The organism is Microbacterium sp. (assembly GCF_041641055.1).
GTDB lineage: Bacteria > Actinomycetota > Actinomycetes > Actinomycetales > Microbacteriaceae > Microbacterium.
In genome coordinates, this window is sequence record NZ_JBEPZB010000004.1 from 1 (window position 1) to 112,534 (window position 112,534).

103 protein-coding genes and 1 tRNA gene (1 of these 104 cut by a window edge) are annotated in these 112,534 nt (G+C 69.6%); 51 read left to right on the forward strand and 53 right to left on the reverse strand.

Annotated elements, in window-relative coordinates; all coding sequences use genetic code 11:
- Nucleotides 1-340: 340 nt before the first annotated feature.
- The 3 genes from thrB to lysA form a co-directional block, all read right to left on the reverse strand.
- Complete coding sequence (thrB, locus tag ACESK8_RS03540; protein ID WP_372967291.1) at nt 341-1,270, reverse strand: homoserine kinase; 930 nt, start codon at nt 1,268-1,270, stop codon at nt 341-343.
- 2 nt (nt 1,271-1,272) lie between these two features.
- Nucleotides 1,273-2,580 (reverse strand): homoserine dehydrogenase, encoded by a 1,308-nt coding sequence (locus ACESK8_RS03545; RefSeq protein WP_372967292.1) that lies wholly within the window; start codon nt 2,578-2,580, stop codon nt 1,273-1,275.
- 63 nt (nt 2,581-2,643) lie between these two features.
- Complete coding sequence (gene lysA / locus ACESK8_RS03550; protein WP_372967293.1) at nt 2,644-4,053, reverse strand: diaminopimelate decarboxylase; 1,410 nt, start codon at nt 4,051-4,053, stop codon at nt 2,644-2,646.
- 150 nt (nt 4,054-4,203) lie between these two features.
- Here lysA and ACESK8_RS03555 point away from each other — a divergent pair, with 150 nt between their 5' ends.
- Nucleotides 4,204-5,259: a YihY/virulence factor BrkB family protein gene (locus ACESK8_RS03555; RefSeq protein ID WP_372967294.1), complete on the forward strand. Its 1,056-nt coding sequence runs from the start codon at nt 4,204-4,206 to the stop codon at nt 5,257-5,259.
- Nucleotides 5,260-5,263: 4 nt separating this feature from the next.
- Here the strand turns inward: ACESK8_RS03555 and ACESK8_RS03560 are convergent, their stop codons facing one another.
- Complete coding sequence (locus ACESK8_RS03560) at nt 5,264-6,121, reverse strand: DUF2993 domain-containing protein (protein ID WP_372967295.1); 858 nt, start codon at nt 6,119-6,121, stop codon at nt 5,264-5,266.
- 37 nt (nt 6,122-6,158) lie between these two features.
- On the reverse strand, nt 6,159-7,823 hold the full coding sequence (gene argS, locus ACESK8_RS03565; protein WP_372967296.1) for an arginine--tRNA ligase: 1,665 nt from the start codon (nt 7,821-7,823) through the stop codon (nt 6,159-6,161).
- Nucleotides 7,824-7,893: 70 nt separating this feature from the next.
- Here argS and ACESK8_RS03570 point away from each other — a divergent pair, with 70 nt between their 5' ends.
- Nucleotides 7,894-8,703: an SGNH/GDSL hydrolase family protein gene (locus tag ACESK8_RS03570; RefSeq protein WP_372967297.1), complete on the forward strand. Its 810-nt coding sequence runs from the start codon at nt 7,894-7,896 to the stop codon at nt 8,701-8,703.
- Nucleotides 8,704-8,719: 16 nt separating this feature from the next.
- Nucleotides 8,720-8,792, forward strand: a tRNA-Arg gene (locus tag ACESK8_RS03575).
- Between the two features lie 64 nt (nt 8,793-8,856).
- Here the strand turns inward: ACESK8_RS03575 and ACESK8_RS03580 are convergent.
- The gene (locus tag ACESK8_RS03580) at nt 8,857-10,485 is read right to left on the reverse strand and encodes an MFS transporter (RefSeq protein WP_372967298.1); all 1,629 of its coding nucleotides are present in this window, start codon (nt 10,483-10,485) and stop codon (nt 8,857-8,859) included.
- A 104-nt stretch (nt 10,486-10,589) separates the two neighbouring features.
- Between ACESK8_RS03580 and ACESK8_RS03585 the strand changes: the two genes are divergently transcribed.
- The 6 genes from ACESK8_RS03585 to ACESK8_RS03610 all read left to right on the forward strand — a co-directional run bounded on the left by ACESK8_RS03585 (nt 10,590) and on the right by ACESK8_RS03610 (nt 17,280).
- Nucleotides 10,590-11,021, forward strand: a complete 432-nt coding sequence (locus ACESK8_RS03585; RefSeq protein ID WP_372967299.1) for a MarR family winged helix-turn-helix transcriptional regulator — start codon at nt 10,590-10,592, stop codon at nt 11,019-11,021.
- Nucleotides 11,022-11,081: 60 nt separating this feature from the next.
- The gene (locus ACESK8_RS03590; RefSeq protein ID WP_372967300.1) at nt 11,082-11,504 is read left to right on the forward strand and encodes an organic hydroperoxide resistance protein; all 423 of its coding nucleotides are present in this window, start codon (nt 11,082-11,084) and stop codon (nt 11,502-11,504) included.
- 62 nt (nt 11,505-11,566) lie between these two features.
- Nucleotides 11,567-12,544, forward strand: a complete 978-nt coding sequence (locus tag ACESK8_RS03595; RefSeq protein WP_372967301.1) for a zinc-binding dehydrogenase — start codon at nt 11,567-11,569, stop codon at nt 12,542-12,544.
- A gap of 99 nt (nt 12,545-12,643) precedes the next feature.
- Nucleotides 12,644-15,118: a glycoside hydrolase N-terminal domain-containing protein gene (locus tag ACESK8_RS03600; protein WP_372967302.1), complete on the forward strand. Its 2,475-nt coding sequence runs from the start codon at nt 12,644-12,646 to the stop codon at nt 15,116-15,118.
- A complete protein-coding gene (locus tag ACESK8_RS03605) occupies nt 15,108-16,091 on the forward strand; it encodes an acetylxylan esterase (protein WP_372967303.1) in 984 nt (327 codons plus the stop codon). Before ACESK8_RS03600 ends, ACESK8_RS03605 begins: the two co-directional genes overlap by 11 nt.
- Nucleotides 16,092-16,113: 22 nt before the next feature.
- Nucleotides 16,114-17,280: an ROK family protein gene (locus ACESK8_RS03610; protein ID WP_372967304.1), complete on the forward strand. Its 1,167-nt coding sequence runs from the start codon at nt 16,114-16,116 to the stop codon at nt 17,278-17,280.
- Nucleotides 17,281-17,405: 125 nt separating this feature from the next.
- Here the strand turns inward: ACESK8_RS03610 and ACESK8_RS03615 are convergent, their stop codons facing one another.
- The 3 genes from ACESK8_RS03615 to ACESK8_RS03625 all read right to left on the reverse strand — a co-directional run bounded on the left by ACESK8_RS03615 (nt 17,406) and on the right by ACESK8_RS03625 (nt 21,059).
- On the reverse strand, nt 17,406-19,034 hold the full coding sequence (locus ACESK8_RS03615; protein WP_372967305.1) for an extracellular solute-binding protein: 1,629 nt from the start codon (nt 19,032-19,034) through the stop codon (nt 17,406-17,408).
- 64 nt (nt 19,035-19,098) lie between these two features.
- Nucleotides 19,099-20,088, reverse strand: coding sequence for a carbohydrate ABC transporter permease (locus ACESK8_RS03620; RefSeq protein ID WP_372967306.1), 990 nt, complete (start codon nt 20,086-20,088; stop codon nt 19,099-19,101).
- On the reverse strand, nt 20,085-21,059 hold the full coding sequence (locus tag ACESK8_RS03625; protein WP_372967307.1) for an ABC transporter permease: 975 nt from the start codon (nt 21,057-21,059) through the stop codon (nt 20,085-20,087). The genes ACESK8_RS03620 and ACESK8_RS03625 overlap by 4 nt, the downstream gene beginning before the upstream one ends.
- Before the next feature lie 164 nt (nt 21,060-21,223).
- Here ACESK8_RS03625 and ACESK8_RS03630 point away from each other — a divergent pair, with 164 nt between their 5' ends.
- The 3 genes from ACESK8_RS03630 to ACESK8_RS03640 all read left to right on the forward strand — a co-directional run bounded on the left by ACESK8_RS03630 (nt 21,224) and on the right by ACESK8_RS03640 (nt 26,564).
- Complete coding sequence (locus ACESK8_RS03630; protein WP_372967308.1) at nt 21,224-23,431, forward strand: alpha-galactosidase; 2,208 nt, start codon at nt 21,224-21,226, stop codon at nt 23,429-23,431.
- A gap of 53 nt (nt 23,432-23,484) precedes the next feature.
- Nucleotides 23,485-26,076: a X2-like carbohydrate binding domain-containing protein gene (locus ACESK8_RS03635; RefSeq protein ID WP_372967309.1), complete on the forward strand. Its 2,592-nt coding sequence runs from the start codon at nt 23,485-23,487 to the stop codon at nt 26,074-26,076.
- An 86-nt stretch (nt 26,077-26,162) separates the two neighbouring features.
- The gene (locus ACESK8_RS03640) at nt 26,163-26,564 is read left to right on the forward strand and encodes a RidA family protein (RefSeq protein ID WP_372967310.1); all 402 of its coding nucleotides are present in this window, start codon (nt 26,163-26,165) and stop codon (nt 26,562-26,564) included.
- 6 nt (nt 26,565-26,570) lie between these two features.
- Here the strand turns inward: ACESK8_RS03640 and ACESK8_RS03645 are convergent, their stop codons facing one another.
- The 5 genes from ACESK8_RS03645 to ACESK8_RS03665 form a co-directional block, all read right to left on the reverse strand.
- Entirely contained in the window at nt 26,571-27,647 is a 1,077-nt protein-coding gene (locus tag ACESK8_RS03645; RefSeq protein ID WP_372967311.1) for a DNA polymerase IV, read from the reverse strand.
- A 74-nt stretch (nt 27,648-27,721) separates the two neighbouring features.
- Nucleotides 27,722-28,114: a DUF1304 domain-containing protein gene (locus ACESK8_RS03650; RefSeq protein WP_060926558.1), complete on the reverse strand. Its 393-nt coding sequence runs from the start codon at nt 28,112-28,114 to the stop codon at nt 27,722-27,724.
- Between the two features lie 27 nt (nt 28,115-28,141).
- Complete coding sequence (locus tag ACESK8_RS03655) at nt 28,142-29,035, reverse strand: CPBP family intramembrane glutamic endopeptidase (protein WP_060926557.1); 894 nt, start codon at nt 29,033-29,035, stop codon at nt 28,142-28,144.
- Nucleotides 29,032-29,757, reverse strand: a complete 726-nt coding sequence (gene trmB, locus ACESK8_RS03660) for a tRNA (guanosine(46)-N7)-methyltransferase TrmB (protein ID WP_372967312.1) — start codon at nt 29,755-29,757, stop codon at nt 29,032-29,034. The genes ACESK8_RS03655 and trmB overlap by 4 nt, the downstream gene beginning before the upstream one ends.
- Nucleotides 29,758-29,825: 68 nt before the next feature.
- Nucleotides 29,826-30,665 (reverse strand): DUF3097 domain-containing protein, encoded by an 840-nt coding sequence (locus ACESK8_RS03665; protein WP_372967313.1) that lies wholly within the window; start codon nt 30,663-30,665, stop codon nt 29,826-29,828.
- 122 nt (nt 30,666-30,787) lie between these two features.
- Here ACESK8_RS03665 and ACESK8_RS03670 point away from each other — a divergent pair, with 122 nt between their 5' ends.
- From ACESK8_RS03670 to ACESK8_RS03685, 4 genes are all read left to right on the forward strand, one after another.
- Entirely contained in the window at nt 30,788-32,833 is a 2,046-nt protein-coding gene (locus ACESK8_RS03670) for a TPM domain-containing protein (RefSeq protein ID WP_372967314.1), read from the forward strand.
- 53 nt (nt 32,834-32,886) lie between these two features.
- Nucleotides 32,887-33,630: a PspA/IM30 family protein gene (locus tag ACESK8_RS03675; protein WP_060926553.1), complete on the forward strand. Its 744-nt coding sequence runs from the start codon at nt 32,887-32,889 to the stop codon at nt 33,628-33,630.
- Between the two features lie 65 nt (nt 33,631-33,695).
- Complete coding sequence (locus ACESK8_RS03680; RefSeq protein ID WP_372967447.1) at nt 33,696-34,499, forward strand: arginase family protein; 804 nt, start codon at nt 33,696-33,698, stop codon at nt 34,497-34,499.
- Complete coding sequence (locus tag ACESK8_RS03685) at nt 34,496-34,978, forward strand: Fe-S oxidoreductase (protein WP_372967315.1); 483 nt, start codon at nt 34,496-34,498, stop codon at nt 34,976-34,978. Before ACESK8_RS03680 ends, ACESK8_RS03685 begins: the two co-directional genes overlap by 4 nt.
- Here the strand turns inward: ACESK8_RS03685 and ACESK8_RS03690 are convergent.
- The 3 genes from ACESK8_RS03690 to ACESK8_RS03700 are packed head-to-tail and all read right to left on the reverse strand — an operon-like array spanning nt 34,936 to nt 36,635.
- A complete protein-coding gene (locus ACESK8_RS03690) occupies nt 34,936-35,424 on the reverse strand; it encodes an SIP domain-containing protein (RefSeq protein WP_372967316.1) in 489 nt (162 codons plus the stop codon). The genes ACESK8_RS03685 and ACESK8_RS03690 overlap by 43 nt on opposite strands.
- A gap of 15 nt (nt 35,425-35,439) precedes the next feature.
- On the reverse strand, nt 35,440-36,162 hold the full coding sequence (locus ACESK8_RS03695) for a tyrosine-protein phosphatase (protein ID WP_372967317.1): 723 nt from the start codon (nt 36,160-36,162) through the stop codon (nt 35,440-35,442).
- Nucleotides 36,159-36,635, reverse strand: coding sequence for a carboxymuconolactone decarboxylase family protein (locus ACESK8_RS03700; protein ID WP_372967318.1), 477 nt, complete (start codon nt 36,633-36,635; stop codon nt 36,159-36,161). The genes ACESK8_RS03695 and ACESK8_RS03700 overlap by 4 nt, the downstream gene beginning before the upstream one ends.
- Before the next feature lie 171 nt (nt 36,636-36,806).
- On the opposite strand from ACESK8_RS03700, the gene ACESK8_RS03705 reads away from it, so the two are divergent.
- The 6 genes from ACESK8_RS03705 (at nt 36,807) to ACESK8_RS03730 (ending at nt 42,753) form a co-directional block, all read left to right on the forward strand.
- A complete protein-coding gene (locus tag ACESK8_RS03705) occupies nt 36,807-37,733 on the forward strand; it encodes an alpha/beta fold hydrolase (protein WP_372967319.1) in 927 nt (308 codons plus the stop codon).
- A 93-nt stretch (nt 37,734-37,826) separates the two neighbouring features.
- Nucleotides 37,827-39,347 (forward strand): ABC transporter substrate-binding protein, encoded by a 1,521-nt coding sequence (locus tag ACESK8_RS03710; protein WP_372967320.1) that lies wholly within the window; start codon nt 37,827-37,829, stop codon nt 39,345-39,347.
- A gap of 13 nt (nt 39,348-39,360) precedes the next feature.
- Nucleotides 39,361-40,308: an ABC transporter permease gene (locus ACESK8_RS03715; protein ID WP_372967321.1), complete on the forward strand. Its 948-nt coding sequence runs from the start codon at nt 39,361-39,363 to the stop codon at nt 40,306-40,308.
- Nucleotides 40,308-41,174 (forward strand): ABC transporter permease, encoded by an 867-nt coding sequence (locus ACESK8_RS03720; protein ID WP_372967322.1) that lies wholly within the window; start codon nt 40,308-40,310, stop codon nt 41,172-41,174. Before ACESK8_RS03715 ends, ACESK8_RS03720 begins: the two co-directional genes overlap by 1 nt.
- Nucleotides 41,171-41,962 (forward strand): ATP-binding cassette domain-containing protein, encoded by a 792-nt coding sequence (locus ACESK8_RS03725; protein ID WP_372967323.1) that lies wholly within the window; start codon nt 41,171-41,173, stop codon nt 41,960-41,962. The genes ACESK8_RS03720 and ACESK8_RS03725 overlap by 4 nt, the downstream gene beginning before the upstream one ends.
- Nucleotides 41,959-42,753, forward strand: a complete 795-nt coding sequence (locus ACESK8_RS03730) for an ABC transporter ATP-binding protein (protein WP_372967324.1) — start codon at nt 41,959-41,961, stop codon at nt 42,751-42,753. Before ACESK8_RS03725 ends, ACESK8_RS03730 begins: the two co-directional genes overlap by 4 nt.
- Nucleotides 42,754-42,759: 6 nt before the next feature.
- Here ACESK8_RS03730 and ACESK8_RS03735 read toward each other — a convergent pair whose 3' ends face one another.
- The 4 genes from ACESK8_RS03735 to ACESK8_RS03750 all read right to left on the reverse strand — a co-directional run bounded on the left by ACESK8_RS03735 (nt 42,760) and on the right by ACESK8_RS03750 (nt 45,863).
- Complete coding sequence (locus ACESK8_RS03735; RefSeq protein ID WP_372967325.1) at nt 42,760-43,377, reverse strand: N-acetyltransferase family protein; 618 nt, start codon at nt 43,375-43,377, stop codon at nt 42,760-42,762.
- Between the two features lie 4 nt (nt 43,378-43,381).
- Nucleotides 43,382-44,092, reverse strand: a complete 711-nt coding sequence (locus ACESK8_RS03740; RefSeq protein ID WP_372967326.1) for a uracil-DNA glycosylase — start codon at nt 44,090-44,092, stop codon at nt 43,382-43,384.
- 2 nt (nt 44,093-44,094) lie between these two features.
- Nucleotides 44,095-44,877 (reverse strand): SDR family oxidoreductase, encoded by a 783-nt coding sequence (locus tag ACESK8_RS03745; protein WP_372967327.1) that lies wholly within the window; start codon nt 44,875-44,877, stop codon nt 44,095-44,097.
- 62 nt (nt 44,878-44,939) lie between these two features.
- On the reverse strand, nt 44,940-45,863 hold the full coding sequence (locus ACESK8_RS03750) for a DMT family transporter (protein WP_372967328.1): 924 nt from the start codon (nt 45,861-45,863) through the stop codon (nt 44,940-44,942).
- 34 nt (nt 45,864-45,897) lie between these two features.
- Here ACESK8_RS03750 and ACESK8_RS03755 point away from each other — a divergent pair, with 34 nt between their 5' ends.
- The 4 genes from ACESK8_RS03755 to ACESK8_RS03770 all read left to right on the forward strand — a co-directional run bounded on the left by ACESK8_RS03755 (nt 45,898) and on the right by ACESK8_RS03770 (nt 50,351).
- Nucleotides 45,898-46,488, forward strand: coding sequence for a TetR/AcrR family transcriptional regulator (locus ACESK8_RS03755; RefSeq protein ID WP_372967329.1), 591 nt, complete (start codon nt 45,898-45,900; stop codon nt 46,486-46,488).
- Nucleotides 46,489-46,634: 146 nt separating this feature from the next.
- A complete protein-coding gene (locus ACESK8_RS03760) occupies nt 46,635-47,957 on the forward strand; it encodes a bifunctional o-acetylhomoserine/o-acetylserine sulfhydrylase (RefSeq protein WP_372967330.1) in 1,323 nt (440 codons plus the stop codon).
- 313 nt (nt 47,958-48,270) lie between these two features.
- Nucleotides 48,271-49,101: an endonuclease/exonuclease/phosphatase family protein gene (locus ACESK8_RS03765; RefSeq protein WP_372967331.1), complete on the forward strand. Its 831-nt coding sequence runs from the start codon at nt 48,271-48,273 to the stop codon at nt 49,099-49,101.
- A 41-nt stretch (nt 49,102-49,142) separates the two neighbouring features.
- Nucleotides 49,143-50,351: a homoserine O-acetyltransferase gene (locus tag ACESK8_RS03770; protein ID WP_372967332.1), complete on the forward strand. Its 1,209-nt coding sequence runs from the start codon at nt 49,143-49,145 to the stop codon at nt 50,349-50,351.
- On the opposite strand, the gene ACESK8_RS03775 is transcribed toward ACESK8_RS03770, so the two are convergent.
- The 3 genes from ACESK8_RS03775 to ACESK8_RS03785 are packed head-to-tail and all read right to left on the reverse strand — an operon-like array spanning nt 50,348 to nt 53,027.
- Complete coding sequence (locus tag ACESK8_RS03775) at nt 50,348-50,971, reverse strand: NUDIX domain-containing protein (RefSeq protein WP_372967333.1); 624 nt, start codon at nt 50,969-50,971, stop codon at nt 50,348-50,350. The genes ACESK8_RS03770 and ACESK8_RS03775 overlap by 4 nt on opposite strands.
- Before the next feature lie 37 nt (nt 50,972-51,008).
- Nucleotides 51,009-52,241 carry an MFS transporter gene (locus tag ACESK8_RS03780; RefSeq protein WP_372967334.1) on the reverse strand — a complete coding sequence of 411 codons (1,233 nt, stop codon included), beginning with the start codon at nt 52,239-52,241 and terminating at the stop codon, nt 51,009-51,011.
- 9 nt (nt 52,242-52,250) lie between these two features.
- Complete coding sequence (locus ACESK8_RS03785) at nt 52,251-53,027, reverse strand: AraC family transcriptional regulator (RefSeq protein WP_372967335.1); 777 nt, start codon at nt 53,025-53,027, stop codon at nt 52,251-52,253.
- Nucleotides 53,028-53,076: 49 nt separating this feature from the next.
- Between ACESK8_RS03785 and ACESK8_RS03790 the strand changes: the two genes are divergently transcribed.
- Nucleotides 53,077-53,529, forward strand: coding sequence for a DUF2000 family protein (locus tag ACESK8_RS03790; RefSeq protein ID WP_372967336.1), 453 nt, complete (start codon nt 53,077-53,079; stop codon nt 53,527-53,529).
- A 35-nt stretch (nt 53,530-53,564) separates the two neighbouring features.
- Here the strand turns inward: ACESK8_RS03790 and ACESK8_RS03795 are convergent, their stop codons facing one another.
- Genes ACESK8_RS03795 through ACESK8_RS03805 form a run of 3 tightly spaced genes read right to left on the reverse strand, consistent with a single transcriptional unit; the run spans nt 53,565 to nt 55,967 of the window.
- A complete protein-coding gene (locus ACESK8_RS03795) occupies nt 53,565-53,891 on the reverse strand; it encodes an MTH1187 family thiamine-binding protein (protein WP_372967337.1) in 327 nt (108 codons plus the stop codon).
- Between the two features lie 4 nt (nt 53,892-53,895).
- Nucleotides 53,896-55,134, reverse strand: coding sequence for a hypothetical protein (locus ACESK8_RS03800; protein ID WP_372967338.1), 1,239 nt, complete (start codon nt 55,132-55,134; stop codon nt 53,896-53,898).
- A complete protein-coding gene (locus tag ACESK8_RS03805; RefSeq protein ID WP_372967339.1) occupies nt 55,131-55,967 on the reverse strand; it encodes an NAD(P)H-hydrate dehydratase in 837 nt (278 codons plus the stop codon). The genes ACESK8_RS03800 and ACESK8_RS03805 overlap by 4 nt, the downstream gene beginning before the upstream one ends.
- A gap of 56 nt (nt 55,968-56,023) precedes the next feature.
- On the opposite strand from ACESK8_RS03805, the gene ACESK8_RS03810 reads away from it, so the two are divergent.
- On the forward strand, nt 56,024-57,091 hold the full coding sequence (locus ACESK8_RS03810) for an NADH:flavin oxidoreductase/NADH oxidase (RefSeq protein WP_372967340.1): 1,068 nt from the start codon (nt 56,024-56,026) through the stop codon (nt 57,089-57,091).
- An 80-nt stretch (nt 57,092-57,171) separates the two neighbouring features.
- On the opposite strand, the gene ACESK8_RS03815 is transcribed toward ACESK8_RS03810, so the two are convergent.
- From ACESK8_RS03815 to ACESK8_RS03825, 3 genes are all read right to left on the reverse strand, one after another.
- Nucleotides 57,172-58,233, reverse strand: coding sequence for a hemolysin family protein (locus ACESK8_RS03815; protein ID WP_060926528.1), 1,062 nt, complete (start codon nt 58,231-58,233; stop codon nt 57,172-57,174).
- Entirely contained in the window at nt 58,230-59,546 is a 1,317-nt protein-coding gene (locus ACESK8_RS03820) for a hemolysin family protein (RefSeq protein WP_372967341.1), read from the reverse strand. Before ACESK8_RS03820 ends, ACESK8_RS03815 begins: the two co-directional genes overlap by 4 nt.
- A gap of 110 nt (nt 59,547-59,656) precedes the next feature.
- Nucleotides 59,657-61,111: a GuaB1 family IMP dehydrogenase-related protein gene (locus tag ACESK8_RS03825; protein WP_372967342.1), complete on the reverse strand. Its 1,455-nt coding sequence runs from the start codon at nt 61,109-61,111 to the stop codon at nt 59,657-59,659.
- Nucleotides 61,112-61,271: 160 nt separating this feature from the next.
- On the opposite strand from ACESK8_RS03825, the gene ACESK8_RS03830 reads away from it, so the two are divergent.
- The gene (locus ACESK8_RS03830) at nt 61,272-64,958 is read left to right on the forward strand and encodes a multifunctional oxoglutarate decarboxylase/oxoglutarate dehydrogenase thiamine pyrophosphate-binding subunit/dihydrolipoyllysine-residue succinyltransferase subunit (RefSeq protein ID WP_372967343.1); all 3,687 of its coding nucleotides are present in this window, start codon (nt 61,272-61,274) and stop codon (nt 64,956-64,958) included.
- Between the two features lie 72 nt (nt 64,959-65,030).
- Here ACESK8_RS03830 and ACESK8_RS03835 read toward each other — a convergent pair whose 3' ends face one another.
- The 3 genes from ACESK8_RS03835 to ACESK8_RS03845 are packed head-to-tail and all read right to left on the reverse strand — an operon-like array spanning nt 65,031 to nt 67,287.
- The gene (locus tag ACESK8_RS03835) at nt 65,031-66,338 is read right to left on the reverse strand and encodes a GNAT family N-acetyltransferase (RefSeq protein WP_372967344.1); all 1,308 of its coding nucleotides are present in this window, start codon (nt 66,336-66,338) and stop codon (nt 65,031-65,033) included.
- 38 nt (nt 66,339-66,376) lie between these two features.
- Nucleotides 66,377-66,622 (reverse strand): zf-HC2 domain-containing protein, encoded by a 246-nt coding sequence (locus ACESK8_RS03840; RefSeq protein ID WP_056376255.1) that lies wholly within the window; start codon nt 66,620-66,622, stop codon nt 66,377-66,379.
- Complete coding sequence (locus tag ACESK8_RS03845) at nt 66,619-67,287, reverse strand: sigma-70 family RNA polymerase sigma factor (RefSeq protein ID WP_372967345.1); 669 nt, start codon at nt 67,285-67,287, stop codon at nt 66,619-66,621. Before ACESK8_RS03845 ends, ACESK8_RS03840 begins: the two co-directional genes overlap by 4 nt.
- Nucleotides 67,288-67,357: 70 nt before the next feature.
- Here ACESK8_RS03845 and aroA point away from each other — a divergent pair, with 70 nt between their 5' ends.
- From aroA to bcp, 3 genes are read left to right on the forward strand one after another with little or no spacing between them, the layout of a single operon-like run.
- Complete coding sequence (gene aroA / locus ACESK8_RS03850; protein WP_372967346.1) at nt 67,358-68,683, forward strand: 3-phosphoshikimate 1-carboxyvinyltransferase; 1,326 nt, start codon at nt 67,358-67,360, stop codon at nt 68,681-68,683.
- Nucleotides 68,680-69,747, forward strand: coding sequence for a ribosome small subunit-dependent GTPase A (gene rsgA / locus ACESK8_RS03855; RefSeq protein WP_372967347.1), 1,068 nt, complete (start codon nt 68,680-68,682; stop codon nt 69,745-69,747). Before aroA ends, rsgA begins: the two co-directional genes overlap by 4 nt.
- A gap of 9 nt (nt 69,748-69,756) precedes the next feature.
- Complete coding sequence (gene bcp, locus ACESK8_RS03860; RefSeq protein ID WP_372967348.1) at nt 69,757-70,230, forward strand: thioredoxin-dependent thiol peroxidase; 474 nt, start codon at nt 69,757-69,759, stop codon at nt 70,228-70,230.
- Between the two features lie 3 nt (nt 70,231-70,233).
- Here the strand turns inward: bcp and ACESK8_RS03865 are convergent, their stop codons facing one another.
- The gene (locus tag ACESK8_RS03865) at nt 70,234-70,617 is read right to left on the reverse strand and encodes a hypothetical protein (protein ID WP_372967349.1); all 384 of its coding nucleotides are present in this window, start codon (nt 70,615-70,617) and stop codon (nt 70,234-70,236) included.
- A 231-nt stretch (nt 70,618-70,848) separates the two neighbouring features.
- Between ACESK8_RS03865 and ACESK8_RS03870 the strand changes: the two genes are divergently transcribed.
- The gene (locus tag ACESK8_RS03870) at nt 70,849-71,097 is read left to right on the forward strand and encodes a WhiB family transcriptional regulator (RefSeq protein ID WP_028503730.1); all 249 of its coding nucleotides are present in this window, start codon (nt 70,849-70,851) and stop codon (nt 71,095-71,097) included.
- Nucleotides 71,098-71,152: 55 nt separating this feature from the next.
- On the opposite strand, the gene ACESK8_RS03875 is transcribed toward ACESK8_RS03870, so the two are convergent.
- The gene (locus ACESK8_RS03875; RefSeq protein WP_060926520.1) at nt 71,153-72,637 is read right to left on the reverse strand and encodes a sensor histidine kinase; all 1,485 of its coding nucleotides are present in this window, start codon (nt 72,635-72,637) and stop codon (nt 71,153-71,155) included.
- Nucleotides 72,638-72,661: 24 nt separating this feature from the next.
- A complete protein-coding gene (locus tag ACESK8_RS03880; protein ID WP_372967350.1) occupies nt 72,662-73,048 on the reverse strand; it encodes an Rv3235 family protein in 387 nt (128 codons plus the stop codon).
- Nucleotides 73,049-73,142: 94 nt separating this feature from the next.
- Here ACESK8_RS03880 and ACESK8_RS03885 point away from each other — a divergent pair, with 94 nt between their 5' ends.
- Nucleotides 73,143-73,781, forward strand: coding sequence for a hypothetical protein (locus ACESK8_RS03885; protein ID WP_372967351.1), 639 nt, complete (start codon nt 73,143-73,145; stop codon nt 73,779-73,781).
- On the opposite strand, the gene ACESK8_RS03890 is transcribed toward ACESK8_RS03885, so the two are convergent.
- Nucleotides 73,769-74,044, reverse strand: a complete 276-nt coding sequence (locus ACESK8_RS03890) for a helix-turn-helix domain-containing protein (protein ID WP_372967352.1) — start codon at nt 74,042-74,044, stop codon at nt 73,769-73,771. The two genes, ACESK8_RS03885 and ACESK8_RS03890, sit on opposite strands and share 13 nt — an antisense overlap.
- A gap of 97 nt (nt 74,045-74,141) precedes the next feature.
- On the opposite strand from ACESK8_RS03890, the gene ACESK8_RS03895 reads away from it, so the two are divergent.
- Entirely contained in the window at nt 74,142-74,762 is a 621-nt protein-coding gene (locus ACESK8_RS03895; protein WP_372967353.1) for a hypothetical protein, read from the forward strand.
- Nucleotides 74,759-76,060 (forward strand): CpaE family protein, encoded by a 1,302-nt coding sequence (locus ACESK8_RS03900; protein ID WP_372967354.1) that lies wholly within the window; start codon nt 74,759-74,761, stop codon nt 76,058-76,060. The genes ACESK8_RS03895 and ACESK8_RS03900 overlap by 4 nt, the downstream gene beginning before the upstream one ends.
- Here the strand turns inward: ACESK8_RS03900 and ACESK8_RS03905 are convergent.
- Nucleotides 75,951-77,177 (reverse strand): pyridoxal phosphate-dependent aminotransferase, encoded by a 1,227-nt coding sequence (locus ACESK8_RS03905; protein ID WP_372967355.1) that lies wholly within the window; start codon nt 77,175-77,177, stop codon nt 75,951-75,953. The genes ACESK8_RS03900 and ACESK8_RS03905 overlap by 110 nt on opposite strands.
- Nucleotides 77,178-77,244: 67 nt before the next feature.
- Nucleotides 77,245-80,052 (reverse strand): preprotein translocase subunit SecA, encoded by a 2,808-nt coding sequence (secA, locus tag ACESK8_RS03910; protein ID WP_372967356.1) that lies wholly within the window; start codon nt 80,050-80,052, stop codon nt 77,245-77,247.
- Between the two features lie 164 nt (nt 80,053-80,216).
- On the opposite strand from secA, the gene ACESK8_RS03915 reads away from it, so the two are divergent.
- Nucleotides 80,217-80,819 carry a PadR family transcriptional regulator gene (locus ACESK8_RS03915; protein WP_372967357.1) on the forward strand — a complete coding sequence of 201 codons (603 nt, stop codon included), beginning with the start codon at nt 80,217-80,219 and terminating at the stop codon, nt 80,817-80,819.
- A 91-nt stretch (nt 80,820-80,910) separates the two neighbouring features.
- Nucleotides 80,911-82,248 (forward strand): hypothetical protein, encoded by a 1,338-nt coding sequence (locus ACESK8_RS03920; protein ID WP_372967358.1) that lies wholly within the window; start codon nt 80,911-80,913, stop codon nt 82,246-82,248.
- A 62-nt stretch (nt 82,249-82,310) separates the two neighbouring features.
- Here the strand turns inward: ACESK8_RS03920 and hpf are convergent, their stop codons facing one another.
- From hpf to mtrA, 5 genes are all read right to left on the reverse strand, one after another.
- The gene (gene hpf / locus ACESK8_RS03925) at nt 82,311-82,967 is read right to left on the reverse strand and encodes a ribosome hibernation-promoting factor, HPF/YfiA family (RefSeq protein WP_060926513.1); all 657 of its coding nucleotides are present in this window, start codon (nt 82,965-82,967) and stop codon (nt 82,311-82,313) included.
- Between the two features lie 94 nt (nt 82,968-83,061).
- The gene (locus tag ACESK8_RS03930) at nt 83,062-83,754 is read right to left on the reverse strand and encodes a ComF family protein (protein ID WP_372967359.1); all 693 of its coding nucleotides are present in this window, start codon (nt 83,752-83,754) and stop codon (nt 83,062-83,064) included.
- A gap of 105 nt (nt 83,755-83,859) precedes the next feature.
- On the reverse strand, nt 83,860-85,578 hold the full coding sequence (locus ACESK8_RS03935; RefSeq protein ID WP_372967360.1) for an LpqB family beta-propeller domain-containing protein: 1,719 nt from the start codon (nt 85,576-85,578) through the stop codon (nt 83,860-83,862).
- Nucleotides 85,575-87,254 carry an MtrAB system histidine kinase MtrB gene (gene mtrB, locus ACESK8_RS03940; RefSeq protein ID WP_372967361.1) on the reverse strand — a complete coding sequence of 560 codons (1,680 nt, stop codon included), beginning with the start codon at nt 87,252-87,254 and terminating at the stop codon, nt 85,575-85,577. The genes ACESK8_RS03935 and mtrB overlap by 4 nt, the downstream gene beginning before the upstream one ends.
- Nucleotides 87,255-87,261: 7 nt before the next feature.
- Nucleotides 87,262-87,942, reverse strand: coding sequence for an MtrAB system response regulator MtrA (mtrA, locus tag ACESK8_RS03945; protein ID WP_372967362.1), 681 nt, complete (start codon nt 87,940-87,942; stop codon nt 87,262-87,264).
- 96 nt (nt 87,943-88,038) lie between these two features.
- Here mtrA and ACESK8_RS03950 point away from each other — a divergent pair, with 96 nt between their 5' ends.
- From ACESK8_RS03950 to ACESK8_RS03975, 6 genes are all read left to right on the forward strand, one after another.
- Nucleotides 88,039-89,457: a hypothetical protein gene (locus ACESK8_RS03950; RefSeq protein WP_372967363.1), complete on the forward strand. Its 1,419-nt coding sequence runs from the start codon at nt 88,039-88,041 to the stop codon at nt 89,455-89,457.
- On the forward strand, nt 89,454-90,095 hold the full coding sequence (locus ACESK8_RS03955; protein ID WP_372967364.1) for a DUF4129 domain-containing protein: 642 nt from the start codon (nt 89,454-89,456) through the stop codon (nt 90,093-90,095). Before ACESK8_RS03950 ends, ACESK8_RS03955 begins: the two co-directional genes overlap by 4 nt.
- Entirely contained in the window at nt 90,092-91,285 is a 1,194-nt protein-coding gene (locus ACESK8_RS03960) for a DUF4350 domain-containing protein (RefSeq protein WP_372967365.1), read from the forward strand. Before ACESK8_RS03955 ends, ACESK8_RS03960 begins: the two co-directional genes overlap by 4 nt.
- Nucleotides 91,286-91,384: 99 nt before the next feature.
- Nucleotides 91,385-92,308: an AAA family ATPase gene (locus ACESK8_RS03965; RefSeq protein WP_372967448.1), complete on the forward strand. Its 924-nt coding sequence runs from the start codon at nt 91,385-91,387 to the stop codon at nt 92,306-92,308.
- Nucleotides 92,309-93,616, forward strand: coding sequence for a DUF58 domain-containing protein (locus tag ACESK8_RS03970; protein ID WP_372967366.1), 1,308 nt, complete (start codon nt 92,309-92,311; stop codon nt 93,614-93,616).
- The gene (locus tag ACESK8_RS03975) at nt 93,613-94,437 is read left to right on the forward strand and encodes an aquaporin (protein WP_372967367.1); all 825 of its coding nucleotides are present in this window, start codon (nt 93,613-93,615) and stop codon (nt 94,435-94,437) included. Before ACESK8_RS03970 ends, ACESK8_RS03975 begins: the two co-directional genes overlap by 4 nt.
- Nucleotides 94,438-94,440: 3 nt before the next feature.
- Here ACESK8_RS03975 and ACESK8_RS03980 read toward each other — a convergent pair whose 3' ends face one another.
- A complete protein-coding gene (locus tag ACESK8_RS03980; RefSeq protein ID WP_372967368.1) occupies nt 94,441-95,433 on the reverse strand; it encodes a stage II sporulation protein M in 993 nt (330 codons plus the stop codon).
- A 16-nt stretch (nt 95,434-95,449) separates the two neighbouring features.
- Here ACESK8_RS03980 and ACESK8_RS03985 point away from each other — a divergent pair, with 16 nt between their 5' ends.
- The gene (locus ACESK8_RS03985; protein ID WP_372967369.1) at nt 95,450-96,259 is read left to right on the forward strand and encodes an RDD family protein; all 810 of its coding nucleotides are present in this window, start codon (nt 95,450-95,452) and stop codon (nt 96,257-96,259) included.
- A gap of 30 nt (nt 96,260-96,289) precedes the next feature.
- On the opposite strand, the gene ACESK8_RS03990 is transcribed toward ACESK8_RS03985, so the two are convergent.
- Nucleotides 96,290-96,496: a DUF3499 family protein gene (locus ACESK8_RS03990; RefSeq protein WP_372967370.1), complete on the reverse strand. Its 207-nt coding sequence runs from the start codon at nt 96,494-96,496 to the stop codon at nt 96,290-96,292.
- 165 nt (nt 96,497-96,661) lie between these two features.
- On the opposite strand from ACESK8_RS03990, the gene ACESK8_RS03995 reads away from it, so the two are divergent.
- Complete coding sequence (locus ACESK8_RS03995; protein WP_372967449.1) at nt 96,662-97,003, forward strand: metallopeptidase family protein; 342 nt, start codon at nt 96,662-96,664, stop codon at nt 97,001-97,003.
- Between the two features lie 26 nt (nt 97,004-97,029).
- Here the strand turns inward: ACESK8_RS03995 and ACESK8_RS04000 are convergent, their stop codons facing one another.
- The 4 genes from ACESK8_RS04000 to manA form a co-directional block, all read right to left on the reverse strand.
- A complete protein-coding gene (locus ACESK8_RS04000; RefSeq protein ID WP_372967371.1) occupies nt 97,030-98,412 on the reverse strand; it encodes a DUF5719 family protein in 1,383 nt (460 codons plus the stop codon).
- A complete protein-coding gene (locus ACESK8_RS04005) occupies nt 98,409-101,729 on the reverse strand; it encodes a glycosyltransferase (protein WP_372967372.1) in 3,321 nt (1,106 codons plus the stop codon). Before ACESK8_RS04005 ends, ACESK8_RS04000 begins: the two co-directional genes overlap by 4 nt.
- An 80-nt stretch (nt 101,730-101,809) precedes the next feature.
- The gene (locus ACESK8_RS04010; protein WP_372967373.1) at nt 101,810-102,127 is read right to left on the reverse strand and encodes a WhiB family transcriptional regulator; all 318 of its coding nucleotides are present in this window, start codon (nt 102,125-102,127) and stop codon (nt 101,810-101,812) included.
- Nucleotides 102,128-102,295: 168 nt separating this feature from the next.
- Nucleotides 102,296-103,435, reverse strand: a complete 1,140-nt coding sequence (gene manA, locus ACESK8_RS04015) for a mannose-6-phosphate isomerase, class I (RefSeq protein ID WP_372967374.1) — start codon at nt 103,433-103,435, stop codon at nt 102,296-102,298.
- A gap of 87 nt (nt 103,436-103,522) precedes the next feature.
- On the opposite strand from manA, the gene ACESK8_RS04020 reads away from it, so the two are divergent.
- From ACESK8_RS04020 to ACESK8_RS04040, 5 genes are all read left to right on the forward strand, one after another.
- Entirely contained in the window at nt 103,523-104,938 is a 1,416-nt protein-coding gene (locus ACESK8_RS04020) for an O-antigen ligase family protein (RefSeq protein ID WP_372967375.1), read from the forward strand.
- Nucleotides 104,935-106,233, forward strand: coding sequence for an O-antigen ligase family protein (locus ACESK8_RS04025; RefSeq protein WP_372967376.1), 1,299 nt, complete (start codon nt 104,935-104,937; stop codon nt 106,231-106,233). Before ACESK8_RS04020 ends, ACESK8_RS04025 begins: the two co-directional genes overlap by 4 nt.
- 130 nt (nt 106,234-106,363) lie before the next feature.
- Nucleotides 106,364-108,274: a glycosyltransferase gene (locus tag ACESK8_RS04030; RefSeq protein ID WP_372967377.1), complete on the forward strand. Its 1,911-nt coding sequence runs from the start codon at nt 106,364-106,366 to the stop codon at nt 108,272-108,274.
- Nucleotides 108,271-109,233 carry a glycosyltransferase family 2 protein gene (locus ACESK8_RS04035; protein ID WP_372967378.1) on the forward strand — a complete coding sequence of 321 codons (963 nt, stop codon included), beginning with the start codon at nt 108,271-108,273 and terminating at the stop codon, nt 109,231-109,233. Before ACESK8_RS04030 ends, ACESK8_RS04035 begins: the two co-directional genes overlap by 4 nt.
- Before the next feature lie 4 nt (nt 109,234-109,237).
- Nucleotides 109,238-109,819, forward strand: coding sequence for a hypothetical protein (locus tag ACESK8_RS04040; protein ID WP_372967379.1), 582 nt, complete (start codon nt 109,238-109,240; stop codon nt 109,817-109,819).
- A 34-nt stretch (nt 109,820-109,853) separates the two neighbouring features.
- Here ACESK8_RS04040 and ACESK8_RS04045 read toward each other — a convergent pair whose 3' ends face one another.
- The 3 genes in view from ACESK8_RS04045 to glf are tightly spaced (at most 10 nt apart) and all read right to left on the reverse strand, a layout consistent with a single transcriptional unit that may run on beyond the window.
- A complete protein-coding gene (locus ACESK8_RS04045) occupies nt 109,854-110,588 on the reverse strand; it encodes an ABC transporter ATP-binding protein (protein ID WP_060927280.1) in 735 nt (244 codons plus the stop codon).
- The gene (locus tag ACESK8_RS04050; RefSeq protein ID WP_372967380.1) at nt 110,588-111,406 is read right to left on the reverse strand and encodes an ABC transporter permease; all 819 of its coding nucleotides are present in this window, start codon (nt 111,404-111,406) and stop codon (nt 110,588-110,590) included. The genes ACESK8_RS04045 and ACESK8_RS04050 overlap by 1 nt, the downstream gene beginning before the upstream one ends.
- A gap of 10 nt (nt 111,407-111,416) precedes the next feature.
- A protein-coding gene (gene glf / locus ACESK8_RS04055) for a UDP-galactopyranose mutase (RefSeq protein WP_372967381.1) crosses the window boundary here: on the reverse strand, nt 111,417-112,534 show its 3' portion. It continues 19 nt past the right edge of the window; only the last 1,118 of its 1,137 coding nucleotides appear in the window; its start codon lies off the right edge, out of view; it ends in the stop codon at nt 111,417-111,419.

A 112,534-nucleotide genomic window follows, 5' to 3' on the forward strand; every position in this document is an offset into this window, starting at 1 on the left:
GTGCTCGCCCGGCGCGGCGCGCGCTTGCGGGCCGGTGCCACCTCGGTCGCGGCGGTGGCCGCCGCGTCGGAGCTCACGGCCTGTGCCGGAGCTTCAGCGGCAGATGCCGCCTGGTCGTTCTGGGTCTCGGAGAAATTCTCCACGAGTACTCCCTCTTTGGTCTCGGAGACATGAGCGGTACGCGCACAACGGGTGCTGCGCGCGGTCGCACGGGCTGACGCTCGGCGCCAGCCAGCCTCGGCACTGGGTTCTCAGAAAGAACGAGGTTCTCGGAAAGAGCAGTGCCACAGGGGTTTGCGTGCGGGTCTTGCAGAGTTGCAATGGGGCCAGATTCACGCAGTCACGTGGAGCCCTCCGCTCGATCCCCCACTGTACCACCACGGACGTCGACCGCGAGCAGGAGCGCATCCCACGGGGTGTCGGTCGTGGATTCGGCGAGCTCGAAGGCGTCCTGTCGACTGCCGGGACCGTCCGCGAGGACGAGGACGCTCGGGCCTGCCCCCGAGACGACGGCGGCGAAACCGGCGGCGCGCAGCGCCTGCACGAGGCGCTGCGTCTCGGGCATCGCCTCGGCACGGTAGTCCTGGTGGAGCCGGTCGGCCGTGGCGTCGAACAGCAGCTCAGGACTCTGGGTCAGTGCCGCGATGAGGAGCGCGGAGCGCGAGACGTTGAACACCGCATCCGCCGTCGAGACCTGCGGCGGCTGCAGCGAGCGCGCCTTGGAGGTCGACATCGTGTACGAGGGCACCAGCACCAGCGGCGAGACACCGCGGTGCACGAGCAGCTTCTTGTGCTGAGGTCCGCGCTCTCCGACCCACGCGATCGTCAGTCCGCCGAACAGCGCGGGGGCGACGTTGTCGGGATGTCCCTCGATCTCGGTCGCGAGACGCAGCATGTCGGCGTCGCTGATCTCGACATCGCCCTCGAGTAGCCCCTTGGCCGCGAGGATGCCGGCGGCCACCGCCGCGCCGGAGGATCCGAGACCGCGGCCGTGCGGCACGCCGTTCTCCGCGACGATCCGCAGGCCGGGGAGCGGGCGATCGACGTCGGCGTAGACGTGCGCCACCGTGCGGACGATGAGGTTCGATCCGTCGCGCGGGATCTCGTCCGCGCCCGACCCCGAGACCTCGATCTCGAGCTCTCCCGCGGGGAGCTCGGTGACCAGCAGCGTGTCGTAGACGCTGAGCGCGAGGCCGAGCGTGTCGAACCCTGGGCCGAGGTTCGCACTGGTCGCGGGGACCGTGACCTCGACCGAGCGCCCTGCGGCCATCGTCACTCGCCTTCCACGCGCAGCACCGAGACCACGCGCTCGACGACAGCGCTGTCGGCGAGGGCGTCGACGGTGGCGCTGAGAGCCGCATCCGTGGCCCGGTGGGTGCCGATGACGAGTCGCGCGGTCGGCTCCGCCTCGCCTTCGACCGTCTGCACGACGGTGGCCACCGACACATCTCCGTCGCTGAGGATCCCGGCGACCGTGGCGAGGACACCCGGGGCATCCGAGACCTCGAGAGTGATCTGGTAGCGCGTCGTGACATGCCCGATGGGCACGACCGGCAGGTTCGCGCGGGTCGACTCGCCCACGCCCACCCCGCCGGCGATGTGGCGGCGGGCGGCCGACACGACGTCGCCGAGGACAGCGGATGCCGTCTGCACGCCGCCCGCTCCCGCGCCGTAGAACATGAGGGAGCCCGCGGCCTCCGCCTCGACGAACACGGCGTTGTTGGCGCCGTGCACCGAGGCGAGCGGGTGCGACTGCGGCACCAGCGCCGGGTAGACGCGGACCGAGATCGACTCGGCGCCGTTGGCCTCGATGCGCTCGCAGACGGCGAGGAGCTTGATGACGAAGCCGGCCGCACGGGCCTCCTCGATCATCGACGCGGTGATCGAGGTGATGCCCTCGCGGTGCACCGCCTCCAGCGGAACAGCGGTGTGGAAAGCGAGGCTGGCGAGGATCGCCGCCTTCTGCGCGGCGTCATATCCCTCGACGTCCGCGGTGGGGTCGGCCTCCGCATAGCCGAGACGCTGGGCGTCCGCGAGGACGTCGGCGAAGTCCGCCCCCTCGGTGTCCATGCGGTCGAGGATGTAGTTCGTGGTGCCGTTCACGATGCCCATGATGCGCACGACCCGGTCACCGGCGAGCGAGTCGCGCAGCGGACGGATGATCGGGATCGCCCCGGCGGCGGCGGCCTCGTAGTAGACGGACGCGCCCACCCGATCCGCCGCCTCGAAGAGCTCGGGACCGTGGGTGGCGAGCAGGGCCTTGTTGGCCGTGACGACGTCGGCGCCGGAGCCGATCGCCTGCAGGATGCTGGTGCGGGCGGGCTCGATGCCGCCGATCAGCTCGATCACGATGTCGGACCCGAGGATCAGCGACTCGGCATCCGTGGTGAAGAGCTCCTTCGGAAGATCGACGTCGCGCGGAGCGTCGAGGTTCCGCACGGCGATCCCGGCCAGCTCGAGCGAGGCGCCCGCGCGGTCGGCGAGCTCGTCGCCGTGGCGCAGCAGGAGGTCGGCCACCTGCGAGCCGACCGCGCCGGCGCCCAGGAGCGCCACCCGAAGTCGTCGATACTCAGTCGTCATTGCTACTCCTTAGGAGGGTGGTCGGTGGTGGATCGTGAGGAGCCGCGCGGTCGGCGGCTCCGCTCAGCGGTCGATCCCGGTGGCCTCGATGCCGGCATCCCGCGCGAGGACGTCTGCGATGGTCTCGCCGCGGACGATGACCGACGACCTCCCGTCGCGCACGGCGACGATCGGAGGACGAGGGACGTGGTTGTAGTTGCTCGCCAGCGGCGCGCAGTAGGCGCCGGTGGCGGGGACCGCCAGCAGGTCGCCGGGCGAGACGTCGGCGGGAAGGAACTCGTGGTCCACGACGATGTCGCCGGACTCGCAGTGCTTGCCCACGACGCGGCTGAGTCGAGCTTCGCCCACCCCGGCGCGCGAGGCGAGCCGGGCGGAGAACTGGGCGCCGTAGAGCGCGGGGCGCGCGTTGTCGCTCATCCCGCCGTCGACGCTGATGTACCGACGGCTGGTGCCGGCGTCGAGCGAGACGTCCTTGGTGGTGCCCACCTCGTAGAGCGTCACCCCGGCGGTGCCGACGATCGCCCGACCCGGCTCGAACGAGAGGGCGGGGACGGCGATCCCGCGTGCCTCGCATCCCTCGGCGACCGCATCGACGATCTCGGCCGCCAGGGTCTCGATCGGCGTGGGGTCGTCGACACTGGTGTACGCGATCCCGAACCCCCCGCCGAGGTTGAGCTGCGGCACGGGTCCGTCTTCGAGCAGCGTGGCGTGGAGCTCCAGCACCCGCGCGGCGGACTCCCGGAATCCGGCGACGCCGAAGATCTGCGACCCGATGTGGCAGTGCAGACCGGCGAACTCGATGCCGGGGATCTCGCGGATGCGGGCGACCGCCTGCTCCGCCTCGGCGAGCGGGAATCCGAACTTCTGATCCTCGTGCGCGGTCGCGAGGAAGTCGTGGGTCTCGGCATGCACGCCGCTGATCACACGGACCAGCACGCGCTGGACGGTACCCGTCCGCGCGGTGATCGCCGCGAGCCGCTCGATCTCGATCGCACTGTCGACGATGATCGTGCCGATGCCGACGTCGACGGCCCGCTCGAGCTCGGCGACGGACTTGTTGTTGCCGTGGAATCCGAGGGAGGCCGGTGCGACGCCGGCGGCGAGGGCGACCTCGAGCTCGCCCCCCGTGCACACGTCGATGCGGAGCCCCTCGTCGATGACCCAGCGGGCCACGGTGGTGGTGAGCAGCGCCTTACCGGCGTAGTAGACCTGCGCGGTCGTGCCGTGGTCGGCCGCTGCGGCGTCGAACGCGAGGCGGAAGGCCCTGGCGCGTGAGCGCACCTCGTCCTCGTCAACGACGAGCAGCGGAGTGCCGTAGGTCTGCGCGAGCACGGTCGCGGGGATCCCGGCCAGCTGGACGACTCCGTCCGCGTCGCGAGCGGCGGATGCCGGCCAGACGGCACTCGGGAGGTCGTTCACGTCGTCGGGCACGACGAGCCATTCCGGGGCGAGCGAATCGGCAGGGGAAAGCAAGGATCACCAATCGTGGGACGGGTCTCGGGCGGGCGGGCGCACTGCGAGGTTGCCCCCGATTCTAGGGCACCGCCCATGCCGCATCCGTCATGGTGACACCCCGCGTCAACCCCCTGCGACCACGTCGGCGCCCCTCCTAAGGTGGTGAGCGTGAGCACCGAATCCGCAGCATCCGAAGCCCGCCGGCCAGGTCCGATCCCGCGCGCCGTCGCCGCGGTGATCCGCTGGGCTCTCAGGCTGCGCCCCGTGCGCGCCTTCCTGCTGTACTCGGAACGCCGAGGCGCCATGCTGGCCGACAGCGTGACCTATCGCGCCCTGTTCAGCGTCTTCGCTGCCGTGCTGCTCGGCTTCTCGGTCGCGGCCCTCTGGCTGGCCGGGAACCCCGAGGCCTGGGGCGCGATCATCGACGCCGTGCAGTCCGTCGTCCCCGGCCTCATCGGCGAGAACGGCGTGGTCGACCCTGCCGACCTCCGCGAGCCTCTCTCCCTCTCTATCGCGGGTGCCGTCTCGACCGTCGCGCTGATCGGCTCCGCCCTCGGCGCCGTCGGTTCGCTGCGCACCGCGGTGCGGGTCCTGGCCGGGACCGCCCACGACGACGTCCTGTTCATCTGGGTGCTGCTGCGCAACCTCCTGCTCGCCGCAGGGGTCGCCGCCCTGTTCGTCGCCGCAGCTGCCGTCACCTTCATCGGCAGGCTCGGGATCAGCTGGGTCAGCGGACTGCTCGGCATCCCGGAGGACTCCCCCGTCGCCACCTGGAGCCTGCGCATCATCTCGCTGCTGGTGGTGCTTGCTCTGGACACGGTGCTGATCGCCGGGGTGTTCCGCCTGCTCTCGGGCGTGCACGCCTCCGCGCGCTCACTGTGGATCGGGGCCCTCGTGGGCGGCATCGGGCTCCTCGTGCTGCAGGAGCTCTCCGGCCTCTTCATCGGCGGCGCGACGAGCAACCCGCTTCTCGCCTCGTTCGCCTCGCTGCTCGCACTGCTGATCTGGTTGAACCTGTCGACCCAGGTGATCCTGATCGCGTGCGCCTACATCGTCACCTCCGAGGAGGAGCGTCACGACCGGGTGCACGCCCGCTTCGGTGCGGCGACCTTCGAGCAGCGCCGGGTGCAGCGCGCCGAGGCCGAGGTGACACTCGCGACCTCCGAGCTCAGGGCCGCGCAGGAAGCCGAGCGCGAGGCGCGTGCGAAGGTGTCCGCGGACTGACCGCTCAGCTCTGCGGGCAGACGCCCTTCTCCAGCAGGGTCTGATCCGTGGCGATCGCGCCGTCGACGTCCACGTCGATCACCGCATCCGAGCCCTCGATCTCGAGCCCGGTGAGCGTGATCCCGGCCGGCAGCTGGTCGGCGATGCAGATGCGCTGCGTCTCGGTGAGGCGTCCGCCCAGCGCTCCGAGCGACGAGCCGACCTGATCCGCGTCGACCTCCAGTCCGCCGATGGTCAGACCGACAGGCGTGAGCTCGAGATCGCCTTCGACCACGCCCGGCGTCACGGTCAGCGAGATCGGGATCGCGATACCGAGCACGGTCACCGAACCCGCGACCGTCGCGTTCGGAGACTCCAGCGTCACCGTCTCGATCGGGAGCTCGGTGCCCTCCAGCAGCGTGGTGAACTGCGACTCGTCGATCCGGATGGTGCCGGATGCGCCGCGCAGGTCGCCGCCCCGCAGCGGGACACCGGTCGCGGTGACGTCGACCGCACCCGTGATCCCCTCCAGCGTCACCGAGTCCGTCGACAGGTGCAGGGTGTCGAGGGTGCCCCCGATCAGCTGCGGGATGAGGATGCCGTCGGCTTCGACGTCGAGCTCCTGATCTGCCGGCAGGTCGAGCTGGTCGATGACGATGGAGCGCACGACACCGGGGAGGATCGAGCGGACGACGAGCTCCGCCGCGACCGCGAGCAGCGCGAGGACCACCACGACGATCAGCAGGACCCACGGCCACCGCGTGCGTCGGCGCTTCGCCGGAGCGGCCGCGACCGCATCCTCGCCCTTCCCACCCGGGATCACGAGCGTCGGATGCTCGGAATCGCCGGCCGGATACGGGAGGGTGTGGTTGTCGTCGCTCATGCTGCCATCCTGCCCTACAGCTCGGACGACAGCCGGGTCACATGCGCTCGGGAGCGGACACGCCGAGCAGATCGAGACCGTTCCGGAATACCTGCCCTGCGGCGTCGTTGAGCCACAATCGCGTGCGGTGCACCGTCTCGATCGGGTCGTCGCCCTGCGGGATCACACGGCAGTTGTCGTACCAGCGGTGATACAGGCCGGCGAGTTCCTCGAGGTAACGGGCGACGCGGTGCGGCTCGCGCACCTCGGCGGCGAAGGCGACGATGCGAGGGAACTCCTGCAGGGCGCCCAGCAGGGCGGCCTCGGTCTCGTGCGTCAGCGTCTCGGGTGCGAACTCCGAGCGGTCGACTCCGGAATCGGCGGCGTTGCGGGCGACGTTGTGCGTGCGGGCATGCGCGTACTGCACGTAGAAGACCGGGTTGTCGTTCGTCCGCTTCTGCAGGACGTCGAGGTCGATGTCGAGGTTCGAGTCGGTCGAGCTCCGCGTCAGGGCGTACCGTGCCGCATCCACGCCGACGATCTCGACCAGGTCCTCGAGGGTGACGACGGTGCCCGCGCGCTTCGACATGCGCATCGGCTGGCCGTCGCGCACAAGGTTGACCATCTGCCCGATGAGGATCTGCAGGTTGACGTTCGGCTCGTCACCGAAGGCGGCGCACATCGCCATGAGCCGCTGCACGTAGCCGTGGTGATCGGCACCGAGCATGATGATGCACCGGTTGAAGCCGCGCTCGCGCTTGTTCAGGTAGTAGGCGAGGTCGCCGGAGATGTAGGCGGGCTGTCCGTCGGACTTCACCACGACCCGGTCCTTGTCATCTCCGAACTCGGTCGTGCGCAGCCAGAGCGCACCGTCCGCCTCGAACATGTGGCCGAGCTCCTGCAGCCGCGAGATCGCGCGTTCGACGGCACCCGACTCGTGCAGATCGTTCTCGTGGAAGTACACGTCGAAGTCCACGCCGAACTCGTGCAGGCTCGCCTTGATCTCGTCGAACATCAGGTTCACGCCGTGCGCGCGGAAGGCTTCCTGCAGGTCCTCCGGCGAGAGTGCCGAGAGGTCTCCGTCGTAGGCGAGCTCGACGCGCTTGGCGATGTCGAGGATGTATCCGCCGCCGTAGCCGTCGTCCGGAGTCGGCTCGCCCAGGTGAGCGGCGACGAGGCTGCGGGCGAAGCGATCGATCTGCCCGCCGTGGTCGTTGAAGTAGTACTCCCTGGTGACCTTCGCTCCCTGCGCGGTGAGCATGCGCGCGAGCGAGTCGCCGACCGCGGCCCAGCGGGTACCGCCGAGGTGGATGGGGCCGGTCGGGTTCGCGGACACGAACTCGAGGTTGATCGTCTCGTCCGCACGGGAGTCGTTGGTCCCGTAGGCCGATCCCGCGTCGACGATCAGCTTCGCCAGGGCGCCGGCGGCTGCGGCATCGAGGCGGATGTTGATGAACCCGGGTCCTGCGACCTCGGCGTTCTGCACACCGTCGACCTCTGCGAGGCCATCGGCGATCTGCTGCGCCAGCTCGCGGGGGTTCGTCGCGAACTGCTTCGCGAGACGCATCGCGATGTTCGACGCCCAGTCGCCGTGGTCCCGGTTGCGCGGACGCTCGAACACGATGTCGGATGCGGTGAGCGTGAACGGCTCGCCGGGACGTCGTTCCTCGGCGATCGGTGCGAGGACGGCGAGGAGGGCTTCGGCGAGCGTTTCAGGGTTCATAGACCACCCAGTTTACGGCGGGTCGGGCCGCCGAATTTGCGCAGGCGGTTTCGTGATCTACAGTCATGCCATGAAGGCCGCGTCCACCCGTCACCGTCTGCCCGTCGCGGGTCTCGTCGTCGCCGTCGTCCTGGCGGTCGCCGCGGTGGTCCTCGGCGTGTGGCGTCCGTGGGTCCCGGTGCCCTCGACCGCCCCGGTCGGAGCTGCCGCGACGGATGAGGAAGCGGTCGCGATCGCGCCGGTCCCGCTGCTCCTTCCCGAGCATCCGACCGTGCTGGTCTTCGGCGATTCCTGGACCTACGGCTCGGCGGCCACCGAGCCGACGCAGGGGTACGCATATGTGCTCGCCGACCTTCTGGCAGGCGAGACGATCGTGAACGGCGTCCGCGGCAGCGGGTACCTGAAGCCCGGCCTGGACGGTCCCGCGTTCGGAGAGCGCATCGCCGCCCTGGATCCGGCCCTCTCCCCCGACCTGATCATCATGCAGGGGTCGATCAACGACCGCGCCCAGGGCGAGGCCGGCTACCGCGAGGCGGTCGCCGCGGCGTGGGATGCGATGTCCGCGAAGTACCCGGAGGCGACGATCGTCATCCTCGGCCCTGCACCGCACGAGCTGCCGGTGGGAGCGGAGACCGCACGCATCGACACCGACCTCGGTGCACTCGCCGCAGCCCGGGGCTGGTGGTACATCTCCCCCATCGCTCAGGACTGGATCACCGACCAGAACTATCTCGCCGTCATCGACGTGGAGGTCGGGCGCAAGCATCCCTCCACCGACGGCCACCGCTACCTGGCCGAGAAGCTGGCCGCCGCGCTCGCGGAACTCGGCGACGCGCCGGTCACCGAGGCCGGTGGGTCGGAGACCACCCCCGAGCAGTGATATTGTCGATCGGTACGCCTCCGTAGCTCAGTGGATAGAGCGCCGGTTTCCGGTACCGTAGGTCGCAGGTTCGACTCCTGTCGGGGGCACACACAACCGCACGCACGAAACCCCCGCCTGTCTCAGGCGGGGGTTTCGTGCGTCCGGTGCGCGCTACGAGCGGTCCGGTTCGGCGTGCGCTTCCACCTCGTCCGCGTCCTCGGACTCTCGGGTCCGCCCGGAGCCCGATCCGAGCGAGATCGTCGACAGCAGTCCCAGCGCCAGGAAGCCCGCGGCCGTCCACGCGGCGAACCGCGTGCCGTCCGAGAACGCCGCCTTCGCGTCGTCCGCGATCGCGGCGGTGTCCGGGTCCGTCTCGAGCCCGCTGATCGCCGCGCCCGCGCTGTCGACGACGGCCGACACGATCTGATCGCGCTGCTCATCCGGGACGCCACGCGCGTCGAGGGAGGACGCGAGGATGCCGGCTGTGCTGGTGAACAGCACGGTGCCGAGCACGGCCACGCCGAGTGCCGCGCCGAGCTGGCGCGACGTCGACTGCGTGCCGGAGGCTGCACCGCTGTCGGCGACCGGGACATCGGCGAGGACGACTCCGGTGAGCTGCGCGGTCGCGAGTCCGACGCCCAGGCCGTAGACGAAGAGGAACGGGATGAGCGGCACCCACGATGCGTCCGGCGCGATGACGAAGCCCACCCCGGCGACACCGACGACCTCGGCGATGAGTCCGGCGCGCACGACCCAGACCGGAGCGATCCTGCCGCTCGCCGCGCCCGCCGCGCCGCTCGCGACGAACGAGCCTCCCGCCAGAGCGAGCAGCAGCAGCCCGGTCTGCAGCGCGTCGAAGCCGAGCACGAACTGCAGCCACAGCGGCAGCGCCAGGATGACTCCGAACTCGCCGAGGGAGACCACGGTCGCCGCGATGTTGCCGTTGCGGAACGACGGGATGGAGAACAGACGCAGAGCCAGCAGGGTCGATCGACCTTGGCGCTCGCGGCGTACGCCCCAGGCGATGAACGCGGCGAGCGCCACCAGGGCGAGCGCGAACGCGAACGGGATGGGCGAGAGGTCGAACGGCCAGCTCCAGTCGCCGATCTGCGGGCGCTGATCGACCAGCCACCACCCGTAGGTGCGTCCCTCGATCAGTCCGAAGACGAGGCTCGCCATCGTGACGACCGACAGCACCGCCCCGACCACGTCGATCCGAGATGTCCGGTCGCTGCGCGACTCCGCGACGGTGAGCAGCACGCCGATGATGATGAGGATGCCGAGCGGGATGTTGATGCCGAAGGCCCACCGCCACGAGAAGGCCGTCGTCAGCCAGCCGCCGAGAAGCGGGCCGAGTGCGGCCATACCGCCGATGGTCGACCCCCAGACGGCGAATGCGATGCCGCGCTCGCGCCCCCGGAAGGTCGCATTGATGATCGAGAGGGTGGTCGGCAGGATCATCGAGCCGCCCACTCCCTGCGCGAGGCGGGCGAGGATCAGCATCCCGCCATCCGGAGCGGATGCGGCGAGCACCGAGGATGCTGCGAAGATCACGACGCCGATCAGCATCACCCGTCGCCGGCCGAACCGGTCGGCCAGGCTGCCGAACACGAGCAGCAACGCGGCGAAGATCAGCGTGTAGGCCTCCTGCACCCACTGCACCTCGGTCGAGGTGATGCCGAGGTCGTCGACGATCGCCGGGATCGCGACGTTCACGATCGTCGAGTCGACGATGATCAGCGAGACCGCGATGCTGATGAAGACGAGGCCGACCCAGCGCAGCCGAATGTACCGTTCCATGACTACTAGCTTAGCTAGCTAAATCGCTCCGCGGGGTGGAATGCCTTCCGCGACGCGTGATCGATTGGGTTGTGCACAATTCAATCGCGTGCAATACTCAGGGAATGGCCGTGACCGATGAGATGGTGTGCTTCTCGCTGTATTCCGCCGCCCGCGCGACGACGCAGGCGTACCGCACACTCCTGGCGCCGTGGGGCCTCACGTATCCGCAGTACCTCGTCCTCGCGATCCTCTGGATGGAGGGCGAGCAGACGATCGGCTCGCTCGGCGACGCGATGCAGCTGGACTCCGGCACCCTCTCGCCCCTCGTGCGCCGTCTCGAGCAGGCGGGCTTCGTGGCGCGCGCCCGCAGCACGGCGGACGAGCGCGTCGTCACCGTGGGCTTGACCGACGCGGGTACCGCGCTGCGCGCCGAGGTCGCGCCGGTGCACACCAAGATCGCCGCGCTCGCAGGCATGCAGGACGACGACGAGCGGCGCCGCCTGATCACCGAGCTGCAGGAGCTGACCGCCCGACTGCAGCGCGCCGACCACTGACATCCCGGACTCACTGACACCCCGAACTCACTGACACCCCGAACGGAAGGAATCCACACGATGGATGCTCTCTACACCGCTGAAGCACTCGCCACCGGAGCGGGCCGGAACGGCCGCGTCGCCACGAGCGACACGCGCCTCGACCTCGACCTCGCCATCCCGAAGGAGATGGGAGGAAGCGGCGACGGCGCGAACCCCGAGCAGCTGTTCGCCGCCGGCTACGCCGCGTGCTTCCACTCCGCGCTGCAGACCGTCGCACGCTCTCAGAAGGTGAAGATCACGGACTCCTCGGTCGGAGCCCGCGTGCAGATCGGCTCGAACGGCGATGGCGGTTTCGGTCTCGCGGTGCAGCTCGAGGTCGTCATCCCCGACCTGCCCCACGATCAGGCCCAGGCTCTCGCTGACGCGGCGCACCAGGTCTGCCCGTACTCCAATGCGACCAGGGGCAACATCGAGGTCGAGATCACCGTCACCGACGACTGATCGAACACCGACCCTCCGCACGACCCACAGACCGATCCCCGACAATCCCACAAGGAGCCACCATGCGCGCACTCACCCACGACACGTTCGGCGAACCCGAGCAGGTACTGAGCCTGACCGAGCGCCCCACCCCGAACCCCGGCCCCGGCCAGGTCCGTCTGCGGATCGTGCTGTCACCGATCCACAACCACGACCTGTGGACGATCCGCGGCACGTACGGCTTCAAGCCGGAGCTCCCCGCGGCATCCGGCACCGAGGCGCTCGGCGTGGTCGACGCGCTCGGTGAGGGCGTCGACCACCTCGCCGTCGGACAGCGCGTCGCGACCGGCGGCACCTTCGGCGCCTGGGCGGAGTACGTCGTGGCACCTGCCGCCGGCCTCATCCCCGTGCCCGACGCGCTCAGCGACGAGAGTGCCGCACAGCTCGTCTCGATGCCGTTCAGCACCATCAGCCTGCTGCAGTTCCTCGGAGCCCAGAAGGGCGACTGGATCGTCCAGAACGCCGCCAACGGCGCGGTGGGCCGTATGCTGGCCCAGCTCGGTGCCGCTCGTGGCATCAACGTCATCGGGCTCGTCCGACGCTCGGCCGGAGTCGACGAACTGCGTGAGCAGGGCATCGAGAAGGTGGTCTCCACGGATGCGGACGACTGGCGCGAGCAGGTCGCCGAGATCACAGACGGCGCGCACGTCGCCTTCGGCATCGACTCGGTGGGCGGCAGCTCTGCGGGTGACGTCCTCTCCCTCCTCGGCGAGGGCGGGACCCTCGTCGCGTTCGGCGCCATGAACTCCCCCACCATGGAGATCGCCTCGGGAGACGTGATCTTCAAGCAGGCCACCGTCAAGGGCTTCTGGGGCAGCAAGGTCATCCAGACCATGGATGCCGAGACGCGAGGCGCGCTCTTCGGCGAGCTGATCCAGCGCGTCACCGACGGCACGCTGACCCTCCCCGTCGCCGGGATCTTCGACGCCGCCGATGCCGCGGATGCGGTGCGCGCGAGCAACACCGCCGGTCGCGTCGGCAAGGTGCTCCTGCGCTTCTGACCCCACGGCACGCAGGGTGCCGGTATTTACTTGACAGCGGCAATTAATGCCGCCTACGCTGACGGTGACATCGAGATCGATCGAACACACCGGAGTGCGATGACCGACACCCTGCGCCTGACCTGGGATGCCCCCGCCACCCACTGGGAGGAGGCGACGCCCCTCGGCAACGGTCGGATCGGAGCCATGGCCTTCGGCGGACCGGACGGCCACTACCAGCTCAACGACTCGACGATCTGGTCGGGCACGCCGGACGGTCCCGGCAGAGCGCTGCGGAAGGTGCGCGCCGGCGGCGCCGGACCCGAACGTCTGCAGCGAGTGCGTGAAGCGCTCGCGATCGGCGACGTGCGCGGCGCCGAAGACCTCCTGATGGCGTTCGAGGGACCCTACTCGCAGGAGTACCTGCCCCTCGCCGACCTGCATGTCCGCATCGACGGAGCGGAGGTGCTCCCCGTCGGGGACGAGCCCGCGCGGACCCTCGACCTGGATCAGGCGACGCTGACCGAGAGCCTCGCTCTCCCCGGCGGTCGCCTCACTCGGCGGTCGTGGGTCTCCGCACCGGCGGGCGCCCTGCTCATCGAGCTCTCCTCCGACGTCGAGTTCGACGCATCGATCGCGCTCGACACTCCCCTCCGCGGCCAGGCCTCCGCCCACGTCGACGGGCTGCTCCTCGACGTGCAGGCGCCCATCGACGGCGCGCCCCTGCACGAGGAGACCACGGACCCCCTGCGCTATGCGGCAGATGATCATGCCTCAGAGGACCGTGCCTCAGAGGACCATGCCGCAGAGGACACGGAGTTCGATGCCTATGCGGCCGTCTCGGTCGCCATCGATTCCGACGGCGAGGTGCGACCGATCGACGGTCGCCTCGTCGTCCGCAAGGCTCGTCGCCTGCTGATCGCCCTGTCCACATCGTCGCGCGCCGGGTCGTGGTGGGCCGACGCCGACGGGGACTGGCGGACCGCCTCACGCGAGGCGATCCGGGATCGCGCACGAGAGAGAGCGGATGCCGCGGCTCGCCGCGATGCCCTCGCCCTCCTCGCCGAGCACGTCGCCGACCGGCGGCGCACCACTCGGGCGCGGTTCGCGATCGGCAGTCGGCGCGACGGCACCTGGAGTGTCGACCGCGATGTGCTGCACGGGCCGGATCCGCTCCTGCGCGCGACCGTCGCCGCCGAGTACGGCATGTACCTGCTCGCCTCCAGCTCCCGAGCGGGAAGTCCCCCGGCGAACCTGCAGGGCATCTGGAACGACCAGCTGCAGCCGGCATGGTCGTCGAACTACACGATCAACATCAACACCGAGATGAACTACTGGGCGGCTCCCGTGCTGCTCGGCCCGGACGTCATCGAACCGCTTCTCGCCCTGGTCGAACGTCTCGCCGCGACCGGCACCGACACCGCGCGAGAGCTGTACGGAACCCGGGGCTGGGTCGCCCACCACAACACCGACGTCTGGGGCTGGACGCTCCCTGTCGGGGACGGCCATGGCGCCGCGAGCTGGGCGATCTGGATGATGGGCGGCGTCTGGCTCACCCACAACCTCTGGGACGCCTACGAGTTCACCGGCGACCGCGTGCTGCTGCGCGAGCGCATCTGGCCCGTGATGCGCGGAGCGGTGGAGTTCTGCCTCGACTGGCTGACCCCCGATGCCGACGGGATGCTGCGCACCTCGCCCTCGACCGCGCCGGAGAACTCGTACGTCGCCGCCGACGGCAGCCCGACTGCTCTCGGGCTGACTGCGACGTCGGACCTCAGCCTGATCGGCTCGCTGTTCGAACGCGCCCTCGTCGCGATCGACGACCTCGGCCTCGACGATGCCCTCGAGGCGGAGATCCGTGACGCCCTGGCGGCCCTCGCGCCGCTGCAGGTCGGCTCGGACGGGCGACTGCTCGAATGGTCGGCCGAGGTCGAGGAGCACGAGCCCCTGCACCGCCACCTCTCGCCGGTCGTGGGGTTGTTCCCGCTCGACACGGTGACTCCCGAGCGGACCCCCGAGCTGTTCGACGCCTCGATCCGTCTGATCGATGCCCGCGGACCCGGTGCCATGGGGTGGTCGTGGGCCTGGAAGATCGCCCTGCGCGCCAGGGCCAGGCAGGGCGAGATCGCCGCCTCCCTGCTGGAGGAGGCTCTGACCCCCTTCGACGGAGACGCCACCAGACACGGCCCGGTCGACGGCTCCGAATGGGGCGGGCTCCTGCCGAACCTGTTCAGCACTCATCCGCCGTTCCAGATCGACGGCAACCTCGGCTTCCCCGCTGCGATCACCGAGATGCTCGTCCAGAGCCACGGCGGTCGCGTGCGGCTGCTGCCGGCGCTGCCGTCGTCGTGGAGTCACGGCGAGGTGCACGGCATCGGCATCCGCCCCGGCCTGCTGCTCGATCTCACCTGGCGAGAGGGGCGAGTCACGGGCGGCGCGCTGCACAACCCGGGCGCCGAGGACCGCACGGTGATGCTCTCGGACGGCGACCGAGACATCGCGGTGGTGCTCCCGGCATCCGCCTCCGTCGATCTGGCGGACTACGCGAGGCTCCGCTCCGACGTGGCGGGGCGGGAGGGATCGCATGCGCGGTGAGACGTCGATCGTCGACATGCCGACGACCCAGTCCGAGCCCGAGGACTTCGACGAGTTCTGGCGCGACACGATCGCCCGCACCAGGAGCTTCCCTCTCGACCTCACCGTCACCCCGTACCCGACGCGCCTCACGCGGATCGATGTGTTCGACGTGTCGTTCCGCGGTTTCGGGGGCACGCCGATCCACGCGTGGCTGCGCGTGCCGCACGGCGTGACCGAGCCGCTTCCCGGACTCGTGCAGTTCTTCGGCTATGGGAACGGTCGAGGGCACGCCCTCCGAGATCTGCGCTGGGCGGCGGCCGGCTACGCCCACCTCGTGGTCGACGCCCGCGGCCAGGGGCACGGCGACACGGATGACGACCACGCCGACGGCGGTCCCTCCGCCGGAGGCTTCCTCACCCGCGGCATCCGCTCGCCCGAGGAGTACTACTACCGCCGCGTCTACGCCGATGCGGTGCGCGCGGTCGACGCGCTCCGCACCCTGGACCTCGTGGACCCCACGAGGGTCGGCGCCGTGGGCGCGAGCCAGGGCGGCGGCATCGCGCTCGCGATCGCCGGTCTCGTCCCCGACCTCGCAGCGGTCATCGTGCAGGCCCCGTTCCTGTGCGAGCTGGATCGAGCCGCGACGCTGAGCGGCGAGCATCCGTACTCGCTCCTCACCCAGTACTTCGCGGACCGCCGCGGCGACGTCCGCGCGGCGCTCGACACGCTGCGCTACTTCGACGGCGTGAACCACGCGAAGAGGGCGACCGCCCCTGCGCTGCTCAGCACCGGGATGCTCGACGGCATCGCTCCGCCCGCGACCGTGCTGCCCGCCTTCACCACGTACGGTGGCGAGAAGACTGTGGTGCTGTGGCCGTACAACGGCCACGAAGCCGGCGGAGACCTCGACGAGGAGAACGCGCTCGAGTTCGCGGCCACACACCTCGCCGCGCGGACGAAGTCCCGTTCGGCGGCGGATTCGCTACGATAGCCGACACGACTCGAAGGACCCGATGGACCACGACACCGCCTCGCGCACCACCCTCATCCGCTCAGCGTCCGACGCCGGGTCGAGGGTCTTCGAGACGATCCTGACGCGCAGCCCCATCAGCCGCATCGACATCGCCCGCCAGACCGGTCTGTCGCAGGCAGCGGTCACCAAGGCGGTCGCCCCTCTGGTCGCCGCCGGCCTCGTCGACGCGCCGCCGGCCTCGCATCGCGACGGCACCCCCGGACGCCCCGTGAGCCCCGTGTCGATCGTGCTCGAGGCAATGGTCATGATCGGGGTCAAGGTCAATGTCGACGAGATCATCGCCGTCGCGACGGATCTGGGGACGACCGTGCTCGCGAGTGAGCGACGCGCGCTCTCCTCCGACGACCCCCATTCGGTGATCGAGTCCATCACCGAGATCGTCGAGGACCTGCGCACGGCGCTGGGCGACAGCGCGTCGGCGATCGCGGGTGTCGGAGTCGCCGTCTCGGGCGACGTGGACAGCTCCACCGGGGTCGTCCGCGAGTCCAACATCATGGGCTGGGCCGATGTCCCCCTCGGCGACCTGCTGCAGGAGCGCCTCCCCTGGCCCGTCACGCTGGAGAACGACGTGCACGCCCTCACGATCGGCGAGCACTGGTTCGGAGTCGGTCTCGGCACCGCCTCGTTCGCCATCGTCACCATCGGGCGCGGGATCGGAAGCGGCCTGCACCTCAACGGCGAGGTCGTCAGCGGCGCGTTCGGCGTCGCCGGCGAGATCGGCCACCTCCCCCTGGCGGATCCGACGCTGGTCTGCCCGTGCGGACGCCGCGGCTGCGTCGAGGCCGCCGCCTCGACGGGGGCGATCGAGACCGCCGTCTCAACGGCGCTGGGCCGCACGGTCACCATCGACGAGGCCGTCGCGCTCGCTCACGCCGGCGACCCGGATGCCGACGGTGCGTTCCGCGAGGCCGCCAGGCTCATCGGCACCGCCATCGCCACGCTCGTCAACCTCACCGGTCCCGAGGTCGTCATCATCGGCGGTGAGGGCGTCTCGGACTTCGACCTGTTCGAGAAGACGCTGCGCGACGCCTTCGAGGCGCACGCCTTCGGTGCCGCCGTCCGATGCCGCATCCTCACGCGTCCGCACACCTTCGAGGACTGGGCCAGGGGCGCATCCGCCGCCGCGATCCAGTCCCTCGTGCGCTGACCTTTCGGACTGCGCTGAAGAAGGGGACGGATGCCACGGCATCCGTCCCCTTCTCGCGCCCAGCCCGCGACTGCGGAAACAGGGATACGCGGGACGGATGATCCGTCCCGCGCATCCCGTGTCGATCAGAGCGCGTCGTATGCCGCCTGCAGCAGCTCCAGGTAGCGGTCCAGTCCGAGCCCTTCGATGTCGGCGACGTACGCGTCCCACGCGGCGTCATCCGCGATGTCGCGCTGTCCCGTCACGAACTCCGCCTGCGCCTGCGTGATGTAGGTCGCGATGTTCGTCTGCAGCTCGGCGAGCTCCGCCGACGTCTCCAGGTCCGGCCACAGCTTCTCGACCGGGAACAGGATGCTCTCGTCGGGCTTGTAGGGCTCGTACTCCTGCGTCGCATACAGCAGACGACGCTCGTAGCCGTCCGGGGTGTAGATGTCCTCCGGCACGACCTGGGCGTTGCGGAACTCGAGCGAGTCCCAGTACTGCGACATCGAGCGCCAGGCGGCGTTCGACGTCTCGTCGTACGTGACGGGGCGGAATGTCGGGTCGAGCTCGGGGTCGAGCGCGAGATCGCCCTCTTCAGCCGGCACCCATGCCTCCCCCTCCGGGCCCATCGACGCGCGGATCTGACCCTCGTCCGTGGCGAGGTAGTCGAGCAGCTTGATGGCCTCGATGCGCTCCTCCTCGGTCGACTTGTTCGTGAGCGCGAAGGTCCCGACAGGGTTGACCGGCGAGCGCCAGGTGGCGAGCTGCGTGCCGTCCGGCCCTGCGAGCGGTGCGACCGCGTCGTAGTTCTTGTCACGGCCGTCGGGCGAATCCGCCGAGACGAAGACGTACGGGTGCAGCGTCACAGCCGAGCCCAGCACCTGGGCGTCCGCACTGTCGCCGAGCGCCTTGAGGGCATCGCCGTTCTGGGTGAACGCCGCAGTGTCCAGGAGGCCCTCCTGCGCGAGCGAGGTGATGTACTCCAATCCCTCCCGCCAGCTGTCGGAGATGGCGTTCAGCGCGACCTCATCGCCGTCGAGCACGAGCGGCGGCGGGCTGGAGGGCCCACCGACCGGCGCGTAGGTGAAGGCGTTCATGAGGTAGTTGATGATGGGCTCCGACGCCGAGCCGCTCAGCGGCACCTCGTCTGCTGCGCCGTTGCCGTTCGGGTCCCCGTCCTTGAAGGCACGCAGCACGGTGCGCAGTTCCTCGGTCGTGGTCGGCTGCTCGAGCCCCAGGGCGTCGAGCCATGTGGTGTTCATCCACAGCTTCGAGGGGAAGCTGCAGTGGAAGCACTCGCTCCACTGGGTGATGGCGTAGATGTGCCCGTCGGGCGCGGTGACCGACTGCTCCCAGTCGGGCTTCTCCTCGAAGCGCTCCTTGAGGTTGGGCGCGTACTCGTCGATGAGGTCCTCGAGCGGCATGAGCACGCCCTGCTGGCCGTACTTGAGGATCTCGTTCCGCGAGAATCCGTCGACCCACGGCACGAGGAAGTACGCGTCGGGGTAGTCGCCGCTCGCGAGCGAGATCTGACGCTTCTCCCCCGCGACGCTGCCGTCGTAGGTCGTGGTCTGCCAGTCGAAGTCGATGTCGAACTTCTTCTCGACCTCCTGGGTGAACAGATTGTCCTTGAGCGAGCCGTTCTCGCCCTGGGGGCCGAATGCGACGAGCTGGCCGTTGTCGTCGCTCGGCGCGGTGCAGGCGGCGAGCGCCAGTCCCGTCGCGACGACGGTGACCGCTGCGATCACGCCTCGTGTGATGCGGTGTGTCATTGCCGGAATCTCCTTTGACCGGTTCAGGTGTGCGGGTGTGTGTGGTGGGTCTGGGTGGGAGGGGTCAGCCCTTGACGGCGCCGACCATGATTCCCTTGCTGAAGTGCTTCGCGACGAACGGGTACACGATGAGCATCGGCACGGTGGCGATGATCACGGTCGAGTACTTCAGCAGGTCGGCGAGCTCTCGACGCTCGAGCTGGGCGGCGAGATCGCCGCCTCCGCCCCCGTCGTTGAGGATGAGGATGCCGCGCAGCACGAGCTGCAGCGGCTGCAGGTCGGCGTCGCGGAGATAGAGGAGTGCGTCGAAGTACGAGTTCCACTGCATGATCGCGTACATCAGGGCGATCACGGCGATGAGCGGCTTGGCCAGCGGCAGCACGATCGTCCAGAGGATGCGCAGCTCGCTCGCCCCGTCCAGCTGCGCGGCCTCGTAGACCTCGTCGGGGATCGAGGTGCGGAAGTACACCATGGCGATGATGACCTGCCAGACGCCGATGGCGTTGGGGAGCAGCATCGACCAGCGCGTGTCGAGGAGGCCGAGCGACTGCACCACGATGTACATCGGGATGACTCCGCCGGAGAACAGCATGGTGAACACGACCCCGCCGGTGAGGGTCTTGCGGCCGAACAGGTTGGCCCGGGAGAGCGGATACGCGATCGCGATCGTGCCGGCGACGCTGATGAGCGTCCCGACCACGGTGTAGAAGATTGAGTTGCCGAATCCACGGAGGATCGCGGGGTTGTTCAGCGCCTCGGTGTAGCCGCGGAGCGTGAACTCGACGGGCCAGAAGAGCACCCGCCCGGACGACACCGCCTGGGGGCTCGAGAAGGAGCTGGCGACGATGTTCAGCAGGGGCAGGAGCACGACCAGCAGGAAGACCGTGAGGAGCACGTACGCGGCGACCACGAAGATGCGGTCGCCCCTGGTCTCCTTGACCTTCACACCGGACGTCATCGGGTCGCGGCGTCGGCGTCCCCGTCCCCGTCCCTTCGCAGAGGCGACGACGATCTCCTCGGTGAGGAGGGGCTGTTCTCTGATCACGGTGCTCACCACAACCCGCTTCCTGTCACTCGCTTGGATATGCCGTTGACGACCAGCAGCAGTACAAGGCTGATGACGGCGTTGAAGAGCCCGATGGTCGCTCCGAGACTGAAGTTCGCATTGAGGATGCCGGTCTTGTAGACGTACGTGGGGATGATCTCGGACGTCGACAGGTTCAGGGCGTTCTGCAGCAGGAAGGCCTTCTCGAAGCCGATCGCCATGATGTTGCCGACCCCCAGGATCAGGATGATCGTCGCGGTGGGCAGCAGCGAGGGCAGGTCGACGTACCAGATCTTCTGCAGCCGCGAGGCGCCGTCGATCTTGGCGGCCTCGTAGAGCGAGGTGTCGACCGAGGCGAGGGCGGCGAGGTAGATGACGGCCGAGTACCCGGTCGTCGTCCAGATGTCCGTCGCCACGTAGATGTGGCGGAAGAAGTCGGAGCTCGCGAGCAGGTCGACCTGGCCGGCGCCGAAGAAGCTGAGGGTCCGGCCGAGGATGCCCACTCTCGGAGAGAGCAGCAGGATCGTCATCGACACGATGACGACCGTGGAGATGAAGTACGGCGCGTACGTCACCAGTTGGACGGTGCGCGTGAAGAACCGCAGCCGCACCTCGTTGAGCATGATCGCGAGGATGATCGGCAGCGGGAAGCTCGCGATCAGCGTGTAGACCGCGAGGATGAACGTGTTGCCGATCAGCTTCGGGAAGACCGGGTTGCGGAACAGCGCGGTGAAGTTGTCGAATCCGACCCACGGACTCCCCCACACGCCATCGATCGGGTTGTAGTTCTTGAAGGCGATCACCGCGTTGGCCATCGGCACGTAGCGGAACACGATGAACCAGATCACCGGCAGCAGGAGCAGCAGGTAGAGCTGCCAGTATCGGCGCAGGCTTCGGGCGAACCGAGAACGGGCGGTGGTGCTGCGGGGCCTCGATGGCGAGACCTCCGCGGTGAGTGCATGCTCAGCACTGAGCTTCATGTCGCCCTCCCAGGGCAGGGTTACTTTACGTCGTAATAAAATCACGCCGAGCGGCAAAAGTAAACGCCGGATTCGGGATTCGTCGATTTCCGTCGATCGCTTGCGCGTGCATCGCGAACGTGGTTTATTGACGATGTCAAGTAACTACCGGAGGGTCTCATCCCATGACTTCCCGTGCAGACACCGTCGTCGCACTCCGCGCCGCAGGTGCCGCCTTCGTCCTCCAGATCTCCGACCCGATCCCCCGTGTGCTGCACTGGGGCGCGGACCTCGGAGACCTCAGCCCTACGACCGCATCCGCTCTCGCCCTGACCGGCGGACCCGCCCAGCTCAACAACTCCCCCGACATCCCCCGGACCTTCTCCGCCCTGCCCACCGAGTACGAGGGATGGTCCGGCACGCCGGCGCTCTCCGGTCACGCGCAGGGGCGGGCCACGACGCCGCGACCCCGCCTCGTGCGGCACCGGGTCGAGGTGCCGTCCGACGCTCTCGGCGGGTCGATCTCGCTCGAGTTCGAGGACACGATCGCGGGCGTCCGCACGGACCTCCGCTATCGACTGGATGCCCACGGCGTGCTCTCGGTCGACACCTCGCTCGCACGCGACGCCGCGCTGAGTCCTCGCCTCGGCTCCATCGCCTACACGGTGAGCGGTGTCGTCTCGCTCCTTCCGCTGCCTGAGCGCGCGACGGAGATCCTGGACTTCACGGGCAAGTGGTGCCGCGAGCGGTCGCCGCAGCGCTCCCCGCTCGGCTTCGGGACGCATCGCCGCGCCGCCCACCGCGGCAAGCCGGGTCACGACTCCCCGTTCCTCCTTGCCGCCGGGACCGCCGGCTTCGGCTTCGGGCACGGCGAGATCTGGGCGACGCATCTCGCCTGGAGCGGCGAGCAGCAGTACCTCGCCGAGCGTCTCCCCGAGGGCGCCGGCGCGTTCAGCTCGATCCTCGGCACCGGCGAGGACCTGCATCCCGGCGAGATCATCCTCGAGGACGGCGACCGCTACGACGCGCCGACCGCGCTGTTCATCTGGTCCGACGGCGGGCTCGACCAGATCAGCGATCGGCTGCATCGCCGCCTCCGCGCCCGCCCGGCGCACCCCCGCACTCCGCGCCCCCTGGTCCTCAACACCTGGGAGGCGGTGTACTTCGACCACGATCTCGACCGGCTGACCGCCCTCATCGAGCGGGCGGCGGAGGTCGGAGTGGAGCGCATCGTCCTCGACGACGGATGGTTCCGCGGGCGCAGGGAGGCGGATGCCGGACTCGGCGACTGGTACGTCGACGATCAGGTGTGGCCGGAGGGCCTCGGGCCCCTCGTCGACGCCGTGCGCGCCCGCGGCATGGAGTTCGGGCTGTGGTTCGAGCCCGAGATGATCAACCTCGACTCCGACCTCGCCCGCGCGCATCCGGACTGGGTCCTCGGACCCGCCGAGGGGCTCGGCCCCGAATCCCGCTCGCAGCACGTCCTCGACATCGCGCGGCCGGAGGCCTACGCCTATCTGCTGGAGCGGATCGACGCGCTCGTCCGCCAGCACTCGATCGACTACCTCAAGTGGGATCACAACCGCGACCTGCTCGAGGCTGTCAGCCGGGCGGACGACGGCGACCGTCCGAGCGTGCACCGCCAGACGCGGGCCCTCTACCGGCTGCTCGATGAGCTGCGCGAGCGCCACCCCGGACTCGAGATCGAGACGTGCTCCGGCGGCGGCGGACGGGTCGACCTCGGCATCCTCGATCGCACCGACCGGGTATGGGCCTCTGACTGCAACGACCCGGTCGAACGCATCCAGATCGAGCGGTGGACACGCGCTCTCGTGCCTCCGGAGCTCATCGGCTCGCACCTCGGTGCGTCCAGATCGCACACCACCGCTCGCCACACCGACCTGTCGTTCCGCCTCGTCGCCGCCCTCACGGCGCACGCCGGCATCGAGCAGGACCTCACTGCCGTGGATGACGACGAGCTCGCCGTCATCGCGAGGTGGACCGGTCTGTACCGGGAGTTCCGCGAGCTGCTGCACAGCGGGAGGGTCGTGAACGCCGATCTCTCCGATCAGGCGACGGCTCTCGCCGGCGTCGTCGCGCAGGACGGCTCGCAGGCGCTGTTCACCTGGAGCCGATTCGCGACCTCCGCTGCCGGGCAGTCGGGGCGCGTGCGCTTCCCCGGACTCGATGCCGCAGCCACCTACCGCATCCGGATCCGCGAGGAACTCGGCGCCACCAGTCGGCATCAGGGCAACGACCCCGATTGGGTGACGGCCGCGGTCGCGGACGCGATCGAGGTGCCGGGCTCCGTGCTCGCCGTCGCCGGTGTGCCGCTGCCCACGCTCAACCCCCAGCAGGCCATGCTCATCGACCTCCGACGACTCGGCCGCTGATCCCCGCTCTTCTCCCCCATCCCCGACAGAGCAGTCGAATCGAGAGGAATGCAATGAAGACCCATCGACAGAGAAGGCGAGCCACGGTCACCGCGGCACTCGCCGCGACCGCGCTCGTCCTCAGTCTCGCCCCCGGCGCGACCTGGGCGACCGTGGCGACGCCGGACGCCACCCCGGCACCCGACGCCACGTCCACCCCCACCCCCGCACCGGAGACTCCGGCGCCGGAGACCCCGGCGCAGGAGACTCCGACGCCCGAGCCGACGGCGTCGGCCACCCCCGACCAGGCACCGCCCGCGAAGGAGGCGAAGGAAGCAGCTCCCCGGGACGCGGATGACGACGGCATCTCCGAGCTCTCCGCGGCGCCGTACATGGGCTGGAGCAGCTACAGCATGCAGGTCTACGAGGGCGGCCAGTGGATCACGGCCGACCAGATCATGGCGCAGTCCGACGCCATGCACGCGAAGCTGCAGAAGTTCGGGTACGACTACATCAACATCGACGCCGGATGGAACGGCGGTCAGGACGAGTACGGCCGCCCGATCCCCAGCACCACGCTGTTCCCGGACGGCCTGGATGCGGTGATCGACCACGTGCACGACAACGGGCAGAAGGTGGGTCTGTACCTGATCCCCGGGATGAGCCTGGAGACGGCGCAGAAGGCCCTCCCCATCCACGGCGCTCCCGGATGCACGACGGAGAACCTGCTCAAGCAGCCGCTGCAGCAGGGCGACTACTGGGGCTACGGATACCGTCTCGACTTCGACAACCCCTGCACGACGAAGTACATCGACTCGATCGCCGACCTGCTCGGCGAGTGGGGCGTCGACTTCATCAAGTTCGACAGCGTGACCCCTGGTTCCGGAGTGAGCGACCTCTCGATGGACGCGCGCGAGGAGGTCGCCGCCTGGTCCCGTGCGCTCGAGCGCAACGACATCTGGTTCGAGCTCTCCTGGGCGGTCGACATCGAGTACGCCGACTACTGGAAGCAGTACGCGGACGGGTGGCGGATCGACTGGGATGTCGAGTGCTACTGCGGCGACGAGGCGCTGACCACCTGGGAGAACGTCGCGCGCCTGTTCCCGCGGCTCTCGGACTGGTGGCGTCACGCCGGCCCCGCCGGATGGAACGACCTCGACTCGCTCAACGTCGGCAACGGCAAGATGGACGGGCTCACCCGCGACGAGCGGCGCACGGCCACGACGCTGTGGGCGACCTCGGCCGCGCCGATGTACCTCGGCAACGACCTCACGAACCTCGACGAGTACGGCCTCGACCTCATCACGAACCGCGAGGTCATCGCCGTCAACCAGGCGGGTGTCCCTGCACGTCCCGTCTCGACCGCGACGAAGCAGCAGGTCTGGTACGCGCTCAACCCGGACGGCACCTACACCGTCGCCCTGTACAACCTCGGCCGCGCCGACGCCGACATCACCGTCGACTGGTCCGACATCGGGCTCGACGGGTCGGCGAAGGTCCGCGACCTCTGGGCCGCCAAGAACCTCGGCACGGAGGCCGAGGGGTTCACCGCCGAGAGCGTGCCGATCCACGGTGTGCGTCTGCTCAAGGTCACCCCGGCGAAGCAGGCGTCGCTGACCGTCAACGACGACTCGCTCCGCGTCGGCTACGACGGCGACTGGACGCGCAACGGCGGCTACGAGGTGCCGGCCACCTCGCAGCCGTTCACCGTGGCGGTCACCGACACACCGGGCGGAGGCACCCCGACGCCGCCTGCCACCGGTCTCACCGTGACCCTGAACGACGACGACTCGCGCATCGGCTACAGCGGATCGTGGGGCGACAGCAACAACCGCGGGCTCGGCGATCACGGCGACGACGTGCACTACGCCGAGACGAACGGCGCCGCCTTCGAGTACAGCTTCCAGGGGACCGGCATCCAGTACGTCACCGAGAAGCACGAGTCGCAGGGCGAGGTGGAGGTCTACCTCGACGGTCAGCTCGTCGACACGGTCGACACCTCGCTCCCTGCGGCGGACGGGCGCCTGTCCCAGCAGGTCGTGTACAGCGTCGCCGATCTGCCCAGCGGAAGCCACACCCTCCGTGTGGTGAAGAAGTCGGGTTCGTTCATGCTGCTGGACAAGCTGGTCGTCACCCTCGACAGCCAGTTGAGCACGACGTCCGGTGCCTTCAACAAGGCGGCGCCGGCCGACGTCTCGGTCGACCTGCTGCGGGACCCGAGCGGACTCGCGTCGATCAGCCTCGCAGGCGAGGCTCTCGAGCGGGATGCCGACTACACGCTGTCCGGCAGCACCGTCACGCTGACGTCGTCGTACCTGGCGACGCTCCCGGTCGGAGACGCGATCCTCGACTTCGGCTTCGTCGGCGATCACCTCGATGACGTGCACGCCACGACCGTCGACGGCGCCTCGGCGTCGTTCACGTTCCGAGGCACCGGCGTCGCCTGGATCGCACCGAAGGGGCCCGACCAGGGCACGGTCGATGTCTACATCGACGGCAAGAAGGTGGAGAGCGTCGACACCCACAGCGGGTCGCGCCTCTCGAACCAGGAGCTGTTCACCGTCTCGGGCCTCAATGACAAGGAGCACACGATCGAGGTCGTGAAGACCTCGGGAGAGGTGCTGCGCACCGACGTGTTCCGCTACACGGTCAAGAAGGTCGGCTGACCCGGATGGGGGTGGGCACCGGGTCCACCCCCATCGCCGGTGTGCACCCCGTCGCGGATGTCCGTGGCGGGGTGCACACTGCACCCATGGAGATCACCCTGACACAGCCGGCGGGACTCGTCGCGAGTCCCGCCTTCAGCCACGTCGCCGTCGTGCCGCCCGGCGCGACGACGATCCACATCGGCGGCCAGAACGGCGTCGACGAGACCGGCGCGCTCGTCTCGACGGACGCCGCCGAGCAGTCGCTCCGCGCCGTCCAGAACGCTCGTCTCGCCCTCGAATCAGCCGGCGCGGGCCTCGACGACGTCATCAGCTGGACCATCTACATCCACCAGGATGCCGATCTGCGCGCCGCCTACGGCGCTGTCGCCTCGACGCTCGCACGCGACGGTGCTCCCCCGCTCGTGACCGCCGCGCTCGTGGCCGGTCTCGGCGTGCCGGGGGCACTGATCGAGGTGAGCGCGATCGCCGCGGTCATCCGAGAGTGATCGCCCTCAGATCCGGCCCCTGACGGGGGTGCGCTCCGTCGAGTCGCCGGCCTCGGGCATGACCATCTCGGCCCGCACTCCGAGCAGCCGCACCTCTCGCTCCGTGTCCAGCGTCGAGCTCAACTCCACGGCGGCGGCGATGACCTCGTCGCGATCGTTCGTCGGCGCTGCCAGCTTGCGCCCGAAGGTCTTCGTCTCGAAAGGGGCGTATCGCACCTTCAGATGGACGCGCATGACCGGTCGGCCGTCAGCCAGGCAGTCCTCGAAGGCGTGACCGGCGAGCTCAGCCACGGCGGCCTGCACCTCGCTCGCGGTCGTGAGATTCTGCTGATAGGTCGTCTCGCGGCTGTGACTGCGCGCGACCCACGGGGTGTCGTCGACCACGGCGGGTCCGAGCCCTGATCCCAGGCCGTGGTACCAGACGCCCATGCGCGGGCCGAACTCGGAGACGAGCTGCGCCTCGTCCGCTGCGGCGAGTTCGCTGACCGTGGTGATCCCGTGGGCCGCCAGTCGCTTCTGGACCTTCGGCCCGACGCCCCAGAGGTCGCGGGTCGGCTTCTCGCCCATCACGGGGAACCAGTTCTCCGCAGTGAGCCGGAACACGCCTCGCGGCTTGCCGAACTCCGTGGCGATCTTGGCCCGCACCTTGTTGTCTCCGATCCCGACGGAGCAGTGCAGATCCGTCGCCTCCAGGACGGCGGCCTGGGCGCTCCGCGCGACCGCCTCGGGGTCGTCCGTCGTCACGCCGAGGAAGCACTCGTCCCAGCCGACGACCTCGAGCACCACACCCGGCAGCGCACGCAGGGCGGACATGACCTCGGCAGATGCCGACTCATAGGCCTCATGATCGACGGGCAGGAACACCGCATCCTCCGGCGCCTTGCGTGCGGCGATCTTCAGCGGCATCCCCGACCCGATGCCGAAGGCGCGCGCCTCGTACGACGCCGTCGAGACCACGGCGCGCTCGGTCGGATCTCCGCGCCCGCCCACGATCACCGGGCGCCCGGCGAGCTCGGGACGTCGCAGCACCTCGACGGCGGCGATGAACTGGTCCATGTCGACATGCAGCACCCACTCGGCCATGAGACGAGTGTGGCCGGTGGCAGCGAGGTTGTCACCCCTCGGACCGGCTCGCGACCACCGGGGAGTGCCGATCGTCAGGCGGTGGCGACCCCGACGGCGGTGGCGATCACGGCCAGCAGCGGCAGCGTCCCCTGCATGGCTGCGGCGCGCAGCTTCGAGGGATCCGAGAGCACGAGCACCAGTGCGGCCGCGAGCATCATGCCGGTGCCGGCGAACACCAGGGTCACGCCGACCGTGGTGGCGCCGACGATGACGAGACCGACGCCCAGGAGCGCGGTGAGGGCCAGGAACAGGTTGTAGAAGCCCTGGTTGAAGGCGAGCGCCTTCATGGTCACGGCATCCGCCTCACTCGCGACGCCGAAGATCTTGCGGGTCTCGGGCTCCGTCCACTTGAGCGATTCGAGCGCGAAGATGAAGACGTGGAAGGCGGCAGCGGCCGCGGCGAGGACGAGTCCGACGATGAGCATGCCTCGATCGTATCGGCGCGGGACCCGCTAGATGAGGAAGATCGGCAGCAGGCCCGGGTTGTGCGCGTGCACGAGCACGCCGAAGACGACGGCGTCGAACAGCAGGTGCACCGTCACGACGTAGGCCAGTGAGTGCGTCCGCATGAAGATGAACCCCTGCAGCAGCGCGAACGGGATCGTCAGGAGCGGCCCCCACTCGCGGTATCCGAGCTCCCAGAGGAACGAGACGAACACGATCATCTGCAGCACGTTCGCGAGCGCATCCGGGAAGTGCCGACGCAGCAGCGCGAACACCGTGCAGATGAAGAACAGCTCGTCCCAGATGCCGACCGCCCCCACTCCGACGAACAGCCGGGCGATGAGGTCGGGCGAGTCGACGACAGGCCAGTTCTGGTAGACGCCGCTGGTGATGAAGTAGAACGGCAGGATCAGCCAGCCGAGCACCAGGACGGCCACGAGCCAGCCCCACTGCAGCCGCCCCCAGCGGCGGTGTGCGCGCCAGGGGAAGCCGATCGCCCTGTCGCGGTACACGAAGCGGGAGACGACGTAGGGCACCACCACGGCACCGCCGAGGGCGAGCGTGAAGCGCAGCATCGCGAGGTTGTCGAGTTCTGCCGCCAGCGGGATGATCGACACGATCAGCATGCCGAGAGCGATCAGGGAGAGATCGCGGGTGAGCGACGGCTGCCGGCGGACTCCGATGACGTGCGCCGTGTCTCTCCTGGCGCCGACGCGCACGGTCTGGTCGGGTGCGGCGGGCGAGCGGCGCTCGACGAGCCAGGCGCCTGCGATTCCGAGAGCCAGCAGCGCCCACCCGAGCCAGGCGATCTGCACGACGAAGAACGCCGGCGCCGCAGCGCACACCAGCAGCGCAGGCACCACGGCGGGCCACGTCGTCGACGTGCGCTGCGCCGTGGTCACGCGCGCGACTTCCGCCGATACACGAGATCGCGGATGTCGCGGCCCTTCGCGATCCCCTTGCGCTCGAAGGCGGTCATGACCCGGCCCTCGAACCGGTCAGCCCACTCGCCCTCGAAGGCTCGCTCGAACAGCGGGTCGGCGTCGAGCACCTCACGCATCTGCACCGCGTACTCCTCCCAGTCCGTGGCCAGACGCAGCAGGCCGCCGTCGCGCAGGGCGCGGGCGGCGGTGGTGCCGAAGCCCTGCCGCACGAGGCGGCGCTTGGTGTGCTTCTTCTTGTGCCACGGATCGGGGAAGAAGATCCAGACCTCGGCGGCCGCGGCCTCCGGCAGGTACGACGAGAGCACCTCCGGCGCGTTCGCCTCGACGACCCGCAGATTGCGGGCGCCTTCGCGATCGGCGTCGAGCATCGTACGGGCGAGACCCGCCCGGAAGACCTCCACGGCGAGGAAGTCGTCAGCGGGGCGCGACGAGGCGGCAGACACGATGGCGTGCCCCTGACCAGAGCCGATCTCGACGTAGAGGTCGGCCTCCCGGCCGTACTCGACGGCCGGGTCGAGCCGGGCCTCGGGGTGCACCGAGGTCCAGGCGACGTCGCGGGGGACGTCGAGCAGGTAGTGCGGGCCGAGCTCGTCGAAGGCGCGCTCCTGCGCATCCGACATCCGGCCGCTACGGCGCACGAACGACACCGGTTCGTCGCGGAAGGTGCGGGGTTCGGGCATGGATCCAGGGTAGTCGGCGAGGCGGGACGCCACCGACCGCCGGCTCCTCAGCCGGTCGGATCTGCGACTCAGCCGGCCGGAGCGGTGACGAAGTCGATGAGCTCCTCGACCCGGCCCAGCAGCGCCGGCTCGAGGTCGCGATAGGTGTGCACCTTCGACAGGATGTGCTGCCAGGCCCGCCCGGTGTCGGCCTGCGTCTCGTAGGGCCAGCCGAATGCACGGCAGATGCCGGTCTTCCAGTCCGTTCCGCGCGGGATCTCCGGCCACCGGGCGATGCCGAGCGCCCGGGGCGTGACGCACTGCCACACGTCGACGAAGGGATGCCCGACGATCTTCACATGACGCCCGTGCGGCCCACGGGCGACGGCCTCGGCGACCCTCGACTCCTTCGATCCGGGGACGAGGTGGTCGACGAGCACACCGTAGCGTCGCGCGGCGGTCGGGGGCTCGGCGGCGAGCAGCTCGTCGAGCAGGTCGACGCCCTGCAGGAACTCGACCACCACGCCCTCGACGCGCAGGTCAGCGCCCCACACCTTCTCGACCAGCTCGGCGTCGTGCTTGCCCTCCACGAGGATGCGGCTGGGGAGCGCCACGCGGGCACGTTGATCGGCGACCGCGAAGGAGCCGGATGCCGTTCGCCTCGCGCCCTGCTCTCGGGGCGTCGGCACCGTCAGCCGCACCGGAGAGCCGTCGATCAGGAAGCCCCCGCCGAGGGGGAAGAGCCGCTTGCGGCCTCGACGATCCTCGAGCTCGACGGTGCCGCCCTGCACCCGGGTGACGGCACCGCAGTATCCGTCCTCCGCGACCTCCACGACCAGGTCGAGCTCGGCGGCGACCTGCGGCACGGGCTTCGCCGCTCGCTCCCGCCATCCCGCCGCGAGCACATCCGATCCGTACCTGTCGTCCATGCCTTCCAGCGTATGTGTCTCCGCTGAGGGCGAACGCCTATCCCCGCCTGGAAGCTGTCGCGTGTCGGCCTCTGTGCATAGACTCGTGCCATGGGGCTCGGCTGCCGGTCGGAGGGATCACGATGAAGACACGGTGGCTGACGCTGACCGCACTCGCAGTGGCTGCGGCCACCGGACTCGTCTCGGTGTCGGCGGCCTCCGCGACGGACCCGGTGACGTTGGACTCCGGCTACGTGACCGATGACGCGGGTGTGCTCAGCGCGAGCGAAGAGGATGCCGTCGAGGCGCGGTTGCAGACCCTCAGCGACGATTCGTCCGCCGACCTGTTCGTGGTCCTCGTCGATGACTTCTCCTCCCCCTCCGACAGCGTCGCCTGGGCGGACACGGTCGCAGAGGCGAACAACCTCGGATCCGAGCAGTATTTGCTCGCCGTCGCGGTCGAGGGACGCAGCTACTACATCTCCGCGGCGCCGGACGGCCCGCTGAGCGACGGCAAGCTCGACGACGTCGAGGAGAAGATCCAGGGGCTGGCGGCCGACGACGACTGGGCAGGCATGATCACCCTCGCCGCCGACGAGATCCAGGGCGACGGCGGGGCCGGCGCTCTGCGCGCCACCCTCATCGCGGTGGGAGTCATCGCGCTGGGGCTCATCGTCTGGCTCGTCATCGCGCTCGTCCGGCGGGCTCGACGCAACGCCGAGATCCGCCGGCGCGGTGCGATGCCTGAGCAGCCCGACCCGAACGACCCGTTCTCCACCCTCACCGACGAGCAGGTCGAGACCCAGGCCGGGGCGGCGCTCGTGCAGGCGGACGATGCGATCACGTCCAGCCGTGAGGAGCTCGGCTTCGCGGTGGCGCAGTTCGGCGAACCGGCGACCGCCGAGTTCAGCGGAGCGATCGAGACGGCGAAGGCCAGGATGTCCGAGGCGTTCGACCTCAAGCAGAAGCTCGACGATGAGATCGAGGACACCGTCCACGACCGCCGCGCCTGGCACATCCGCATCATCCAGATCTGCGACGAGATCGACGAGGTCCTCGACCGGAACGCCGACGCGTTCGACGCGCTGCGCAAGCTCGAGCAGAACGCACCTCAGGAGCTCGAACGCGTCGCGCAGGAGCGACAGGCCCTCGACGGCGTGCTGGCCGGCGCCGAGCCCGCCCTCGCCGCCCTCTCCACGACCTTCGACGCCGCAGAGCTCTCCACCGTCGTCGACAACCCCGCGCAGGCACGGGAGCGCGCGGCCCTGGCCGACCGCTCCATCGAGGCGGCCAGGGCGGCGATCACCGCCGGTCGCACCGGCGAGGCGGCCTTCGCCATCCGCACGGCGGAGCAGTCGGTCGCGCAGGCCGGGCAGCTCGTGCAGGCGATCACCGCCCTCGGGTCGGAGCTCGTGGCCATCGAATCCCAGGCGCAGGCTCTGATCGCCGAGCTGCAGGCCGACGTCGCCGCGGCGCAGCAGCTGCCGGACGAGAGCGGCACGATCGCGCCTGTGGCGGCCGCGACCGCTCAGCAGCTGCAGCAGGCGCAGGCGTCTCTCACGGGATCGGCTCGCAGCCCGCGCCGGGTCCTCGACGCGCTCACGGCCGCGAACACGCAGATCGACGCCGCGATCGCCCAGGGCACTCAGGCGGTCGAACGCGCGCGTCGCGTGCAGCAGATGCTCGAGCAGACGCTCGCTCAGGCCGAGTCGGAGATCCGTGCGGCAAGGGAGTACATCGAGACACGACGCGGCACCGTCGGATCCACCGCGCGCACTCGCCTCTCCCAGGCCGAGAGCACCCTCACCCAGGCACTCGGGCTGCGCTCCTCCCAGCCGGAGGCGGCGCTCACCGAAGCAGGGCGGGCCCTCGAACTCGTCCGACAGGCCACCTCCTCGGCCCAGGCCGACGTCGCGGCGATGAACCCCAGCCGATACGAGAGCGACGGATGGGGCGGTGGCGGCGGCATCTTCGGCGGCGGCGGCAGCTCCGGCGGCGGCTCCGGTCTCGGCGGCGACATCCTCGGCGGCATCATCGGCGGACTGCTCTCCGGTGGCGGCGGTGGCGGACGCTCGTCTCGCAGCAGCAGCTGGCGTTCCAGCGGCGGCGGCGGGTTCCGCAGCTCCGGCTTCGGTGGCGGCGGCCGATCGAGCGGCCGCAGCGGACGCTCGGGAGGACGACGCTTCTGAACCGCACACACGACTCACAGACATCGATTCCGACCCTCTGAAAGGAACCACGCATGACCAAGCAGTCCATCTTCGGACGTATCTCCACCCTCGTCCGCGCGAACATCAACTCGCTCCTGGACTCTGCGGAAGACCCGCAGAAGATGATCGACCAGCTCGTCCGCGACTACACCAACAGCATCGCGGATGCCGAGTCGGCCATCGCCGAGACCATCGGCAACCTGCGTCTGCTCGAGCGCGACCACGAGGAAGACGTGCAGGCCGCGACCGAGTGGGGCAACAAGGCCCTCGCCGCCAGCCGCAAGGCCGATGAGATGCGCGCCACCGGCGACGCGGCGGATGCCGACAAGTTCGACAACCTCGCCAAGATCGCCCTCCAGCGTCAGATCAGCGCCGAGCGCGAGGCGACCGGCGCCGAGCCGCAGATCGCGGCGCAGACCGAGATCGTCGACAAGCTCAAGTCCGGCCTGAACGGCATGAAGGACAAGCTCGGCGAGCTGAAGAACAAGCGCAGCGAACTTCTCGCCCGCGCCAAGGTCGCCGAGGCGCAGACCAAGGTGCAGGACGCGGTCTCGTCGATCAACGTCCTGGACCCGACCAGCGAACTCGGTCGCTTCGAGGACAAGGTCCGTCGACAGGAGGCGCTCGCCCAGGGCAAGATCGAGCTGGCCGCGTCCAGCCTCGACGCCCAGTTCGAGAGCCTGGAGGACCTCGGCGAGCTCACCGAGGTCGAGGCACGCCTCGCCGAACTGAAGTCCGGCGGAGCAGCACCCCGTCAGGCCATCGAAGGCTCCTGACCCACAGTCGGATGCCCCGGACCGCCGTGTCCGGGGCATCCGCTCTTTTCCAGCTGGAGGCACCGATGGTGCGATTCCTCGTCGTCCCGCAGTGGCAGGGCTCCCCTGCCGCTCGGGCCATGCTCCTCGTCGACGGCGCCTCGGCGATCGCCGGCGACCTTCCGCGCAGCGCGACCACCGTGCTCGACGTCCCCGTCGAGGCGGGTGAGTCGCTGGGCACCGGCGTGCGCCGTCTCAGCGCCCTGCTGCGCACCCGCGAGCTGGTGGAGGCGAGCATGACCGCCGACACCGTGGTGGTCGGCGGCGACTGCAGTGTGACCGTGGCCGCCCTCGCCGCGCTCCCCGGAGGTACAGACGACCTCGCCGTCGTGTGGTGCGACGCTCATGGCGACATGCACGTGCCGGACACCTCGCCGTCCGGCGCCTTCTCCGGCATGGCGCTTCGTGCGGTCCTGGGCGACGGGGAGCCGCAGCTCGCCCTCGCCCCCGGAATCGCCCGCGACCGCGTCGTGACCGTGGGAATGCGCACACTCGAGGATGAAGAGATCAGCGCTCTCGACGGTCTCACGGCACTCTCCGTCGCCGACCTCGATGACGCCGACGCTCTTGCGGACGCGGTCGAGCGGACCGGCGCGTCCCGCGTCTGGGTGCACGTCGACGTCGACGTCCTTGATCCCGCGGAGATCACCGGCGTCTCCTCCCCCTCCCCCTTCGGCCTCTCGCCGGCGACGCTGAGCGCCGCCCTCCGCGCCCTCCGCACCCGTGTGCCGCTGGCCGGAGCCACGATCGCCGGCTTCGCGCCCCGCTCACCCGCCGACGCCGTCGACGACCTCGGAGCACTGCTGCGACTCGTCGGAGCAGTCGCGTGAACGCGCCAGACTGGCGTCCGGCCGCAGATCAGGCGCTCGCCCGCGGTCGACGTCTCGACCGTCGCATCCCCTCGTTCCTGCTCCGTTCGCCGATCAGCCGTGCCGGTTACTGGTGGGGCACCGCCGTCGGCTGGGTCTGGGGCTCACTGTGGAGCACGGGCCCGATCGAGCGACGGAGTGGGCTCTGGGTGTTCCGAGGAATGCCCGACTGGACCTTCAACCGCGGCGGAGTCTGCGTCGGCGGCTGCTTCCTGACGGGCGACCAGCGCCCGAGCGACGCCGTGCTCAGGCACGAAGCCGTGCACAAGGCGCAGTGGCTGCGTTACGGCATCCTGCTGCCGGTGCTGTACCTCTTCGCGGGTCGCGACCCGCTGCGCAACCGCTTCGAGATCGAGGCGGGACTCGAGGACGGCAACTACGTGCGACGCGGAGGCGCTCAGCGCTCGGCGGGAAGAAGTCCGAACCGCTCGGGCGCGTAGATCTGCGACGGCTGGATCTCGAGGGTGCCGGTGAGGTGCTCGACGATGTCGGCCGTGCCGAGGTAGCCGCCGAGCAGCGTCACGTGGGTCTCCAGCTCGTCATCGCACAGCATCTCGTCGGCCCAGGCGCACGTCGCGCGGGCGATGGCCTGTCCGGGCGCGCAGGCGCGACCCGTTCCGGGAGCACCCGAGCGCTGGGCTCGTGCGAGCCAGGTGACGGTCATCCGGCCCGGAGCCTCGATCACGCCGATGTCGGACGCGTCAGCGACCTCGATGAAGATGCGCCCGGAGGCGCACAGCGGGAGCGTCGCCAGGAAGGCTTCCAGTTCGGCGAGCGAGTGCTCGTCAGCGGTCACCAGATGGTGTGCGCGACGCCGCGCGGCACGGCGCTCAGCGCGCGTGCTGCGGGTCTCGAGGAACGTCTCCATGATGCATCCATCATACATCACATGAAGGGTTGCCTAACCTTGCTCGAGGATTGGTTCGACGAGAGCAACCCGGAGCGCGTCGAGCTCCTCGTCCGTCATCCCGTTCGCCCGCAGGTAGCCCGCGGCCGAACCCCACCGGCGGTCGACACCGTCGAGCAGCGCGCGCATCACGGGCGCGGGCGACTGCGTGGCGAGGGCGACGGCGTGCACCGCCTCGGGGTGCTGGGACCTCAGGTAGGCGGCGATCCGCCGCGATCTCTCGGCCGGCAGCAGCGACTCGGTGAGCGCGTAGTCCTCGATGATCGCCTCACGGTCGGTGCCGACCGCCGCGAGCGCGAGGGCGACGGTCACCCCGGTGCGGTCCTTGCCGACCGTGCAGTGCACCAGAGTCGGCTCGCCGGCGGCGATGATCCGGATGGCCGCGACCAGCCGCTCGCCACTCTCCTCGAGGAGATGCAGATAGAGGTCTTCGAGACTCGTGTCCGTCTCGAAGAACGACCGGACCGATCCCAGGAAGAGCGGGAGGTGGGTGGTCTCGGGGCCTTCGATCTCCGTCGGCTCGGCCGCGACCTCCTCGCCGTCGCGCAGGTCGACGATGTGGGCGACGCGTCGGCGCACCTCGTTCACACCCGCCGTGGTGGCGCCGGAGAGCTGACCCGACCGCAGCAGGATGCCGGAGCGGATACGTCCGCCTTCCGCCGGCAGACCGCCCACGTCGCGGAAGTTGTTGACGCCGTCGACGTCGAGGACGCTCATGCCTGCGCCTGGGGCACGCGCGGCGGTACCGGATAGCGACCGGCGATCACGACGCGGTTGAACGCGTTAATGGAGATGCACGCCCAGCTCAGGGCGGCGTACTCCTTCTCGGTGAGGATGCCGCCCACGCGGTCGTAGACCTCGTCGGAGATCCCCTCCTCGGAGATGAAGGTGAAGGCCTCGGCGAGTTCGAGCGCAGCTTCCTCCCGCTCGGTGAACACGTCGCTCTCCCGCCAGGTGGCGATCTGCATGAGCGTGTCCGTGTCGAGTCCGGCTTTGAGCGCCCTGTCCACGTGCAGTCGGGTGCAGTAGCTGCAGCCGTTGAGCTGGGAGCAGTGGATCATCACGATCTCCTTGAGGCGATCGTCGATGCCGTTCGCGGCGCAGATGTCGCCGACGGTCCGCGCGAATGCGTCGAGCGCCTGATAGGCCGCCGGCTCGGTCTTGGAGAGGTGCACGCGCTTCTCGCTCATGACTCCATGTTATTGCGTCGCAGAGGCATGGCGTCGAGTACGGCGCGCGGTCGTGGAATGCAGATAGCGCAGAAATCAAGAAGCAGGGTGCGCTGAAGGACAAGTGATGTGCGCAATGGGCTTGGCTTTATGCTCCCGAGTTGCCGCCCGCTCCGGAAACAAGAGCAGAATATGGATGTGGCGATCGACAAGAGCGAGTTCAGCTATCTTCCCGCACAGGCCGAGGCGATGGGAGCACCGGTCCCGTCCGCCGAGCGGGTGCTGCTGACCCTTCCCGACGGACGTCGGGTGAGCGGCCTGCGCTTCGGTGACGGCACACCACGGATCACCCTCCTCCACGGTGCGGGCCTCAATGCCCACACCTGGGACACGACCGTCATCGCTCTGCGGCAGCCGGTCCTGTCGATCGACCTCGCAGGTCACGGTGACTCCTCGTGGCGGAGCGACGCCGACTACAGCCCGCGCACGCTCGCGACCGACGTCGCAGCGGCGCTGGATGCCTGGACCACGGAGCCGCAGTTGATCGTCGGCCAGTCTCTCGGCGGACTGACGGGAGCTGCCCTCGCCGCAGCGCGCCCCGACCTCGTCGCCGAGCTCGTCGTCGTCGACATCACCCCCGGCATCGACACCTCGGCGGGCCCGGCCGCACTCCGCGAGTTCTACGCGGGACCGACCGACTTCGCCACCAGGGACGAGCTTGTGGATCGGGCGATCGCATTCGGGTTCGGCGGCGCGCGCGCCGACACCGAGCGAGGGGTGTTCCTCAACACGCGCCGCCGCGAGGACGGCCGGATCGAGTGGAAGCACCACTTCGCACACCTCGCCGCCCAGACTCTGGCCGCCCACCACCCCGGCGACGACGCCGCTCCCTCAGCGCTGCACGCCACCGGATGGGAGGACCTCGCACAGGTCGCAGCCCCGGTGACCCTCGTGCGGGCGACCGCCGGGTTCGTCACCGCAGCGGACGCGGACGAGTTCGCCCGACGCCTTCCCGAGGCGCGGGTCGTGGCGATGCAGGCCACGCACAACGTCCAGGAGACCGCACCCGCAGAACTCGCCGCCCTGATCGGATCCCGAATCGCCAGCCACGGATTGTGACGTTCCGTTCCACACTCCGCCCGACCCACCCGAGACATCCCTAGGCTCGACCCACCGGCACACAGCAACTGCCGCACCGAGAGGAATCACCCCATGTTCCGACGTACGCGACGACTCGCGCTGATCTCCGCGATCGCGGCGAGCGCCATCGTCCTCAGCGCCTGCTCCGGCGGCTCCGCACCCGTGGCCACAGAGCCGGTGGGCGAGCCCGACCCCGATGCGACGCTCCAGGTCGGACTGGTCCTCGAACCCACCAACCTCGACATCCGCCACACGAGCGGCGCGGCCCTCGAGCAGATCCTGATCGACAACATCTACGAGGGGCTCGTCAGCCGCTCTCAGGAGAACGAGATCGAACCGCGCCTGGCCTCGGACTACGAGGTGTCGGAGGACGGGCTCACCTACTCCTTCACCCTCAACGACGGGGTCACGTTCCACAGCGGCACGGCGCTCACCTCCGCCGACGTCGTCGCGTCCTACGAAGCGGTCCGCACCGATGCCACCCTGCAGGGCAACGCCGAGTTCGCCTCGATCGCCTCCATCAGCGCGCCGGATGCGACGACCGTGCAGATCGTGCTCACCGAGCCGAACCAGAACTTCCTCTTCGCGCTGACAGGCCCGGCCGGACTCGTCTTCCAGAAGGGCGACAAGACGGACCTCAAGACCGCCGAGAACGGCACGGGGCCCTTCACCCTGACACGCTGGAACAAGGGCAGCTCCATCACGTTCGCCCGCAACGAGGCGTACTGGGGCGAGCCGGCCGGCGTGGCAGAGGTCGAGTTCCAGTACATCCCCGACTTCACCGCCGGCGTGAACACCGCGCTCGACGGCGGCGTGCAGGTGCTGACCGCCGTCGACCCGAACCTCGCGCCTCAGCTCGAGGACTCCGGCGACTTCACCCTCACCACCGGCCGCACCACCGACAAGGCGACGCTCGCGTTCAACAACGCCAAGGCACCCCTCGACGACGTCAAGGTCCGCGAGGCCCTGCGTCTGGCGATCGATCACGAGGGCCTGGTCGAGGCGGTCGGCGCCGGCGCCACCCTCTACGGCCCGATCCCGGAGCTCGACCCCGGCTACGAGGACCTCTCCGATGTGATCTCCTACGACCCCGAGAAGGCGAAGGAGCTCCTCGCCGAGGCCGGCCAGGAGGATCTCGAGCTCACCCTCACGATCCCGAGCTTCTACGGCACGACCGTGCCGAAGGTGCTCATCTCCGACTTCCAGAAGGTCGGCGTCACCCTCAAGGTGGACTCGGTCGAGTTCCCGACATGGCTCGAGGACGTCTACACCAACCACGACTACGACCTGAGCTTCGTGCTGCACGTCGAGCCGCGCGACTTCGGCAACTTCGCGAACCCGGACTACTACTTCGGTTACGACAACGCCGAGGTGCAGGACCTCTACACCGAGGCCCTCGCCGAGGTCGACCCCGACAAGTCCGCGGATCTCCTCGCCGAGGCCGCGCGGATCGTCTCGGAGGACCACGCCGCGGACTGGCTGTACAACGGTGCGACCATCACGGCGGTGAGCCCCCTCGTCGCGGGATTCCCCGAGGACTCGATCAACTCGCGCATCAACCTGGCCGGCGTCACCGTCGCCACCGAGAAGTGATGACGCGCACGTCGTGATCCGCTATGCGCTCGTCCGAGGAGCCCTGCTCATCGCAGGGCTCCTCGTGTCGAGCGTCGTGATCTTCCTGACGCTGCGCGTCTTCCCCGGCGACGTCGCCCAGCTGATCGCCGGGACGCAGGCCTCCCCCTCCGAGGTCGCGGCGCTGCGTGAGTCCCTCGGACTCGACCGTCCCCTGCCCGCGCAGTACGCGGAGTGGATCGGCGGCATCTTCCGCGGGGATCTCGGCACCTCGCTCCTCTCCGGCGCATCCGTCGGCGAGGAACTGCTGCTCAAAGCCCAGGTGACCGTGCCCCTGGGCATCATGGCTCTGCTGATCGCCGTGCTCATCGCCGTGCCCTTCGGCATCCTCGCAGCCCTCCGGCGCGGCGGACGCGTCGGCACGGCACTCAGTGTCGGCGCTCAGGCCCTCGCGGCGGTGCCGGTCGTCTGGGCGGGGATGATGCTCATCGTCGTGTTCTCGGTGTGGCTCGGCTGGCTCCCCCCGCAGGGCTTCCCGCGCACCGGGTGGAGCACGCCGGGCAAGGCCATCGAATCGCTCCTCCTCCCCGCTCTCACGATCGGCATCGTCGAGGGGGCCATGCTGATGCGCTTCGTGCGCAGCGCGACCCTGCAGGCGGCAGGACAGGACTTCGTGCGAACGGCCGCGGCGAAGGGACTCACCCGCACCCGCGCGCTGATCTCGCACGGCATCCCCGCCGTCGGACTGTCCATCATCACGGTCCTGGGGCTGCAGATCGCGGGGATCATCGTCGGCTCCGTCGTGATCGAGCAGCTGTTCACGCTCCCCGGGATCGGACGGATGCTGGTCGCCGACGTCGGCACGCGCGACCTGATCAAGGTGCAGAGCGAGCTGCTGGTGCTCACCGGTTTCGTGCTCGTGGTGGGCTTCGTGGTCGATCTCATCCACCGTGCCGTCGACCCGCGGCAGAGGGAGGCCTGATGCCCGGCTGGCTGTCGAGACTCTGGCGCACCGCCACCGGGCGGTTCGGGCTGATCGTCGTCGCGATCATCGCGGTGACCGCGCTCGTCTCACTGGTGTGGACGCCGTTCGACCCGCAGGAGTCCGACGTCCGCAACCGCTGGGCGATCCCGAGCTGGCCCCATCTGCTCGGCACCGACGACACCGGCCGCGACATCCTGAGCCTGCTCATGGCCGGTGCCAGGACGACCGTCCTCGTCAGCGTGGGAGCCGGCATCGTGGCGACGCTCGTCGGGATCGCGCTCGCAGCTCTCGGCGCGCTCACCGCACGCTGGCTGCGGGAGACGGTGGCCGTGCTGGTCGACATCCTGATCGCGTTCCCCGTGCTCCTGATCGCCATGATGATCTCCTCGGTCTGGGGCGGTTCGCTCTGGGTCGTGATCTGGTCGGTGGGAATCGGGTTCGGCGTGAACATCGCCAGAGTCACCCGGCCGGAACTGCGACGGGTGCAGCAGAGCGACTTCGTGCTCGCGGCCAGGGCCTCCGGGCTCACCGCAGGGCAGAGTCTGCGCCATCATCTCCTCCCCAACGTCGCCCCGGTGTTCATCGTCCAGCTCTCGTGGTCGATGGCGGTCGCCGTGCTCGCCGAGGCAGGGCTCTCGTACCTCGGCTTCGGAGCATCGGTCGTCGAGCCGAGCTGGGGGCTGCTGCTCGCCGACCTGCAGCGCTACATCGGCGTGCATCCGCTCTCGGTGATCTGGCCCGGTCTCGCCATCACGATCACCGTGCTGGCGCTCAACCTCCTCGGCGACGGCCTACGCGAAGCCACCGATCCGACGCTGCGCCACCGCGCGGCCGAGGTCCACACCCCGGCGGTGATCGCATGAGCCTCGAGGTGAACGACCTCGTCGTCCGGATCGACGGACGCCCTGTCGTGGACGGCATCTCCTTCGAGGTGCCGGACGGCACCCGACTGGGGCTGATCGGCGAGTCCGGCTCCGGCAAGTCGCTGACGGCGCTCGCCGTGCTCGGCCTCCTTCCTGAGGGGGCGATCGCGAGCGGCAGCATCCGCTGGAACGGCACGGAGCTGATCGGGATGCCGGATCGTGAGCTCGCTCGACTCCGGGGGGACGAGATCGGCATCGTCTTCCAGGAGCCGCGCACGGCGCTCAACCCCATCCGCACCGTGGGCAGGCAGATCGCGGAGTCGATCCGGATCCACGAGGGGATCGGCCGCCGGGACGCACGGGCGCGCGCCGTCCAGGAGGCCGCGCGCGTGCGGCTGCCCGACCCGGAGTCGATCGTCGACCGATATCCGCACCAGCTCTCCGGCGGGCAGCGGCAGCGTGTGGCGATCGCGATGGCGCTGGCCTGCCGACCCCGTCTGCTCATCGCGGATGAGCCGACGACCGCGCTGGACGTCACGATCCAGGCCGAGATCCTGTCGCTTCTGCTGAGCCTCGTCGAGGAGCAGGGCATGTCGCTCGTGTTCATCACGCACGATCTGGCCGTGCTCGCGCAGGTCGCGACGCAGGGGGTGGTCCTCGAGGACGGGCACGTGGTCGAAGCCGCACCGGTGTCCACCCTGCTGAGCGCGCCGACGTCGCCGATCACCCAGGGCCTGCTCCGGGATGCCACCGCGACTCTGTGGCGGCCGGACGGAGGACACCGATGAACCTGATCGAGGCACGGTCGCTCCGGCGTGACTTCGTCGTCCCGCAGCGCTCCTCCGCCGCTCGTGCCCGCACGCAGACCGCCCTGGCCGAGACCGATCTCGACATCGCCGAAGGGTCGTCCCTCGGCATCATCGGCGAGTCCGGCTCAGGGAAGTCCACTCTCATCCGGCTCGTGCTGGGTCTTGACCGACCGACCTCCGGCACGGTCACCGTCGATGGCAGGACGGTGGATGCGTCCGCATCCGCTCGCTCGCTGCATTGGCTGCGACGTCAGACCGGGCTGGTGTTCCAGGATCCTTATGCCTCGCTGGATCCCCGGATGACGGCGGAGCAGATCATCCGCGAACCCCTGTGGGCGCTGGACATCCCCGGCGATCACCGCGCCAGGGTCCGCGAGGTGCTGGCGCAGGTCGGCCTCGAGCCCGACATGGCCGGCCGGTACCCGCACGAGTTCTCCGGTGGTCAGCGCCAGCGCATCGCTTTGGCGAGGGCGATCGCGCACCGTCCGCGAATCCTCGTGGGAGACGAGCCGCTGTCGGCACTGGACGTGACGGTGCGTGCGCAGATCCTCGAGCTGCTCATCGAACTGCGACGCACCACCGACCTCACGCTCGTGCTCGTCTCGCACGACATCGGAGTGGTGCAGAACCTCTGCGACACGGTCGTCGTGATGAAGGACGGCACCATCGTCGAACGCGGATCGACGCGTGATGTGCTGCTGCACCCGACGCAGGACTACACGAAGGCGCTGCTCGCCGCGATCCCTGTCATCCCCGCTCCCCCGGCCTGAGCCCGGTCAGCGACCTGAGCCCGCGCCGAAGAATCTGCGTCGACGTGTCGGACGCAGCGCGCGCCGCATGTAGACGGTGCCGAGGTCCCGGCCGAACTTGTGCCCGACCCGACCCATGCGGCCCGCCTCCACGAAACCGAGCTTGGCGTGCAGGCGGATCGACGCGTCCGCTTTGGTGTCGCTGATCACGGCGACCATCTCACGGATGCCGAGCTGCTCGCACGCGTCGATGAGCGCCTGGAGCAGAGCCGCACCCAGGCCTTTGCCGCCCGCACCGGGGCCGAGGTAGATCGAGTCCTCGACCGTGTACCGGTAGGCGTTCTTGCCCGCCCAGGGCTGGGCCAGTGCGTAGCCGATCACCACTCCGGTCGGCGACACCGCGACGAGGAAGGGCAGTCCGAGCCTGTTCAGCAGCGCGAACTTGTCCCGCCAGTACGGGATACTGCTGCGACGCTCGTCGAGCGTCACGACCGAGTTGCTGACGAAGTGGTTGTAGATCTCGCGCACATAGGGCAGATCACCTGCCCTGGCCGGGCGGATCGAGTACGAGAACACGTCGGGCTGCTGCTGCGGGCGCAGATGGCGCGGCAGCACACGGCGGCGATCACCGGGCTCGAACTGCATGCGCTCAGCTTAGAGGCGAGCTGTCGCGGATGCGCCAGTCGATCGGATCGACACCGAGACCTTCCAGCAGGGCATTGGCCCGGGAGAAGGGCCGCGAACCGAAGAACCCCCGGCTGGCGGACAGCGGAGACGGATGCGCGGAGGCGATCACCGGCGTGCTCCCGAGGAGCGGCTGCAGGTTGCCGGCATCCTTGCCCCACAGGATGGCGACGAGCGGCCGATCCCGCGCCACGAGAGCGCGGATGGCGAGTTCGGTCACCTGCTCCCATCCCCAACGGCGGTGGGAGCCTGCCTCGCCGGGGCGCACCGTGAGCACCCGATTCAGCAGCAGGACGCCCTGATCGCTCCAGGAGGTCAGATCGCCGTGAGGTGCCGGCGGGATGCCCAGGTCGCTCTCCAGCTCGCGGTAGATGTTGCCGAGGCTGCGCGGCAGGGGACGCACGTCCCGGTCGACGGCGAACGAGAGTCCGATGGGATGCCCGGGCGTCGGATACGGATCCTGACCGGTGATGAGGACCTTGACGTCGGACATCGGGCGCGCGAAGGCGCGCAGCACGTGATCGCCGGCCGGGAGGTAACCGCGACCGGCCGCCTGCTCCTCGCGCAGTCGATCGCCCAGCGCGCTGATCGTCTGCTGCGCCGGCGCCAGCGCCTCGGCCCACTCCTGATCGATCAGACCGTCGACGGCGAGCTCGGCGAGAGTCCGCGGCCCCATGCTCAGTCGATCGGACGCACGCGCAGCGGACCCCGCGCGAGCAGGTGGTTCGCGGACTGGGCGACCGGGCGCATCGTGATGAGGTCGAGGTTGACGTGCGCGGGGGCGTCCAGCGCATAGGCGATGACGTCCGCGACGTCCTCGGCGCGCAGCGGCGCCTCGACGCCCGAGTAGACGGCCTCGGCGGCGACCGCGTCACCGCCCAGACGGTTCAGGGTGAACTCCTCGGTGTGCACCATCCCCGGGGCGATCTCGGCCACGCGGATGGGCTCGCCGTTCAGCTCCAGGCGCAGCGCGTGCACCAGCATCGCCTGCGCGGCCTTCGCGGCGTTGTACCCGCCACCACCCGGGTAGGCCACCTGCGCGGCGGTCGAGGTCACGAACACCGTGTCCGCATGCCCGTCCGCAGCAGCCGCGCGCCTCAACAGCGGCAGGAGTCCCGCGACGAGTCGCTGGCTGGCGAGCACGTTGGCGTCGTACATCCACTGCCAGTCCTCGGTCGATGCGTTCTCGATCCGGTCCGTGCCGCGCGCGCCGCCGGCGACCTGCACGAGCGCGTGCACAGGCCCCGAGGCCTCGAGCTCCGTGATGAGCGCCGCGACCGCCTCCGGGTCCGTGAGGTCGCACGCGACCGCCGAGGCTCCGGTCTCGGCGGCGAGCGCCGCCAACCGGGACTCGCGCCGAGCGACTCCGACGACGCCCCACCCGCGAGAGCGGAGGGCACGCACCGTCGCCTCCCCGATTCCCGAGCTGGCTCCGGTCACCACTGCACGCCTGTTCACCATGCCTCCACCGTACGATGTTCCGCACCGAAACGCCGCTCCCCCGCCCGGGTCGTCGCCCCCGGTCATCCGGTCGACTGCGCTGCCCGCACGCTCCCCCTCGGCTCTCCTGCGAGCACGAGTCCGACCCCGATCCCGCACAGGACGAACCCGGCGACCGTGACCGCGGTCATCGGCTCGCCGAGCAGCAGAGCGCCGGCCAGGGACGTCGCGGGCGCCATGAGGAAGAGGAGCGCCTGCAGCGCGGTGATGCCGACTCGGCGCAGCAGCCACCAGTACAGCCCGTAGGCGATCACCGTGGGGAAGACCGCGGTCAACGTCACCGCGAGCCAGAACGAGCCGGATGCCGGCGGCACCAGCGTCCCGGTCGCTGCGGCCATTGCGAGCAGCAGCACCGCCGTGACGGTCACGTGGATGGTGAGAGTCACGAGCACACCGGTCTTCACCGGCGACCTCCGCTGCACGAACGTGCCGAGGATCAGACACGCCATCGCGATGACGGGCAGTGCGTACGCCTGCACCGGGGCATCCGACGAGCCGAACTGCGAACGCACGACGAGCAGGACCCCGACGGCGCCGACGCCCAGGCCCGCCCACTGCGCGCCGCGCACCCGCAGCCCGAGGATGGGGCCGACCAGCACCGCCACCACGAGCGGCTGGACGGCATCGATCAGGGCGACGGTGCCGGTCGCGATGCCGGCGGCCACCGCGCCGTACACCGCCACGCAGTAGCCGAACTGCGCGAACACGCCGATCGCCGCCTGCACCCGCAGCTCGTGGGCCGTGACGCCCCTCACGGCTCCCGACACGAGCGTGACCGCGACCAGCAGCGCGGCGAGCGGCACGAATCTCCATACCAGCAGGGTGAGCGGAGAGACGTCGACCGTCGCGAACGCCGGGATGATGAACCCCGAGCTCCACGAGACGATGAACGCCGCTGCGGCAGCCACCGTCACGGCGACCCGAAGTAGACCGATCTGTTTACTCATGACCACGACTATACAGACTGGTATAGTCGAGGTCATGCCCCAGCCCGTTCCGGAACTCGCGCCCCTCACCCCCGGTGGGCGGCGGGTCCTCGACGCCGCATCGCGGCTGTTCTACGAGCGCGGCATCCACGCCGTGGGCGTCGACACGATCGCCGAGGCCGCCGGCGTCACCAAGAAGACGCTGTACGACCGGTTCGGCTCGAAGGAGGCGCTCGTCGTCGCGTATCTGCAGCATCGCGATGCCCGATGGCGCGAGCGCGTGGCCCAGCAGCTCGCACTCGTCCCCGAGCCGGGGATCGAACGCGTGCTCGCGATCTTCGACGCCGCGATCAGCTGGTCGGACGCGAACAGCCCCAAGGGATGCAGCGCGATCAACGCGCGCGCCGAGATCGCCGACGGCACGGACGACCATCCCGTGTTCCCCGAGGTCTCCCGTCAGAAGCTCTGGCTGCTCGGCGTGTTCGAGGAGCTCTGCACCGAGGCGGGGCTGCCGGATCCTCACGCCTCCGCGCAGGCGATGATGCTGCTCTACGAGGGCGCGATCGTCACGGTCGGGATGACCACGTTCGCAGAGCCCTTCGTCGTCGCGCGCCGCTGGGCCGCCGCGCTGCTCGCCCAGGCGTGAGTCGTCGGGGGCGCATCCGCCCCCTCGCGCGACTGCGGTCTGTTACGTCACATTTCCCACCCGCTGTTGACAGCAAGCGATATTCCGTACTGTCGCATGCAACGACATCAGTCGCACCGACCTTCCAACCGTTGCAGGGGGAACACATGTCCGCACCCGAGACCTGGCGCTTCGAGACCAAGCAGATCCACTCCGGCGCCGCTCCCGACCCCGTGACCAAGGCCCGCGCGACGCCGATCTACCAGACCACGTCGTACGTGTTCGACAGCGCGGACCACGCGGCGAACCTGTTCGCCCTCGCGGAGTTCGGCAACATCTACACCCGCATCCAGAATCCGACCCAGGATGTCCTGGAGCAGCGCCTCGCGGCACTGGAGGGGGGCACCGGCGCTCTCGTCCTCGCCAGTGGCCAGGCGGCGTCGACGTTCGCGGTCCTCAACATCGCCCAGGCCGGCGACCACATCGTCTCGTCGAGCTCGATCTACGGCGGCACGTACAACCTGTTCAAGTACACGCTCGCGAAGCTCGGCATCGAGGTCACGTTCGTCGAGAACCAGGACGACCCCGAGGAATGGCGCCGCGCGCTGCGTCCGAACACGAAGCTCTTCTTCGCGGAGACGATCGGCAACCCGCAGATCAACATCCTCGACATCCGCACCGTCGCAGACGTGGCCCACCAGGGCGGTGTCCCCCTGATCGTCGACAACACGATCGCGACCCCGTACCTGATCCGGCCCTTCGAGCACGGCGCCGACATCGTCGTGCACTCCGTCACCAAGTTCCTCGGCGGCCACGGCACGACCATCGGCGGCGCGATCATCGACGGCGGCAGCTTCGAGTGGTCGAAGAACGTCGAGCGCTTCCCCGGGCTGACCGAGCCCGACCCCTCCTACCACGGCGCCAGCTACACCGCCGCCGTCGGAGACCCGCTCGCCTACATCATCAAGGCGCGCGTGCAGCTGCTCCGCGACCTCGGCTCGGCCATCGCGCCGCAGAGCGCCTGGAACCTCATCCAGGGCATCGAGACCCTGTCGCTGCGCATCGAGCGCCACGTGCAGAACGCCCAGGAGATCGCCGAGTGGCTCGACGGTCGCGACGACGTCGCGTCGGTGAACTACTCGGGTCTGCCCTCCTCGCCCTGGTACGCGAAGGCGAACGAGTACGCCCCCAAGGGCGTCGGCGCGGTGCTGTCGTTCGAGCTCAAGGGCGGCGTCGAGGCCGGTCGTGAGTTCGTCAACAGCCTGTCTCTGTTCAGCCACCTCGCCAACATCGGCGACGTGCGCTCGCTCGTCATCCACCCCGCGTCCACCACGCACGCGCAGCTCACGCCTGAGCAGCAGCTCACCGCGGGCGTCACTCCCGGTCTCGTCCGCCTGTCGGTCGGCATCGAGAACGTCGACGACCTCAAGGCCGATCTCGACGAGGCACTCGCCGCAGCCCGCCGCGTCTCGGAGGCCGCTCGCGCCTGATCGAGCGCACGACGACCTTTCGGATGCCCCGGGCTTCGGCTCGGGGCATCCGTGTCCCGTTCTCCGGCATGCGGCTCCGACATGCGGCTCCGACATGCGGCTCCGACGTTCGGCTCCGACGTTCGGCTTCGGCGTTCGGCGGGCACACAGGGTCGGCCGTCGAGAATGAGAGCCCTGCACCGAGGAGCTCCCGATCGCCGTCACGACGAACCACCCGACCCGCCGACGCTCCTACGCGCGTGCAGGGCGCGTCCTCGCCTCCGCCGGGGTCGTCCTGATCCTCGCGATCTCGTGCGCCTGGATCCCGGGCCCGGTGGGTACGGCCGCCGCCGCGGTCCTGCCCTGGCTCGGCCTCGCGCTGCTCGCCCTCGTCGTCGTCGCACTCGTCGTGGCGCGGCGGGTCCTGGTGGTGCTGCTCGTGCCGACGCTGCTCTGGGTGCTCGCGATCGCCCCCTCCGCTCCCGGCTTCGCCTCGGCCGCGGCAACGGACGCGCCGTCGATCACGGTCGTGAGCCAGAACGTGCGTGCGCACTCCGGCGGCGCCGCGGATTCAGCTGCGGAGCTCGCCGCCTCCGGGGCCGACATCATCGCTCTGACCGAACTCGACGGCGACAGCCTGACCGCCGCGAGCGAGACGCTGTCCGCCGAGTACCCGCACTCGTACGCGGTCGGCACGGTCGCGCTGTGGAGCCGCTTCCCCCTCTCGGACGCGCAGCCGCTGACGCTCGGGCTGGACTGGAAGCGCGCTCTGCGAGTCGTCGTCGACGCACCGGACGCCGAGGTCGCCGTTTACGTCATGCATGCGGCATCGGTGCGCCCGGGGCAGCAGCACGATCGCGACCTCATGCTCTCCGGCATCGCCGACGCCGTCTCGACGGATGCGGCCCCGTCGGTCGTGGTGGTCGGCGACTTCAACGCCGCATCCGCCGATCCCGCGCTCGGCCCGATCCGCGCCCAGCTCGACTGGGTGAGGCCGACCGACGGCACGCTGGGCTTCACCTGGCCCGCAGCACTCCCCCTCGCCCGGATCGACCAGGTCTTCGTGCGCGGCGCGGACGTACTCGGGTCGACGACCACCCGAGTCGGCGAGAGCGACCACCTCGCCACCGTGACGACCCTCACGATCCGACCCGGGAAACCGTAACGTTCGAGCGCGGCCCGCTCCACCACGCGAGAATGGGGAGCATGGACTGGCAGACGACCTCTGAAGACACTGTGCCCTCGGCGCCGGTGACGGAGGCCGATGTCCGGCTGCTCCGCGCCAGGCCTCCGGCGACAGGAGCCTGGCGCGACGGCGACCCCGTGGGCGGCCGGCGGTTCGCCGCCTTCGGTCCGTTCGCGACGGAGAGCGGAGCAGAGCTCCCCGGCTTCCGACTCGCGTACGAGACGTGGGGAGAGCTGAATCCCGCCCGCGACAACGCGATCCTGGTGCTGCACGCACTGACCGGGGACAGCCATCTGCGCGGCGAGGCGGGAGCCGGCCATCCGACCGCCGGCTGGTGGGAGGACGTCACCGGGCCAGGGGCGCCGCTCGACACCGACCGCTGGTTCGTCATCGCCCCCAACATGCTGGGCGGATGCCAGGGGTCGACGGGACCCGCGAGCATCGCCCCCTCCGGGTACGAGTGGGCCTCCCGGTTCCCGTACCTGACGATCCGCGATCAGGTCGCAGCCCAGGTGCGTCTCGCGGACGCACTCGGGATCGAGTCATGGGCCGCCGTGGTCGGCGGCTCGATGGGCGGCATGCACGCCCTCGAATGGGCGGTGTCGCACCCCGAGCGCGTACAGCGGCTGGCCGTGCTGTCCTCACCGCCGGTCACGACCGCCGACCAGATCGCGCTGAACTCCGTGCAGCTCGAGACGATCCGGATGGATCCGCGCTTCCAGGGCGGCGAGTACTACGACCTCGCGGACGGAGACGGCCCGCACCGCGGACTCGCCCTCGCCCGTCGCATGGCGCTGCTGAACTATCGGAGCCCGATCGAGCTCAACCAGCGGTTCCAGCGGTCCTGGCAGTCCGGGGTGTCTCCCCTCGGCCACGGCGGCCGCTTCGCCGTGGAGTCGTACCTCGACTTCCACGGCAACAAGTTCACCCGCCGCTTCGACGCGAACAGCTACATCACTCTCGTCGAGGCCATGAACTCGCACGACGTCGGCCGCGACAGAGGCGGCGTCGAAGAGGCGCTGCGCGCCGTCACGGCGACCACCCTGGTCCTGGGCATCGACAGCGACCGTCTGTTCCCCGTCGACGGGCAGCACCGGATCGCGCGCAGCATCCCGAACACCCTCGACGGCACGGATGCGGTCGTCCTCGCCAGCGACTTCGGGCACGACGGCTTCCTCATCGAGACCGGCTCTGTGGGCGCGCACCTGCGCCGCCTGCTCGCGAGCTAGTCGTCCTCGAGTCGCCACGGGAGTGATCCGGTCCGCAGCCGCAGACCGTCCCAGGCGAAGTCGGTGCCCTCGGCCGAGGCGATCACCCGGGTGGCGAAGTGCCGAGCCACTCCGGCTGCGGCGAGCGCCGCGTCTGCGGTCTCGTAGGCTGCGAGATGGTGCAGCGTGACCCACGTCGGCGGATAGAGCATCCACTCCCCCGTCGCGTGCTTCACGAGGGCTTCTGCCGGGCTGACCCAGACGGCCTCCGCGACCTCATCCGGCGAGGGGCGCAGTGCGGTGTCCGCCGCGCGCGCCAGGAAGAACCACGTCCGGATCCGCACCGGCGCCTCCGTCGGCGGTTCCCAGCGCGAGAGCACCACCGGATCCTCGATGACCAGGCCCACCTCCTCGGCGGTCTCCCTGACGGCGGCGCGGCGCGCGTCCTGCCACTCGTCCGCCTGCTCGCGGCGGTCCTCCGGTTCGACCTTCCCGCCGGGGAAGACCCACGCGCCGGCGAACGAGCCTCGATCGGGACGCCGCATCAGCAGCACCTCGAACCCGCGCGTCATCGGATGCAGGACGACGGCAGTCCCGGCGACGGGCAGATCGTCGACGTCGGTGGGATCCTCGCTGGTCACAGCCTCACTCTACGGCGGCTCAGACGGCTCAGGCGGCTCAGACGGCTTCGACGGCGCGGGCGCCGACCGGCATCCGTGCTTGCGAACGATACGAGAGCAGCGCGATCCCCAGCCCGGCGACAGCGAGTGCCGCGCCCGTCCAGGACGGCGCCGTGAAGCCCCAGCCTGCGGCGATCACCACACCGCCGAGGAACGCTCCGAGGCTGTTGCCGATGTTGAGGGCGGAGTGGTTCATGGCGGCGGCGATCGACTGGTTGTCGCCGGCGACGTCCATCAGCCGGGTCTGGATCGTGGGGCTCAGCACCGAGGACACGAACCCGACGACGAGCACCAGGAGCGCCAGGGTGACGATCCAGGCGGCCAGCACGGCGAGAAGCGCGAACACGACGGCCATCGCCGCCAGCCCGAACAGGAGCGTCCGGCGCAGATCGATGTCGGCGAGGTGGCCGCCGACGAGGTTGCCCGCCGTCATCCCCACGCCCATCAGCACCAGGACGATCGGCACGGCCCACTCCGGCGAGCCCGAGACCTCGGTCACCAGCGGGGCGATGTAGCTGTAGACGGCGAAGAACCCACCGAACCCGATCGCGCCGATGCCGAGAGTGAACCAGACCTGAGGGATGCGGAACACACCGAGCTCTTCGCGCATCGTCCGACCCGGGGAGCCGGGGTGCTCGGGCACGAAGAAGATGATGCACAGCGTGGCCAGGGCGAACACGAGGGCGACGACGGCGAAGGCCGCCCGCCATCCCCACAGCTGCCCGAGGAACGTCCCGACCGGCACCCCCACCACGTTGGCCACCGTGAGTCCGGTGAGGATGAAGGCGACGCCCTTGGCGCGGTTGCCCGGGCCCATCACGTCGGCGGCGACGAGGGCCCCGATGCCGAAGTACGCGCCGTGCGGCAGTCCGGCGAGGAAACGAGACGCTCCGACCAGCTCGAAGGTCGGGAGGAACACGGTCAGGGCGTTGAACAGCGTGAGTGCCAGCGCGAGGCCGATCATGACGCGGTGCCTCGGAAAGCGCGCGACGAATCCGGCGATCGTCGGAGCGCCCACCACCACGCCGAGCGCGTACAGCGAGATCAGCCAGCCGGCCTGGCTCAGTGCGTCTTCGGGGCTGCTCGCCCACAGGGTCGGCAGCAGCTCGTCGGCGATCTCGGGCAGCAGGCCCATCACGACGAACTCGGTCATGCCGATGCCGAAGCTGCCGATGGCGAGGGAGAGGAGCGCCCACTTCGCCGCACCCCTCGATTCAGTCGAGGGATTCACCTGACCATGCTACTGGCTGACGAACGCCCGAGGCGTCGTCCCCAGGATGCGTCGGAAGTGCCGGGTGAGGTGCGCCTGGTCGAAGAACCCCGCCTCCGCGGCCGCCGACGCGGGAGCGGCCCCCGCGAGCAGCCGCCGACGCGCGAGGTCCACGCGACGGCTGAGCACGTACTGATGCGGGGCGAGCCCGTAGGTCTGCGAGAACGACCGTGCGAGGTGACTCGGGTGCACTCCGAGTTCGGCTGCGACCTCGGCGATCGTGAACGACTCCGTGAAGCGCTCGTCGAGGAGGGCGCGCACACGGCGCGAGAGTGGCGCGTCGCCCGCTCGCCGCTCTCCGGAACCGAGATGGAGGAGGATCAGCTGCCGCATCGCCAGCGTCCAGTGCTCGGCCGCGAGGAGGTCGCCCGGTTCGGCGAGGGCGCTGTGGATCCGCAGGGCAGCCGACACCGCCGCCGCCCCGCGCACCGTGGGGCGGGCCACCGAGAGCCCCGCCATCTGCTCCGGCAGCCAATCGCTGTCGAGGGAGACCACGCGCTTGCGATAGATCCTGCCGTCGACCGCCGAGCGGCCGTTGTGCGAGATGCCTGGGGGCAGGATCGTCACGGCGCCGGGCGCGGCGATGTGCGAGGCGCGCCCGAGATCGTACGACACCGCGCCGTCGTCCACGAGCATGACCGCCCATCCGTCGTGTGCGTGCGGCGGGTACGCATGATCGAAGGCCGCCCGGTACACCTCACGGACGGAGGGGACGGGCGGATGCCACGCGCGCAGGGAATCCGGCATGCAAGAAACGTACAAGACCGGATCGTGTGCGTCCGCGATCGTGGAGCGTATGAGCACTGCATCCCTCCCCGTCCCCTTCGACGCCGCCCCACGCTTCGACACGAAGGTCGTCGTCCTCCTGAGCGAGGACCTCACCGCCTGGCAGGAGTTGAACGTGACATCGTTCCTCATGTCGGGGGTCGCGGTGAGCGCTCCCGGCGTCACGGGCGAGCCCTACCGCGACGGAGACGACAACACCTACCTCCCGATGCTCCGGCAGCCGGTGCTCGTGATGACGGCGTCAGCCCCGCTGCTCGCTGCCGCCCGCGCCAAAGCTGTGGCACGCGGAGACGTGTCGATCGCGATCTATACTCGCGAGCTGTTCACCACCGGGCATGACGAGGCGAATCGCGCCGCGGTCGCCGCCGTCGCCGCGGACGAACTCGACCTGGTCGGGCTCGCCCTGCGGGGTCCGCGCAACGCCGTCGACCGCCTCGTGAAGGGTGCGCGACTGCACGGCTGAGCCGCGGCTGCGTCTCTTTCGGGACGACCGCGGCCTCAGTCGGCCTCCTCGATCGCCGCCTCGAGCCGCTCGATCTTGGCATCCAACTCGCCCGAGTACCCCGGCCGGATGTCGGCTTTGAGAACCAGCGAGACGCGCGACCCGAAGGGCATCACGGCCTCGGTGGCGCGTTTCACGACGTCCATGACCGAATCCCAGTCCGGGCCCTCGACCTCGGTGAACATGCTCGTCGTGCGGTGAGGGAGTCCGGACTCCCTGACCACTCGGACGGCCGCGGCGACCGCGTCGTGGACGGAGGCACCGGAGCGCTCCGATCCGTCGGAGGGCACGCCACTCGGCGCGACGGAGAAGGCGATCAGCATGGGTTCACTCCCGGGGGCTCGACGAACGGTGGGCGGGCACCCGCACGACGGCGCGGAGGCCGACGACGAGAGCCACGATGAGGAGGAGGTTGCGCGCGGTCAGGATCACGACCGGCAGCACCTCCGCGCGGAGGAGCGCGTCGTAGTTCAGCGGATAGATGAGGCAGGTGAGGGCGCACAGTGCGAGGACGATGAGCGCGGGGCCGTTCGCCCTCGCCCGGTCCCACACGAACCACAGTACGACCGGGGCGATCAGCCAGGTCTGGAACTGCGGCGATCCGACCTTGTTGACGACGATCAGCGCCGCGACGAGCGTGAGCGCGAGAGGCGGGAAGAGCCGAGCGAAGGATGCGCCTCGCGTGGCCTTCCGCGCGCCGATCGCGGTGACGACGACCACCAGCACCGCCATCAGCGGCGTGAGCACCGCGCTGACGGCATCCGCCCCCGGCGCGGAGATCTGGAAGGTCAGGATCTCGAAGCTGTACTCGATCCGTGCCGCGCCCGACACGGCGAGCCACAGGAAGGGGGTCGCCGCGACGGCCTCGATCTGCAGTCCACGCCCCGTCTGCTCGGTCAGGAACCCGAAGATCTCGGAGTCGGCGCCGAGCGCCCACAGCACGAGAATGATCCCTGCCGTCGCGGCTGTCGCGGTGAGCAGCACGCGCATCCGGCTCCTGACCGCCACGACGGCTGCGAGCAGCAGCGCCCCCGGCCAGATCTTGATCCAGGCGCCGACCGTGAGCAGGACGGCCGCCAGCGCGGGGCGACGGACCAGCCACAGGCCGCCGAGCACTGCGACCGGCACGGTGATCGCATCGATGCGGTACATCGCGATCGGACCGAGCATCAGCAGGGCGGCGGTCCAGAACCAGCCGGCGACCCGCCGCTGCGGCACGGGCCTGCGGCTGAGCAGCACTGCGAAGGCGATCGCGTCGAGGACCGTGACGAGCACCGCCCACGCGACGAGGTAGGCCTGCGAGGCGCCGAGCACGGCGATCAGCGGCGTCGAGAGCATCTTGGCGATCAGCATCGGCACCAGCGCGAGCTGCGGGTACACCCAGGTCTCGGTGATGCCGACGACCGGTCCTCCCGACAGCGCCGCCGACGACCACGGTTCGTAGACGAGGACGACATCGCCCATCGGCTGGCTGGGGAGCACCCAGCCCGCCACCGCGATCCAGAGATGCGCGACCGCGAACGCGCCCCACAGAGCGGTCGTCCGCAGGGTCGAGGCGCGGGTCACGCGAGGACGTCCGCGATCGCCCGAGGAAGGGCCTCTGCGACATCGAGGGCGACGATCGGATGCCCGTGGGCACCGCCGACCGCGCCGATGCCGGCGGCGATCCTACCGGCGTGCCCGTGCAGCCAGGCGCCGGCGGCCGCGACCTCGGCGATGGGGGCATCGGGGTTGGCGGCCAGCATCGTCCCGAGCACCCCGCCCAGGACGTCGCCGGTACCGGCGGTCGACAGCCAACCCGTGCCTGCGTCCACCCGGAGGATGCGCCCCTCAGGGTCGGCGATGAGGGTCTGCGCTCCCTTGAGCAGCACGACGGCGTCGAGCTCGGCCGCGACGACGGCAGCCGCCTCGGCGCGATCGTCCGGCGTCTCGGTTCCCTGCTGCTCCTGCAGTCGCGCGAACTCCCGTCCATGCGGGGTGAGCAGCAGCGGGGCGGTGCTGTCAGGGGCGAGATCGAGCGCACCGGCGTCGACCACCACCGGCACCGAACCGCCCAGCAGCTCCCGGAGCTCGTCCGTATCCTCGGGGCTGCGGTGCGCCGCATCCGTTCCCGAGCCGATCACCCACGCCCCGACCCGTGCGCCCGATGCGTGCGCGCTGACGACGGTCTCCGGGCGTCGAGCGATCACCGCATCCGCCGCCCGCCCCTCACCGATGTATCGCACGAAGCCGGCTCCGGCACGCCAGGCGGCCTCGACGCCCAGCACCGCGGCGCCCGGATAGGCCGACGATCCCGTGCGCAGTCCGACGACCCCGCGGGAGTACTTGTCGTCGTCCGCCGTCGGCACCCGCAGGAATCGTGCGGTGTCGTCGCGGGTCCAGTCGCGTGCATCGGGCATGACTCCACGTTAGTCCGGCGACCCGGCACACCCCAGCCGCGCAGTAGCGTCGAGGGGTGAGCATTCTCTTCTCCCCTGTCACCATCCGATCCTCCACGTTCCGCAACCGGCTCTGGGTGTCGCCGATGTGCATGTACAGCGCGATCGACGGCGTGGTGCAGGAATGGCACCACACGCACCTCGCCCAGTTCGCGTCGGGCGGCGCCGGCCTGATCGTCGCGGAGGCGACAGCAGTGGTACCGGAGGGGCGCATCTCGCCGCGCGATGCCGGCCTGTGGAACGACGAGCAGCGCGACGCCTGGATCCCGATCGTGGACGCGATCCATGCGCGGGGCGCCGCAGCCGGCATCCAGCTCGCGCACGCGGGCCGCAAGGCCTCCACCTGGTGGCCGTGGGCCGCGGAGCGCGGATCCGTCCCCGAGGCGGACGGCGGCTGGACCACCACCGCCCCCTCCGCCATCGCGTTCGAGGGTTTCGCAGAGCCGACCGCGCTGGATGCCGAGGGCATCGAGGCGGTCGTCGAGGGCTTCGCCTCTGCGGCGCGTCGTGCGCTGGATGCGGGCTTCGACGTCCTGGAGGTGCACGGTGCGCACGGCTACCTCCTGCACCAGTTCCTCTCCCCGCTGTCGAACCGGCGCGAAGACGAGTACGGCGGGTCGCTCGAGAACCGCGCCAGGCTGCTCCTGCGGGTGGTGGACTCCATCCGCGCTGTCGCCGGAGACGGTGTGCCCCTGTTCGTGCGGATCTCGGCGACCGACCACGCGGAGGGCGGCTTCTCTCCGGACGAGGCGGCGATCGTCGCGGAATGGGCCACCGCCCGCGGCGCCGATCTCATCGACGTCTCCAGCGGCGGCCTCGTCGCCCACCAGCAGATCAGCGTGTTCCCCGGCTACCAGGTGCCGCTCGCGGAGACGGTGCGTCAGGGCGGACGGATCCCGGTCTCCGCGGTCGGGCTGATCACAGCCGCAGAGCAGGCCGAGCAGGTGCTCGCCGAGGGCTCGGCGGATGCCGTCTTCGCCGGCCGCGAGTGGCTGCGGGATCCGCACTTCGCCCTCCGCGCCGCCCACGAGCTCGGCGCCGACATCGCCTGGCCCCCGCAGTACGAGCGCGCGCACTGGCGCTGACCCGCACCCACTGACGCGCGCCCGCCCACGACGAAGCCCTCCGTTCCTCGAGGAACGGAGGGCTTCGTCGTGCTCGTGAGTCAGTGACCGCGGATGCGACGGGTCGCGTCCTGCACCTCGCCGACGAGCTCCTCGAGGATGTCCTCCAGGAACAGCACGGCAGTGGTGCGGCCCTGAGAGTCACGCACCTTGGCGAGGTGACGACCCGCGCGGCGCATCAGCGCCAGGGCGTCCTCGAGGTCGGTGTCCTCCTGCACGGGCACCATGTGGTTGATGCGCTTGGAAGGAAGAGGCTCGACGAGCTTCTCCGCCGCACCGGGGCCGTCGGATGCCCGCAGGATGTCCTTGAGGTGCACGTATCCGACCGGCACGCCCTCGTCGTCGACGATCACGTAGCGCGAGAATCCGTACCGCGCGACAGCCTTCTCGATGTCGTCCGGCGTGGTCGACTGCGGCAGCGTCACGAGGTCGCTCAGCGGGACGGCCACGTCGCTGGCCTTCTTGTCGGTGAACTCCACGGCTGCAGCGACGGTGCCCGCGGTGTCGGTGAGGACACCCTCGCGACGCGACTGATCGACGATCGTGGCGACCTCGTCGAGCGTGAACGTCGACGCCGCCTCGTTCTTCGGCTCGACGCGGAAGAGCCGAAGGACCCCGTTCGCCGCGGCGTTCAGCAGCCAGATAACGGGCATGAACACCTTCGACACCAGCACGAGCGGCGGGGCGAGGATCAGGACCGCGCGGTCGGGCACCGAGAACGCCAGGTTCTTCGGCACCATCTCCCCGAACACCACGTGCAGGAACGACACGATCAGCAACGCGATCGTGAACGACACCGCGTCCACCACGCCGTCCGACCAGCCGACCGCATGCAGCGGCACGGCGAGCAGGTGGTGGATCGCCGGCTCCGAGACGTTCAGGATCAGCAGCGAGCAGATGGTGATGCCGAGCTGCGACGTCGCGAGCATCAGAGTCGCGTGCTCCATCGCGTAGAGCGCGGTCTTGGCGGCGCGCGAGCCGCGATCGGCCTTGGGCTCGATCTGCGAGCGGCGCGCGGAGATCACCGCGAACTCGGCGCCGACGAAGAACGCGTTGGCCACGAGCAGCACGACCAGCCAGGCCAGTCCTCCCCAGTCGTTCATCGCCCGACCACCTCTCCCGGCTGATCCGCACTCGGGACGTATCTGACGCGGTCGACCCGTCGTCCGTCCATGCGGACCACCTGGAGCTTGCCGGAGTCGAGATCGACTTGGTCACCGACCGAGGGAACGCGCTCCAGGACGCTCATGACGAATCCGCCCACCGTGTCGTACACATCGCCCTCGGGGACCTCCACACCGGCGCGTCGACGGAGCTCGTCCGGCCTGAGCTCGCCGGGGAAGGTGATGCCGTCGCGTCCGCGGACGACTCCGGCGCGGGTGCGGTCGTGCTCGTCCGACACCTCTCCGACGAGTTCCTCGACGAGGTCCTCGAGGGTGACCAGCCCGGCCGTCCCGCCGTACTCGTCCACCACGACGGCCAACTGGTAGCCGCGCGCGCGGAGCTCGGAGATGAGCGCGTCGACGTGCACGGTCTCCGGCACCCGCAGCGGATCGGTCGAGAGGGCGCCCACCGGCACCTCGGCGCGGCGATCGCGCGGCACCGAGATGGCCGCCTTGAGGTGGACGACACCGGTGATGTCGTCGAGATCGTCGTCGTAGACGGGGAACCGGCTGTGCCCGGTGCGACGGGCGAGCTGGATGACGTCATCCGCAGAATCTCCCACCGCGAGCGCGTGCATGCTCGGCCGGGCCGTCATCACGTCGGCGGCGGTGAGCCGCGAGAAGGTGAGAGTGCGATCGAGCAGGCTGGCGGTGTCGGCCTCGAGCAGTCCTGCGCTGGCGGAGCGGCGGACGAGCGAGGACAGCTCCTCGGCGCTGCGGGCCCCGGAGAGCTCCTCCTTCGGCTCGATGCCGATGCTGCGCAGCACGCCGTTCGCGCTGCCGTTGAGCACGACGACCGCCGGCTTGAAAACCGTGGTGAACGCGATCTGGAACGGGATGACGAGCTTCGCGGTCGCGAGCGGCAGCGCCAGCGCGAAGTTCTTCGGCACGAGCTCGCCCAGGATCATCGACAGCACGGTGGCCACCAGCATCGCGACGACCGTCGCGATCGGGGCGACAGCGGCCTCGGGGATCTTCCAGGCCACGAGGGTCGGGCCGAGGATGTTCGACAGCGCCGGCTCCATCGTGTATCCGGTCAGGAGCGTCGTCAGGGTGATGCCGAGCTGGGCGGACGACAGATGCGTCGAGGTGTGCTTGAGGGCGCTGATCGTGAGCGAGAGACGGGATTCGCCCCGAGCCTGTCGGGCCTCGAGGTCCGCGCGGTCCAGATTGACCAGTGCGAACTCGCTCGCGACGAACAGTCCGGTGCCGACAGTGAGCAGAAGCCCCACGCCCAGCAGGATGTAGTCCATCAGAGATTCCCCTCGCTAGCGAGGAGCGGGCTGTGGGGCGATGTACTGCAACTGGGAGGGTCGTCCATGGTGTCCACGATTCTACGGGATCGCCGTGCTGACAGGGATGTCTACCAGCTGACCGGCAGCGCCTTGCCCTCTTCGTACCCGGCGGCCGACTGCAGCCCGACCAGTGCGCGATCGTGGAACTCGGGGACGGTCGATGCGCCCGCGTAGGTGAACGACGAGCGCACCCCCGAGGTGATCATGTCGAGGAGATCCTCGAGACCGGGGCGCAGCGGATCGAGGTAGATCTTCGACGAGGAGATGCCCTCGGCGAAGAGCTCCTTGCGAGCCCGCTCATAGGCGTCGAGGCGTCCGAACCGCGCCTGCACCGCCTTGGTCGACGCCATGCCCCACGACTCCTTGAAGATCCGGCCGTCCGCATCGCTCTGCAGCTCGCCCGGCGCTTCGATCGTGCCGGCGAACCAGGAGCCGACCATGACGGATGCGGCTCCCGCGGCGAGCGCGAGAGCGACGTCCCGCGGGTAGCGCACTCCCCCGTCCGCCCAGACATGAGCACCGAGCTCCCTGGCGGCCTCGGCCGTCTCCAGCACCGCGGAGAACTGCGGTCTGCCGACTGCGGTCATCATGCGGGTGGTGCACATGGCCCCCGGCCCGACGCCGACCTTGAGGATCGTGGCGCCGGCGGAGACGAGGTCCTCGACGCCGTCGGCGGTGACGATGTTGCCGGCGACGAGCGGGATCCCGAGGCCCAGGTCCGCGACGGCGCCCAGCGCCTTCAGCATCCCCTCCTGGTGACCGTGCGCGGTGTCGAGGACCAGCACGTCGACGCCGGCCGCGGCGAGTGCCTTCGCCTTCGCGGCCACGTCGCCGTTGATCCCGACCGCCGCCGCGACCGCCAGACGTCCGTCGCCGTCCAGCGCCGGACGGTACAGGGTCGAGCGCAGTGCGCTGCGGGCGCTCAGAGTGCCGACGAGGTGACCGTGATGCACGACCGTGACCATCTCGACCCCGGCATCCGTGATCACGTCGAACGCGTGTCGCTCGGATCCGATGTCGTCCGCGTCGAGCGACGGCGTCCCCGTGTGCACGAGGTCCCCCAGCTGCGCATCGGGAAGGGCGGTGGCGAGTCGCGTCGCCGGCAGCACCCCGACGACGCTCCCTCCGTCGTACGGGGCGGAGCCGCGCGCCACGACGATGCCGTGGCCCGCGGTCGGCGGCATCAGTCGCAGGGCGTCGGAGACGGTCGCCTCGGGGGGAAGCACGATCGGGGTGTCCCACAGCACCGGCTGCGCCTTGACGTCGCGGATGGCGGCATCCAGCGACTGCAGGGCCATGTCCTGCGGCAGCACTCCGAGACCGCCGCGGCGAGCCAGCACGGCGGCGAGCCGCGGACCGGTGACGGAGTTCATGTTCGAGGCGACCAGCGGCAGCGTCGCCGGCGTGCCGTCCTGCGGGGCCAGATCGACCTGCAGGCGACTGGTGACGGCCGATCGCCGCGGCACCAGGAACACGTCGGAATACGTCAGATCGACTGTGGGCGACTCACCGGAGAACTCCATACCCCCACGGTACTCAGATCACGCCGCCCGAGGCGCATGGCTTCGACGATTCGCACAGCGAAACACGTTAGGCTTGGTGGTCGAGAGTGTGCGGGCCCGGACGCATCCTGCGTCCTGGTGTGCATATGTGGACTTCAGCGATGAAAGAGGGCGATCGAGCGTGTCGAACCAGGTGACCGGCGTCGGGGGCGACGGGGGGTTCGGAGCCAATTCCTGGCTCGTGGAAGAGCTCTACGAGCAGTTCAAGGTGAACCGCGATTCCGTCGACAAGGAGTGGTGGCCGATCCTGGAGAAATACCAGTCGGATGCCGCCACCGGCGCAGCCCCTGCGGCTCCCGCAGCCGCGGCCGAGCAGCCGTCGCACCCCGTGACCGCTCCGATCCCCGTGATCGGAGCCCAGCCCGTCGCGCGCACCACGACGAAGCCCGCTGCCGCGGCGCCCATCCCCGCGCAGGCCCCGAAGCCCGCGCCGAAGGCAGACTCGGCGGAGTCCGAGAAGCCGACCGAGGAAGACAAGGTCACCCCGCTGCGCGGCCTTCCCAAGACCCTCGCCGCCAACATGGACGAGTCGCTGACCGTTCCGACGGCGACCAGCGTGCGCACGGTCCCCGCGAAGCTGATGATCGACAACCGCATCGTCATCAACAACCACATGGCGCGCACGCGCGGCGGCAAGATCAGCTTCACGCACCTCATCGGCTGGGCGCTGATCCGCACCCTCGACGAGTTCCGCAGCCAGAACGTCTTCTACGCCGAGGTCGACGGCAAGCCCTCCGTGGTCGCGCCCGCCCACGTGAACCTCGGCATCGCGATCGACCTCCCGAAGCCCGACGGCACCCGCGCGCTCATGGTGCCCAGCATCAAACGCGCCGACACCCTCTCCTTCAGCGAGTACCTGGTCGCCTACGAGGACCTCGTCAGGCGTGCCCGCAACAACAAGCTCACCGCCGCCGACTTCCAGGGCACCACGGTCTCGCTGACCAACCCCGGCGGCATCGGCACGGTGCACTCGGTGCCCCGCCTCATGAAGGGGCAGGGCTGCATCATCGGCGCCGGTGCACTCGAGTACCCGGCGGAGTTCCAGGGCGCGAGCGAGAAGACGCTCAACGAGCTGGCCATCGGCAAGACCATCACGCTGACGAGCACCTACGACCACCGCGTCATCCAGGGTGCCGGCTCCGGCGAGTTCCTCAAGAAGGTGCACGAGCTCCTGATCGGGCAGCGCGGGTTCTACGACGACATCTTCGCGGCCCTGCGCATCCCGTACTCCCCCATCCGCTGGAATCCGGACATCGCCGTCGACCTCGCCGAGCGCGTCGACAAGCAGTCCCGCGTGCAGGAGCTCATCAACTCGTTCCGCGTCCGCGGCCACCTGATGGCCGACATCGACCCGCTCGAGTACGTGCAGCGCTCCCACCCCGACCTCGAGATCGAGAGCCACGGCCTCACCTTCTGGGACCTGGACCGCGAATTCGTCACCGGCGGCTTCGGCGGGCGCAGGGTCGCGAAGCTCCGCGACATCCTCGGAGTCCTGCGCGACTCGTACTGCCGCACGCTGGGCATCGAGTACATGCACATCCAGGATCCGGAGCAGCGCCGCTGGTTCCAGGAGAAGGTCGAGGTCAAGTACCAGAAGCCCGGCCACGACGAGCAGCTGCGGGTCCTGCGCAAGCTCAACGAGGCCGAGGCGTTCGAGACCTTCCTGCAGACGAAGTTCGTCGGCCAGAAGCGGTTCTCCCTCGAGGGCGGAGAATCGCTCGTCCCGCTGCTCGACGAGATCCTCCAGGGTGCCGCGACCGCCGGCCTCGAGGGTGCGGCGATCGGCATGGCCCACCGCGGCCGCCTCAACGTGCTCACCAACATCGCCGGCAAGACCTACGGACAGGTCTTCCAGGAGTTCGAGGGCACGCAGACGCCGGGCAACCAGCGCGGCTCCGGCGATGTGAAGTACCACCTCGGCACCGAGGGCACCTTCATCGCCGACGACGAGTCGGAGCTTCCCGTCTACCTCGCCGCGAACCCGTCCCACCTCGAGACCGTCGACGGCGTGCTCGAGGGCATCGTCCGCGCCAAGCAGGACCGCAAGCCGATCGGCACGTTCGCCTGGCTGCCGATCCTCGTGCACGGCGATGCAGCCTTCGCGGGCCAGGGCGTCGTGGTCGAGACGCTGCAGATGTCGCAGCTGCGCGGATACCGCACCGGTGGCACGATCCACGTCGTCGTGAACAACCAGGTCGGATTCACGACCCTCCCGAACGACTCGCGCACCTCGGTGTACTCCACGGATGTCGCCAAGACCATCCAGGCTCCGGTGTTGCACGTGAACGGCGACGACCCCGAGGCCGTCATCCACGTCGCTCAGCTCGCATTCGAGTACCGCGAGCGCTTCCACCGCGACGTGGTCATCGACCTCGTGTGCTACCGCCGCCGCGGACACAACGAGGGCGACGACCCCTCGATGACGCAGCCGCTGATGACCGACCTGATCCAGGCGAAGCGCTCGGTGCGCAAGCTCTACACCGAGTCGCTGGTGGGCCGCGGTGACATCACCGAAGAGGAGTACGACGAGGCCAAGGCCGACTTCCAGAACCGCCTGGAGATCGCCTTCGCCGAGACGCACGCCGCCGAGACCGGAGCCAATCAGGTCGTCCAGGAGCTCCCGGTCGAGGAGCAGGTCGGCGCGCCCGAGATCACGGGTGTGTCGAACGAGGTGATCCAGCTCATCGGCGACGCGTTCGTCAACAAGCCGGAGGGCTTCACCGTCCACCCCAAGCTGCAGCAGCAGCTCGAGAAGCGCCACGACATGAGTCGCAACGGCAACATCGACTGGGGCTTCGGCGAGCTGCTCGCCTTCGGCTCGCTCCTCGTCGAGGGCACGACCGTGCGCCTGGCGGGTCAGGACTCGCGGCGCGGCACGTTCGTGCAGCGCCACGCCACCCTGCACGACCGCGCGAACGGCCAGGAGTGGCTGCCCCTGTCGAACCTGTCCGAATCGCAGGGTCGCTTCTTCGTCTACGACTCGCTGCTCAGCGAGTACGCCGCCCTCGGTTTCGAGTACGGATACTCGGTCGAGGCGCCCGAGGCTCTGGTGCTCTGGGAGGCGCAGTTCGGCGACTTCGTCAACGGCGCCCAGACGGTGATCGACGAGTACATCTCCGCCGCCGAGCAGAAGTGGGGACAGCAGTCCAGTGTGACGCTGCTCCTGCCGCACGGCTACGAGGGCCAGGGACCGGACCACTCCTCCTCGCGCATCGAGCGCTTCCTGCAGATGTGCGCACAGGACAACATGATCGTCGCGCGTCCCTCGACCCCGGCGTCGTACTTCCACCTGCTGCGTCGTCAGGCCTACGCCCGTCCCCGCAAGCCGCTGATCGTCTTCACGCCGAAGGCGATGCTGCGTCTGCGTGGAGCGACCAGCCCGGTCGAAGCCTTCACCCAGGGACGTTTCGAGCCCGTGCTCGACGACGGGCGCGGTCTCGACCGCGCTGCCGTCAAGCGCGTTCTCGTGCATTCCGGCAAGGTCCACTGGGACCTCAAGTCCGAGATCGAGAAGAATCCGAACCCCGAGGTCGCCCTGGTCCGGCTCGAGCAGCTGTACCCGACCCCGATCGAGGGCCTCAAGGCCATCACCGACTCCTACCCGAACGCCGAGCTGGTGTGGGTGCAGGAGGAGCCGGAGAACCAGGGAGCCTGGCCCTTCCTCGCTCTGGCGTTCGCGGATGTCCCCGGCGACCGGTCGTTCCGTCCGGTGTGCCGGCCGGCATCCGCCTCTCCCGCCACCGGATCGTCGAAGGTGCACGCGGCCGAGCAGGCGAAGCTCCTGCGCGACGCACTCACCCTGGGCTGAGACCCGCGCACGCGGAAAGGGCGCCTCGACCGAGTCGAGGCGCCCTTTCTGCGTGCTGTGCGCAGTCGGACGTCAGTACCAGATGTCCAGAGCAGGCGCAGGGAACGAGATGAATGCGCGGTCGAGGGACTCGACGATCGGGGCCGGAGCCGCGATGCGGCCTGCGCCGTGCAGCGACGCCGCCCGCACGCCGCCGGCGAACAGGATCGAGAGCGTCGAGATGTCGATCGCGGCGTCGACCTCCGACGCTCCCTGCTCGACGGCCGCCACGGTCGCCGTGCCGTCGCCCTCGACGCGCAGGTTCCAGTCGCCCGCGGCGAAGCCGAGCGGGTCACCGACCCGCAGCACGACGTCGAGTGGGGCGGAGTAGCTGCGCGAGGCCAGTACGGTCGGAAGGTCGAGGATGCGGAGCCAGCCGTGGTCGTGGACGGTCTGCTTCACCCCGCGCGGGTCGTGGACCAGCCAAGGGAGAGCGTCGTCGAGCGGTCGCAGGTCGGCGGTGACCTCGTCCACGAGATCGTGCTGCAGCGCGAATCTCCACAGCGCCGCCGTCGCGTCCGGCGTCTCGGCGACCAGCAGGCGGACGTCGAGACCGAAGCGGAACGACCCGCCGCGCTCGCTGACGGTGAAGGCCATGGCGCCGCGCACCGTCCCCGCTCCGTCGAGGAATCGGATGCCGCGTACCTTGTCGCGGTCGGTGTCGCTCGGCGACAGCCCCGCGATCCCGGTCCAGCGCGTCGTCCAGCCGGGGATCTGACCTGCCCGCGACGTCCTCGCGCGCTCGTGGATCTCCCCGAGCTCGGTCGCCAGCGTCTCGCGGTCGATGTACTCGAGGCGTCCCTCGCCCGCTGTTCCCGCCCAGCCCGCGCGCCGGGTATCGACGGAGAAGCGTGACATCGGGAGCGCCGAGCCGAAGCCGTAGCGGCCGTAGATCGTCGCCTCCGACACCGTGAGACCGGCGATCGGCACGCCAGCGGATGCCGCAGCACGCAGCTCGCCCTCCAGAAGTGCCCGCGCGATGCCGCGGCGGCGATGCGTCGCAGAGACCGTCACGCCGCTGATCGCCCACATCGGGATCTCGCCACCACCCGCCGTCGTGAGCGGGGTCACCCACGAGTCGATCGTCGCGACCGGCTGAGCGTCCGGCGCTGAAGCCTCGTACACGCCCGTGTTGCGCCTGGCCTCGAAGGCGGGACGACCGAAGGCGACCGCCTCGTCCGAGGGCTCAGCACCGAGGAAGCCCCTCGCCATCGCGCGCTGGAATCGCTCCGACTCCGCCCGATCGGCGGTGTCGACGACGCGGTAGGTCAGCGACTGCGCGGCGAGTCGTTCGGTGGACGCAGGATCGGCTGGCAGGTCGCGTGAATCGATGGACGTCATGCCTCCACCCTAGGGCGAACGCCGGACGAGAACCCGCGTCAGTGCTGCGAAGCCTGCACCTCGCGCAGGCGGGCGAACACCTGGTCGCGCAGCTCCTCCGGAGCGGTCTCCTTGCAGGCGCGCGCCACGACCTCGGTGAGGGTGGTCGCCACGAGAGCCTCGTCCCGGCAGGACGGGCAGTTCTCCAGATGCTCACGGATCTCGGTGTGCTCGGTGTTGCACACCTCGTTGCGGAGGTACTCCTCGAGATCCTTGCGGGCCTTGTCGCAGCCGCAGTCGGTCATTTCTTGCTCCTCGGGTCGGCCGCGGAGATTCCCCGCTCCGCGGCGTACTCAGCCAGCAGCTCCCGCAGCATCCGCCTGCCTCGATGCAGGCGGCTCATCACGGTGCCGATGGGTGTCTTCATGATGTCCGCGATCTCCTGGTAGGCGAAGCCCTCGACGTCTGCGAGGTACACCGCCAGTCGGAAGTCCTCGGGTACGGCCTGCAACGCGTCCTTGACGACCGATGCGGGCATGTGGTCGATGGCTTCCGCCTCGGCCGAACGGCTGTGCGAAGCGGTGGTCGTGGTGGACTCCGCACCACCCAGCTGCCAGTCCTCGAGCTCGTCGATCGTGCCCTGGAACGGTTCGCGCTGCTTCTTGCGGTAGATGTTGATGTAGGTGTTCGTGAGGATCCGGTACAGCCATGCCTTCAGGTTCGTCCCCTGCGAGAACGTCGCCCACGACCCGTAGGCCTTCACGAACGTCTCCTGCACGAGGTCGGCGGCGTCGGCGGGGTTGCGCGTCATACGCATCGCCGCCGCATAGAGCTGATCCATGAACGGGATCGCCTGTTCCTCGAATTCGCGTCGAGGGTCGCTGACCGTCTCTGCGGTTGCCGTGTCATCCATCACCGGCCAGTCTAGGCGGCTGAGGTCGACCGACTCGCGTTCCAGCGTTGCGAGCATGCTCTCTCCTTCTCAGCGAGCCCCTGTCATTCGATCGACCGGACACCCGCGTTCACTAAGGTGGAAACCGATGAGCGCCAACAGGTATTCCCCCTCCCCCGCCCAGGGCGTCTACGCCGCGCCGTCCGTCGACGGCCCGGTGCACGCGACCGTGACCGTTCCGGGCTCCAAGTCGCTCACCAACCGCGAGCTCATCATCGCCGCGACGGCCGACGGACCTGGTCGCCTGATCGCCCCGCTTCACTCGGACGACTCCCGTCGGATGGTCGATGCGCTGCGCGCGCTCGGCGTCGGCATCGAAGAGGTCGAGGGCGAAGGGGAGTTCGGACCGGACCTGGTGATCACCCCCGCCAAGCTCGTCGGCGGCACGACGATCGACTGCGGTCAGGCCGGGACGGTGATGCGGTTCATCGCGCCGCTGGCCGGCCTCGCCCAGCACGACGTGCACCTCACGGCGCATGAGACCGCACTGCACCGTCCCATGGGCGGGCTCATCAGCGCGCTCCGCGACCTGGGCGTCGACATCGACGATGAGGGCACCTGGGCCCTTCCCTTCACGATCCGCGGGCACGGACGGATCCGCGGAGGCCGCGTCGAGATCGACGCCTCGGCCTCCAGTCAGTTCGTCTCCGGTCTGCTGCTCGCCGCCCCCCGCTTCGACGTCGGGCTGCACCTGGTGCACACGGGTGAGCACCTGCCGAGCCTTCCCCACATCGATATGACGATCGAGGCGCTGAGCAGGCGCGGCATCCGGATCGAGCGTCCCGCGACAGGCGAGTGGCTGGTCGAGGCCGGCGTTCCCCGTGCCAAGGAGATCGCGATCGAGCCCGATCTCTCCAACGCCGCACCGTTCCTCGCGGCCGCGCTCGTGACCGAAGGGTCGGTGTCGGTCACCGGCTGGCCTGTGCACTCCACCCAGCCCGGAGCACTCCTCCCCGAGATCCTGCAGGCCCTCGGCGCCCACGTGGGCCGCCACAGCGGCACGCTGACGGTGAAGGCCGGCTCCGAGATCCGCGGCCTCGACCTCGACCTGTCGGCGGCGAGCGAGCTGACGCCGACGCTCGTCGGGCTGGCGGCCTTCGCATCCGGCCCCACCACGATCCGCGGCATCGGGCATATCCGCCTGCACGAGACCGACCGCATCGCCGCCCTCATCGGCAACATCCGGGCGCTCGGCGGCGAGGCGGAAGAGCTGTCCGACGGACTCCGCATCATCCCCCGCCCGCTGCACGGCGGCAGCTGGGGGGCGCACCACGACCACCGCATGGCGACGACCGGGGCGCTCATCGGCCTCCGGGTCCCCGGGGTCGAGATCGACGACATCGGCACCACCTCCAAGACCCTGCCGGAGTTCACCCTCCTGTGGGACCGGATGCTGCGGGGCGCGTCCGCGTGAGCTGGCTCGACGACTCCGACGACCTCGAGGACGACTTCGAGGAGTACGAGAGCAGCATCCGCACGCGTCCGAATCCGAAGGGGAACCGCCCTCGGACCAAGCGCAGACCCGCACACGATGACGCCCAAATCGGCCGTGTGCTCGGCGTCGACCGTGGCCGGTACTCGGTGATGCTCGATGAGGGGACCCCTGACGAGCGGATGATCACTGCGGCGCGCGCACGGGATCTCCGGCGCAATCCGATCGTGACCGGCGATCAGGCCAAGGTCGTCGGGGACACGACCGGCGAGGACGGCACGCTCGGACGCATCATCGGGATCGTCGATCGCACGTCGCTGCTGCGTCGCAGCGCCGATGACACCGATCAGGTCGAGCGCGTCATCGTCGCGAACGCCGATCAGATGCTGGTCGTCGTGGCCGCCGCCGATCCCGAGCCTCGGGCGCGGCTGGTCGACCGCTATCTCGTGGCCGCGCTGGACGCCGGCATCCGCCCGCTCCTCGTGGTCACCAAGACGGACCTCGCCGATCCGACCTCCTTCCTCGCGCATTTCGACGGGCTCGACCTGCGCGTGTTCACGAGCGCGCAGGAGGAGATGCCCGTCGACGAGATCGGTGCGGCGCTGGTCGGCCATTCGACCGTCTTCGTCGGACACTCCGGGGTCGGCAAGTCCACCCTCGTCAACGCTCTCGTCCCCAGCGCGCTGCGTGCGACGGGGCACGTGAACCAGGTCACGGGACGGGGACGCCACACGTCCTCCTCCACTGTCTCGCTGCGCTACGTCGGTCCCACCGGCACCGGGTGGGTCATCGACACGCCGGGGGTGCGCTCCTTCGGGCTCGGCCATGTCGACCCGGCCAACATCCTGGCCGCCTTCACCGAGCTCGCGGTGATCGCCCAGGACTGCCCTCGGGGATGCACGCATCTGGCCGATGCCCCGGACTGCGCGCTGATCGAGGCCGCCGAACGCGGCGAACTGTCCGAGACGGGGCGCGCGCGCCTGGACTCGCTCCAGCGCCTGCTGCAGACCTTCGCCGACAAGGCCGAGCAGAGCCCCGGACGCTAGGCTGGAGCGGTGACTGTGCGCCTCGAACCCGGAACCGCTGCCCCCGACTTCGCTCTGCTCGACCAGGACGGCCAGACCGTGCGTCTCGACGATCTGCGCGGACAGAAGACCGTGCTGTACTTCTATCCGGCCGCCATGACTCCGGGATGCACGACCCAGGCGTGCGACTTCCGCGACAGCATCTCGTCTCTCGAGGGTGCGGGGTACCGGGTGGTCGGAGTCTCTCGTGACGAGCCTGCGAAGCTGGCAGAGTTCCGCGAGCGCGACGGGCTCACGTTCACGCTGCTCAGCGACCCTGATCACGCCGTCCACACCGCCTTCGGCGCGTGGGGCGAGAAGATGAACTACGGCAAGGTCGTCGAGGGAGTGCTCCGCTCGACCTTCGTGCTGGACGAGAACGGCATCGTCACCCTCGCTCAGTACAACGTCAAGGCCACGGGGCACGTCGCGCGGTTGCGCAAGCTGCTCGGCGTCGACGCCTGAGCGTCACTCCGCAGGGCGCTCGTTCTCGGCGCGCGTGGTCGCGATCAGGAGCACGAAGCCCAGCACTCCCGGCAGCCCCACACCGACCGTGAACGGCCAGGAGATCGGCTGCACCGTCAGGGACGCAAGAGCGAGAACGACCGCGAGCACCTGGAAGACGAGTCCGCCCGACCGCGCCCAGGATCGACCGGACCTCGTGCCGATCGCGAAGGCGAACAGCGCCGCGGCGCCGATGAGGGTCAGCACGATGAGAGCCAGGGCGGTCGGCAGCGAGGAGGCATCCCCGGCACCGAGCCCGAGGAGTTCGATGAGAGCGAAGACGGTCAGTGCCGCGCCTTCCGCAGCGAGAACGGCGGCGGCCGCGAGAGCCAGTCGGGGTGAGCGCACGATGTCTCCTGAGAATCGAATGAGAACCGGTGAAACCCTTGATTTCGCCGGTTTCATGTAACAGAATAGACAGCGTCATGTGCTCCCACAGCGGCGTGGGGCGGGCTTCGTGCTCGCATCACAAATCGCGGGCATCCGTCCGTATCTCAACAGGGTAGCTGAACCCGAACTGCACCCGAAATCCAAGTCGTCGCATGGCGATGGCTTAACAATCCACACCGAGGAGCCCCCATGGACTGGCGCGACAAGGCCGCCTGCTTGACTGTCGATCCCGAACTGTTCTTCCCCGTAGGGAACACCGGTCCGGCCGTCGACCAGATCGAGAAGGCCAAGACCGTCTGCGCCACGTGCACCGTCACCGAGATCTGCCTGCAGTACGCCCTCGAGTCCAGCCAGGATTCGGGCGTGTGGGGCGGTCTCTCCGAAGACGAGCGTCGTGCGCTCAAGCGTCGCGCCGCTCGCGCACGTCGCGCATCCTGATCTGACAGAAGAAGGCGCCCGAGACCGAGTCTCGGGCGCCTTTCGCGTTTCTCTGCTACTTCGTGAGCCAGCGGAGCGGGATGTCGATGACGACCTCGGTGCCCTCGCCCTCGCTCCCCCGCCATTCGATCGAGCCGCTGAGCTCTCCCTGGATCAGAGTGCGGATGATCTGCGTGCCGAGCCCCTGGCCGATCCGACCCTCCGGGAGCCCGTGTCCGGTGTCGCGCACCGTGACCCGCAGGTTCTCCTCCGTGCGCGCGGCATCGATCGTGACGATGCCCTCCTGGCCCGCGAGCCCGTGCTCGACGGCGTTGGTGACCACCTCGGTGAGGGCCAGGGCCAGCGGCGTGGCGTACTCGCTCGGCAGCACGCCGAAACGTCCGGTGGACTGCGTGCGGGCGCGGGTGTTCGGCGCGGATGCCACCTCGGCGACGAGCTTCAGCACCCGGTGGAAGACCTCGTCGAAGTCGACCTTCTGCGTCAGCCCCTGCGCCAGCGTGTCGTGGACGACGGCGATGGAGTCTACCCGCCGCATCGCCTGGGTGAGGGCGTCCCGCGCTTCGTCGGAGTGCGTGCGTCGCGCCTGGATCCGCAGCAGCGAGGCGACGGTCTGGAGGTTGTTCTTGACGCGGTGATGGATCTCGCGGATCGTCGCGTCCTTGGTGATGAGCTCCTGCTCCTGATGACGCAGCTCCGAGACGTCGCGGCACAGGAGGATCGCACCGATGCGCGTCCCATGGTCCTTCAGCGGGATCGCACGCAGTGAGACGGTGACACCGCGTGCCTCGATGTCGGTGCGCCACGGCGCGCGCCCCGTCACGACGACCGGAAGCGACTCGTCGACCTGACGCGACGGGGGCACGAGGCGGGTGGTGACCTCGGCCAGGGACTCGCCCTCGAGCTCGTCGTCGAAGCCCATGCGATTGAACGCCGACAGCGCGTTGGGGCTGGCGAACGTCGTGATGCCGTCCACGTCGATGCGGATGAGGCCGTCGGACGCACGAGGGGCCCCTCGGCGCGGGGACGTGGGTGCTGCCGGGTCGGGGAAGCTCCCGTCCGCGATCATGCGGAAGATGTCGTTGGCGCACTCGTCGAACGTGATCTGCTGCCGCGACGGCGTGCGCGCCTCGCCGAGGTTCGTGTGACGGGTCACCACACCGATGACGCTCGATGCAGGGTCGGCGCCACGGCGTTCGATCACGATCGGGACGGCCCTGACGCGCGTCGGCGTCTCCTCGAACCAGTCCGGCGACGACGAGTCGACGATCTCGGCGGAGTCGAACGCCCCCTGGACCTGGGTGCGCCACTGGGGCCGGACCCGCTCGCCCACGATGTCGCGATAGAACAGGGTCGCCGCGCCGCTGGGGCGCGCATGCGCGACAGCGATGAACGATCCGTCCTCGGTCTGGATCCACACGACGATGTCCGCCGATGCGAGGTCGGCGAGCAGCTGGCCGTCTCCAGCGAGACGATGCAGCCATTCGACCTCGTGTTCGGTCAGAAGGCCCTGGGTCTGGGCGAGATCACTGAGGGTTGACACTCCACCAGCCTAGAGTGCGTCACCTCAGAGAACGGCCAGCGACGTCGCACGCCAGCGACGGTCGAGCCCCTCCAGGCGGATGGCCACCGCCCTGGTGCGCCCGGGCCCTGCCACCACCACCACCGCCTCGACCTTGCCGTCGACGGGTTCGGTCACCCTGGTCGACAGGATCTCGAAGGTCGGACGCGCCGGGGCGACGCCCCTGGCACTGCGGGCTCGCGCAGAGAGGTTCGCTCGCGTCACGAGACTCCGGTACGCCTCCTCGTTGAACCAGCGGGCGAGCTGATCGACCTCCCGCACTCCGGCGAGCACCTCCAGCACCCCCTGAGTGAGGCTGCGCAGCAGGGGCTGAGGATCCGGAAGCTCGGCGCGGGGCGTCGGCTGAGGGGCGAAGTATTCGTGAAGCATCATCGTCGGCACTCTCCATCGGGAAGACTGCGGCCAGTAGAGCATGGGGCCGGGGAGCGCTCGGCTCGGATCCGCGAACTATGTGGATAACTCGTACATGACCGCTCCGCCGTCGCCTACGGTGGGGCGCGTGCACTGGGACGGGCTGTTCGAAGACCTCGAGGGTCAGCTGGCTGCGGAATGGGAGAGAGACCGCGCCGCGTTGGACGCCGAGTCCGAGCGGCTCCGGATCTCGCGCCTGGAGTTGCGCAGCCGGCTGCGGATGCTGTGCTCGGCAGCGGCGTCGGCCACCGTCGACCTGCCGGGCGGTCACCGCATCCGGGCGCGCCTGCAGGCTCTCGGCGCCGATTGGGTCGCCACGATCGAGACGGAGGGTTCCGGGTCTCGACCGTCCACCCGCATCATCCCGCTCCACGCGGTGCGCGGACTAGAGGTCGACCACGGACTGCTCCTGTCCAGCCTCGACCAGGACGTCGCATCCACCCCCGTGCTCCGCGAACGCATGTCGCTCGGCTTCGTCCTGCGGGACCTGGCCCGTCGTCGGGTTCCGGTCAGGGTGATCAGCGTCGAGGGTGTCGATCTGCACGGCACGGTCGACCGGGCCGGAGCCGACCACCTCGACCTCGCTCTCCACGATCAGGGCGAGGTGCGGATCGCTGCCGCAGTGCGGGGGTTCCGAATGATCCCGTTCGTGGCATTGGCCTCCGTGCAGACCGCCGGCGATCAGATGCTGTGACCGCGCGGACTCCCCCACACCTCGGGAAAGCTCGCCTCGTTCGCCTGGCGCCACAGAGCCATCCGCCGCGCTTCCTCCGACTGCTCCGCGAGATACTCCGAAAGACTCAGCTCCTCGATGCGCCAGCGCGACGGCGAACCCAGCTGGGATCCGCGCAACCGCCCCGCGTACACGAGCTCGATGACCTCGTCGACCTCGATGCTCAACAGCTCCGCGACCTGAGAGGGTGCGAGGAACCGCGGCGGCGATGGGGAGTCGGACATGGTCCCATTCTCCCCCGGTATACGGGACCTTCCGCAACCGGCGGTCCGCTGTGGATAACTCCCGGCCCCCGAGGCGGAACTCTGTGACCATGACGCCATGGACAACTTCGCCCGTGCTCGCCGCGCCTTCTGGGGCGACATCCGCTTCCTGATCGGACTCGCTCTCGTCGCCCTGTCGATCGGCGGAGTCTGGGCGGTGCTGTCGTCGTCCGGCACGACGACACCCGTGCTGCAGGCCGGTCGCACGGTGGTCGCCGGCGAGCCACTCGTGTCCGGAGACTTCCGTACCGTCGAGGTGAATCTCGGCACGATCTCCGGCGACTATCTCTCGCCGGGAGACCTGCGCCCCGGGCTGATCGCGTCACGGACCGTGACCGAGGGGGAGCTCGTCCCTCAGAGCGCCGCCGAACCCGCCGATGCGCGCAGGTCGACGACTCTCGTGATCGAGAGCAGCACCGGCATCCCGAGCGACGTCGCGACCGGCAGCGTCGTCGAACTCTGGCATGCTCCGGCCGTCGCCGACGGAGTTGCGGCCGAGCCTCCGCGAATACTCGTCGCGGGCGCGATCGTCGCGACGGTCACGACGAGCGAGGGGATGCTTGCAGGCGAGGGGACCACCGTCGAGGTGGTGATCGATCGCGCAGACGTCGCAGAGGTCCTGGCCGCGGTCACCGGCGGATCCGCGCTCTCCGTCGTGCCGATCGGTGCCGGTTCATGATCTCCGTGCTCCTCGCGGTACCGGAGGCCCGTGCCGCACAGCTCGCCGCCGAGCTCGAGATCGAGGGCGTGCGGGTGGTGGCGGCGGTGCAGCCGGATGCGACCCTTCCGCTCCCGCCGGGCATCGACGCCATCGTCGTGTCCGCGGGGCGCCGGACGCCGACCGCCGAGCTCGTCGCCGCCTGCGATCGGGCCGGCGTCCGGATCATCCGTCTCGGCGACGCTGTCGGTCGCACTGGACGCCGCGGGCTTCCCTCCGCGCTGCCTGCGGAGGCGCAGGGCTGGCAGGTGGCGGCCGCGCTGAGCGCCGACATTCCGGAGCAGAGCGCCCCGTCGGCGCCCCACCGGGTCACTGTCGTGTGGGGAGCGTCCGGATCCCCCGGCCGCTCGACGGTCGCCATCCAGCTCGCCGTGGAGTTCGCGCGAGCGGGGCGCCGCACGGCGCTGGTGGATGCGGACACCGTGGCTCCGTCGCTGGCTCTGCTGCTCGGCCTCAGCGGCGACGCACCGGGAATCGCCGCCGCGTGCAGGCGTGCGGAGCGGGGCGGACTCGACGCGGCCGAGCTCACCCGACTCGCCGCCGCGGTGGAGACGAGCGCCGGAGACGTCGCTGTCCTCGGCGGCATCAACCGCCCCGGTCGCTGGCCCGAACTCGGGGCGGACCGACTTCGCGCCACCCTGCAGGCCTGCCGCGGATGGGCCCAGGAGACGGTCGTCGACGTCGCGAGCCCCTTCGACGCCGACGAGGATGCGACTTACGACCTCGCGGGTCCCCGACGGCATGCCGCGACGACAGCCGCGCTACAGGAGGCGGATGCCATCATCGCCGTCGCATCCGCAGATCCCTTGGGCATCAGCCGGTTCGTGCGCGAGCACGCCGAGCTGCGGCGGCTCACGGCGCCGACGCCGATCAGCGTCGCGATCAACAGGGTCCGCCCCGGACCGCTGGGGCTCGACGCCCGCGCGCAGATCCGTCGCACCCTCGAGCGGTTCTCGGGCGTGACCGACATCTCTTTCCTGCCCTGGGATCAGCGCGCCGCCGACGCGGCACTTCTGCACGCGCGGCCGATGGCCGACATCACGCCGCGCTCAACGCTCGTCGCCGCAGTGCGTCGACTGGCGCACGCTCACTCCCCCGCGGGGACCTCGGCCGTCGCCCACGCCGTCACTGACGATGTCACTGACAGAGTCACTGACGATAGCTCGAGAGGAAGTTCCCGAGTCGCTCGACGGCTTCTGCGAGCACCCGCGGCTCGGGGAGAGTCACGAGGCGCAGGTGGTCGGGGGTCGGCCAGTTGAACCCCGTCCCCTGCACCAGGAGGATGTGCTCGGAGACCAGCAGGTCGTAGACCAGCTTCGCGTCGTCTCTGATCTCGTGCACGTTCGGATCGAGTCGCGGGAACGCGTACAGCGCCCCCTCCGGCTTGACGCAGGAGACGCCGGGGATGGACTCCAGTCCTTCCCAGGCGATGTCCCGCTGCTCGTGCAGGCGCCCGGTCGGCGCGATGAGCGCATCGATCGACTGCACGCCGCTGAGCGCTGCCTGCACGGCGTACTGCGCCGGGACGTTCGGGCACAGGCGTGTGGACGCGAGCAGGGTGATCCCCTCGAGGAAGCCCTTCGCGTGTCCCTGCGGTCCGGTGATCACGACCCAGCCCGAGCGGTACCCCGCCACGCGATAGGTCTTCGAGAGTCCGTTGAACGTCAGGCACAGCAGGTCCGGAGCCAGTGTCGCGGTCGGGATGTGCACCGCGTCGTCGAACAGGATGCGGTCGTAGATCTCGTCCGACAGCAGGAGCAGCTGGTGCTCCCTGGCGATCTGCACCATCCCCTCGAGGACCTCGCGGGAGTACACGACACCCGTGGGGTTGTTGGGGTTGATGATCACGAGCGCCTTCGTGCGCGGCGTGATCTTCGAGCGGATGTCCTCGAGATCGGGCTGCCAGCCGTCGTCCTCATCGCAGAGGTAGTGCACGGGCGTCCCGCCGGCGAGGCTGGTCATCGCCGTCCACAGCGGATAGTCCGGCGCGGGGATCAGGACTTCGTCGCCTTCGTCGAGGAGAGCCTGCATCGTCATCGTGATGAGTTCGGAGACGCCGTTGCCCAGGAAGACGTCCTCCGGGTCGAAGCGGGGGAACCCCGGGATCTCCTCGTAGCGACTGACCACGGCGCGCCGCGCCGAGATGATGCCCTTGCTGTCGCTGTAGCCGTGCGCCGTGGGCAGCGCGGCGAGCATGTCGTGCACGATCTGGTGCGGAGCCTCGAATCCGAAGGTCGCCGGGTTCCCCGTGTTCAGCTTGAGGATCCGATGCCCCTCGGCCTCGAGCCGCGCCGCCTCGACGAGCGTGTTCCCACGGATCTCGTACAGGACGTTCTTGAGCTTCGACGACTGGTCGAAGTGGCGCATCGGTGTCATTGAGCAAGCCTACAATGACGCGAAGAGGGGCCGATCCCCTCGGACCTGCCCCTCCTCGTCGGCGCCGCTACTTCTTCTTCTTGCTCTGGGCTCGGCGCTGCTCGCGGTTGCCTGCGGGGGCCGCCGGAGCCTCGGTGCGCTGGCCGAAGGCTCCTCGGGGGCCTTCCTCCGGCTCGGCCTGCTCCGTCGGTGCCTGACGCGCTGCCGCCGCCTGACGCAGCTTGTCGGTGGCGGCCTGCTGGACCTGGCCTCGGTCGTTGCGGACCTCGACCTCGCCGGCGTCGTTCGCCGCGGAGTACTCGAGCCGCTGCTCGCCGCCGCCCTCGGACAGTCCCTTCGCCTCGACCTCGGCGGTATCCGAGTCGCCTGCGCGGCGGACCTCGACCTCGAGGTTGTAGAGGTACCCGACGGACTCCTCCTTGATCTGGCCCATCATCGACTGGAACATGGCGTAGCCCTCGCGCTGATACTCGATCAGCGGATCACGCTGGGCCATGGCCCTGAGGCCGATCCCGTCCTTGAGATAGTCCATCTCGTACAGGTGATCGCGCCAGCGGCGGTCGAGCACCTGGAGGACCACGCGGCGCTCGAGCTCGCGTGTCGCCGCTTCTCCGAGCGACTCCTCACGGGTCTCGTAGGCGATCTTCGCGTCGGACAGCAGCTCGCGGGTCAGACCGTCGGCGGTGATGCCGCCCTTGCGACCGGCAGCCTCGGAGACGACCTCATCGATGGTCACACTCACCGGGTAGAGGGTCTTCAGCTCTGTCCACAGAGCATCGAAGTCCCAGCTCTCGTTGTGACCTTCGCCGGTGTGATCGCGCACGACGCCGCTGATCGCATCCTCGATGAAGTGCTGCACGCGGTCGGCGATGTCATCACCTTGGAGGATGTGCCGACGGTCGGCGTAGATGGCCTCGCGCTGACGGTTCAGAACGTCGTCGTACTTGAGCACGTTCTTGCGCATCTCGGCGTTGCGGGCCTCGACCTGCGACTGGGCGCTGCGGATCGCGCGCGACACCAGGCCGGACTCGATCGGCACGTCGTCGGGGAAGTTGGTCCGCGACAGAATTGCCTCTGCGGCTCCCGACTGGAACAGCCGCATCAGATCGTCGGTGAGGCTGAGGTAGAAGCGGCTCTCGCCCGGGTCGCCCTGACGGCCGGATCGACCGCGCAGCTGGTTGTCGATGCGGCGCGACTCGTGACGCTCGGTGCCGAGGACGTAGAGCCCACCGGCCTGGATGACCTTCTCGGCCTCCTCGGCGACGACGGCCTTCATCGACTCGTACGTCTCGTCCCAGGCGACCTCGTACTCCTCGGGGGTCTCGACGGGGTCGAGTCCCTTGCCCTTCAGCTCCTGGACGGCGAGGAACTCCGCGTTGCCGCCGAGCATGATGTCAGTACCGCGACCGGCCATGTTGGTCGCCACGGTGACGGCGCCGAGGCGTCCGGCGCGGGCCACGATCTCGGCCTCCCTGGCGTGGTTCTTCGCGTTCAGCACCTCGTGCTTGACGCCCTTCTTGGCGAGCAGTCGCGAGAGATACTCGCTCTTCTCGACGCTGACCGTGCCGACCAGCACCGGCTGTCCCTGGGCGTGCCGCTCGGCGATGTCCTCGACGACCTGGGCGAACTTGGCCGTCTCGTTCTTGTAGACCAGGTCGGACTGGTCCTTGCGGATCATCGGCCGGTTGGTCGGGATCGGGATCACGCCGAGCTTGTAGGTCGACATGAACTCCGCCGCCTCGGTCTCGGCAGTACCGGTCATGCCGGCGAGCTTGTCGTAGAGACGGAAGTAGTTCTGCAGGGTCACGGTGGCGAGGGTCTGGTTCTCGGCCTTGACCGGCACCGCCTCCTTCGCCTCGATGGCCTGGTGGATGCCCTCGTTGTACCGGCGACCGACCAGGATGCGACCGGTGTGCTCGTCGACGATCATGACCTCGTCGTTCATGACGACGTAGTCGGTGTCCTTCTTGAACAGCGCGAGCGCCTTGATCGAGTTGTTGAGGAACGAGATCAGCGGGGTGTTCGCCGACTCGTAGAGGTTGTCGATGCCGAGGTAGTCCTCGACCTTCTCGATGCCGGGCTCCAGCACGCCGACCGTGCGCTTCTTCTCATCGACCTCGTAGTCCACGCCGGCCTCGAGGGTGCGCGCGATCTTCGCGAACTCGGCGAACCAGCGGTTGGCCTCCCCCGACGACGGTCCCGAGATGATCAGCGGGGTGCGCGCCTCGTCGATGAGGATGGAGTCGACCTCGTCGACGATCGCGAAGTAGTGCTCGCGCTGGACCAGGTCCTCCTTGCGCCACGCCATGTTGTCGCGCAGGTAGTCGAATCCGAACTCGTTGTTCGTGCCGTAGGTGATGTCGGCCGCGTACTGCTCGCGGCGCACCGCCGGCGTCTGGCCCGAGACGATGATGCCCGTCGACATGCCCAGGGCGCGGTAGACGCGACCCATCAGCTCCGCCTGGTAGCTGGCGAGGAAGTCGTTGACCGTGATCACGTGCACGCCCTCGCCCGCGATCGCGTTGAGGTATGCCGGGAACGTCGCGACGAGCGTCTTTCCCTCACCGGTCTTCATCTCGGCGATGTTGCCGAGGTGCAGCGCCGCGCCGCCCATGATCTGGACGTCGTAGGCGCGCATGCCCAGGGTCCGCTTGGCCGCCTCGCGCACCGCGGCGAAGGCCTCTGGCATCAGCTGGTCCAGCGTCTCACCCGCGGTGTAGCGCTCACGCAGCTCGGCGGTCTCGTTGCGCAGCTCGTCGTCGGTGAGCTTGGAGATGTCCTCTTCCAGCGCGTTGACGGCCTTGACCACCTGGTTCAGACGACGGATGACCCGCCCTTCTCCGGCGCGCAGCAGCTTCTCAAGAGGATTGGCCACAGATGTCATCTCCCTGTCGATGGGTCCGGGGCGCCGCGTGTCGGGCGCGCACCAGGCATACGTTGTCATGTTACCTGTCCGTGACCTGCACGTCGTCTGCATGGCGTGCCGTCATCCCGTTTCCGGGTATGTATATATTGGTCGACGACCCCCGGAGGCCTCTCATGTCGGTACGCCAGACCCTGCTCGCCATCCTCGCGCAGGGACCCTGTTACGGGTATCAGCTCCGGCACGAGTTCGACCGTCGCACCGGATCGATCTGGCCGCTCAACGTGGGCCAGATCTACAACACGCTCGAGCGACTTGAACGCGACGGCTTGGTGGAGCGGGGGGCGACCGACGCGCAGGGACACGTCTACTGGGAGATCACCGCGGCGGGGAATGCCGACGTCGATCGGTGGTTGGTCTCACCCGTCGAGCGCGGCCAGGCCACGCGGGACGAGCTGGCGATCAAGATCGCCGTGGCCGCCACCCTCCCCGGAGCAGACGCCGCGGAGGTGATCGACACCCAGCGCGCCGCGTCATCTCACCGCCTGGACGGCCTGAGGGCGGTGCGGGAGTCCCGCGAGGACGACAGTCCGCAGGGACTCGCCTGGTCGCTCGTGGTCGACTCGATGATCTTCGCCGCGGACGCCGAGCTGCGCTGGCTCGATCACGTGCAGACCCGGCTCGCCCAGCATCCTCAGCACACGCTCGCCCTCGAGCTGACCGCCGACCGCCCGAAACGGGGACGGCCCGCGCGAGCAGCCGGACCGGCACTCGTCTGAGTCTCGTCCCCCGCCGTCCGCTCCGGCTCGGGCGTTCGCCTCAAGCGGATGCACAGCCAGCGCCACCGCTCGGGAAACTAGGATCAGTCGTATGGCTGGAATATGGGGCAGACGCAAGCGCGAACAGGAAGAACTGGCCGCACAGGATGCCGATCTGGCTCGGCGCGCCGAGCAGGCACTCGTCTCGGCGGACGAGCGCATCAGGAGCACCTCCGATGAGCTCGCCTTCGCAGAGGCCGAGCTCGGCGAACAGCTCACGAAGGACCTGAAGAAGGCGCTCGCCGCCGTGCGCACGCATCTGCGCGAAGCCTTCCAGCTGCACCAGCTCAACCACGACGAGATCCCCGACACCGCCGAGGAGCTCCGCACCCGCAACGCGCGCATCATGCAGCTCTGCGACTGGGCGCAGGACCTGCTGGACGAGAAGACCTCCGATCTCGCCGCGTCGATCTCGAAGGTCCGCCGCGCGCCCGAGGTCATCGCCCAGGTGCGGGCGGATGCCGAGGCGCTGAGCGCACGGATCCCCCAGACCAACGAGACCGTCGCGCGCCTCTCCGCCCGCTACTCGGACTCGGCGATGCACCAGATCACCGCGAGTGCTGCGGAAGCGGAGCAGCTCATCGCCTTCGCCACGCACGGGGCATCGGTCTCCGAACGCCGTCGCGCCGCGAAGCAGAACGAGGAGGCCAACCTCGCCCTCGAGACGGCGACCGAGGCGACTCGACGCGCATCCGCCCTGCTCGACGCGGTCGAGGACTTCGAGATCGAGGCGCTGCGCGCGGAGTCCACGCTCGCCGAGGTCGTCGCCGACTCGCGCGGCGACCTGATCGCGGCCAGGAACGCCCCGCAGGTGCCCGCGGTCGCCGAGGCGGTCACGGCGCTGCAGAGCGCCCTCAGCTCACTCTCCCCCGCCGGTTCGCCCGGCGACCCCTTCGCCGAGCTCTCGCGTCTGCGCCAAGCCAACACCGCCCTCGACGAGGCCATCGCACATGCGCGGCATCGCGCCGAGCACCCCCTGCCCAGCATCCCGCAGGTCCAGCACGCGATCGACGACGCGGACCGTCAGCTCGGAGTCGCGCGCGGGCTCATCGCCGGACACCGCGGATGGATCGGCGCAGACGCGCGCACCCGTCTCGCGGAGGCCGAGCGACTCAGGGTCGACCTGTCCGACCTGCTGCCCGCAGAGGAGACCCGCGACGAAGCACTCGCCAGCGCACGGCGTGTGGCGCATCTGGCGTCCGAGGCGCTGCAGCTCGCTCAGCGGGACATCGACTCCTCCCGCCCGCAGGATCAGGGATGGGGCGGCGGCGACGGCTGGGGAGGCGGCGGCTGGAGCGGCGGAGGTCGGCGCGGGGGCGGCGGCGACGTCGCGTCCGGCATCCTCGGCGGACTCGTCATCGGCAGCATCCTGGACGGCATCTTCGACTGACCCCTCCCCTGCACATGCAGAACGGCCCGGCCCTCTTGGGGCCGGGCCGTTCTCGTGTCAGCTCACGAGGCCAGCGCCTCGGAAGGCGGTGCCTGCGTCTCGAGTGCGATCACACCGTAATCCCAGCCCTTGCGTCGATAGACGACGCTCGGGTGGTCGGTGCGCACATCGACGAACAGGAAGAAGTCGTGACCGACGAGCTCCATGCGGTCGACGGCCTCTTCGACGGTCATCCACTCCGCACCGAAGTTCTTCGTGCGGATGACGACCGGGGAGTAGACCTCGTCCTCGTCGTTCTGGATCGGCACGGCGCCCGTCGCGACTGCGCGAAGGACGTCTACGGATGCCGGTTGGACATCGATGCCCTCGAGGGCACCGCTCTCCTTCTCGAAGTGCGCACCCCGGGGGTGCTGCCGTCCGTCGACTCGCTTCTCCTTGGCCCGGCGGAGCTGCTCGGCCATCTTGTCGACCGCGAGGTCGAGGGCGACGAACTTGTCGCCGTCCGTGGCCTCCGCTCGGACGACCGGTCCTTTGCTGACGAGCGTCAACTCCACGGTCTCATCCGGAACGCGGCCGTTTCGGTACACCCGGTGGGTGACCTTCACATCCAATCGCTGCGCACGTGACGCGAACGTCTGGATCTTGGCGATCTTCTCTTCGACAACGGTTCGGAAGCGATCGGTGATACCCACCCCGACGCCAACGATGCTCGTTTCCATTGCTGCCTCCTTGTCCCGGTCCTCCCGGCCAAGGGCGGACCGTGGTCGCCTTGTGACCCCCCACGGTAGTCCGCCTGCCGACGGATGTCACGGGTCATTTCCTGCGTGTCCCCGATGCGTTCGCATTCCGTTCGCTGAGACGTGGTGTCGCGGCGAGCGCGACGGCCGAGACGACCTCGAATCCGGCCTCCTCCAGCGCTCGTGCCGCCTCGTCGAATGTCGACCCGGTCGTCATGACGTCGTCGACGAGGACGATCGGCTCGCCTCGACCCGACCTCCGGGTGCTCATCGATCCATGGACGTTCTCGCTGCGCTGCCCGGCGTCGAGACCCCTCTGGTCGACGCCCCGGCGATCGAGTGACAGGAGACGGAGCGGGTCCTCCCCCGCGCTGCGGATCAGGAGTTCGGGAACCCGGTAGCCGCGTCGGCGATACGAGCGACGAGAGGTCGGCACCGGGACCGCCCGTGCGAGTCCTCCCACGCCTGAGTCGGCGAGCTCGGTGCGCAGCACCCCTCGGAGGACCCGACCGAGGGGGCGGGCGACCACGGTCTCGCCCGCATCCTTCAGCCGGCGGATGCAGCGCGCCGCGACCGACTCGAACGCGGTCGCGGCCACGACACGCAGACCGGCCGGGGTGTGCAACTCGCGTGGCGAGGCGCGCAATCGGACTCGGCAGCCTTCGCACAGCATCGTGCCGGGCTCGTCGCACCCGGCGCAGGTCGCGGCGAGCAGCAGGGCGAGCGCATCAGCGCCCGCCGCTCGGAGCAACGGAGAGAGCGACGGCATGTCTCGATCGTCTCGGACACGGCGCCCCTCGACGCGGTGCGCGAGCGAATGGGCCCGGCGTCTGAGCACTCTTCTGAGAGCCGCGCGCTCGTGCAGGAGGAGTGATCAGTGCCCTGCGCGGGTGCCGAGGATCGACACGCCGACGATCGACTCGCTCCACGCGGAGCCGCTGCGTGCGAAGACAGCCCCCTCGGCCCCCAGCACCCGGATGCCCGCTGCGGTCCGAGAGCCGGCGATCGAGACGGCTCCGGTCGGTGCGACCTCGGAGGTGCCTGGACCCCCCACGACCTGGGTGAGGACGATGCGATCCTCGGCATCCGACAGGACGCCGAGGCGATCGCTGCCCAGCCAGACGAGGCCGGACGCCGTCCCCTCCAGCTGCGCCAGCGGCTCGGTCGGACCCAGTTCGGTGGGCACACCGTCGTCGTCCCTGATCACCGCGGAGACGACGACCCAGCGCTGCCCTCCGACCACGAGCACCGCCGCGATCCGGGTGCCGTCGGCCGAGACTCGGATCGCGGACACACCGGACGCATCGGGCCAGGCGTTGGCTATCGGCCGTGGAGCCGCGTCCACTCCTATCGCCCTCAGCGACGCCGGCGCCGTCGACGGGACGGACCACGTGAAGTCGAACGGATCCATCGAGGGTCGCACGAGCGATGCCCGTTCGTCGAGCGCGTCGAAGCTGCCGTCGCCCGCGAGCCACACGTGTCCGTCGGAGAGCTGCACGGCCGCATGGGAGCTGTCGACGGCGAGGTCGACCGCCCTGATCGGCTGCGGCGACGCGAGGATCTCCTCCGTGAGGCCGGGGATCGGAGTGATCTCCCCACCGACCAGGGTTCCGAACTGCCCGTCCTTCAGGACCACGCTGCCCCCGTCGACCGGATCGTCGATGAGCTTCACGACACCGGCCTCGAGGGTCCGTCCGTCGACGGTGAAGCGGACCTGGCTGATCTGCACTCCTGCTCCCGTCAGGGTCGCCTGCAGCTGCGTCCGCATCCTGGCCAGCGTCTTCGCGGGGAGGCCCAGAGCCTCGCGGTTCAGGGCGACGTCGGCGACCTGGTCGGGATCGATCGGCACCGCGTCCCTCGCCAGCTGCACGCCCGGTGGGAACGCGCTCTGCACCGCCGGGTCGAGCCACGGGCTCGGTGCACCGCCGATGAGCGACTGGGCGATGGTCGTGGCGACCGTGGCGCGGCGCGGGAACCACCGCACGTCCGGCACGAGCCGTTCCCACGTCCGGTCGTAGTACTGCAGCGCGTAGTCGTCGTAGACGCGAGAGAACCGCGATTCGTCGATGACCACGCCGTCCGGGGCGTCGGCGATGCGCCATTGACCGTCGATGCGCACGACCACGAACGCCGAGTTCGAGGCTGCGACGGTCTGGGAGTACGCGCCGGTGGCATCCACGCTCGCCACCTGGTCGAAGGTGACGCGGACGTCGGCGGAGTCGCCGTTCGCGGACTCCGCATCGTCCTCGACGCTCGAGGTGAAGGATCGCGTCGCCGCGCTCGCGTCGATCGAGACGCCGGTGGTGGGCCGCCACGTCGAGGCCAGGTCGGGCGTGAGGAACTTGCGGGCCGTGTCCCAGTTGTCGGCAGGCGTGATCGCCGCCTCCATGAATCCCTCGACGATGGCCGTGGGCCCTGCGCCATCGACGGGCCCCGAGGCGAGGGGCAGGAAGTCCTGTTCCTCGGGCGAGGCGCCCAGCGCGAGTCCCGGCTGCACGTCGCCGCTCGTCGGCAGCCCGGTGCAGGCGGCCAGCATCGCGACGACCGCGGCCATCGCGACGGCGTGGAGCGTGCGACGGAATCCGGCGTTCACTCGATGCTCCCTCGGTCGAAGAGCTCGGCGGGGATGTCGGCGAGCTGGATCGGCTGTGTGGCGTCCCCGAGCTCGGCCAGCGGCTCCTGCGGCTCGATCGGGATCGGTGACGGCCCCTCCAGCGCGTCCCCCCGGCGAGGGAGGGTGAGGACGAAGTTGGTGCCGACGCCGAGTTCCGACCAGACGGCCAGTGTGCCGCCGTGCAGCGTCGCATCACCGAGAGCGATCGAGAGCCCGAGTCCCGTGCCGCCGATCGTGCGCTGCCTGGAGGGATCCGCGCGCCAGAACCGGTCGAAGACCCGCTCCGCATCCGCAGGGTCCATCCCGAGGCCGAAGTCGCGGACGCCCGCCGCGACCGCATGCTGATTGCTGTCGACGGTGACGACGACGGGCCTGCCCTCCCCGTGCTCGATCGCGTTGCCGATCAGGTTCCGCAGCACCCGCCGCACCCGGCGGGGATCCATGTCCACCGGTGAGTAGCCGCCGGGGGCGACGAGTCTCAGCTCGCTGCCGCGACCTTCGGCGAGGGGCATCATCTGCTCGATGATGTCCTCGGCGAGGTGGGCGAGGCTGGTCGCCTCCAGCTCCAGCTGCACCGACCCCGCGTCGTAGCGGCTGATCTCGAGCAGGTCGGACAGCAGGGTCTCGAACCGCTGCACCTGGGTGTGCAGCAGCTCGGTGGTGCGCGCGGTCGTGGGATCGAACTCGCCGCGCTGATCGTTGAGCATGTCCGCCGCCAGACGGATCGTCGTGAGGGGCGTGCGCAGCTCGTGCGACACGTCGGACACGAATCGCTGCTGCACGAGCGACAGCTCGCCGAGCTCCTTGATCTGCGACTCGATGCTGTCGGCCATCGCGTTGAACGATCGCCCGAGGATCGCGATCTCGTCCTCCCCGTGCACGTCGATGCGCACGGCGAGATCACCCGAAGCCAGGCGCGCACTGGTCTCGGCGGCCTCGACGATGGGCGTGGAGACCGTGCGGAGCACGATGAACGAGATCGCGGCGACGATCGCGACGAGGCCGATGCCGGCGATCCACAGCGTGCGCTGCACGAACGTGAGGGTGTTGTCGGCATCCGCGAGGTCGTACGCGAAGTAGAGCTGGAAAGGCCCCGCCTCCGGCACCTGCAGCTGTTGGCCGACGATGATCCCGGGCACGACGCGTCCGCCGACGTCGAGCCCGACCGACTGCCACGACTGCCGGTCGTCGAACTGCACGACCCTGTTGCTGAGGCCCGAACTGATGATGTTGGCGCTGAGTCCGGCCGAGAAGCCGTTGAGCGCGACCGCATCGGGGTCCGCGTTCATCCGGATACCTGCGAATCCCTCAGCCGTCGAATACCGACGCAGGTCCGCCTGCACGCTGTCCCAGAGTTCGGGCAGAGCCGCCGGCTCGTCCCCGAGCGCCGCGGAGTCCAGGGTCACCTGCGCCTGGTTGACCGCGCGAGCCGCGTCTTCGAGCGCCTCGTCCTTGCGGGATTCGAAGAGGTCGTTCTGAATGACCAGGGCCATGGTCACGCAGGTGATCAGGATCGCGGTGGAGGTGAGGAGCAGGGTGATCGTCAGGGTGCGGAAACGCAGCGACCGCCGCCAGAGCGCGCGGGTGACGGTCGGCCAGCCTCGCCAGTCCCGGATGACAGCGACCGCCGTGGTGGTCGCTGAAGTCGCGGCCATGGGGTCCTCAGCCCGCGCTCCCGGCACGGTAGCCGACGCCACGCACCGTCATGACGATCTTGGGATTGTCCGGGTCGAGCTCGACCTTCGCCCGCAGTCGCTGCACGTGCACGTTCACGAGCCGCGTGTCGGCCTTGTAGTGGTAGCCCCAGACCTGCTCGAGCAGCATCTCGCGGGAGAACACCTGCTGCGGTTTGGAGGCGAGCGCCACGAGGAGCTGGAACTCCAGCGGCGTGAGGGCGATCGGGGCCGTGCCGCGCCGCACCTCGTGGGCGTCGACGTCGACGGTGAGGTCCCCCACACGCAGCTGCTCCCCCACCGTCTGCGGAGTCGGCCGCAGTCGCGTGCGGATACGAGCCACGAGCTCCTTCGGGTTGAAGGGCTTGACGATGTAGTCGTCCGCCCCCACCTCGAGTCCTCGCACCACGTCGGCGGTGTCGCTGCGGGCCGTGAGCATGATGATGGGGACGCCGGACTCCGCGCGGATGCGCGTGCAGATCTCGATCCCGTCCATCCCCGGCAACATCAGGTCGAGCAGCACCAGGTCGGGGCGCTGCGAGCGCCATTCCTCGACAGCCCGCGCACCGTCGGCGCAGAACACGGGCTCGAAACCCTCCGTGCGCAGCACGATGCCGATCATCTCGGCGAGCGCGGTGTCGTCGTCGACCACAAGAATGCGTGAGGTCATAACTGTTACCTTATGGCACTCAGTACCACGGCCCCCATGTCTGCGCGCCCTGGGGGTGTTGTGACACGATGGGAGCGCACGACGGAGGGAGTGCCGGTGAGCGGCCAGACGTGGACCCCTGCCCCGAAGAAGGGCATCATCCCCCTGCACCCGCTGACCTTCGGGATGCTGCTGGGCAAGTCCTTCGCCGCGCTGCGGCACAACCCCAAGGTCCTGTTCGGCTTCGGCGTGGTCATCCAGCTCATCGTGGTGGTGCTGAGCGCCGGCGTGATGGGATTCGTGTTCGTCACGACCTTCGCCAGGATCGAGTCCCTCTCTCCCTCATCGCCCGATTTCGAGGCGGTGTTCGCAGGCATGGTCGCGATGAACATCGTGGCCGGCATCGCCGTCGGCCTGGCCTCCATCGCCTTCACGGCCCTCATGCAGGGCGTCGTCGCGGCTGAGATCGGCTATGCCTCCATCGGCGTCAAGGCCTCTCTGGGCACGCTCTGGCGACGGATGATCCCGTCGTTCTGGCGTCTCGCCGCCTTCGCCTCGCTGTCGGTCCTGTTCATCTTCGGTGTCATCATCATCATCTTCCTGATCATCGCGGGACTGATCGCCGGCGGCATCGGAGGATCGGCCGAAGCGGTCGGCGGGATGGTGGTCATCGTCCTCCTCCTGATCGCGGCCACCGTGCCGCTCGCCGTGTGGCTGACGACCAAGCTGCTCCTGGTCCCCTCGATCCTCGTGCTCGAGCGGGCGAAGTTCCGCGACGCTCTGGTGCGCTCCTGGCGCCTGACGCGTGGCCGCTTCTGGGTCGCGTTCGGCGTCACGTTCCTCATCGGCGCCATGATGGGCGTCGCGATGCAGGTCGTGAGCATCCCGGTCGCCCTCGTCAGCTCGATGGTCGGCTCCGTGATCGCACCGACGGGGTCCACGGACACGGCGGCCATCCTGGCCTTCGTCTTCGCCCTGCTGGCCCCGCAGATCCTGCTGCTCGTGCTCCAGGCCATCACCCTCGTCGTGCAGAGCACGGCCGGGACCCTCGTCTACCTCGACAGTCGGATGCGATACGAGGGACTGGACCAGACGCTCATCGGTCACGTCGAACGACGGGACCTCGGATGGACCGATGAGCAGCTCGGCGATCCGTTCGTCCTCGACCCCTCTCGCGCCGTGGCGAGCGGTCCTCCACCGAAGCAGGTTCCCGAATGGGCGATGGCCTCCGCGGGGTACGGCGCCCCGCAGCATCCCGGGCAGTACCCGGCACAGCAGTACCCGGCACAGCAGTACCCGGCACAGCAGTACCCCGCACAGCAGTACCCCGCACAGCAGTACCCCGCACAGCAGTACCCCGCACAGCAGTACCCCGCACAGCAGTACCCGGCACAGCCTCCGGCATACGCACAGCCGCCGGCGCCCACGCCTCCGCCGGCGTACGCCCCGCCGCCCGCCGCCCCGGCCTCCCCCGCGCCGTCTTCGCCGGATGACGCCTGGACCGCTCCGGGTGCCGGCGGCGAAGGAACGGCATGATCCGTCCGCTCGACGACGTCCTCGTCCCGGACGGCGATGAGGCGAGGAAGTGGGCCGAGCAGGAGCTCTCCGACCCGCGCTACGCCGACGCCACGCCGACCTGGTTCGATCTGATGGCCCGCGACATCGGGCGCTTCCTCGCCGACCTGTTCAGCTCGGACAACGGGGCGAGCGTCGGTCCTTCCGCGCTGATCGTCGTGGGGATCATCGTGTTCGGCGCCCTGGTCGCCGCTCTCATCATCTGGGGGCGACCGCGCCGCGCCAATGCCGTACGGCGCCCCTCGGGCGGACTCCTGGGAGCCGACGACGACCGCTCCGCCGCGCAGCTGCGAGCCGAAGCGACCCGCAGTGCGCGCGCCGGCGACTGGGACGAGGCGACGATCCTGCGCTACCGCGCGCTCGCCAGGGGCCTGCTCGAGAGGGACCTCATCGACCCCGCTCCGGGCGCGACCGCCCAGGCCATCGCCCGCGAGGTCGCCGCCGTGTTCGCCGCCGAGGCCGCGGCGGCGCGTGCCGCCGCCGTCTCGTTCGATGACGTGCGCTACCTCCGACACCCCGCGACCGCAGACAGCTACGCACAGCTCGCGGCCACGGACGATCGCCTCGCCGCCGCGCCGCCCGAGCTGGTGAGCGCATGACGGCACCTGCCCCCACCGACGAGCAGCGGTCGACCGCGGAACGGGCGCCCCGCGGACGCCGTCTGCGCACCCTGCTCGGCTGGGGGATCGTCGTCGTGCTGGTCCTCGGCGGCGTGTTCGTGGCGATCCAGGTCGCGGCCAGGATGCCGTCCGATCGCGGAGCCCTCGACCCGGAGAGCGTGGGCGATTCGGGGGCGATGGCCCTGGCGCAGATCCTTGACGATCAGGGTGTCGAGGTCACTGTGCACCGCTCGCGCGCCGAGGCGCGCGCCGCACTCGACGACGGCGCCACCCTCGTGATGACGAATCCGTACACGCTGACCGACGAGGGACTCGAGGAGCTGATGGCCCCCGCCGACCGCGTGGTCTTCCTCTCCACCAGCACGCATCTGCTCAACGTCCTGCGCATCGGCGACAACGCCGCGTCCGACGCCTCTCCGGTGGACGCGCAGTGCGCGGCGCCCGAGTTCGCCCGAGTGGGGACGATCCGCCCAGAGCGCCTGTTCACACCGGCCGACGGCGTGGAAGGATGCTTCGGCACCGACGAGGCGGCGGCCGTCCTCATCGACGAGTCCGACGGAGCCACCCGTGTCGTCGTCGAAGGAGCTCGCCTGTTCAGCAACTCCTCCCTGCGCGAGGAAGGGAACGCGGCCCTGGCCCTCGCCCTCCTCGGACAGACGGACCGCGTCGTCTGGTATGTCCCGAGCTTCGGTGACAGCGACATCGAGGGCGAGATGCCCGACACGCTCGGGTCCCTCACGCCTGGGTGGGTGACCCCCGCGATCCTGCTCCTGATGGTCGCCGGCGTCTCCGTCGCCCTGTGGCGCGGACGGCGCTTCGGCCCTCTGGTCTCCGAGACCCTTCCCGTCACCGTCCGCGCCTCGGAGACGATGCACGGTCGCGCACGTCTCACCGCGAAGGCGGGCGATGCGACCCATGCCGCCGAGGCGATCCGCGACGGCAGCACGCGGCGACTGGCCCGCCGACTCGGGCTCGCCGTGAACGCCCGCCCCGAGGAGGTCGCAGACGCCGCCGCCGATCGTCTGCGCATCCCGCGAGGATCGCTGCACGACCTGATCGCGGGTCCTCTCCCCGGGGACGACCCGACCCTGATCGAGATGGCGCGTCGACTCCAGGAGCTGGAGCGCGCCGTCGACACCTCCTTCACCCCGATCCGCAAGGCCGACTGATGCCTCCACTGCGCTGCACCGCCACCCACCTCTCCCTACGGAAGCCGAGGACACCACGTGACCGCTGAGAACTTCGACGACGCCTCGTTGCGTCAGGCCATGCACCGTGTGCGGACCGAGGTCGACAAGGCCGTGGTCGGACAGGCCGGCACCGTCACCGGCCTCCTCGTCTCGCTCCTGGCCCGAGGACACGTGCTGCTCGAGGGCGTCCCCGGCGTCGCGAAGACCCTGGTCGTCCGCTCGTTCGCGCGCGCGCTCGGTCTCGACACGAAGCGCGTGCAGTTCACCCCCGACCTGATGCCGGGAGACGTGACCGGGTCGCTCGTCTACGACGCGCGCACGGGCGAGTTCGACTTCCGCGCGGGGCCCGTGTTCACGAACGTCCTGCTCGCGGACGAGATCAACCGCACACCTCCCAAGACGCAGGCCGCGCTGCTGGAGGCGATGGAGGAGCGCCAGGTGTCGGCCGACGGCGTCAGCCGCCCGCTCCCCGACCCGTTCCTGGTCGCCGCGACGCAGAACCCCATCGAGCACGAGGGCACTTACTCCCTTCCCGAGGCTCAGTTGGACCGCTTCCTGATGAAGCTCGTGGTCGGCATGCCAGAACGGGATGCCGAGGTGTCCGTGCTGCGCAAGCACGCCTCCGGCTTCTCGCCGCGGGAGCTCACCGGCGTCGAATCCGTGGTCACTGCGGACGAGATCCGCGCGGCGCAGGATGCCGCCGGCCGCGTCGAGGTCACCGACGACGTGCTCGGCTACGTCGTCGACCTCGCACGGGCGACCAGGCAGTCGCCCTCCGTCGAGCTCGGGGCGAGCCCGCGTGCCTCCACGGGCCTGCTGGCCGCCGCCAAGGCATGGGCCTGGCTCAACGCGTCGACGGCGGTCACGCCCGACCACGTGCAGACCATGCTCGTGCCGGTCTGGCGCCACCGCCTGCAGCTGCGCCCCGACGCCCAGATGGAGGGGGTGTCGGCCGACGCCGTGCTCACCTCCGTCGTGCAGCAGACCAGGGTGCCGATCTAGGTGTTCGTCACCGGTCGTCTCGCGCTCGCCGTCGCCGTCGGCATCGTCCCGCTCGTCCTCACCGGGCTCGCGGGATACCCGCCGTACGCGGCGCTCGGCATCTGGGTGGCCCTGTGCCTGCTCCTGGTCGGTCTCGACGTGGTTCTCGCACCGAGCCCCCACACGGTCGTCGTGACCAGGCGCGTGCCTGCACGCACGAGACTCGGCGAGCCGGTGCCGGTCAGCCTGGCGCTGCAGAACCAGGGCTCCCGGACGCTGCACGCGCTGATCCGCGACGCGTGGCAGCCGACGGCCGGCGCCGATGACGCCCGACACCGGCTGACCGTGCCGCCAGGCGAACGCCGACGCACCGCCATCCCCCTGCTTCCCCGCCGCCGCGGCGAGCTGTCCAGCGAGTTCGTGATGATCCGCTCCCAGGGACCGCTGGGGCTGGCCGGGCGTCAGGCGCGGCACCGGGTCCGCGGGTCGATCCGGGTGCTTCCGGCGTTCTCGTCCCGCAAGCACCTTCCGTCCCGCCTCGCGAGACTGCGCGAGCTCGACGGCAACACCAGCATCCAGGTACGAGGACAGGGCACGGAGTTCGACTCGCTGCGCGAATACGTGCGGGGCGACGACGTGCGCTCGATCGACTGGCGGGCGACCGCTCGCGCGGGCACCACCATGCTGCGCACCTGGCGACCCGAGCGCGATCGTCACGTCGTGATCATCATCGACACCGGGCGCACGGCGGCCGCTCGCGTCGGGGACGGGACGAGAGTCGACGCATCGCTCGAGGCCGCGCTGCTGCTGGCCGCTCTGGCCGCTCGGGCAGGCGACCACGTGCACCTGCTGATGTACGACCGGGTGGTGCGCGCCAGGGTCACCGGCGTCGAAGGGACGGCGCTCCTCCCCGCCCTGACCGACGCCATGGCCCCCGTGCACGCGCGTCTGGTGGACACCGACTGGCATGGAGCCTTCGCAGCCGTCCGCACGCTCACGACACGCCCTTCGCTGATCGTCGTGCTGACCGCTCAGGATGCCGCCGAATCCGCGCGCGGCTTCCTCGGCGCGTTCCCCGATGCCTCGAGGGCCACCTCGATCCTGGTCGGCTCCGTCACCGACGACGGCATCGCGCGTCTCGCCACGCAGCGAGGCTCGCGTGAGGAGATCTACCTGGCCGCAGCGGCGGAGCGGACGATGCGCGACGCCGAGAACGTCGCCGACGCGGTGCGGCGCGCCGGTGGCGAGGCGATCGCGGCGGATCCGGAGACCCTTCCGCCGCGGATCGCCGACCGGTACCTCGAACTGAAGGCGGCTGGGCGGCTGTGACACGGTCTGCACCGGACGACACGAGCGGCGGCTTCGGCGTGTCCGTCGACCAGGCCATGACGCCGTCGACGATGACCGCCCGCCTCACCGCCGAGGCCTTCGGCACAGCCATCCTCGTGCTGAGCATCGTCGGGGCCGCGCTCTTCGCCTCCGGGATCGACGAGGTCGACGCAGGCACCGGGATCGGCTTCGTCGGAGTGGCGCTGGCAGCCGGCCTCGCTCTCACCGTCTCGTGGTACGCGTTCGGACCGATCTCCGGCGGCCACTTCAACCCGGCGACCAGCGTCGGGTTCGCGGCGGCGGGACGGATGCCGTGGCGCGACGTGCCGGCGTACATCCTGGCCCAGTGCATCGGTGGGCTCGTCGCCTCCACCCTGATCTTCCTCATCGGGCTCTTCGGGCCGGACGGCTGGCTCGAGGCGAAGCGCACGGCCGGCTTCGCGAGCAACGGCTTCGGCTCCGCGTCGCCCGCGGGATTCGGGATCTGGGCGGCGATCATCGTCGAGGCGCTGTTCGCGGCGATCTTCGTGCTGGTGGTCCTGGGGGCGACGCACCCGGTGCGCGGCTCGCGGTTCGGCGGACTCGTCGCAGGCCTCACGCTGATGCTGATCCACCTGGTGCTGCTTCCGATCGACCTCGCCTCGATCAATCCGGCTCGGTCCCTCGCGACGGCCGTCTACGGCGACACGGCTGCTCTGACGCAGCTGTGGGTGTTCCTCGTCTTCCCGACGATCGGTGCGCTGCTCGCCGGCTTCGCGTACCGGGGGCTGTTCGACACACCCGACGGGGCCACATCCTCGATGACCGGACGTCGTCGGTGATGGTCAGCCCGCGAGGAGCCTCGGAGTACCTGCTTCGTACTCGACCAGGTCGCCGGTCTCGCCCTGCCGATGGGCGCGCCCTCCGATGACCAGCATGTAGATCAGGAAGGCGGCGAGGGCCGCCGCCCCGATGCCGATCTTGAGCGGCCACGGCAGCGCCCAGCCGGTGACGAAACCCTCGATCAGCCCCGAGACGAAGAGGCTGAAGACGAGTCCGATCGCCACGGTCGCGAGCGCCCGGCCCTCGGCCGCGAGGGATTCGGCCCGCGAGCGATGCCCCGGCGCGACCCACGACCAGAACAGATGGAACCCGGCGGCACCGGCCACGAAGATCGAGGTCATCTCCAAGAGCCCGTGCGGCAGGATGTACAGGATCATCACGTCGACCTGGTCGTGCGCCGCCATCACCGCGCCCGACACGCCGAGTCCCATGGCGTTCTGCACCAGCACGTTCAGCGGCCAGAGCCCGGTGATGCCGAAGAGGACGCACTGCAGCGCGATCCAGGCGTTGTTCCACCACACCATGCCCATGAACACGGCAGCCGGGTTCTCGGTGTAGTAGCCCGTGAAGCTCTCGTCCGCGTACTGCTCCAGCAGGTCGGGTGGGCCGAGCGTCGCGATCAAGGCAGGGTCGGCGGAGATCCAGGCTGCCGTGCCGACCACGATCGCGATGAACGAGACCGCGACGACCAGGGTCGTCCACCGCAGGCGGTAGAGCGCCGCCGGGAGCTGCCGCGAGAAGAAGCGCGCCGTCTGGGTGAGGATGTTGTCGGAGGCTCCCGTCAGACGGAGCCGTGCACGCACGAGGATCGTCGACAGATATGACCCCTGCGGGGAGTCGCCCACTGACGTCTTCAGCTCGGCGAGATCAGCGGATGCCGCGCGGTACCGGACGATGAGCTCGTCGACGCCTGCGCCGTCGAGCCGAGCGCGACTGAGCTGCTCGAGCCGCTCCCACTCCGCGCGGCGTGCATCTGTCAGTGCATCGGCGTCCACCTGATTTACTGTACTCATGTCTGCCCCGCTCGATGTCTCCGATGAGGTGCTCTCCGGCGAGGCCGTCGCGATCGACGTGCAGCCGGTCGGGTTCATCCTGCGAGCCGCCGGCGCGCTCATCGACATGCTGGTCTCCTTCGCCGTGTTCCTGCTGACGGTCTTCCTGCGCATCTGGCTCCTCGACATCGGCGTCCTCGATGAGGCGACCGACACGATCGCCGTGATCGCGTCGATCGTGATCAGCTTCGTCGTCCTCCCGATCACGATGGAGGTGGCGCTCGGCGGACGCAGTCTCGGCAAGCTCGCGATCGGCGGGCGCATCGTGCGGATCGACGGCGGCGCGACGGGATTCCGACACGCCTTCATCCGCGCCCTGGTCGGGGTGCTGGAGATCTACATGACCTTCGGCGGCGTAGCCGTGCTCGCCGGTGCGTTCAGCGCCCGATCGCAGCGCCTGGGCGACATGGTCGCCGGCACCTACAGCCAGCGCGTGCGCACGCCGAAGCTGATCCCCTCGGTGCCGGTGCTGCCGGTCGAGCTGGTCGGCTGGGCACAGGTCGCCGATGTGGCTCGGCTGCCGGATCGGCTCGCGCGCCGCATCTCCCAGTTCCTGCAGAGCGCACCGCGGATGGTGCCGGCCGCTCGAGCCCGCGTCGCCCAGGACCTGCTGACCGAGGCCGCGCCCTTCGTCTCCCCGCTCCCCCCGGTCGCTCCTGAGGTGGTGCTCGTGGGCATCACGGTACTGCGCCGCGAGCGGGAGCGCCGCGCCCTGCAGAACGCCGATCGGCGCGCCGAGAAGCTCACCGGGCGTCGCGTCGGCCTCTGAGCTCGCCGACGGAGAGATCGGCCGGCAAGGTCAGGCGCGGAGTGCCTCGTGACGAACGACCAGCCAGCCCGCAGGGACCGACAGGCGGTCGGCATGCTGCGCGCACAGATCGTGCGCGTGCGGATGATGCGCGATACCCAGCGGTCCGAGCGCGGCCATCTGATCGCCGTAGTCGTAGGTGAGCGTCGCCACCGCTTCTCGCGCGCAGCCGACCTTCGAGCAGAGTCTTGCGTTCATCTCCGCCAGGTTACGTGTGCGAGGGCGCGACGAGCGGATGCCGCGCCGCCACGATCGACGGAGTCCGCCTAGACTTTCGCTATGCCTCGTCGTCCGCGTACCTCCGCAGCTCCGCGCCGCGGCGCTCGGCACGGTCGCCACGGTCGCCTCGGACGCAGCGAGGTCGTGCGGCCGCCGCTGGCGCCTCTGGACGGACGCATCGACCGCTTCGACCTCACGGTCGGGACAGCGGTGGAATTCCTCCGCGGAACCTGGCCTGAGCTCCAGGACGTCCGGTTCGAGATCGGCGCGATGCCTGCCTTCGAGGCGACCGACGAAGTGCCGCGCTGGTACCTGGACAGGGAGAACCGGCGGATCGTGCTGTTCCGACTGCCCATCGAACGACTGCTCCCTCCCGGCCACGACGACAACGCGCACCGGCGGATGGCGATCGAGAGCGCCGTCTTCCGCGCGGCGGCCGAGTATGTCGGTCGCGAGCCGTGGGACCTCGGCGGCCACGAGCACTGACCCGCACGCGGATCGGGCGCCGGACCTCAGGGGTAGACGGTGATGCTCTGCTGCGCCCCCGCGGCAGGCCAGACCGGCCAGACCGACAGCGCACCGGCCGCGGTCATCGCGACCGCGGCATGCACGGCACTCGAGGGCGTCATCCGGTAGACGGTCTGCGGTTCCACCTCGACCGATTCCGAGGAACCCGCCGGGATCGTCACGTCGATCGGCTCGCCGCCGTCGACCGGAGTGAGCTGCACGGTCGTCTCGGCATCCGCGTCGTTCGTGACCACCAGGCGCGGAGCCGGCCCTGCCGGAACCGACACGAGGACCTCGTCCTCGATCTCCGGTGCGGGCGTCACCCAGGCGAAGTCGGTCTCGGGACCTGCGCCGTCCTGCGCGCGAGCGGCGGCCAGTACCGGTGCGTCCGCATCGACCTGCACGCTGTACACGCCAGGATCGAGCATCGAGAGGGAGACCTCGGTCGGCTGGTCGGCCGTGAGCGGCACCGTGAACTCGTCGACCGTCGCAGCAGATCCCACCTCCTGCACCGTCACCACCGCCTGCGAGTCCGCCTCGGGTGCCATGAGCCTGAGGACGGCCATCTCGGAGTTGTCCCCCGGGCTCTCGAAGACCTGGACGCCCGGAAGCACCGGATGCTGCTGCGGGGCAGGCACCGCATCCTGCAGATCGATGCCGGCCGGGTCCAGCGTGCGGGTGAGAGACGACTGCAGCACGGCGCGCACGGGCGAGCCGGTCGCGGTGACCTCGACGATCGGGAGCTCCGATCCGGCAGCGAGCGAGGTCAGCGGAAGCGCGACCTGCGACTGCGCGGGAACGATCAGCGTGTTCGACGCCCGGACCGAGCCGTACAGGGTGAGGGCGACCGTAGAGGGCACGACACCCGGGTTCGTGAGGACGATCAGATCCTCTGTGCCGGTCTCGACCGTGCCGCCCACGAGCCAGGACTCCGTGCTTCCCGGCCGACAGGGCGCCGCCGCGAGACCGAAGAGGTCGGGCTCCGAGAGCGTGAAGGACTCGGTCCCGCCCAGCAGCGGTGCCGTGCGGCCCTCGACGGGACCGACCAGGCGCTGCGCCGAACCGCCGCCCGCCAGATCATCGGCGGAGAGCGGCGCGGACTCCGGTGCGCCCGCAGTGCCGTCGACAGTCACCCGCGGGGAGGCTGCTGACACCATCTCGAGGGGGTTCGAGGAGTCGCGTCCGATGGCACGGAAGTCGCCGTTGCACACCAGCACCGTGTCAGCGGGAAGCGGCGTGACCGCGGTCTGCGCCGGCTCATGGGCGATCGTCGGCCACGGAGCGGAGACGGCGAAGGCCACCCCCACGACGCAGGCGGCGGCGACGGCCGCCCCGGTCAGGACGCGAGCGCCGGTCGCGGCGACCCGGAATGCACGGTTGCCGCTCATCGGCTCTCCCCCTCGCGGTCGTCGCGGTCGTCGCGGTCGTCATGGATGTCAGGGGCGTCAGGGTCGTCAGGGGCCCCGGGGACGTCGTGGACGTCGTGGACGTCGTTCGGCACGTCGGCTTCCCCTGTGTCGGAGTCGGCGGCGTCGGAGTCGGTGGTGTCGGACTCCGACGCATCCGGGATCGCCGTCTCGTCGGAATACTCGGCGACCGTCGCGGTGTGGGAGTCGTCCGACGCCGGCGTGACATCGGCGGGCACGTCGGTCGGATCCCCGGTCGGCTCCTCGGTGGCCGGGTCGACCTGCTCGGACTCGCTGCCGCGGTCGGACCCTCCGTCATCGGAAGCGGTCGACGGGTCAGCGGTCGACGGGTCAGCGGTCGACGGGTCAGCGGTCGACGGGTCAGCGGTCGACGGGTCAGCGGTCGACGGGTCAGCGGGCGACACGTCCTCCACCGGAACCACGACCGCGTCGCCGTGGTCGCGGTCCTCCGCGTGCCGCGGCAGCACCAGCGGCTCCTCCGGAGCGCGGCCCACGATGCGGGACTTCGCCCTGGCGGCTCGGCGCGATGCCCGCGTCGGCACAGAGAGCAGCAGCGCGGCGAACACCAGCACGAGCTGCAGCGTGATCACGAGCCGCGAGGTGGCCTGCTGGCCCGGCGAGAGGTCGCCGCGGGGCGAGGCGTCGGCCTCGAGGCGGTAGAGGACGCCTCTGTCCGTCGATCCCGCCTGCACGAAGCCGGCGCGCTGGTCGAGCGCGGTCACGGCGGCGGTCCGCAGGATGCGCGCCCGATCGGATTCGTCACCCGCCACCTGTGCGAGCAGCACATACGCGATGCCCTCCGCCCCGAGCTCATCGGCCGCGTCGAAGTCGCGAGCCGAGAGCAGATCCACCGCGAGCGTCGTGAGGTCCGTGCCCTGAGGCTGGGTCGCCGTCGACAGCATGGTGGCCTGTGCCCCGAGCGTCTCACTGCCGCCCCATGCCACGAGCATCGAGAGACCGCCGTCGTTCTGCGGAGTGAGGACGAGGGTGCCCACGGGGCGGTCGTCCCCTGCTTGGGCGGCGACGTAGGCCGGAAGCGTGGACGCCGGACCGTCGCGCAGCACGGAGGAGCCCGTGTGGAAGGCGGCGAGCGCGGGCACCGCGCAGGCCGCGATCGCGAGGCCTGCCACCGCAGCGCTGAGGACCCGCACCCGCGGGAGCGTGAGCGCGGTGTCGAGCGTGACGAGTGCGGCGCCCGTCACGCCGATCCACATGAGGCTGAGCCCGGCTCCCGGCCAGATCGGAACCGCGGTCCCCTGAGCGAAGGAGACCGTGATGCCCACGGCGAGGAAGGCCGTGGCGAAACCCGCGAGCGCGACGACGAGGAGGGTGACTCCGGCTCGCCAGCGCGGGGCGACGGCCGAGAGGAGTGCGAGGAGCGCCAGTGGAGCCAGCAGGACTCCGGCCCAGGGCGCGAGGTCCGCGCCGACCAGGGGTACCCACCGCGCGAGGTCGGTGGTCGGGAAGCCGGTCGCCAGCGCGAGCCTCCCTGCGGGGTCCGCCCCTGCGTGAGGTCCGAGCCAGACGGCACCGGGATCGGCGAGCACCGAGACGAGAGTGCCGTGTCCGAGCTGCCAGATCACCAGCGGCGCGAACAGCGCGATCGCGGGCACCGGCAGCCAGAGCAGGCGGACGGCACCCCGCAGGCGCGCGCCGGCAAGAGTGATCCCGAGGGCGACGACCCACAGCACGAGCAGGGCAGGCGCGAGCGACGGAGCGCACGCGGTCACGGCCGCGAAGAGCAGGGATGCCGCTCCCGCCGCACCCCAGGAGCGGTGCGCCACCACGGCGGTGTGGAAAAGCCAGGGCAGGAGCAGATGGACCAGCACCGCGGTCGGCCGGCCGTCGATCAGAGCGGTGAGGAACGTCGGCGCGAGCGCCCAGACGACGCCGGCGAAGATACGCAGACCGGAGCGATCGGTGACGCGGGTCGAGGCGAACCATCCGCCGAGCACCGCGAGCGGGAGAGCGAGGATCCACAGCAGGACGAGCGAGAACGACGGGCCCGCCGGCCACAGCGACCCGAGCACGGCGACCACCCCGGCGAAGGGGTCGGCGGGGCCGACGACGTCGGCGCCCAGGCCTCGGAGTCCCCAGGCGGCGTCACTCCAGAGGGCGGCCACCGTGGTGCGCAACGGGAGCAGCGCGCCCCCGCCGAGCACCGGCCACGCCAGGAGCGTCGTGAAGGTCGCGATGCTCACCACGAGAGCGGCGAGCACGGCCCATGCCCCGCCGCCCGAGAAGAACCGCAGCTCGCTGACGGCGCCGCCCTCGCTTCCGTGACCGTCGTCGAGCCGGCGACGGAGATCCGAGCGGCTCACCCGCAGGGGCGCGATGCTCGACCAGCTCGAGGTGCGGAACGCCCTGATCCGCTGGCGGGATCGCGCGATCGCCGGGAACCGCAGCAGCACGGTCAGCGCGGCGGCCCACTCCGGGACCACTGCTTCGGGGCGCTTCCCGATGAGGTCGGTGATCGAGCGCCAGAGCGCGAGCGGCAGAAGGCTCAGCCAATGCAGAGGCACGGCGAAGGCGGGGGCATAGGCCAGACGACGGTGCAGCTGCGCGACGCGTTTCGCGTAGGCGCGTCTGCCCCGGCCGGTCGGCAGAGCCGCAGGCCCGTCCGGCGACACCGATACGCGGGCGGAGGGAGCGAGGACCACGCGTCCGCCGCCGAGGCGTGCACGCACGCCCAGGTCGAGGCCCTCGTCGGCTCCTGCCAGGGCGGGGTCCGGACGCAGCGCGTCCCGAACCTCCCCGCGGATGAGGAGGCCTCGGATGTCGGCGCCGAGCGCGTCGTCACGACCGTCGTGCTGTCCCTGGTCGAGCTCACCGGCGGCGAGCTCGACCGCGCGCCCGAGCCCGGTCATGCTCACCCCGAGGGAGACGATCTCGCGGTCGTTGTCGGTGTGCACGAGCTTCGGGGCCACGATGGCCGCCGACGGCGACTTCTCCAGCGTGCCGACGAGACGTTCGAGAGCACGCGGATGCGGAGCCGTGTCGTGAGCCAGCAGCCAGATCGCGGTGCCGTCGAGAACCCGCGGTCGCGCCAGCTCCACGGCATCCGCGAATGATGTGCTCTGGCGCGCCTCGATGATCCCCTCGACCATGCTCGCGACGGTGTCGCTCTCCCTGGCCGTGGTGGCGTCGCCGCACATCACCAGGGTGATGGCTGCCGCCGGTGTGCTCTGGGAGCGCAGGGCGTCGAGTGTGTGGAGCAGCTGCGCGCGGGCGGAGGAACCGGGGCGCGCCACGATGATTGCATGAACTCGGGCTGGCATGACGTGGTCAGCCTATGCGTGCCTCAGGTCCGCGACAGGGACCGGATGCGGCGTGGCCGCGAAGCGGCGGAAGAGTGCGCTCAGCTCGCGCGGCGCTTGAGCTTGCGGCGCTCGCGCTCGGAGAGGCCGCCCCAGATGCCGAAGCGCTCATCGTTGTTGAGCGCGTACTCGAGGCATTCTCCGCGCACGTCGCAGGAGGTGCAGATCCGCTTCGCATCGCGGGTCGATCCGCCCTTCTCGGGGAAGAAGGCCTCGGGGTCGGTCTGCGAGCACAGCGCATCGCTCTGCCAGGAGAGCGCGTTGTCATCGTCGGCCTCGGCCTTCCGAACTCCCGGAACACCGAGATTGACCGGATCGACGAACCAGTTCTCCGGTACGTCTGAACGGTAACCCGTCATCTCGCTCTCCAACCCTTTATTTCCGCCCCCTCGGCGGGCCGTGCTCAACTAATTACACCCGTGTCATTCGCATCGGTCAAGTCGCGGATCGTAAACCCTCAATAAGGTCTTGAAGGTTCTTGAGCTCGACACGGCGTGTCGCGACACCTCTGCGGCGACGCGCGTCACTCAGCGGACGCGCTCTCCCCCGGGGGACGCGACGAAGACCTCTCCGTCGCCGCTGAGCGTGAGTCGCGTCTCGTCGGCGGTGGCGAACACGGCGGTGCCCACCGGGATCGCCCGTTCGGCCTCGGAATCCGAGCGCACCGCCACGCCGCCGGCGGTGGCGAGCACCATCGTGGGCCCGCCCACCTCTATCGACACCTCGTGACCGCTCAGCGCGACCCGACGAAGCGCGAAGTCGTCGACGGGCACCTCGTACTCGGTGACGGCCCCGACCTCGGCCGGGCGGAGCACCGGCACCTCGCCCGTCGTGGTGTCGAGGATCGACAGGAGTTCCGCGACGTCGATGCGCTTGGGGGTGAGCCCGCCGCGCAGGACGTTGTCGCTCGCCGCCATGATCTCCACTCCGAGACCCGAGATGTAGGCGTGCAGGAGACCTGCCCGCAGGAAGACACCCTCGCCGCGACGCAGCACGACATGGTTCATCAGCAGCGCGACCACGACTCCCGGGTCACCGGGGTAGGTCTCGGAGATCGCCGACACCGCTCCCAGAGTGGTCGTCCACTCCCCCGCATCCGAGTCCGCTGCCGCCCGCACGGAGGCGACGATGTCATCGACCTCGTCCCGGGCGTCACCCGACAGCAGCCATCCGATCACGTCTCGCAGCACGTCGCCGGACTGCGAGAGGCGCTCGACGAGTGCGGCGACACCCGCGCCGCCGTCGAGCAGTTGCAGGAGTCGCAGCGTGTCAGGAATCGGCCGGAGTCCGCTGAGCGACTCGAATCGGTCGCTCAGCGCCACGATCAACTCCGGCTTGTGGTTGTCGTCACGGTAGTTGCGTGTCGGGTCGGCCTCATCCAGCGCCGCCTCCCGCTCCCACCCTGCGCGGGCCTGCTCTCGGGTCGGGTGGACCTGGATCGACAGGGGCGACGCTGCGGCGAGGAGCTTCAGCAGATACGGCAGCTCGCCACCGGTCACGGCGTCGAGGGTCCCGTCGCCCTGCACCTCAGCAGGATCACTGGGGTGATCCCCGAACCAGACCTCCGCCTCCGGCCCGCTCGCGGGCGGGCGTCCTTCGAGTCCGGCGAGGAGGGTGGTCGATCCCCAGGCGTAGTCGCGGGGCGTGTTGGTGAGGCTGAGGAGCATGCCACCAGCGTATTGGCACCCGAACACACCGTGCCACGGGCGACGACGTCGAGTGGGCGACCAGCCGCGCGCTGTAGCCTGAACCCGATGGCGCAGTACACCAAGCACCCGGTGGCGGCCCCGCCCACCGCGCCGGAGCGCGAGTCGACGGGGCACCTTCTGCTGCGCGGCTACATCATCCTGGTGCTGTTCGCCGTCTTCGCGCATTCCGCCGTGTACAACCTGCTCGGCGAGATCGGAGCCGCGATCGCGCTCGCGGCGTTCCTGGTCGCCACCCTCGCGATCGGCGTCCCGATGATCGCCCGTGGCCGCCCGCATGCCTTCGCATGGCGCCGGCTCCCCTGGGCGGCCACCGCCTACACCGTCCTCGCGCTGGTCTCGGTCGCGTGGTCGCAGTGGCGCGGAGCGACGCTCATCACGTGGGTCCTGCTCGCAGGTGTGACCGTGAACGCACTGTTCATCGTGCACGTGCTCACGTGGCACGAGATCGTCAGAGCACTCGCCTCCGCCTTCAAGTGGATCCTCGGCCTCTCGCTCGCCGTCGAGCTCTGGGTGGCGCTCGTCGTGCACGGGCCGATCCTGCCGAACTTCTTCGTCCGCCCCGAGGGCGAGATCGACGCGCACTGGTACTGGGTGCGGGGCAACCTGTTCGACGGAGGGCGCATCCAGGGCATCGTCGGCAACTCGAATCTGCTGGCCATCATCAGCCTGCTCGCCCTGCTCACCTTCGGCATCCTGTTCGCCGCCCGTGCTCGCTGGCGCACGACGCTCGCGCTGTGGGCGCTGCTGGCCGCATACTTCATCCTCCGCGCAGGATCGGCGACCGCCTACGCGTGCGCGGCAGCGGCCGGCCTGGTGCTCATCGTGGCGCTGCTGATGCGCCGGGCACCGACACCCGGGGCGCGCACGCGACTGTATGTGATCTTCCTCGGGGGCGGAGCGGTCGTCGCCGGCCTCGTCTGGCTCCTCCGCGAGCCGCTGTTCGCTCTGGTCGGCCGCAGTGCGGATCTCACCGGGCGCTCAGACAAGATCTGGGAGAAGGTCCTCGAGCGCGCCGCCGAGCATCCCGTGTTCGGCAACGGCTTCTCCAGCCCCTGGGTGCCGTTCGACCCGGCGTTCGAGGGATGGATCACCGACCACGGCATCACCGTGTTCCACGCGCACAACATGTGGCTGGATGTGCTGATGCAGCTCGGGGTCCTCGGTGTCGCCCTCATGGCACTCGCGTACCTCGGCCTCCTGTGGCGGTCGTGGTTCTTCGCCGTGGACCGGCCGAGGTGGGATCTGGATGCCGACCGCTCCTACTCCCCCCTCACACTGCTGCCGAGCCTCTTCACCATCGTCCTCCTCGTGCAGGGGCTGACAGAGTCGACGCCGATCATGCTGTGGGGCTGGATGCTCCTGGTGCTGCTGTCCTTCAAGATCAAGGCCGTGCCGCTGGTGGGCGTCGGCGAGCGCGAGCGCGTGATCGAGCGCGGCGAGAGAAGCCGGCGGGTTCCGTGACGTCTCACGGCGGACTGGCGCGACTGCTCGGCTCGGCCGAGTTCGCGCGCGCCTACACGGTCGCGGTGCTCACCGCCGTCTTCGCCGCGTTCACGATCGAGCGCGTCGCGTCGCCCGCGACGCTCGCCACCGTCATCGCCGTGCTGTGCGCGCTGGGCGCCTGCGTCCTCTGGGTGCGCCGCGAAGAGCTGTCCCTGCTGCGCATCGCGCCCTCCTCGCTGCTGGCCTTCCTCGCCTGGGCCCTGGTCAGCCTGGTCTGGACGACCGACAAGTCCGACACCGCCTTCGGGTGGATGGCGCTGTTCGGCTTCGCGTTCCTCGCGATCACGGTCGGCCACATCCGAGACACGCTGCAGACCGTCCGCGCGCTCGGCGACTCGCTGCGGATCCTGCTGCTGCTGTCCCTCGGGCTCGAGATCCTGTCAGGGGTGCTCCTCGACATGCCGTTCACCTTCCTCGGCATCCAGGGCGACCTGGCCGTCGGCGGGCCGGTGCAGGGGATCTTCGGCAGTCGCAACATGCTCGGCTTCGTCACGGTGATCGCCCTGATCACCTTCGTCGTCGAGTGGCGATCGCAGTCGCTCACCGCCCGCATCGCCGTCCCGTCGATCGCACTCGGCACGCTGCTCGCCTTCCTCTCGTCCTCGCCCACCGTGCTCGTGCTCGCCGCCGCGGTGGGGGTCGTGGCCGTCGCCCTGGCGATCGTGCGGCACACCCCCGCGGAGCGGCGCACGGTCGTGCAGTGGGTGCTCGGCGTCCTCGTGGCGATGGCGCTCACCGCCGCCTTCGCGCTGCGGCATGCGATCATCGCGCTGCTGGACGCCGGATCGGACTTCTCGATCAGGGCGACCCTGTGGAACACGATCCTCGACTTCGTCGCCCTCAAGCCGATCGAGGGGTGGGGCTGGTTCGGACCGTGGGCACGCGGCGAGTACCCGTTCACGTACATCAACTTCCTCCTCGACGATCACCACCAGAGCGCACTGAACGCGTACTTCGACGTCCTGCTCCAGCTGGGCACCGCCGGGCTCGTGCTGTTCCTCCTGCTCGGAGGTGTCGCGACCGTGCGGTCGTGGCTCGTGGCGAGCGTGCGCCGCTCCGTCGTCTACGCATGGACGCCGCTGATGCTTGTCACGCTCGCGGTCGACTCGATGTTCGAGAGCTTCACGCTCGCAGGCGCCGGCTGGTTCATGCTCGTCCTGTGCGCGCTGCGCGCCGGACAGTCCCGCTCGTGGCGCGAGAGCATCGACGCCGCACACACGGGCGCGATCCCCACCCTGCGGCCGGAACGCTGACCCGGAGACGCTGTCGGGCGGCGCGCTCCCCGGAGATGCCAAGCCGCGCCCAGTAAGCTACTCACTGCTCGTCGAGCGCCGCGGCCGGTGATCTGGCGCGTGTTGCGCGAACAAATCGGAGAATGAACCCTTGGTCCACATCCTGCAGAACGTCGTCTTCCCTCTTGATCGCGACCCCGACCTCCTGCCGCTGTACGCAGACCCCGAGACCTGGTCCGTCATCGAAGAAGAGCCCGTGCGCGTCTCCAATCGTGCACACCTCGGCAACATCCTGGGCCGCCACCGGGCGCGGATCGTCGCAGGCCGACGCGTCTCGCTCGGCACGTACTTCAACGCCTTCCCGGCCGCGTACTGGCAGCACTGGACCAGCGTCCGCGAGATCCGGCTGACGGTGCGGACCAGTGGCCCGGCGACGATCCTGGTGTACCGCTCGAACGGCGCCGGCATCCGCCAGCGCGTGGCCACGCGCGAGGTGAGCGGAGACGCCTCGACCTCGTTCGATCTCGACCTCACCCAGTACAGCGACGGCGGATGGATCTGGTTCGACGTCGTCGCGGATGAGAAGCACGCCGTGCTCGAGGGTGCGGAGTGGACCACCGAGCAGGAGCCCGCCCGCGCGGGCAAGGCCTCACTCGGCATCACCACCTACAACAAGCCCGACTACTGCGTCGAGACCCTGCGGGCTCTCGCCTCCTCGCCGGACGCGCTCGAGTTCGTCGACCGGATCTTCCTCGTCGACCAGGGCACGCAGCTCGTCGCCGACCAGGACGGCTACGACGAGGTCGCCGAGCATCTCGGTGAGACGCTGCAGGTCATCCGTCAGCCGAATCTCGGCGGCTCCGGCGGCTTCGCCCGTGCCATGCACGAGTCGCTGCAGCGGCCGGAAAGCGACTTCGTGCAGCTGCTCGACGACGACGTCCGCCTGGAACCGGAGTCGCTGCGCCGCTCGATCGTCTTCGGACAGTACGCGACCACTCCCGTCCTCGTGGGCGGCCACATGTTCGACCTCCTCGATCGCCCGAAGCTGCACGGCTGGGCCGAGGTCGTCGACGAGCATCCGTTCATGTGGCGCAACCTGTACCAGGAGAAGATGCCCCACGACTTCGGCGTCGCGAACCTTCGTCAGTCTCCACTGCTGCACATGCGGATGGACTCCGATTACAACGGGTGGTGGATGTGCCTGATCCCCCTCGACGCCGTGCGCAAGGTGGGCCTGTCCCTGCCCGCGTTCATCAAGTGGGACGATGCCGAGTTCTGCCTCCGAGCCGGCGAGGCGGGCTTCCCCACGGTCTCGATGCCCGGAGTCGCGCTCTGGCACGTGTCCTGGGTCAACAAGGACGACACGATCGACTGGCAGGCGTACTTCCACGCCCGCAACCGCATCGTCGCAGGTCTGCTGCACTCGAACGCGCCTCGAGGTGGCCGCCTCCTGACGCACAGCCGTCGAGTCGACCTGAAGCACCTGATGATGATGCAGTACTACCCCGTGGCTCTGCGGGCCCGCGCGTTGGAGGACGTGCTCTCGGGTCCCGATCACATGCGAGGCAACCTCGCGACGGCGATGCCGGCCGCACGCGCCCTGGCGGCCGAGTTCCCCGAGACGGTCGTACACCGTGACCCCGCCAGGGTGCTGCATTCCCGGCACGGACGTCAGGTGTACAAGAGGCTCCCGAAGAACGATTTCGACAACCCCAAGGGGCTTCGTCTGCGGTGGTTCACACTGTCCACGCTCCTCTCGCACTGGGTGCACCGACCGGACCCCGCGAACGTCGAGCAGCCGGAGGTCGAGTTCGGCAAGGATGACGCGCACTGGTGGCGCGTCCCCCTCTTCGACAGCGCGCTCGTCAGCGCCGCGGACGGCTCCGGCAAGAACATCTACACCCGCGACAGGGCGAAGTACCGCAGAATGCTGCGCGACACCGTCCGCCTGCACGCCCAGCTGCGGCGGAGGTGGCCCGAGCTGCAGCGCGAATACCGCGAGGCGCTGCCCGAGCTCGTGTCCCCTGAGTCGTGGGCTGAGATCTTCGAGGAGAAGGCATGACCGCGGCATCCGCCGAGTTCGACCCGGCGTCGGCGACCATCGTCATCGTCACCTTCAACCGCTCGCACCTGCTGACCGGGCTGCTCGAGAGCATCACGGCGATGAGCCCGCAGCCGGGCCATGTGGTCGTGATCGACAATGCCTCATCCGACGACACGACCGAGGTCGTGGAGTCCTTCCGCCCCCGGCTGGGCACCGAGCTCGTCTATCGGCGCCTGGAGACCAACACCGGCGGCTCCGGCGGCTTCAGCGAGGGTATGCGCACGGCCTACGAGCTGGGGTCCGAGTGGATCTGGATGATGGACGACGATGTCGAAGTGGTGCCGGACGGCCTGGCGAAGATGGGCAAGTGGGCACCGCGTTTCAAGAGCATCCAGGGCCGCCGCTACGACTACGACGGCAGCGAGTTCTATTGGCAGTACCGGATCGCAGAGCGGATGGGGATCCCGATCCCCTTCGCGCCGTCGGGTTTCGATTCCTCCGGCTACAAGGAGATGAACAGCGGATGCTTCGAGGGCATGTTCATCCATCGCTCGATCGTGAAACAGATCGGCCTTCCCGATCCGCGCTTCTTCATCTACTGGGATGACCAGATGTACGGCTGGCTCGCCTCCCGCAAGACCACCGCGGTGATCGTCGACGAGTTCGTGCTGCGTCGCACCCGCGAGATCAAGCAGTGGGACATGGGCATCCGGCACATGAACGCCTCGAGCAACGCGTACCGCTTCTACATCATGCGCAACCGCGCGTACATCAAGCAGTACTACCGCGTGCATGACAACTACAACCCGGTGCTGTTCGGGCTCGGGACGGCGATGACGTTCGCGAAGGAGCTCATCCGACTCCTGTTCGTCGAGCGCACCGTCCGCGGCACCAGCAATCTCTTCCGCGGGCTCAGGGAGGGCGGCCGCCTCGGCCGCGACCGCACCTGGCAGCCCATGGCTCCCCTGGAGGCATGAACCGATGACCGACGAACAGCAGCCCGAACTCCGCTGGGCTCCGCTGCCCCCGAAACCGAGCAACCGCGGACGCATCTGGCTGATCGTCGGCATCGTGGTCGCCGCGCTGGCGATCGTCGGCGTGCTGCTGTTCCTCTTCCTGCCGCGCGGAGCGGCCCCTGAGCCGGTCGCGTCGCCCTCGGCGTCCGCCACTCCGAGCGCGTCGCCGACGCCCACCGAGACGGCGGAGCCCACGGAGCCCCCCGTGCAGACGGAAGCTCCGCCCGTCGTCGATCCGAGCGTCGAGGCTTTCCGTACGCAGGTCGCTCCCCGACTGCAGGACGCGTCCACGGGACTCGACCTCGTCGAGAGTTCCAGCGGACAGGACGCGATGTCGATCGTCGATCAGCTGCAGTTCGATCTGCAGAGTCTCGCCGACACTCCCGCGCCGTCGTCGATCCGCACGCAGTGGGACGACGGCCTGTCGAGCTACTCGCAGCAGCTCACCGACCTGCGTTCGGCGCTGAGCGCAGGATCGAGTCCCGCTGCCGCGCTCGACGGAGCCCGTACAGCTCTGCAGAACCTCGACGACCTCGTCGGCCGATGACCTGAAGGGTCGCGTGCGCCGCCCGGCGCACGCGTCAGGAGTTGTAGTCCGCGTTGTAGCGGTCGAGCACATCGGTGATCGACGCGTCCAGCACGAGCGCACCCTTGTCGAGGTAGAGGCCGCGTGTGCAGAAACGACGCAGGTCGCGCTCGTTGTGGCTGACGAAGAACAGCGTGCGTCCTTCAGCGAGCAGCTCGTCGATCCGCTTGTAGCACTTCTCCCGGAAAGCCTTGTCGCCGACGGCGAGCACCTCGTCGACGAGCAGGATCGGCTCGTCGAGCTGCGAGACCACGGAGAACGCCAGACGCACCTTCATGCCGTTCGAGAGGTGCTTGTACGGGGTGTCCTCGAAGCCTGCGAGCTCGGCGAACGCGATGATGTCGTCGTAGCGGCGCGAGACCTCGTCGCGCGACATGCCGTGCAGACCCGCGGTCAGCCGCACGTTCTCGCGCACTGTGAGGTCTCCGACGAATCCGCCGGTGATCTCGATCAGCGGGGCGACACCGCCGTTCACCGACACGGTCCCCTCGTCGGCGAGCAGCACCTTGGCGACCAGGCGCAGCAGCGTGGACTTGCCCTGACCGTTGCGGCCGACGACACCGATCGACTCGCCCTGCTGCACGGTGAAGGACACGTCGCGGAGCGCCCAGAACTCTCCAGGGCGAGAGCGACGGGATGCGCCGGCGAACAGGTCCTTGAAGCTGCGCTGCCCTCGGCGGTTGCGCCGGAAGCGCACGCCCAGCCCCTTCACCTCGATCGCGACCGACATCACAGCTCCTTCAGCACGGGGCGCTCGAGGGAACGGAAGGTCCAGATGCCGAGCGCGAGGATCACCAGCGTCATGCCCACGCTCACCAGGAGCGTGAACAGATTCCACTGATCGGGGAAGAACGGCATCCGATAGAGCATGAAGATCCCGGCGAGCGGATTGAACGCGCCCAGAGTCTGGAACATCCCGGGCAGGTCGGTGACGTTGTAGATGATCGGGGTGGCGTAGAACATCGCCCGCAGGATCAGCGCGGTCGTGCGCTCGAGGTCGACGTAGAGCACGCACAGCGGTGCGACGAGCAGCCCGAGCCCGACCAGGAGCACGGTCTGGAGGAACATCGCCACGGGCATCCACAGGATCCCCCACCCGACCTGCACGGTGTGGGTGGGATCCTGTTCCACGATCAGGTTGATGATCACGAACGCTGCGAGGACCGGCAGGGAGAACAGGTACTCCATGCCCTTGCTCAGCACGATGCGGTTGACCCAGATCGATCGAGGGATCGCGGTGGACCTGACCAGTCTCGCGTCCTTCTTGAAGGCTCGCGTGAAGTCGGACACGGACGCGTTGAACCACACCCACGGCAGCAGCGCGCTGATGAGGAACACGATGTACGGCTCCTCGCCGACATCCCGACGGAAGATCTGGGTGAAGACGAACCAGTAGATCGCGCTCATGACGAGCGGATCCAGGACCGACCACAGATACCCCAGGAGGCTCGTCGAGTACCGGACCTTCAGGTCGCGGGCAGACAGCAGCCACAGGGAATGCAGATAGCGCCGGGGCGTCCCGGGCGCCCCGACAGCAGCGTGACTCACGGTGTCGAGTCTACGAGAGCGAGTTGTTCCACAGCGACAGCGCCGAGCCGATCGCCATGTGCATGTCGAGGTACTGGTACGTGCCGAGACGGCCGCCGAAGTGCACGTCCTTCTCGCCCTTCGCGAGCTCGCGGTAGGCCAGCAGGCCCTCGCGGTCGGTCGGGGTGTTGACGGGGTAGTACGGCTCGTCCTCGCGATTGGCGAAGCGGGAGAACTCCCGCATGATGACCGTCTTGTCCGACTCGTACACGTCCTTGCGCTCCGGGTGGAAGTGCTTGAACTCGTGGATGCGGGTGTAGGGCACGTCCATGTCCGGGTAGTTCATGACGCTCGTGCCCTGGAAGTCGCCGATGTTCAGCACTTCCTGCTCGAAGTCGAGCGTGCGCCAGCTCAGTGCGCCCTCGGTGTAGTCGAAGTAGCGGTCGACCGGCCCCGTGTAGACGACGGGCAGCTGCCCCACGGTGGCTTTCTTGCTCAGCGGCTGCGACTCGTCGAAGTAGTCGACGTTCAGCTTCACGTCGATGTTCGGGTGGTCGGCCATCCGCTCGAGCCACGCGGTGTAGCCGTCGGTGGGCAGCCCCTCCCACGTGTCGTTGAAGTACCGGTTGTCGTAGGTGTAGCGCACCGGGAGGCGGCTGATGATGTCGCCGGAGAGCTTCTGCGGATCCGTCTGCCACTGCTTCGCGGTGTAGTCGCGGAAGAACGCCTCGAACAGCGGACGTCCCACGAGGGCGATGCCCTTCTCCTCGAAGTTCGCGGCGGACTTGACGTCGAACTCGCCGGCCTGCTCGCGCACGAGCGCCCGTGCCTGGTCGGGCGTGTACGCCGACTGGAAGAACTGGTTGATCGTGCCCAGGTTGACCGGCATCGGGAAGACCGTGCCCTTGTGGGTGGTGTACACGCGGTGCACGTAGTTCGTGAAGGTCGTGAAGCGGTTGACGTACTCCCAGACCGTCGGGTTCGAGGTATGGAAGAGGTGCGCGCCGTAGCGGTGCACCTCGATCCCCGTCTCGGGCTCGGCTTCGCTGTACGCATTGCCGCCGATGTGGTGACGACGGTCGATGACCGTGACCTTGCGGCCGGCGTTCGCGGCCCGTTCTGCGATGGTGAGGCCGAAGAAGCCGGAGC

What these genes read in the sequence shown, in the direction of transcription:
- thrB (WP_372967291.1), bottom strand. Translation starts at nt 1,270, where the DNA reads ATGGCCGCAGGGCGCTCGGTCGAGGTCACGGTCCCCGCGACCAGTGCG.
- ACESK8_RS03545 (WP_372967292.1), bottom strand. Translation starts at nt 2,580, where the DNA reads ATGACGACTGAGTATCGACGACTTCGGGTGGCGCTCCTGGGCGCCGGC.
- ACESK8_RS03560 (WP_372967295.1), bottom strand. Translation starts at nt 6,121, where the DNA reads ATGAGCGACGACAACCACACCCTCCCGTATCCGGCCGGCGATTCCGAG.
- argS (WP_372967296.1), bottom strand. Translation starts at nt 7,823, where the DNA reads ATGAACCCTGAAACGCTCGCCGAAGCCCTCCTCGCCGTCCTCGCACCG.
- ACESK8_RS03570 (WP_372967297.1), top strand. Translation starts at nt 7,894, where the DNA reads ATGAAGGCCGCGTCCACCCGTCACCGTCTGCCCGTCGCGGGTCTCGTC.
- ACESK8_RS03580 (WP_372967298.1), bottom strand. Translation starts at nt 10,485, where the DNA reads ATGGAACGGTACATTCGGCTGCGCTGGGTCGGCCTCGTCTTCATCAGC.
- ACESK8_RS03585 (WP_372967299.1), top strand. Translation starts at nt 10,590, where the DNA reads ATGGCCGTGACCGATGAGATGGTGTGCTTCTCGCTGTATTCCGCCGCC.
- ACESK8_RS03590 (WP_372967300.1), top strand. Translation starts at nt 11,082, where the DNA reads ATGGATGCTCTCTACACCGCTGAAGCACTCGCCACCGGAGCGGGCCGG.
- ACESK8_RS03595 (WP_372967301.1), top strand. Translation starts at nt 11,567, where the DNA reads ATGCGCGCACTCACCCACGACACGTTCGGCGAACCCGAGCAGGTACTG.
- ACESK8_RS03600 (WP_372967302.1), top strand. Translation starts at nt 12,644, where the DNA reads ATGACCGACACCCTGCGCCTGACCTGGGATGCCCCCGCCACCCACTGG.
- ACESK8_RS03605 (WP_372967303.1), top strand. Translation starts at nt 15,108, where the DNA reads ATGCGCGGTGAGACGTCGATCGTCGACATGCCGACGACCCAGTCCGAG.
- ACESK8_RS03610 (WP_372967304.1), top strand. Translation starts at nt 16,114, where the DNA reads ATGGACCACGACACCGCCTCGCGCACCACCCTCATCCGCTCAGCGTCC.
- ACESK8_RS03615 (WP_372967305.1), bottom strand. Translation starts at nt 19,034, where the DNA reads ATGACACACCGCATCACACGAGGCGTGATCGCAGCGGTCACCGTCGTC.
- ACESK8_RS03625 (WP_372967307.1), bottom strand. Translation starts at nt 21,059, where the DNA reads ATGAAGCTCAGTGCTGAGCATGCACTCACCGCGGAGGTCTCGCCATCG.
- ACESK8_RS03630 (WP_372967308.1), top strand. Translation starts at nt 21,224, where the DNA reads ATGACTTCCCGTGCAGACACCGTCGTCGCACTCCGCGCCGCAGGTGCC.
- ACESK8_RS03635 (WP_372967309.1), top strand. Translation starts at nt 23,485, where the DNA reads ATGAAGACCCATCGACAGAGAAGGCGAGCCACGGTCACCGCGGCACTC.
- ACESK8_RS03640 (WP_372967310.1), top strand. Translation starts at nt 26,163, where the DNA reads ATGGAGATCACCCTGACACAGCCGGCGGGACTCGTCGCGAGTCCCGCC.
- ACESK8_RS03645 (WP_372967311.1), bottom strand. Translation starts at nt 27,647, where the DNA reads ATGGCCGAGTGGGTGCTGCATGTCGACATGGACCAGTTCATCGCCGCC.
- ACESK8_RS03650 (WP_060926558.1), bottom strand. Translation starts at nt 28,114, where the DNA reads ATGCTCATCGTCGGACTCGTCCTCGCCGCGGCCGCTGCCGCCTTCCAC.
- trmB (WP_372967312.1), bottom strand. Translation starts at nt 29,757, where the DNA reads ATGCCCGAACCCCGCACCTTCCGCGACGAACCGGTGTCGTTCGTGCGC.
- ACESK8_RS03665 (WP_372967313.1), bottom strand. Translation starts at nt 30,665, where the DNA reads ATGGACGACAGGTACGGATCGGATGTGCTCGCGGCGGGATGGCGGGAG.
- ACESK8_RS03670 (WP_372967314.1), top strand. Translation starts at nt 30,788, where the DNA reads ATGAAGACACGGTGGCTGACGCTGACCGCACTCGCAGTGGCTGCGGCC.
- ACESK8_RS03675 (WP_060926553.1), top strand. Translation starts at nt 32,887, where the DNA reads ATGACCAAGCAGTCCATCTTCGGACGTATCTCCACCCTCGTCCGCGCG.
- ACESK8_RS03680 (WP_372967447.1), top strand. Translation starts at nt 33,696, where the DNA reads ATGGTGCGATTCCTCGTCGTCCCGCAGTGGCAGGGCTCCCCTGCCGCT.
- ACESK8_RS03690 (WP_372967316.1), bottom strand. Translation starts at nt 35,424, where the DNA reads ATGTATGATGGATGCATCATGGAGACGTTCCTCGAGACCCGCAGCACG.
- ACESK8_RS03695 (WP_372967317.1), bottom strand. Translation starts at nt 36,162, where the DNA reads ATGAGCGTCCTCGACGTCGACGGCGTCAACAACTTCCGCGACGTGGGC.
- ACESK8_RS03700 (WP_372967318.1), bottom strand. Translation starts at nt 36,635, where the DNA reads ATGAGCGAGAAGCGCGTGCACCTCTCCAAGACCGAGCCGGCGGCCTAT.
- ACESK8_RS03705 (WP_372967319.1), top strand. Translation starts at nt 36,807, where the DNA reads ATGGATGTGGCGATCGACAAGAGCGAGTTCAGCTATCTTCCCGCACAG.
- ACESK8_RS03710 (WP_372967320.1), top strand. Translation starts at nt 37,827, where the DNA reads ATGTTCCGACGTACGCGACGACTCGCGCTGATCTCCGCGATCGCGGCG.
- ACESK8_RS03720 (WP_372967322.1), top strand. Translation starts at nt 40,308, where the DNA reads ATGCCCGGCTGGCTGTCGAGACTCTGGCGCACCGCCACCGGGCGGTTC.
- ACESK8_RS03725 (WP_372967323.1), top strand. Translation starts at nt 41,171, where the DNA reads ATGAGCCTCGAGGTGAACGACCTCGTCGTCCGGATCGACGGACGCCCT.
- ACESK8_RS03730 (WP_372967324.1), top strand. Translation starts at nt 41,959, where the DNA reads ATGAACCTGATCGAGGCACGGTCGCTCCGGCGTGACTTCGTCGTCCCG.
- ACESK8_RS03735 (WP_372967325.1), bottom strand. Translation starts at nt 43,377, where the DNA reads ATGCAGTTCGAGCCCGGTGATCGCCGCCGTGTGCTGCCGCGCCATCTG.
- ACESK8_RS03740 (WP_372967326.1), bottom strand. Translation starts at nt 44,092, where the DNA reads ATGGGGCCGCGGACTCTCGCCGAGCTCGCCGTCGACGGTCTGATCGAT.
- ACESK8_RS03745 (WP_372967327.1), bottom strand. Translation starts at nt 44,877, where the DNA reads ATGGTGAACAGGCGTGCAGTGGTGACCGGAGCCAGCTCGGGAATCGGG.
- ACESK8_RS03750 (WP_372967328.1), bottom strand. Translation starts at nt 45,863, where the DNA reads ATGAGTAAACAGATCGGTCTACTTCGGGTCGCCGTGACGGTGGCTGCC.
- ACESK8_RS03755 (WP_372967329.1), top strand. Translation starts at nt 45,898, where the DNA reads ATGCCCCAGCCCGTTCCGGAACTCGCGCCCCTCACCCCCGGTGGGCGG.
- ACESK8_RS03760 (WP_372967330.1), top strand. Translation starts at nt 46,635, where the DNA reads ATGTCCGCACCCGAGACCTGGCGCTTCGAGACCAAGCAGATCCACTCC.
- ACESK8_RS03770 (WP_372967332.1), top strand. Translation starts at nt 49,143, where the DNA reads ATGGACTGGCAGACGACCTCTGAAGACACTGTGCCCTCGGCGCCGGTG.
- ACESK8_RS03785 (WP_372967335.1), bottom strand. Translation starts at nt 53,027, where the DNA reads ATGCCGGATTCCCTGCGCGCGTGGCATCCGCCCGTCCCCTCCGTCCGT.
- ACESK8_RS03790 (WP_372967336.1), top strand. Translation starts at nt 53,077, where the DNA reads ATGAGCACTGCATCCCTCCCCGTCCCCTTCGACGCCGCCCCACGCTTC.
- ACESK8_RS03795 (WP_372967337.1), bottom strand. Translation starts at nt 53,891, where the DNA reads ATGCTGATCGCCTTCTCCGTCGCGCCGAGTGGCGTGCCCTCCGACGGA.
- ACESK8_RS03805 (WP_372967339.1), bottom strand. Translation starts at nt 55,967, where the DNA reads ATGCCCGATGCACGCGACTGGACCCGCGACGACACCGCACGATTCCTG.
- ACESK8_RS03815 (WP_060926528.1), bottom strand. Translation starts at nt 58,233, where the DNA reads ATGAACGACTGGGGAGGACTGGCCTGGCTGGTCGTGCTGCTCGTGGCC.
- ACESK8_RS03820 (WP_372967341.1), bottom strand. Translation starts at nt 59,546, where the DNA reads ATGGACTACATCCTGCTGGGCGTGGGGCTTCTGCTCACTGTCGGCACC.
- ACESK8_RS03825 (WP_372967342.1), bottom strand. Translation starts at nt 61,111, where the DNA reads ATGGAGTTCTCCGGTGAGTCGCCCACAGTCGATCTGACGTATTCCGAC.
- ACESK8_RS03835 (WP_372967344.1), bottom strand. Translation starts at nt 66,338, where the DNA reads ATGACGTCCATCGATTCACGCGACCTGCCAGCCGATCCTGCGTCCACC.
- ACESK8_RS03840 (WP_056376255.1), bottom strand. Translation starts at nt 66,622, where the DNA reads ATGACCGACTGCGGCTGCGACAAGGCCCGCAAGGATCTCGAGGAGTAC.
- ACESK8_RS03845 (WP_372967345.1), bottom strand. Translation starts at nt 67,287, where the DNA reads ATGCTCGCAACGCTGGAACGCGAGTCGGTCGACCTCAGCCGCCTAGAC.
- aroA (WP_372967346.1), top strand. Translation starts at nt 67,358, where the DNA reads ATGAGCGCCAACAGGTATTCCCCCTCCCCCGCCCAGGGCGTCTACGCC.
- ACESK8_RS03870 (WP_028503730.1), top strand. Translation starts at nt 70,849, where the DNA reads ATGGACTGGCGCGACAAGGCCGCCTGCTTGACTGTCGATCCCGAACTG.
- ACESK8_RS03880 (WP_372967350.1), bottom strand. Translation starts at nt 73,048, where the DNA reads ATGATGCTTCACGAATACTTCGCCCCTCAGCCGACGCCCCGCGCCGAG.
- ACESK8_RS03885 (WP_372967351.1), top strand. Translation starts at nt 73,143, where the DNA reads ATGACCGCTCCGCCGTCGCCTACGGTGGGGCGCGTGCACTGGGACGGG.
- ACESK8_RS03890 (WP_372967352.1), bottom strand. Translation starts at nt 74,044, where the DNA reads ATGTCCGACTCCCCATCGCCGCCGCGGTTCCTCGCACCCTCTCAGGTC.
- ACESK8_RS03895 (WP_372967353.1), top strand. Translation starts at nt 74,142, where the DNA reads ATGGACAACTTCGCCCGTGCTCGCCGCGCCTTCTGGGGCGACATCCGC.
- ACESK8_RS03900 (WP_372967354.1), top strand. Translation starts at nt 74,759, where the DNA reads ATGATCTCCGTGCTCCTCGCGGTACCGGAGGCCCGTGCCGCACAGCTC.
- ACESK8_RS03905 (WP_372967355.1), bottom strand. Translation starts at nt 77,177, where the DNA reads ATGACACCGATGCGCCACTTCGACCAGTCGTCGAAGCTCAAGAACGTC.
- ACESK8_RS03915 (WP_372967357.1), top strand. Translation starts at nt 80,217, where the DNA reads ATGTCGGTACGCCAGACCCTGCTCGCCATCCTCGCGCAGGGACCCTGT.
- ACESK8_RS03920 (WP_372967358.1), top strand. Translation starts at nt 80,911, where the DNA reads ATGGCTGGAATATGGGGCAGACGCAAGCGCGAACAGGAAGAACTGGCC.
- hpf (WP_060926513.1), bottom strand. Translation starts at nt 82,967, where the DNA reads ATGGAAACGAGCATCGTTGGCGTCGGGGTGGGTATCACCGATCGCTTC.
- ACESK8_RS03930 (WP_372967359.1), bottom strand. Translation starts at nt 83,754, where the DNA reads ATGCCGTCGCTCTCTCCGTTGCTCCGAGCGGCGGGCGCTGATGCGCTC.
- mtrB (WP_372967361.1), bottom strand. Translation starts at nt 87,254, where the DNA reads ATGGCCGCGACTTCAGCGACCACCACGGCGGTCGCTGTCATCCGGGAC.
- mtrA (WP_372967362.1), bottom strand. Translation starts at nt 87,942, where the DNA reads ATGACCTCACGCATTCTTGTGGTCGACGACGACACCGCGCTCGCCGAG.
- ACESK8_RS03955 (WP_372967364.1), top strand. Translation starts at nt 89,454, where the DNA reads ATGATCCGTCCGCTCGACGACGTCCTCGTCCCGGACGGCGATGAGGCG.
- ACESK8_RS03960 (WP_372967365.1), top strand. Translation starts at nt 90,092, where the DNA reads ATGACGGCACCTGCCCCCACCGACGAGCAGCGGTCGACCGCGGAACGG.
- ACESK8_RS03965 (WP_372967448.1), top strand. Translation starts at nt 91,385, where the DNA reads ATGCACCGTGTGCGGACCGAGGTCGACAAGGCCGTGGTCGGACAGGCC.
- ACESK8_RS03985 (WP_372967369.1), top strand. Translation starts at nt 95,450, where the DNA reads ATGTCTGCCCCGCTCGATGTCTCCGATGAGGTGCTCTCCGGCGAGGCC.
- ACESK8_RS03990 (WP_372967370.1), bottom strand. Translation starts at nt 96,496, where the DNA reads ATGAACGCAAGACTCTGCTCGAAGGTCGGCTGCGCGCGAGAAGCGGTG.
- ACESK8_RS04000 (WP_372967371.1), bottom strand. Translation starts at nt 98,412, where the DNA reads ATGAGCGGCAACCGTGCATTCCGGGTCGCCGCGACCGGCGCTCGCGTC.
- ACESK8_RS04005 (WP_372967372.1), bottom strand. Translation starts at nt 101,729, where the DNA reads ATGCCAGCCCGAGTTCATGCAATCATCGTGGCGCGCCCCGGTTCCTCC.
- ACESK8_RS04010 (WP_372967373.1), bottom strand. Translation starts at nt 102,127, where the DNA reads ATGACGGGTTACCGTTCAGACGTACCGGAGAACTGGTTCGTCGATCCG.
- manA (WP_372967374.1), bottom strand. Translation starts at nt 103,435, where the DNA reads ATGCTCCTCAGCCTCACCAACACGCCCCGCGACTACGCCTGGGGATCG.
- ACESK8_RS04020 (WP_372967375.1), top strand. Translation starts at nt 103,523, where the DNA reads ATGGCGCAGTACACCAAGCACCCGGTGGCGGCCCCGCCCACCGCGCCG.
- ACESK8_RS04035 (WP_372967378.1), top strand. Translation starts at nt 108,271, where the DNA reads ATGACCGCGGCATCCGCCGAGTTCGACCCGGCGTCGGCGACCATCGTC.
- ACESK8_RS04040 (WP_372967379.1), top strand. Translation starts at nt 109,238, where the DNA reads ATGACCGACGAACAGCAGCCCGAACTCCGCTGGGCTCCGCTGCCCCCG.
- ACESK8_RS04045 (WP_060927280.1), bottom strand. Translation starts at nt 110,588, where the DNA reads ATGTCGGTCGCGATCGAGGTGAAGGGGCTGGGCGTGCGCTTCCGGCGC.